General features: G+C 64.8%; 121 protein-coding genes and 2 pseudogenes (1 of these 123 running past the window's edge). 63 read left to right on the top strand and 60 right to left on the bottom strand.

The window, feature by feature from the left end:
* Window positions 1-81: 81 nt before the first annotated feature.
* A pseudogene (locus WN73_RS37320) lies at window positions 82-854 on the bottom strand (cobalamin-binding protein).
* A gap of 119 nt (window positions 855-973) precedes the next feature.
* Between WN73_RS37320 and WN73_RS37325 the strand changes: the two are divergent.
* Both WN73_RS37325 and WN73_RS37330 read left to right on the top strand, forming a co-directional pair.
* Window positions 974-1,375: a PaaI family thioesterase gene (locus tag WN73_RS37325; RefSeq protein WP_038966793.1), complete on the top strand. Its 402-nt coding sequence runs from the start codon at window positions 974-976 to the stop codon at window positions 1,373-1,375.
* A 150-nt stretch (window positions 1,376-1,525) separates the two neighbouring features.
* Window positions 1,526-2,131, top strand: a complete 606-nt coding sequence (locus tag WN73_RS37330) for a GNAT family N-acetyltransferase (protein ID WP_011086935.1) — start codon at window positions 1,526-1,528, stop codon at window positions 2,129-2,131.
* Window positions 2,132-2,191: 60 nt separating this feature from the next.
* On the opposite strand, the gene WN73_RS37335 is transcribed toward WN73_RS37330, so the two are convergent.
* The 4 genes from WN73_RS37335 to WN73_RS37350 form a co-directional block, all read right to left on the bottom strand.
* Complete coding sequence (locus WN73_RS37335; RefSeq protein ID WP_028171140.1) at window positions 2,192-2,497, bottom strand: hypothetical protein; 306 nt, start codon at window positions 2,495-2,497, stop codon at window positions 2,192-2,194.
* A gap of 103 nt (window positions 2,498-2,600) precedes the next feature.
* Window positions 2,601-3,287 (bottom strand): DUF2161 domain-containing phosphodiesterase, encoded by a 687-nt coding sequence (locus tag WN73_RS37340; protein ID WP_011086936.1) that lies wholly within the window; start codon window positions 3,285-3,287, stop codon window positions 2,601-2,603.
* Window positions 3,288-3,387: 100 nt separating this feature from the next.
* On the bottom strand, window positions 3,388-4,068 hold the full coding sequence (locus WN73_RS37345) for an SDR family oxidoreductase (RefSeq protein ID WP_011086937.1): 681 nt from the start codon (window positions 4,066-4,068) through the stop codon (window positions 3,388-3,390).
* 23 nt (window positions 4,069-4,091) lie between these two features.
* Window positions 4,092-4,835 carry a tyrosine-protein phosphatase gene (locus WN73_RS37350; RefSeq protein ID WP_271557214.1) on the bottom strand — a complete coding sequence of 248 codons (744 nt, stop codon included), beginning with the start codon at window positions 4,833-4,835 and terminating at the stop codon, window positions 4,092-4,094.
* Window positions 4,836-4,883: 48 nt separating this feature from the next.
* Here WN73_RS37350 and WN73_RS37355 point away from each other — a divergent pair, with 48 nt between their 5' ends.
* Entirely contained in the window at window positions 4,884-5,210 is a 327-nt protein-coding gene (locus WN73_RS37355; RefSeq protein ID WP_271557215.1) for an MliC family protein, read from the top strand.
* A 110-nt stretch (window positions 5,211-5,320) separates the two neighbouring features.
* On the opposite strand, the gene WN73_RS37360 is transcribed toward WN73_RS37355, so the two are convergent.
* Together WN73_RS37360 and WN73_RS37365 are read right to left on the bottom strand one after the other, a co-directional pair.
* A complete protein-coding gene (locus WN73_RS37360) occupies window positions 5,321-5,524 on the bottom strand; it encodes a DUF2735 domain-containing protein (RefSeq protein WP_011086940.1) in 204 nt (67 codons plus the stop codon).
* On the bottom strand, window positions 5,502-5,789 hold the full coding sequence (locus tag WN73_RS37365) for a hypothetical protein (protein WP_162185834.1): 288 nt from the start codon (window positions 5,787-5,789) through the stop codon (window positions 5,502-5,504). Before WN73_RS37365 ends, WN73_RS37360 begins: the two co-directional genes overlap by 23 nt.
* 273 nt (window positions 5,790-6,062) lie before the next feature.
* Between WN73_RS37365 and WN73_RS37370 the strand changes: the two genes are divergently transcribed.
* From WN73_RS37370 to WN73_RS37385, 4 genes are all read left to right on the top strand, one after another.
* Window positions 6,063-7,097: a glutamine synthetase beta-grasp domain-containing protein gene (locus WN73_RS37370; RefSeq protein WP_271557216.1), complete on the top strand. Its 1,035-nt coding sequence runs from the start codon at window positions 6,063-6,065 to the stop codon at window positions 7,095-7,097.
* A gap of 196 nt (window positions 7,098-7,293) precedes the next feature.
* Window positions 7,294-7,995, top strand: coding sequence for a GrlR family regulatory protein (locus WN73_RS37375; RefSeq protein WP_271557217.1), 702 nt, complete (start codon window positions 7,294-7,296; stop codon window positions 7,993-7,995).
* Window positions 7,996-8,013: 18 nt separating this feature from the next.
* Window positions 8,014-8,700: a substrate-binding domain-containing protein gene (locus tag WN73_RS37380; protein WP_271557218.1), complete on the top strand. Its 687-nt coding sequence runs from the start codon at window positions 8,014-8,016 to the stop codon at window positions 8,698-8,700.
* 32 nt (window positions 8,701-8,732) lie between these two features.
* On the top strand, window positions 8,733-9,554 hold the full coding sequence (locus WN73_RS37385) for a tetratricopeptide repeat protein (RefSeq protein WP_161535132.1): 822 nt from the start codon (window positions 8,733-8,735) through the stop codon (window positions 9,552-9,554).
* Between the two features lie 97 nt (window positions 9,555-9,651).
* Here WN73_RS37385 and WN73_RS37390 read toward each other — a convergent pair whose 3' ends face one another.
* Window positions 9,652-10,110 carry a hypothetical protein gene (locus WN73_RS37390; RefSeq protein WP_271557219.1) on the bottom strand — a complete coding sequence of 153 codons (459 nt, stop codon included), beginning with the start codon at window positions 10,108-10,110 and terminating at the stop codon, window positions 9,652-9,654.
* Between the two features lie 114 nt (window positions 10,111-10,224).
* Between WN73_RS37390 and WN73_RS37395 the strand changes: the two genes are divergently transcribed.
* From WN73_RS37395 to WN73_RS37405, 3 genes are all read left to right on the top strand, one after another.
* Window positions 10,225-10,695, top strand: a complete 471-nt coding sequence (locus WN73_RS37395) for a hypothetical protein (RefSeq protein ID WP_271557220.1) — start codon at window positions 10,225-10,227, stop codon at window positions 10,693-10,695.
* A gap of 57 nt (window positions 10,696-10,752) precedes the next feature.
* The gene (locus WN73_RS37400) at window positions 10,753-10,902 is read left to right on the top strand and encodes a hypothetical protein (protein WP_007609497.1); all 150 of its coding nucleotides are present in this window, start codon (window positions 10,753-10,755) and stop codon (window positions 10,900-10,902) included.
* Window positions 10,903-11,167: 265 nt separating this feature from the next.
* Entirely contained in the window at window positions 11,168-11,872 is a 705-nt protein-coding gene (locus WN73_RS37405; protein WP_028171147.1) for a hypothetical protein, read from the top strand.
* 36 nt (window positions 11,873-11,908) lie between these two features.
* Here WN73_RS37405 and WN73_RS37410 read toward each other — a convergent pair whose 3' ends face one another.
* From WN73_RS37410 to WN73_RS37420, 3 genes are all read right to left on the bottom strand, one after another.
* Window positions 11,909-13,258 carry an IS701 family transposase gene (locus WN73_RS37410; RefSeq protein ID WP_271557221.1) on the bottom strand — a complete coding sequence of 450 codons (1,350 nt, stop codon included), beginning with the start codon at window positions 13,256-13,258 and terminating at the stop codon, window positions 11,909-11,911.
* A 226-nt stretch (window positions 13,259-13,484) separates the two neighbouring features.
* Window positions 13,485-14,012 carry a hypothetical protein gene (locus WN73_RS37415; protein ID WP_039184394.1) on the bottom strand — a complete coding sequence of 176 codons (528 nt, stop codon included), beginning with the start codon at window positions 14,010-14,012 and terminating at the stop codon, window positions 13,485-13,487.
* Between the two features lie 124 nt (window positions 14,013-14,136).
* A complete protein-coding gene (locus WN73_RS37420) occupies window positions 14,137-14,475 on the bottom strand; it encodes a DUF3551 domain-containing protein (RefSeq protein ID WP_370140254.1) in 339 nt (112 codons plus the stop codon).
* A 937-nt stretch (window positions 14,476-15,412) separates the two neighbouring features.
* On the opposite strand from WN73_RS37420, the gene WN73_RS37425 reads away from it, so the two are divergent.
* Window positions 15,413-15,544 carry a hypothetical protein gene (locus WN73_RS37425; RefSeq protein WP_271557222.1) on the top strand — a complete coding sequence of 44 codons (132 nt, stop codon included), beginning with the start codon at window positions 15,413-15,415 and terminating at the stop codon, window positions 15,542-15,544.
* A gap of 101 nt (window positions 15,545-15,645) precedes the next feature.
* Here WN73_RS37425 and WN73_RS37430 read toward each other — a convergent pair whose 3' ends face one another.
* Window positions 15,646-16,608: an AraC family transcriptional regulator gene (locus tag WN73_RS37430; RefSeq protein WP_271557223.1), complete on the bottom strand. Its 963-nt coding sequence runs from the start codon at window positions 16,606-16,608 to the stop codon at window positions 15,646-15,648.
* Between the two features lie 215 nt (window positions 16,609-16,823).
* Here WN73_RS37430 and WN73_RS37435 point away from each other — a divergent pair, with 215 nt between their 5' ends.
* Window positions 16,824-17,594: an alpha/beta hydrolase gene (locus WN73_RS37435; RefSeq protein WP_271557224.1), complete on the top strand. Its 771-nt coding sequence runs from the start codon at window positions 16,824-16,826 to the stop codon at window positions 17,592-17,594.
* Window positions 17,595-17,787: 193 nt separating this feature from the next.
* Window positions 17,788-18,282, top strand: coding sequence for a DUF302 domain-containing protein (locus WN73_RS37440; protein WP_028171152.1), 495 nt, complete (start codon window positions 17,788-17,790; stop codon window positions 18,280-18,282).
* A 104-nt stretch (window positions 18,283-18,386) separates the two neighbouring features.
* Here WN73_RS37440 and WN73_RS37445 read toward each other — a convergent pair whose 3' ends face one another.
* Entirely contained in the window at window positions 18,387-19,547 is a 1,161-nt protein-coding gene (locus tag WN73_RS37445; RefSeq protein WP_271557225.1) for a LysR family transcriptional regulator, read from the bottom strand.
* Here WN73_RS37445 and WN73_RS37450 point away from each other — a divergent pair.
* From WN73_RS37450 to WN73_RS37470, 5 genes and pseudogenes are all read left to right on the top strand, one after another.
* Window positions 19,470-19,871, top strand: a complete 402-nt coding sequence (locus WN73_RS37450) for a GlcG/HbpS family heme-binding protein (RefSeq protein ID WP_231166706.1) — start codon at window positions 19,470-19,472, stop codon at window positions 19,869-19,871. The genes WN73_RS37445 and WN73_RS37450 overlap by 78 nt on opposite strands.
* An 86-nt stretch (window positions 19,872-19,957) precedes the next feature.
* Window positions 19,958-20,140: pseudogene (locus tag WN73_RS37455) on the top strand (GrlR family regulatory protein); the annotation flags it as partial.
* Between the two features lie 208 nt (window positions 20,141-20,348).
* Window positions 20,349-23,183, top strand: a complete 2,835-nt coding sequence (locus WN73_RS37460) for an ATP-binding protein (RefSeq protein ID WP_271557226.1) — start codon at window positions 20,349-20,351, stop codon at window positions 23,181-23,183.
* 150 nt (window positions 23,184-23,333) lie between these two features.
* Window positions 23,334-24,095 (top strand): SDR family NAD(P)-dependent oxidoreductase, encoded by a 762-nt coding sequence (locus tag WN73_RS37465; RefSeq protein WP_271557227.1) that lies wholly within the window; start codon window positions 23,334-23,336, stop codon window positions 24,093-24,095.
* Between the two features lie 168 nt (window positions 24,096-24,263).
* Window positions 24,264-25,886, top strand: coding sequence for an ABC-F family ATP-binding cassette domain-containing protein (locus WN73_RS37470; RefSeq protein ID WP_271557228.1), 1,623 nt, complete (start codon window positions 24,264-24,266; stop codon window positions 25,884-25,886).
* On the opposite strand, the gene WN73_RS37475 is transcribed toward WN73_RS37470, so the two are convergent.
* Window positions 25,883-26,857 (bottom strand): glycerophosphodiester phosphodiesterase family protein, encoded by a 975-nt coding sequence (locus WN73_RS37475; RefSeq protein ID WP_271557229.1) that lies wholly within the window; start codon window positions 26,855-26,857, stop codon window positions 25,883-25,885. The two genes, WN73_RS37470 and WN73_RS37475, sit on opposite strands and share 4 nt — an antisense overlap.
* 148 nt (window positions 26,858-27,005) lie before the next feature.
* Here WN73_RS37475 and WN73_RS37480 point away from each other — a divergent pair, with 148 nt between their 5' ends.
* Window positions 27,006-27,881 carry an MBL fold metallo-hydrolase gene (locus WN73_RS37480; RefSeq protein WP_271557230.1) on the top strand — a complete coding sequence of 292 codons (876 nt, stop codon included), beginning with the start codon at window positions 27,006-27,008 and terminating at the stop codon, window positions 27,879-27,881.
* Window positions 27,882-28,067: 186 nt separating this feature from the next.
* Here the strand turns inward: WN73_RS37480 and WN73_RS37485 are convergent, their stop codons facing one another.
* The gene (locus WN73_RS37485) at window positions 28,068-28,316 is read right to left on the bottom strand and encodes a hypothetical protein (RefSeq protein WP_097660813.1); all 249 of its coding nucleotides are present in this window, start codon (window positions 28,314-28,316) and stop codon (window positions 28,068-28,070) included.
* Window positions 28,317-28,564: 248 nt separating this feature from the next.
* On the opposite strand from WN73_RS37485, the gene WN73_RS37490 reads away from it, so the two are divergent.
* A complete protein-coding gene (locus WN73_RS37490; RefSeq protein WP_060911785.1) occupies window positions 28,565-29,023 on the top strand; it encodes a cupin domain-containing protein in 459 nt (152 codons plus the stop codon).
* Between the two features lie 7 nt (window positions 29,024-29,030).
* Here the strand turns inward: WN73_RS37490 and WN73_RS37495 are convergent, their stop codons facing one another.
* Window positions 29,031-29,993 (bottom strand): alpha/beta hydrolase, encoded by a 963-nt coding sequence (locus WN73_RS37495; RefSeq protein ID WP_271557231.1) that lies wholly within the window; start codon window positions 29,991-29,993, stop codon window positions 29,031-29,033.
* 101 nt (window positions 29,994-30,094) lie between these two features.
* On the opposite strand from WN73_RS37495, the gene WN73_RS37500 reads away from it, so the two are divergent.
* The 4 genes from WN73_RS37500 (at window position 30,095) to WN73_RS37515 (ending at window position 33,385) form a co-directional block, all read left to right on the top strand.
* Entirely contained in the window at window positions 30,095-30,772 is a 678-nt protein-coding gene (locus tag WN73_RS37500; protein ID WP_271557232.1) for a nitroreductase, read from the top strand.
* 271 nt (window positions 30,773-31,043) lie between these two features.
* Window positions 31,044-32,288 (top strand): FIST signal transduction protein, encoded by a 1,245-nt coding sequence (locus tag WN73_RS37505; protein WP_271557233.1) that lies wholly within the window; start codon window positions 31,044-31,046, stop codon window positions 32,286-32,288.
* Window positions 32,219-33,058: a methyl-accepting chemotaxis protein gene (locus WN73_RS37510; protein WP_271557234.1), complete on the top strand. Its 840-nt coding sequence runs from the start codon at window positions 32,219-32,221 to the stop codon at window positions 33,056-33,058. Before WN73_RS37505 ends, WN73_RS37510 begins: the two co-directional genes overlap by 70 nt.
* Window positions 33,059-33,181: 123 nt before the next feature.
* Complete coding sequence (locus WN73_RS37515; RefSeq protein WP_028171162.1) at window positions 33,182-33,385, top strand: hypothetical protein; 204 nt, start codon at window positions 33,182-33,184, stop codon at window positions 33,383-33,385.
* A gap of 59 nt (window positions 33,386-33,444) precedes the next feature.
* Here WN73_RS37515 and WN73_RS37520 read toward each other — a convergent pair whose 3' ends face one another.
* From WN73_RS37520 to WN73_RS37530, 3 genes are read right to left on the bottom strand one after another with little or no spacing between them, the layout of a single operon-like run.
* Window positions 33,445-34,566, bottom strand: a complete 1,122-nt coding sequence (locus WN73_RS37520) for an HD-GYP domain-containing protein (RefSeq protein ID WP_011086965.1) — start codon at window positions 34,564-34,566, stop codon at window positions 33,445-33,447.
* Between the two features lie 49 nt (window positions 34,567-34,615).
* Window positions 34,616-34,948, bottom strand: a complete 333-nt coding sequence (locus tag WN73_RS37525) for a PilZ domain-containing protein (RefSeq protein ID WP_028171164.1) — start codon at window positions 34,946-34,948, stop codon at window positions 34,616-34,618.
* Window positions 34,945-36,066: a DUF2336 domain-containing protein gene (locus WN73_RS37530; RefSeq protein WP_271557235.1), complete on the bottom strand. Its 1,122-nt coding sequence runs from the start codon at window positions 36,064-36,066 to the stop codon at window positions 34,945-34,947. Before WN73_RS37530 ends, WN73_RS37525 begins: the two co-directional genes overlap by 4 nt.
* 302 nt (window positions 36,067-36,368) lie before the next feature.
* Between WN73_RS37530 and WN73_RS37535 the strand changes: the two genes are divergently transcribed.
* Both WN73_RS37535 and WN73_RS37540 read left to right on the top strand, forming a co-directional pair.
* A complete protein-coding gene (locus WN73_RS37535) occupies window positions 36,369-37,316 on the top strand; it encodes a helix-turn-helix domain-containing protein (protein WP_271557236.1) in 948 nt (315 codons plus the stop codon).
* 50 nt (window positions 37,317-37,366) lie between these two features.
* Complete coding sequence (locus tag WN73_RS37540) at window positions 37,367-37,957, top strand: NADPH-dependent FMN reductase (protein WP_038966812.1); 591 nt, start codon at window positions 37,367-37,369, stop codon at window positions 37,955-37,957.
* A gap of 19 nt (window positions 37,958-37,976) precedes the next feature.
* On the opposite strand, the gene WN73_RS37545 is transcribed toward WN73_RS37540, so the two are convergent.
* Window positions 37,977-40,058, bottom strand: a complete 2,082-nt coding sequence (locus WN73_RS37545) for a methyl-accepting chemotaxis protein (protein WP_028171168.1) — start codon at window positions 40,056-40,058, stop codon at window positions 37,977-37,979.
* A gap of 96 nt (window positions 40,059-40,154) precedes the next feature.
* Window positions 40,155-40,595, bottom strand: coding sequence for a DUF1810 domain-containing protein (locus WN73_RS37550; protein WP_028171169.1), 441 nt, complete (start codon window positions 40,593-40,595; stop codon window positions 40,155-40,157).
* A gap of 192 nt (window positions 40,596-40,787) precedes the next feature.
* Here WN73_RS37550 and WN73_RS37555 point away from each other — a divergent pair, with 192 nt between their 5' ends.
* From WN73_RS37555 to WN73_RS37565, 3 genes are all read left to right on the top strand, one after another.
* On the top strand, window positions 40,788-41,738 hold the full coding sequence (locus WN73_RS37555; protein WP_028171170.1) for a DUF2778 domain-containing protein: 951 nt from the start codon (window positions 40,788-40,790) through the stop codon (window positions 41,736-41,738).
* Window positions 41,739-41,804: 66 nt separating this feature from the next.
* Window positions 41,805-42,062, top strand: coding sequence for a hypothetical protein (locus tag WN73_RS37560; protein ID WP_028171171.1), 258 nt, complete (start codon window positions 41,805-41,807; stop codon window positions 42,060-42,062).
* 91 nt (window positions 42,063-42,153) lie between these two features.
* Window positions 42,154-42,657 (top strand): SMI1/KNR4 family protein, encoded by a 504-nt coding sequence (locus tag WN73_RS37565; protein ID WP_028171172.1) that lies wholly within the window; start codon window positions 42,154-42,156, stop codon window positions 42,655-42,657.
* Window positions 42,658-42,842: 185 nt separating this feature from the next.
* Here WN73_RS37565 and WN73_RS37570 read toward each other — a convergent pair whose 3' ends face one another.
* Together WN73_RS37570 and WN73_RS37575 are read right to left on the bottom strand one after the other, a co-directional pair.
* Entirely contained in the window at window positions 42,843-44,699 is a 1,857-nt protein-coding gene (locus WN73_RS37570; protein WP_271557237.1) for a tannase/feruloyl esterase family alpha/beta hydrolase, read from the bottom strand.
* The gene (locus WN73_RS37575) at window positions 44,696-44,953 is read right to left on the bottom strand and encodes a hypothetical protein (protein ID WP_028171174.1); all 258 of its coding nucleotides are present in this window, start codon (window positions 44,951-44,953) and stop codon (window positions 44,696-44,698) included. The genes WN73_RS37570 and WN73_RS37575 overlap by 4 nt, the downstream gene beginning before the upstream one ends.
* Window positions 44,954-45,197: 244 nt before the next feature.
* On the opposite strand from WN73_RS37575, the gene WN73_RS37580 reads away from it, so the two are divergent.
* Window positions 45,198-45,752 carry a MarR family winged helix-turn-helix transcriptional regulator gene (locus WN73_RS37580; protein ID WP_028171175.1) on the top strand — a complete coding sequence of 185 codons (555 nt, stop codon included), beginning with the start codon at window positions 45,198-45,200 and terminating at the stop codon, window positions 45,750-45,752.
* 102 nt (window positions 45,753-45,854) lie between these two features.
* Entirely contained in the window at window positions 45,855-46,946 is a 1,092-nt protein-coding gene (locus WN73_RS37585; protein ID WP_028171176.1) for a TRAP transporter substrate-binding protein, read from the top strand.
* A gap of 189 nt (window positions 46,947-47,135) precedes the next feature.
* Here WN73_RS37585 and WN73_RS37590 read toward each other — a convergent pair whose 3' ends face one another.
* From WN73_RS37590 to WN73_RS37615, 6 genes are all read right to left on the bottom strand, one after another.
* Window positions 47,136-47,918 carry an ABC transporter ATP-binding protein gene (locus WN73_RS37590; RefSeq protein ID WP_211433923.1) on the bottom strand — a complete coding sequence of 261 codons (783 nt, stop codon included), beginning with the start codon at window positions 47,916-47,918 and terminating at the stop codon, window positions 47,136-47,138.
* Complete coding sequence (locus WN73_RS37595; RefSeq protein WP_271557238.1) at window positions 47,906-48,961, bottom strand: dihydrodipicolinate synthase family protein; 1,056 nt, start codon at window positions 48,959-48,961, stop codon at window positions 47,906-47,908. The genes WN73_RS37590 and WN73_RS37595 overlap by 13 nt, the downstream gene beginning before the upstream one ends.
* 6 nt (window positions 48,962-48,967) lie before the next feature.
* On the bottom strand, window positions 48,968-49,789 hold the full coding sequence (locus WN73_RS37600) for a GNAT family N-acetyltransferase (RefSeq protein ID WP_271557239.1): 822 nt from the start codon (window positions 49,787-49,789) through the stop codon (window positions 48,968-48,970).
* Window positions 49,776-50,813: an NAD-dependent epimerase/dehydratase family protein gene (locus tag WN73_RS37605; protein ID WP_271557240.1), complete on the bottom strand. Its 1,038-nt coding sequence runs from the start codon at window positions 50,811-50,813 to the stop codon at window positions 49,776-49,778. Before WN73_RS37605 ends, WN73_RS37600 begins: the two co-directional genes overlap by 14 nt.
* 48 nt (window positions 50,814-50,861) lie before the next feature.
* Complete coding sequence (locus WN73_RS37610; protein WP_271557241.1) at window positions 50,862-51,632, bottom strand: ABC transporter permease; 771 nt, start codon at window positions 51,630-51,632, stop codon at window positions 50,862-50,864.
* Between the two features lie 83 nt (window positions 51,633-51,715).
* Window positions 51,716-52,363 carry a TetR/AcrR family transcriptional regulator gene (locus WN73_RS37615; protein WP_011086982.1) on the bottom strand — a complete coding sequence of 216 codons (648 nt, stop codon included), beginning with the start codon at window positions 52,361-52,363 and terminating at the stop codon, window positions 51,716-51,718.
* Between the two features lie 100 nt (window positions 52,364-52,463).
* Here WN73_RS37615 and WN73_RS37620 point away from each other — a divergent pair, with 100 nt between their 5' ends.
* The 5 genes from WN73_RS37620 to WN73_RS37640 all read left to right on the top strand — a co-directional run bounded on the left by WN73_RS37620 (window position 52,464) and on the right by WN73_RS37640 (window position 55,960).
* Window positions 52,464-53,468, top strand: coding sequence for an ABC transporter substrate-binding protein (locus WN73_RS37620; RefSeq protein WP_271557242.1), 1,005 nt, complete (start codon window positions 52,464-52,466; stop codon window positions 53,466-53,468).
* Between the two features lie 318 nt (window positions 53,469-53,786).
* Window positions 53,787-54,482 (top strand): septum site-determining protein MinC, encoded by a 696-nt coding sequence (minC, locus tag WN73_RS37625; protein WP_011086984.1) that lies wholly within the window; start codon window positions 53,787-53,789, stop codon window positions 54,480-54,482.
* 21 nt (window positions 54,483-54,503) lie between these two features.
* Window positions 54,504-55,319, top strand: a complete 816-nt coding sequence (minD, locus tag WN73_RS37630; protein ID WP_011086985.1) for a septum site-determining protein MinD — start codon at window positions 54,504-54,506, stop codon at window positions 55,317-55,319.
* On the top strand, window positions 55,316-55,597 hold the full coding sequence (gene minE / locus WN73_RS37635) for a cell division topological specificity factor MinE (protein ID WP_011086986.1): 282 nt from the start codon (window positions 55,316-55,318) through the stop codon (window positions 55,595-55,597). The genes minD and minE overlap by 4 nt, the downstream gene beginning before the upstream one ends.
* Window positions 55,598-55,774: 177 nt before the next feature.
* Window positions 55,775-55,960: a hypothetical protein gene (locus tag WN73_RS37640; protein WP_028171184.1), complete on the top strand. Its 186-nt coding sequence runs from the start codon at window positions 55,775-55,777 to the stop codon at window positions 55,958-55,960.
* A gap of 19 nt (window positions 55,961-55,979) precedes the next feature.
* Here the strand turns inward: WN73_RS37640 and WN73_RS37645 are convergent, their stop codons facing one another.
* Window positions 55,980-56,231 (bottom strand): hypothetical protein, encoded by a 252-nt coding sequence (locus WN73_RS37645; protein ID WP_028171185.1) that lies wholly within the window; start codon window positions 56,229-56,231, stop codon window positions 55,980-55,982.
* A gap of 92 nt (window positions 56,232-56,323) precedes the next feature.
* The gene (locus WN73_RS37650) at window positions 56,324-56,716 is read right to left on the bottom strand and encodes a hypothetical protein (protein ID WP_011086989.1); all 393 of its coding nucleotides are present in this window, start codon (window positions 56,714-56,716) and stop codon (window positions 56,324-56,326) included.
* A gap of 128 nt (window positions 56,717-56,844) precedes the next feature.
* Between WN73_RS37650 and WN73_RS37655 the strand changes: the two genes are divergently transcribed.
* A complete protein-coding gene (locus tag WN73_RS37655; RefSeq protein ID WP_271557243.1) occupies window positions 56,845-57,627 on the top strand; it encodes an SDR family NAD(P)-dependent oxidoreductase in 783 nt (260 codons plus the stop codon).
* 1 nt (window position 57,628) lies between these two features.
* Here the strand turns inward: WN73_RS37655 and WN73_RS37660 are convergent, their stop codons facing one another.
* Together WN73_RS37660 and WN73_RS37665 are read right to left on the bottom strand one after the other, a co-directional pair.
* Window positions 57,629-57,859: a DUF6894 family protein gene (locus tag WN73_RS37660; RefSeq protein ID WP_028171187.1), complete on the bottom strand. Its 231-nt coding sequence runs from the start codon at window positions 57,857-57,859 to the stop codon at window positions 57,629-57,631.
* A gap of 533 nt (window positions 57,860-58,392) precedes the next feature.
* On the bottom strand, window positions 58,393-59,394 hold the full coding sequence (locus tag WN73_RS37665) for a hypothetical protein (RefSeq protein ID WP_271557244.1): 1,002 nt from the start codon (window positions 59,392-59,394) through the stop codon (window positions 58,393-58,395).
* Window positions 59,395-59,668: 274 nt separating this feature from the next.
* On the opposite strand from WN73_RS37665, the gene WN73_RS37670 reads away from it, so the two are divergent.
* Entirely contained in the window at window positions 59,669-60,322 is a 654-nt protein-coding gene (locus tag WN73_RS37670; protein WP_011086992.1) for a L,D-transpeptidase, read from the top strand.
* A gap of 40 nt (window positions 60,323-60,362) precedes the next feature.
* Here the strand turns inward: WN73_RS37670 and WN73_RS37675 are convergent, their stop codons facing one another.
* Window positions 60,363-60,797 (bottom strand): COG4315 family predicted lipoprotein, encoded by a 435-nt coding sequence (locus WN73_RS37675; RefSeq protein ID WP_271557245.1) that lies wholly within the window; start codon window positions 60,795-60,797, stop codon window positions 60,363-60,365.
* Window positions 60,798-60,916: 119 nt separating this feature from the next.
* Window positions 60,917-61,381, bottom strand: a complete 465-nt coding sequence (locus WN73_RS37680) for a MarR family winged helix-turn-helix transcriptional regulator (RefSeq protein ID WP_011086994.1) — start codon at window positions 61,379-61,381, stop codon at window positions 60,917-60,919.
* A 103-nt stretch (window positions 61,382-61,484) separates the two neighbouring features.
* Here WN73_RS37680 and WN73_RS37685 point away from each other — a divergent pair, with 103 nt between their 5' ends.
* The 5 genes from WN73_RS37685 (at window position 61,485) to WN73_RS37705 (ending at window position 65,773) form a co-directional block, all read left to right on the top strand.
* Entirely contained in the window at window positions 61,485-63,407 is a 1,923-nt protein-coding gene (locus WN73_RS37685; RefSeq protein WP_271557246.1) for an FAD-binding monooxygenase, read from the top strand.
* Window positions 63,408-63,552: 145 nt separating this feature from the next.
* Complete coding sequence (locus tag WN73_RS37690) at window positions 63,553-64,542, top strand: SH3 domain-containing protein (RefSeq protein ID WP_271557247.1); 990 nt, start codon at window positions 63,553-63,555, stop codon at window positions 64,540-64,542.
* Window positions 64,543-64,704: 162 nt separating this feature from the next.
* Window positions 64,705-64,983: a hypothetical protein gene (locus WN73_RS37695; RefSeq protein WP_028171192.1), complete on the top strand. Its 279-nt coding sequence runs from the start codon at window positions 64,705-64,707 to the stop codon at window positions 64,981-64,983.
* 229 nt (window positions 64,984-65,212) lie between these two features.
* Window positions 65,213-65,380, top strand: coding sequence for a hypothetical protein (locus WN73_RS37700; protein WP_178372734.1), 168 nt, complete (start codon window positions 65,213-65,215; stop codon window positions 65,378-65,380).
* 72 nt (window positions 65,381-65,452) lie between these two features.
* Window positions 65,453-65,773: a hypothetical protein gene (locus WN73_RS37705; RefSeq protein ID WP_011086999.1), complete on the top strand. Its 321-nt coding sequence runs from the start codon at window positions 65,453-65,455 to the stop codon at window positions 65,771-65,773.
* A 21-nt stretch (window positions 65,774-65,794) separates the two neighbouring features.
* Here WN73_RS37705 and WN73_RS37710 read toward each other — a convergent pair whose 3' ends face one another.
* From WN73_RS37710 to WN73_RS37720, 3 genes are all read right to left on the bottom strand, one after another.
* A complete protein-coding gene (locus tag WN73_RS37710) occupies window positions 65,795-66,364 on the bottom strand; it encodes a TetR/AcrR family transcriptional regulator (RefSeq protein ID WP_271557248.1) in 570 nt (189 codons plus the stop codon).
* A complete protein-coding gene (locus WN73_RS37715; protein WP_271557249.1) occupies window positions 66,364-66,708 on the bottom strand; it encodes a DMT family transporter in 345 nt (114 codons plus the stop codon). The genes WN73_RS37710 and WN73_RS37715 overlap by 1 nt, the downstream gene beginning before the upstream one ends.
* 214 nt (window positions 66,709-66,922) lie before the next feature.
* Window positions 66,923-67,588, bottom strand: coding sequence for an O-methyltransferase (locus WN73_RS37720; RefSeq protein ID WP_271557250.1), 666 nt, complete (start codon window positions 67,586-67,588; stop codon window positions 66,923-66,925).
* 97 nt (window positions 67,589-67,685) lie between these two features.
* Here WN73_RS37720 and WN73_RS37725 point away from each other — a divergent pair, with 97 nt between their 5' ends.
* From WN73_RS37725 to pdxY, 3 genes are all read left to right on the top strand, one after another.
* On the top strand, window positions 67,686-68,330 hold the full coding sequence (locus tag WN73_RS37725) for a TetR family transcriptional regulator (protein WP_161535098.1): 645 nt from the start codon (window positions 67,686-67,688) through the stop codon (window positions 68,328-68,330).
* Window positions 68,331-68,422: 92 nt separating this feature from the next.
* Window positions 68,423-69,064 (top strand): FMN-binding negative transcriptional regulator, encoded by a 642-nt coding sequence (locus tag WN73_RS37730; protein WP_271557251.1) that lies wholly within the window; start codon window positions 68,423-68,425, stop codon window positions 69,062-69,064.
* Between the two features lie 135 nt (window positions 69,065-69,199).
* A complete protein-coding gene (gene pdxY / locus WN73_RS37735; protein WP_271557252.1) occupies window positions 69,200-70,012 on the top strand; it encodes a pyridoxal kinase in 813 nt (270 codons plus the stop codon).
* A gap of 4 nt (window positions 70,013-70,016) precedes the next feature.
* Here the strand turns inward: pdxY and WN73_RS37740 are convergent, their stop codons facing one another.
* Window positions 70,017-71,303, bottom strand: a complete 1,287-nt coding sequence (locus tag WN73_RS37740; protein WP_271557253.1) for a hypothetical protein — start codon at window positions 71,301-71,303, stop codon at window positions 70,017-70,019.
* Window positions 71,304-71,632: 329 nt separating this feature from the next.
* Here WN73_RS37740 and WN73_RS37745 point away from each other — a divergent pair, with 329 nt between their 5' ends.
* From WN73_RS37745 to WN73_RS37770, 6 genes are all read left to right on the top strand, one after another.
* Window positions 71,633-71,797 (top strand): Flp family type IVb pilin, encoded by a 165-nt coding sequence (locus tag WN73_RS37745; protein ID WP_202633019.1) that lies wholly within the window; start codon window positions 71,633-71,635, stop codon window positions 71,795-71,797.
* A gap of 163 nt (window positions 71,798-71,960) precedes the next feature.
* Window positions 71,961-72,164, top strand: coding sequence for a hypothetical protein (locus WN73_RS37750; RefSeq protein WP_028171201.1), 204 nt, complete (start codon window positions 71,961-71,963; stop codon window positions 72,162-72,164).
* Window positions 72,165-72,335: 171 nt separating this feature from the next.
* Entirely contained in the window at window positions 72,336-72,584 is a 249-nt protein-coding gene (locus tag WN73_RS37755) for a hypothetical protein (protein ID WP_271557254.1), read from the top strand.
* Between the two features lie 299 nt (window positions 72,585-72,883).
* On the top strand, window positions 72,884-73,030 hold the full coding sequence (locus WN73_RS37760) for a hypothetical protein (RefSeq protein ID WP_171901264.1): 147 nt from the start codon (window positions 72,884-72,886) through the stop codon (window positions 73,028-73,030).
* A gap of 241 nt (window positions 73,031-73,271) precedes the next feature.
* Window positions 73,272-74,192 carry a DMT family transporter gene (locus tag WN73_RS37765; RefSeq protein ID WP_271557257.1) on the top strand — a complete coding sequence of 307 codons (921 nt, stop codon included), beginning with the start codon at window positions 73,272-73,274 and terminating at the stop codon, window positions 74,190-74,192.
* 126 nt (window positions 74,193-74,318) lie between these two features.
* On the top strand, window positions 74,319-74,720 hold the full coding sequence (locus WN73_RS37770) for a VOC family protein (RefSeq protein ID WP_271557258.1): 402 nt from the start codon (window positions 74,319-74,321) through the stop codon (window positions 74,718-74,720).
* 2 nt (window positions 74,721-74,722) lie between these two features.
* Here the strand turns inward: WN73_RS37770 and WN73_RS37775 are convergent, their stop codons facing one another.
* Both WN73_RS37775 and WN73_RS37780 read right to left on the bottom strand, forming a co-directional pair.
* Entirely contained in the window at window positions 74,723-75,073 is a 351-nt protein-coding gene (locus WN73_RS37775) for a zinc ribbon domain-containing protein YjdM (RefSeq protein ID WP_028171207.1), read from the bottom strand.
* Window positions 75,074-75,183: 110 nt separating this feature from the next.
* On the bottom strand, window positions 75,184-75,357 hold the full coding sequence (locus tag WN73_RS37780; protein WP_018644642.1) for a hypothetical protein: 174 nt from the start codon (window positions 75,355-75,357) through the stop codon (window positions 75,184-75,186).
* A 189-nt stretch (window positions 75,358-75,546) separates the two neighbouring features.
* On the opposite strand from WN73_RS37780, the gene WN73_RS37785 reads away from it, so the two are divergent.
* The 3 genes from WN73_RS37785 (at window position 75,547) to WN73_RS37795 (ending at window position 77,349) form a co-directional block, all read left to right on the top strand.
* Window positions 75,547-75,999: a pyridoxamine 5'-phosphate oxidase family protein gene (locus tag WN73_RS37785; protein WP_011087013.1), complete on the top strand. Its 453-nt coding sequence runs from the start codon at window positions 75,547-75,549 to the stop codon at window positions 75,997-75,999.
* Window positions 76,000-76,099: 100 nt separating this feature from the next.
* Complete coding sequence (locus tag WN73_RS37790; RefSeq protein WP_246740263.1) at window positions 76,100-76,459, top strand: cytochrome c; 360 nt, start codon at window positions 76,100-76,102, stop codon at window positions 76,457-76,459.
* Window positions 76,460-76,836: 377 nt separating this feature from the next.
* Window positions 76,837-77,349: a hypothetical protein gene (locus WN73_RS37795; RefSeq protein ID WP_271557261.1), complete on the top strand. Its 513-nt coding sequence runs from the start codon at window positions 76,837-76,839 to the stop codon at window positions 77,347-77,349.
* A gap of 73 nt (window positions 77,350-77,422) precedes the next feature.
* Here the strand turns inward: WN73_RS37795 and WN73_RS37800 are convergent, their stop codons facing one another.
* A complete protein-coding gene (locus tag WN73_RS37800; protein WP_271557263.1) occupies window positions 77,423-78,403 on the bottom strand; it encodes a hypothetical protein in 981 nt (326 codons plus the stop codon).
* A gap of 188 nt (window positions 78,404-78,591) precedes the next feature.
* Here WN73_RS37800 and WN73_RS37805 point away from each other — a divergent pair, with 188 nt between their 5' ends.
* From WN73_RS37805 to WN73_RS37820, 4 genes are all read left to right on the top strand, one after another.
* Window positions 78,592-78,879 carry a hypothetical protein gene (locus WN73_RS37805; protein ID WP_011087017.1) on the top strand — a complete coding sequence of 96 codons (288 nt, stop codon included), beginning with the start codon at window positions 78,592-78,594 and terminating at the stop codon, window positions 78,877-78,879.
* Complete coding sequence (locus WN73_RS37810; protein WP_246740261.1) at window positions 78,858-79,199, top strand: cytosolic protein; 342 nt, start codon at window positions 78,858-78,860, stop codon at window positions 79,197-79,199. The genes WN73_RS37805 and WN73_RS37810 overlap by 22 nt, the downstream gene beginning before the upstream one ends.
* Window positions 79,200-79,365: 166 nt before the next feature.
* Window positions 79,366-79,659 carry a hypothetical protein gene (locus WN73_RS37815; RefSeq protein WP_060911814.1) on the top strand — a complete coding sequence of 98 codons (294 nt, stop codon included), beginning with the start codon at window positions 79,366-79,368 and terminating at the stop codon, window positions 79,657-79,659.
* Window positions 79,660-80,040: 381 nt separating this feature from the next.
* The gene (locus WN73_RS37820) at window positions 80,041-80,322 is read left to right on the top strand and encodes a hypothetical protein (RefSeq protein WP_028171213.1); all 282 of its coding nucleotides are present in this window, start codon (window positions 80,041-80,043) and stop codon (window positions 80,320-80,322) included.
* A gap of 112 nt (window positions 80,323-80,434) precedes the next feature.
* Here WN73_RS37820 and WN73_RS37825 read toward each other — a convergent pair whose 3' ends face one another.
* The 3 genes from WN73_RS37825 to WN73_RS37835 all read right to left on the bottom strand — a co-directional run bounded on the left by WN73_RS37825 (window position 80,435) and on the right by WN73_RS37835 (window position 87,195).
* Window positions 80,435-81,232, bottom strand: coding sequence for a transglycosylase SLT domain-containing protein (locus tag WN73_RS37825; protein ID WP_271557269.1), 798 nt, complete (start codon window positions 81,230-81,232; stop codon window positions 80,435-80,437).
* A gap of 653 nt (window positions 81,233-81,885) precedes the next feature.
* Window positions 81,886-82,401 carry a ParB N-terminal domain-containing protein gene (locus WN73_RS37830; RefSeq protein WP_271557271.1) on the bottom strand — a complete coding sequence of 172 codons (516 nt, stop codon included), beginning with the start codon at window positions 82,399-82,401 and terminating at the stop codon, window positions 81,886-81,888.
* A gap of 1,029 nt (window positions 82,402-83,430) precedes the next feature.
* Window positions 83,431-87,195, bottom strand: a complete 3,765-nt coding sequence (locus tag WN73_RS37835; RefSeq protein WP_271557273.1) for a vitamin B12-dependent ribonucleotide reductase — start codon at window positions 87,193-87,195, stop codon at window positions 83,431-83,433.
* Window positions 87,196-87,959: 764 nt separating this feature from the next.
* Between WN73_RS37835 and WN73_RS37840 the strand changes: the two genes are divergently transcribed.
* Window positions 87,960-88,856, top strand: coding sequence for a DMT family transporter (locus WN73_RS37840; RefSeq protein ID WP_161535081.1), 897 nt, complete (start codon window positions 87,960-87,962; stop codon window positions 88,854-88,856).
* A 58-nt stretch (window positions 88,857-88,914) separates the two neighbouring features.
* Here the strand turns inward: WN73_RS37840 and WN73_RS37845 are convergent, their stop codons facing one another.
* The 3 genes from WN73_RS37845 to WN73_RS37855 all read right to left on the bottom strand — a co-directional run bounded on the left by WN73_RS37845 (window position 88,915) and on the right by WN73_RS37855 (window position 92,440).
* Window positions 88,915-91,170: a CHASE3 domain-containing protein gene (locus WN73_RS37845; RefSeq protein WP_271557275.1), complete on the bottom strand. Its 2,256-nt coding sequence runs from the start codon at window positions 91,168-91,170 to the stop codon at window positions 88,915-88,917.
* Window positions 91,167-91,583 (bottom strand): response regulator, encoded by a 417-nt coding sequence (locus WN73_RS37850; RefSeq protein ID WP_011087050.1) that lies wholly within the window; start codon window positions 91,581-91,583, stop codon window positions 91,167-91,169. The genes WN73_RS37845 and WN73_RS37850 overlap by 4 nt, the downstream gene beginning before the upstream one ends.
* A 236-nt stretch (window positions 91,584-91,819) precedes the next feature.
* A complete protein-coding gene (locus WN73_RS37855) occupies window positions 91,820-92,440 on the bottom strand; it encodes a BA14K family protein (protein ID WP_028171220.1) in 621 nt (206 codons plus the stop codon).
* Window positions 92,441-92,684: 244 nt separating this feature from the next.
* Here WN73_RS37855 and WN73_RS37860 point away from each other — a divergent pair, with 244 nt between their 5' ends.
* Window positions 92,685-93,092 carry an NADH:ubiquinone oxidoreductase subunit NDUFA12 gene (locus WN73_RS37860; protein ID WP_011087052.1) on the top strand — a complete coding sequence of 136 codons (408 nt, stop codon included), beginning with the start codon at window positions 92,685-92,687 and terminating at the stop codon, window positions 93,090-93,092.
* A gap of 377 nt (window positions 93,093-93,469) precedes the next feature.
* Here WN73_RS37860 and WN73_RS37865 read toward each other — a convergent pair whose 3' ends face one another.
* Window positions 93,470-94,156, bottom strand: a complete 687-nt coding sequence (locus WN73_RS37865) for a DJ-1/PfpI family protein (protein ID WP_011087053.1) — start codon at window positions 94,154-94,156, stop codon at window positions 93,470-93,472.
* Window positions 94,157-94,250: 94 nt separating this feature from the next.
* Here WN73_RS37865 and WN73_RS37870 point away from each other — a divergent pair, with 94 nt between their 5' ends.
* The gene (locus WN73_RS37870) at window positions 94,251-95,189 is read left to right on the top strand and encodes a GlxA family transcriptional regulator (RefSeq protein WP_011087054.1); all 939 of its coding nucleotides are present in this window, start codon (window positions 94,251-94,253) and stop codon (window positions 95,187-95,189) included.
* Between the two features lie 97 nt (window positions 95,190-95,286).
* Here WN73_RS37870 and WN73_RS37875 read toward each other — a convergent pair whose 3' ends face one another.
* From WN73_RS37875 to WN73_RS37885, 3 genes are all read right to left on the bottom strand, one after another.
* Window positions 95,287-98,424 (bottom strand): acetoacetate--CoA ligase, encoded by a 3,138-nt coding sequence (locus WN73_RS37875; RefSeq protein ID WP_271557279.1) that lies wholly within the window; start codon window positions 98,422-98,424, stop codon window positions 95,287-95,289.
* 270 nt (window positions 98,425-98,694) lie between these two features.
* On the bottom strand, window positions 98,695-99,702 hold the full coding sequence (locus WN73_RS37880; protein ID WP_028171222.1) for a Na+-dependent transporter: 1,008 nt from the start codon (window positions 99,700-99,702) through the stop codon (window positions 98,695-98,697).
* Window positions 99,703-99,716: 14 nt separating this feature from the next.
* Entirely contained in the window at window positions 99,717-100,664 is a 948-nt protein-coding gene (locus WN73_RS37885; RefSeq protein ID WP_271557280.1) for an alpha/beta hydrolase, read from the bottom strand.
* Window positions 100,665-100,874: 210 nt separating this feature from the next.
* Between WN73_RS37885 and WN73_RS37890 the strand changes: the two genes are divergently transcribed.
* Entirely contained in the window at window positions 100,875-101,915 is a 1,041-nt protein-coding gene (locus tag WN73_RS37890; protein WP_028171224.1) for a DUF2155 domain-containing protein, read from the top strand.
* Window positions 101,916-101,927: 12 nt separating this feature from the next.
* On the opposite strand, the gene aat is transcribed toward WN73_RS37890, so the two are convergent.
* From aat to WN73_RS37930, 8 genes are all read right to left on the bottom strand, one after another.
* Window positions 101,928-102,608, bottom strand: a complete 681-nt coding sequence (aat, locus tag WN73_RS37895) for a leucyl/phenylalanyl-tRNA--protein transferase (RefSeq protein WP_028171225.1) — start codon at window positions 102,606-102,608, stop codon at window positions 101,928-101,930.
* A gap of 47 nt (window positions 102,609-102,655) precedes the next feature.
* Window positions 102,656-103,771 carry a sensor histidine kinase gene (locus WN73_RS37900; RefSeq protein ID WP_271557281.1) on the bottom strand — a complete coding sequence of 372 codons (1,116 nt, stop codon included), beginning with the start codon at window positions 103,769-103,771 and terminating at the stop codon, window positions 102,656-102,658.
* Window positions 103,768-104,208 carry a response regulator gene (locus WN73_RS37905; protein ID WP_011087061.1) on the bottom strand — a complete coding sequence of 147 codons (441 nt, stop codon included), beginning with the start codon at window positions 104,206-104,208 and terminating at the stop codon, window positions 103,768-103,770. The genes WN73_RS37900 and WN73_RS37905 overlap by 4 nt, the downstream gene beginning before the upstream one ends.
* Window positions 104,205-105,722, bottom strand: coding sequence for a sensor histidine kinase (locus WN73_RS37910; RefSeq protein WP_271557282.1), 1,518 nt, complete (start codon window positions 105,720-105,722; stop codon window positions 104,205-104,207). Before WN73_RS37910 ends, WN73_RS37905 begins: the two co-directional genes overlap by 4 nt.
* Before the next feature lie 104 nt (window positions 105,723-105,826).
* Entirely contained in the window at window positions 105,827-107,185 is a 1,359-nt protein-coding gene (gene accC, locus WN73_RS37915) for an acetyl-CoA carboxylase biotin carboxylase subunit (protein WP_011087063.1), read from the bottom strand.
* Between the two features lie 59 nt (window positions 107,186-107,244).
* Window positions 107,245-107,736: an acetyl-CoA carboxylase biotin carboxyl carrier protein gene (gene accB / locus WN73_RS37920; RefSeq protein ID WP_028171229.1), complete on the bottom strand. Its 492-nt coding sequence runs from the start codon at window positions 107,734-107,736 to the stop codon at window positions 107,245-107,247.
* A 36-nt stretch (window positions 107,737-107,772) separates the two neighbouring features.
* Window positions 107,773-108,240 carry a type II 3-dehydroquinate dehydratase gene (gene aroQ / locus WN73_RS37925; protein WP_011087065.1) on the bottom strand — a complete coding sequence of 156 codons (468 nt, stop codon included), beginning with the start codon at window positions 108,238-108,240 and terminating at the stop codon, window positions 107,773-107,775.
* A 226-nt stretch (window positions 108,241-108,466) separates the two neighbouring features.
* Window positions 108,467-109,157: the 3' portion of a DUF1236 domain-containing protein gene (locus tag WN73_RS37930; RefSeq protein ID WP_271557287.1), read on the bottom strand. The gene runs 155 nt beyond the window's last position; 691 of the gene's 846 nt are visible here — the last part of the coding sequence; its start codon lies beyond the right edge, outside the window; it ends in the stop codon at window positions 108,467-108,469.

Raw genomic sequence — 109,157 nt, forward strand, 5'->3', positions numbered from 1 at the left:
TTGACGTGTCAACCATGTCCCCGAACACCCGTCAGTCATGTCTCCGGGCTAAACACTTCGCTCGCAATGACGAAGGAGAGATCAGGAGCGCTCGCCCCACAGCGCCTGCACGATCGCATCGAGCCCGTCGGTGAGCGCGGCCGGCCCCGGCTGGAGAATGATCGGTGACTTGATCTCGACGATGCGGTTGTCCCGCACGGCCGGAATTTCATCCCACCCCTCGCGCGCGCGGATGCGGGTAGGCACAACCTTCTTGCCGCACCATGATGCGAGGATCACGTCGGGGGCGGCCTGACGCACGTCGTCCGCCGCGACGATACGATCCTTGGCCGCCTGCCGATGCCGTAGCTCCGGAAATACATCCGCCTCAGCTCGGACACCCAGCCGATGCCTGATATCAACGGGTCGTCCCACTCCTCGAAATAGACCTTTGGCTGCGGCGAGGGACGGGGCGTTGCGGCGATCGCGGCGAGACGCAGCTCGAATCCCTGGGCGAGTTCCTGGGCGCGCTTGGCGGCGCCGACCAGCGCGCCCAGCGTCCGGATCATCGCCAGTATTCCCGCAACGTCGCGCTGGTTGAAGACGTGGACGTCGAGCCCGGCGCGCACCAGATCGGCGACGATGCCGGCCTGGAGATCGGAGAAGGCGAGCACGAGATCCGGTTCCAGCGCCAGAACCTTCGGGATGTCCGCCGACACGAAGGCCGATACCCGCGGCTTCTCGCGCCGCACTTGCGGCGGGCGCACGGCGTAGCCGGAGACGCCGACGATGCGGTCCTGCTCGCCGAGCAGATAGAGCGTTTCGACCGTCTCTTCGGTCAGGCAGACGATGCGGCGGGGAGGGAAGTGACGCATGGGAGCAGCATATGCACAAATGCGGGCGCCGATGTCAGCATGGCCATGACCTCGGACGTCATTGCTTTGCCGCGCGAAGCAATTCACGCTGGGACAACAACGAATTGGGAGGAAGTCCGATGACGCCGCTCGAGAAACTTAAAGCGATGAAGATGCCGTTCGCCGAGCTCAAGGGCGTCGAATTCGTCGAGGCCGAGAAGGATCGCGTGGTGGCGCGGATGACCGTCCGCCCCGATCTCTGCACCCTCCACCACACCATCCACGGCGGTGCGGTGATGGCGCTGGCCGATTCCGTCGGCGCGGCGGCGACCGTCATCAACCTGCCCGAGGACGCCAAGGGGACGACCACGCTGGAGAGCAAGACCAATTTCATAGGGGGCGCGAAGGAGGGAACCACGCTCATCGCCACCGCCACCCCCGTCCACCGGGGCCGGCGGACCCAGGTTTGGACCACCCGTTTGGAAACCGAGGACGGCAAGCTGGTCGCGGTGGTGACCCAGACGCAGCTGGTCCTCGTATAACTACGGGCCTTTGATTCTGTTAACGAAATAGTCGCTCCCGATGCCCTTAACTTGGGCAGGTTCCAGTCTTGAAAATTATGGTGCGATGCACAACATAGGGAGCCTAGGGATTCGAACGCCTCCTCGAGGGACACCAAGAGGAGTTTTGACGTGGTACTTGAAGAGACGCTCCGCACCGCCCCAGGCTATGTGCGGACCCTGATCCAGCAGGAAGAATTGCCGCTGCTGCGCGACCATCTGCTGAGGCTCGATGCCGAAAGCCGGCATGATCGTTTCAACGGTTTTCTCGACGACAGCTTCATCGAGCGTTACGCCGCCCGCTGTGCCGAAGACGGCACCGTGATCGTCGCCTATATCGTCGACGGCGTGGTCCGCGGTGCGGCCGAGCTGCATCCGCCGGAGCACGATTCGCTGCCCGAAGTCGCCTTCAGCGTGGAGGCCTCCGCACGCCGCCAGGGCGTCGGCACCGTGCTGTTCCGCCGCCTGATCGCGGAAGCGCGCTGGAGAGGCTACAAGCGCCTGCGCATCACCACCGGCGCGGAGAATCACGCGATGCGGGCGCTCGCCAGGAAGTTCGGCGCCCATCTCGCCTTCCACCATGGCGAATCGACCGGCACGATCGATCTCGCCAAGACGCCGGAAGCCGAGCTGGCCGACCTCGCGGCCGCGCCGTTCACGGCCGGGCGCGCGCTTCTCAGCTTCAACTCGACCTGCTGGAAGATCATCTCCAGCATGTACGGCAATCGCGCCGCCTGAATCAAAAAGCGGACCGGCAAAACCGGTCCGCTCTTGTATTGGGGAGCGTGGATGAGGCGCTCAGGTGCCGGTGCGTGTACCGGTGCCGAAGCGGCGGACGACGCGGCGCTCGACCACCACCGAGCGCTGTGCGCCCTGTTCGCCGGCGATCACGCGCGTGGCGGTGATGCGGCTGTTGGTGCGGGCCTGCTTCTTCACCTCGGCCTGGACGACATCGAGCGGCATCCCCATCAGAGCTGCGGCGATCTCGGCCTGCTGCTCCTGGTCGTCGGTGATGCCGACGGCGGCGAAGATCGCCTCGTCCAGGGTGGGCGGATCGTGACGCACGCGCCGCGTGCCGTACTTGGTATTCCAGTCTGCGCTCATGGGGGCCTCGTTTCGATCCGGGATACCTAGTGCCGCCTATGTTGCATTGCAATATGAATTTGGTGTGGCAGCTCAGCTATTCACGGCTTGCATCGATCCCGTGTCAGGACGGTGACGGAGCACCGGCGTCGATCTCGATCCGTTGCTGCGGCCAGCGCTTCAGCGCGGAGTGTCCGGCGGCGGTCAGCCCGTAGATTCCCCGCTCGGTGCGTTCGAACCAGCCATACACATTGTTAAGCAAGATCTTGCCGGCATCCGGACAGCGCTCGCGCAGCTCGCCCACGCGCCGTGGGCCGTCGGCGAGCGCCGCGGCGCAGGCCAGTGCCTGCTGCCGATAGGCGGTCATGATCGGCGCGCGGGTGCTGCCGCCGAGCGCCGGATCGCCCTGGCGGCGCTGATGCTCGGCAACGAGGCGCGAGCGCTTCTTCGGCTCGCGTCGCGGCGCCGCGGTCGGCGGCTTCACCAGCACCTCGACCTGGCCGCGGTCGGTGACCCCCAGCATACCGAAGCCGAGGCGGCGGCAGAGATTGCGATAGCGCGAGTCGCTCTCGCGGCCCTTGCCGCGCACCGACATCTTTGCCGCAATCCAGACCTCGTCGCTGGCCGGCGCGCGGTCGACCGCCTGGAGGATCAGCTCGAGATTGAAGGCAAGCTTGAGCTCGCCGATCACCACCACCGGCGGGTCGCCGGCGCTGAGGCCGACCAGATCGCAGCCGCCGATCTCGCCCTTGACCGTGAAGCCGAGCTCTTCGAGGAAGCGTTTGACGGGCAGGTAGAGCGCGGTTTCCACAGGTGTTCCGATCGGAGAATCAATTGTGGACAGTCTAGAGCGTTCAGGGCTCCGATTGAATCAGAGCCGGCATTCATCAGACGACCGGATCGGACTTCGACTACACCCGCCCGCCCACCGGGATCAGCGCGCCGGTGACGCCGCTCGCGGCGTCGCTGGCGAGGAACAGGATGACCTCGGCAAGCTCCTGCGGCGTCACCCATTTGGTGAAGTCCGCCTTCGGCATGTCGGCGCGGTTGGCCGTGGTGTCGATGATCGACGGCAGCACCGCGTTCACCGTCACCTTGCCCTTCCACTCGCTGGCCAGCGCCTCGGTGAGGCGATGCACGCCGGCTTTCGACGCCGCATAGGGACCCATGCCATTGCCGGCCTGGAGCGCGCCCATGGCGCCGATGTTGATGATGCGTCCGGCGCTGGATGCGGCGAGATGCGGCAGCGCCGCGCGCGAGGCGTTGAGCGCGGTCAGCACGTTGAGTGCATACATGCGCTGCCACGTCTTGGTGTCGCCGTCGCCGACGGTCTCGAAGGCAAAGCCGCCGGCGATGTTGATCAGCGCATCGAGCCGGCCAAAGTGCTTCGCGGCCGCATCAACCGCGGTCTTCGCCTGCGCCGCGTCGGACAGATCGACGCCGCCGATCTCGATGCGCTCGGGCGTCGCTGGTACTTGCGAGGGCGCGTAATCGATGCCGGCGATCCGTGCGCCGCGAGACTGCGCGATCTCCGCAACTACTTTACCGAGAGCGCCGAGCGCGCCGGTGACGATCAGAACCTTGCCTTGCATTGTCGTTCTCCCGGCGCGGCCGCCTACGATTGCAGATAGCGCGCCTTCAGTGCGGTCCGCTCTGCTGTGCCGAGCTTGAGCCCGTCGCGCAAGTAGGTTTCGAGGTCGCCATAGTCGCTGCCGACGGCTTCGAAGGCTGCCGCAAGGTACGAGGCCTCGACGGAGCCGATCGCGTCGAGCACGTCGGCGGGAAGATCGGAGGCGTTTGACGCATCGCGCCGGTAGTGCCGGTTGGTCAGGAGGTAGTCCTCGGCAATGACGCCGTCGGCAACGCCGAGCGCATGCAGGATCAGCGCGCTGGCAAAGCCGGTGCGGTCCTTGCCGGCGGTGCAGTGGATCACGAGCGGGGCGCGGTCTTCCAGCAGATGGCCGAACAGCGCGCGAAAGCTGTGCGTGTTGTAGCGGACATAGTTGCGATAGGACTCGCGCATCAGCTCCAGCGCGACCGGCGCGGTCAATGTGCCCCGGGCGAGCTCGGCGCGCAGCGCGGCAACAACCGTCGGCTCGATCGGCAGCGAGTGCACGGTGATCTCGTTCACGACGCAGACACCGGCCGCGCGCTCCTCCAGCCCGCGAAAGTCGAACGCGCTCCTGACGCCGAGCGCGCGGACGATTTCGATGTCATCGGCGGTGAGCTGACCGAGATGGTTGGAGCGGAAGATGTGCCGCCAGCGCGTGGTGCGGCCATCGATGGTCGGATAGCCACCAAGATCGCGGAAATTGCTGGCGCCTTGCAAGGCGAGGTGGCGGGCAGGGGGCTCTGACATCGGATATGCTTTTGTTATGTTGCCGGCGGATCATTACAGGGGGCGATCATGAACCGGCACAAGGCCATTGTCTTGGCGATCACCATGCTGGCGAGCGGAATCTTCGGCATGCGGCTGGCCGGTGCACAGACGTTCCAGACCTACCGCTGCGCCGATGGTACGCAGTTCATCGTCGGGTTTTATGACGCGGACAAGCGCGCCTTCCTCCAGATCGACGGCGAACCCGTCACGCTCGCCAAGCGGCTGACGGTCTCGGGCGCACGCTATTCGGGGGCGGGGGTCACGCTGAGGATAGGCGAGACGGGAGCGACCACCGTCAAGCATCTGAAGCGGCCGGTCACGGCCTGCGCAATGGTCGAAAAGCCCGGGCTCTAGCCGCGCTGCCATCAAGAATCAAAAAGGGTCGAAACCTCATTGTTTCGACCCTCTTCAAACTGCTGCCGGTCGCTCCAGGGAGCGTCGCGGGATTGAACCAAACGCAGGCATTAGCGATCCCATTTCGGCTTGGCTTCGTCGACGGCCTCCTGGTGGTACCAGCTTCCGCTGCAGATCGTCTCGTTCACAGGAAGCGAGAGACGGTCGGCAGGAAGGCGGGCCTCACCGTAGCGGCGACCTCCGAGAGCCGCGCGGCCCCCGGCGGGGAATTGATAGATCTTTGCAGATCCCTCACTCAGACCATTGTTCATCATTGCGGTATCTCCTCGGGTCGAAGCGCTTGGCCTCCATGGTGCGCCCGACTCGTTCGATTGTGGTTACTGGAATCCCCATATCGGCCGCGCGCCCCGAAATGCAAAGTGCTGAAAAGGAAATCAGTTTCAGCTTATTTTCTAGGCAGCGTGCATTCTGCATCCTCCAAGGCACCAGCTTGGTGACTAACGCTTGGGCCATTGCGAAGGTTGCCGGCGATGGGGCGAAGACTTTGCGAAAATTGCCGGACGTTGATGCGCGTTTCATCGGCAACCTCCGGCACCGGCCGGCCTGCTCCAGAATCAGGCGTTTTCCGCGGGATTTTTGCAGTGCAGCTTCACGCAAAGGTGCGCCGCTATGACGCACGCCGCCGGGGACGGCCGGCCGCTCGCGGGGAGGGGGCGGCCGCGGTGGAAAACCTCCCGCAATGCGGCCTTTTGGCACGCAAAATGCTTGTAAACGGTCGGCCGATGGTGGCCGGGTACAAACGTGGGGGGCCCCCGGGCCCCCAACCTTTCGCATCATCTACAGAGAGGCTCAATGACCAAGTATAAGCTCGAGTACATCTGGCTCGACGGATATACGCCGACTCCGAACTTGCGCGGCAAAACTCAGATCAAGGAATTCGCGTCGTTCCCGACGCTCGAGCAGCTTCCGCTCTGGGGCTTCGATGGCTCCTCCACCCAGCAGGCCGAAGGCCACAGCTCTGATTGCGTGCTGAAGCCGGTCGCCGTCTTCCCGGACGCCGCGCGCACCAACGGCGTGCTCGTGATGTGCGAAGTCATGATGCCCGATGGCAAGACCCCGCACGCCTCCAACAAGCGCGCCACCATTCTCGACGACGCCGGCGCCTGGTTCGGCTTCGAGCAGGAATACTTCTTCTACAAGGACGGCCGTCCGCTCGGCTTCCCGACCTCCGGTTATCCGGCGCCGCAGGGCCCGTACTACACCGGCGTCGGCTTCTCGAACGTCGGCGACGTCGCCCGCAAGATCGTCGAAGAGCATCTCGACCTCTGCCTCGCGGCCGGCATCAACCATGAAGGCATCAACGCGGAAGTCGCGAAGGGCCAGTGGGAATTCCAGATCTTCGGCAAGGGCTCCAAGAAGGCCGCTGACGAAATGTGGATGGCCCGCTACCTGATGCTGCGCCTGACCGAGAAGTACGGCATCGACATCGAGTTCCACTGCAAGCCGCTCGGCGACACCGACTGGAACGGCTCCGGCATGCACGCCAACTTCTCGACCGAGTACATGCGCACGGTCGGCGGCAAGGAGTACTTCGAGGCGCTGATGGCTGCCTTCGACAAGAACCTGATGGACCACATCGCCGTCTACGGCCCGGACAACGACAAGCGTCTGACCGGCAAGCACGAGACCGCGCCGTGGAACAAGTTCAGCTACGGCATTGCCGACCGCGGCGCTTCGATCCGCGTGCCGCACTCCTTCGTCAACAACGGCTACAAGGGCTATCTGGAAGACCGTCGCCCGAATTCGCAGGGCGACCCATACCAGATCGCTTCGCAGATCCTGAAGACGATCTCGTCCGTGCCGACCGAGAAGAAGGCTGTCGCCTAAGATCCTCCCGGCCCGGGCGAGGGGGCTGGCCCGGGTTGGCATTCAATCCGCCGGAGCTGAAAGGCTCCGGCGGATTTTTTGCGTTTTGTTGACGGCCGTTCCTGTGGTCTGCCGGCGGTGATGGCGCGAATTTTGTCCATCGCCATCGAAAGCGGGATAGACTGTGCCTGGATGTGCGCAGGGCCGGGGACGGCTGGTGTTTGAGGGTTTCTACAAGGTGCGGTTTCAGCTCGGCGACGCCGTTGGCCGGAGCGTGATGCATGCCGGTAATGGCAAGATGCTCGGCGGCAATTCGGCCTTCGCCCATATCGGCACCTACGAGAAGACCGATGACGGCGTCGACATCGTCATCAAGACCGTCCGCCACAACCCCGATCCGAACTACCGCGCCATGGCCGGCACCGATGACGCGACCCTGCTGGCGAAAGGTCGGGCCGACGGCGATCTCTATCGCTTCAAGGGCGAGCTGAAGGAGCTGCCGGGCGTGCCGTTCCAGTCGGTGATGACGCCGATCACGGAGGACGAGATGCCGATCGCCGGCGGCGTCGGCGAGGGCGGCATCGCCGATGGCCTCTATTCGATCCACCTGCGCATGCTCGACGGCGTCGACGGCGGCCTCACCGGCGTGATGCTGCTCAACCACGGCCGCATTCTCGGCGGCGATGCCTCGTTCTACTATCTCGGCAGCTACACCGCCGCGAACGGCCGCTGGAAGGGCCAGATCCTCAATCAGGAGCACACGCCGGCCAAGGACGATCCGATCTTCGGCGGCCACGAGGTCGGCATCGGCTTCTCCGGCAGCTACGACGCGGAGCAGGCGGTGCTGGAGGCAACCGCGCTTGCCGGCAAGCGCAGCCTGCGCCTGACCGCAGCGCTCAAGCTGATGCACCGCGCCTGATCTCATCCGGGAAGACACATGGAAAAGACCATCCGCACGCTTTCGACGCTCGGCCTGATGGGCGCGATGCGCAGCCTGTCCACCGCCTTCGAGACCGCTAGCGGCATCCACGTCGATTCCGACTTCGCGCCGACCCTGGCGCTGCTCAAGCGGCTGCGCGACGGCGAGGCCGCCGATCTCGTCATCCTCACGCGCGAGGGGCTCGACGAGATGATCGGCGAGGGCCGCGTCGTCGCGGAGAGCGCGGCCGATCTCGCGCGCTCCTTCGTCGGCATTGCCGTGCGGGCAGGGCAGGCGCATCCCGACATTGCCACCGAAGCTGGGCTGCGCAAGACGCTGCTTGCGGCGCGGTCCGTCGCCTATTCGCGGCTGGGCGCCAGCGGCGTCTACTTCGCCCAGCTGATCGTCCGGATGGGGATCGCGGCCGAGATCAACGCCAAAGCCACCATCGTCGAACAGGGCTTTACCGCCGAGCGGCTCGTCAACGGCGAGGCGGACCTCGCCGTGCAGCAGATCAGCGAGCTGAAACAGGTCGACGGCATCGAGGTCGTCGGCCCGGTCCCGCACGATTTGCAGACACCGGCCGTGTTCTCCGCCGGCCGCATGGCGAACGCGAAACAGGCCGACGCCGCGGACCGGTTGCTGCGCTACCTGGCTTCACCGGAGGTCGTGTCCGTTCTCCGTCAATCAGGACTCGAGCCTTGAATTTGCCGGGCCGGGAACGCAACGTGGTGCCCATGCGGACCTATCTTCTTGCCATTCTCCTTGCGCTTGCCGCGCCCCTCGCGGCGCATGCGCAATCCGCCGACCTCGTCCTGTGCGACCGGGTTGCGGCCGATCCCAGCGATCCCGACAAGCCGGCCGACGTGAAGGGCGTGGCGGAGGTCGCTGCCTCCGACGTCGCGACCGCCATCAAATTCTGCAGGCAGGCCGCGCCATCCTCGCGGCGCGCGATGTTCGAGCTCGGCCGCGCCTATGCCGCCGGCCGTCAGATGGCGGAGGCGATCGCCGCCTGGCGCAAGGCGGCCGACAAGGGATCGAGCGCGGCCATGGTCGAGCTCGGTGTGCTCTACGGCACGGGATCAGGAGTCGCGAAAGATGAGGCGCAGGCGCGAAAGCTGTTCGAGAAGGCGGCGCAGGCCGGCAATCCCCGCGGCGTCAGCAATCTTGCCGCGCTCGGCGGCGCCGGTGGTGCCGCGCCGGCCGATCCCGCGCAGGCCCGCGCGCTGCTGGGCAAGGCTGCCGAGACCAACGCGGAGGCGCAGTATCAGCTCGGCCTGATGCTCTCCGAGGGCACGGGCGGTGCGAAGGACGACGTCGCGGCGCGCGCGCTGTTCGAGAAGGCGGCCGCGCAAAACCATCCCGGTGCGCTGGAGCGGATGGGCGCCTTCGCGCAGGAAGGCCGCGGCGGGCCGAAGGACAAGGATGCCGCAAAAGCCTATTACGAGCGTGCTGCCGCGCTCGGCGACGAGGACGCCAAGGCTGCGCTGGAGCGGCTGCGCTGCCCCTACGCGATCAAGGACAAGCAGGGCAAGCTCGTCACCACGCTGTGCTTCTGATCAAACAGCAAGTTTGATTGAACTCGGTGGTGGCCGAGAAGCTCGTCCACTTCTCCCCGTCGGGGAGAGTTGGAGGCTCTCGCTGTGCCGCTTCAGCTCACTTGTAGTAGTAGGCGAGATTGTTGCGGGCGTCGCGATAGGTCGTCTCGAGAAAATCGGGATATTCCGCGGCGGCCTGCGCCACGGCGCGTACGACGCAGTTCCAGAAATCACCGTCCCATTTGAAATGCGCTTCAGTCGCGCCCTCGAATTTGACGGCGGTGATGATGGCCCGCCTGATCGCGGCGTCATCGGCGCGCGGATGGGCTCGCTTCACATAGCCGAACATCGTCCCCTCATGGGCATGGTCGCGGTCGTAACGATATTTCTCGGCCATCTGCTGCGGCGTGAGGGTGCGATTGATGCGGACCTGTTCGGCGGTCGGGCGCCCCTCGATCGAATCCAGTCGGTAGCGCCAGCGCCAGAGTTCGAACGCGGCATCGAGCAGCGGTTGCTTCGCCGCGCTGGCGATGAAGGCCTCGATCTGCTCTTCGGCGGATGGTTCGGTCCGGTTCATGCCCCTTTGTCGTGCGCGTGCGCCGACGGGTTCGACGCCGCCCTTGATCGAGCGCAAGGCTCCCGGGCACCGCGCCAGCGTACACTTGCTTCTCACGGGAAATGGAGACCTGCGATGAGGCTTCGGGGGTGGATGCTGGCGCTGGCCGGCTTGGGCGCGCTAACCGCCGTGGCAACGGCGCAGGACCTCAAATCGCCATCCTCGGACCAGTATGTGCCGCGCCTCGGCGACATCATGGGCGCCGCGCAGGCGCGTCACCAGAAACTCTGGCTGGCCGGCAAGGCCCAGAACTGGGAGCTCGCGGCCTATGAGCTGCGCCAGCTCAAGGCCAGCCTGGTCGAGGCCGCCGTATTCTATTCAGGCATTCCCGTCGGTAATGTCACGACCTTGGAGCCATCGCTGCAATCGATGTCCGACGCGCTCACGGCGAAGGACGGCCGCAAATTCGCAAAGGCCTTTGGCGATTTGACCGAGGGCTGCAACACCTGCCACCGGTCGATGAAGCGCAACTTCGTCGTCATGAAGGTTCCTTCCGACCAGGCGCCATTCGCCAATCAGCAGTTTGCGCCGCCATCCAAGCCGTGACGGAACGGATTTCGCGCGCAGCGGGTTGAATCCGAAAACCCGACAGGAGGCGTGATCATGATCCGCAAACTGGCATCCGGCGAGTATCGCCTTTACTCACGCAAGGTGAATCCGAAGACCGGCAAGCGTCGCAACCTCGGCACCTTCAAGAGCCGCGCGGCGGCCGAGAAGCACGAGCGCGAGGTGCAATATTTCAAGCGTCACTAGCGCGGGGCGAGGCGGCCGGGACCACGCAGAACAAAAAAGTCGAAAAACAACCCCATGCACAGTAGCCGGGGCACTGAAATCGCAACGAAATCACGGATTGCGGATTTGGCGAATCTCGGTTGACCCGTCGGGCAAAACAGGGGCATGATGGCATCATGCAGCGAGGGGTCCGGCGAGCGGCCCTGCGCGCAAAAGCCGGATGGCCTTGGCGCGGCGGCGGTGCTAGGTAGCCTCGATTCCTTTCCGATTTTGCGGGTTCATTGCGTTGCTGGACGGACTCTACAAGGTTGAATACGGCGTCAACGATGCGTTCGGCCGCAGCATCATGTGCCTGCACGACGGCAAGATGCTGGGCGGCAATTCGGGCTTCGCGCATCTTGGCACCTATGTCGAGCGCGACGGCGAGATCATCGCCGAGGTCATCACCGAGCGGCATAATCTGGATCCGAACTACAAGCCGCTGATGGGCGCCGACGTCGCCTCGATCGGGGCGCGCGGGAGGCTGCACGGCAACCAGATCCGTCTGGAGGGCGGCGCGGACACCATGCCGGGCGCAAAATTCTGGGCCAATCTCACCCGGCTCGACGACGAGGCGGTGCCTCCGAGCGGCGCGGTCGGCCCTGGCGGCATCGTCAACGGGCTCTATGGGATGAGCCTGCGCGCGCTTGACGGTGTCGATGCCGGACTCTCCGGCGTGATGCTGCTGATCGACGGCCGCATCCTCGGCGGCGATGCGTTCTTCTACTATCTCGGCTCCTATTCATCGGCCGACGGCCGCTGGAAGGGTGAGATGCTCAACCAGGAGCACACGCCGGCGAAAGGCGAAAATCCGGTGTTCGGCGGCTATGAGGTCGGGATTGGCTTCTCCGGGACTTGCACGGCGGATAGCGGCGAGCTCGAAGGCATCGCGCTCGCCGGCAAGCGCAGCCTGCGCCTTGCGGCCTCGCTCAAGCTGATGCGGCGGGCCTAGCACTACTTTGGCAGAATGTGTTTTCGCCGCTGTTTTTCAGGGATTTTCTTTCGGCAATATGGGCACTGCTGAGACGGCGGCCGAAGGATGAGATCGACGATGGCGTGACGTATGGCGGGCATGGTTGGTTGAGGCGGAGGCCCGTTGATTCTTTTTTTTCCGCCCCGCGTGTGCGAGGCGACGGTGTTGCAGGAAGGCGTAGGCAATCATTGTCATAAGGGCGTGGCGATGAAGACCTTGCCATGATCGCCCTTCGAAGTGATCAAGTCCGAGCTCCTCCTTCAACTGCTGATGCGCTTGCTCACAAATCCACCGTGCCTTGATGGTGGCTGCCAGCGTGCGCAGATCCGTCATCGCCGGAAGATTGGCGAGATAGTATTTCTTCTCTCCCGAGGCGCGTTGCTCGCCAATGAGCCAGGCTTCGTCGCCTGGGAGATGCTGCTGACCTTTATCCCATATCCGCTGCGGAGGGCCGTCGGCGGTCCGGACACGGAGAGCAGCAAATCGGGCTTTGAGCCGACCTTTCGTCCCGCTACGCCAACTCACGGTTTTCCATTTGGCGCTGGCCAGCATTTGTTCTGCCGCAATCGATAAGATATCGGGCACGTGGTGCTTTCGTGGTTTCCCGCGGACTTTGGTGATCGGCCAAATGAGCTTCACATCGACCGGATACACTTTCAGGTGCCGAGGGATGCCGACAGCCCAGGCCAGCCCGCGCTCTGTTAGCCCTTGCCGAAACGGTGCGCTGAGGCCGTATCCTGCATCCGCCAGCACACATCCAAAGCGCACGTTGGCTGCCATCGCGCGGTCAATCTCGGCCAAAGCGATCTCCGGCTTGGACCGTGGCGTTCGGTGTTCGACTGGCACGCGAGCGTGCTTCAAACGAGGCATGTCGCTTGTCCAACTGTCAGGCAGAAAGAGACGTAACGCGACCATCACTGGCACCTCGCCGCGCGCAAGCGTTAAAGACACCAGCGTTTGGCAGTTTGCAGTTTTACCGAGAGCCGACGCGTATTGAGCCGCAACACCGACCGAGCGATCACCTTTCTTCGGCAGTGAGGTGTCATCAATAACCAGCACCGCATCCCTGCCGCCGACAAGTCGGTCCGCCTGGTTGAGCAGCTCTGTCTCCAGCGGCGTCGCGTCCCAGACACCGTCCGCAATGAAATGGTGCAACTGGTCGTAGTTGCTCGTGGCAAGGCGTTCCGCCATCGGCTGAACGCTCTTGCGATCGCCAGGACCGATCAATCCCGCAACATAGAGAGGGCACATCCGCTGCCGGGTCTTATGACCCAGCCGGTCCAAGAACGGCATCAGCCAGCGTTTGAGTTCGTCTTCCCATCCCGCCATGGTCAGCCCTCCAAGAGCCGACCACCCATGAATCATTGAAAAATTGATTCGGGAATCCTATAAATCGCGGCAAAATCAACAATCTGCCAAAGTAGTGCTAGGGCGTGTCCTCATAAATTCGTCGCGTCCGCTTTGCTGTTGGAAGGCGACGTTGAATCCGATACGTCTGGACGTCGGCCGTGGGCCAACAGGCGACATCACGCCCTTCGTCGATCACAAGGGCATGCGTCGCGCATCAAGTTCGTTATGGGTCAACTCAGGCTCATCCGCCTCGCGCGTCGCGTACCGCCTGCGCGACTTTCGTCGCCTGCGACACTCGTCCGATCTTTGCGCCTGCAATGGTCTTTCTTCGGCGTGTGCTTGCCTTCGGCACCATGCCTTCGTTCGCGGTGGCTCCGGCTGGGGGATAAATCGTGAAGTTCGCCGCTCGATGCAGCGCGAGAGCCTTTCGAGCCGCTTCGACATGCGCGGTCCGAGCTGCCAGGTTGTGAAGACGCCGAAGCTCGTTGTTCAACCGCTTCAGCGCCGCGGCGAAGACTTGCTTGCGTTCTGATGCATGCTCGGCGGTTCCTGGAAAGCTGGCTCCGCGAGCCTCGGCTTTTCCGCGCCCCTGTCGCTGCCTTTGTCGGCCGAGCGTTCGCTCCTTATTGCGCATCTTGCGCAAGCGGGGTCGCATGGCCTCAAGCTCAGCGATTTCGACGTCATAGATGGCAGGATGGTGCGTGAGGCGGATCGTCTCATATTCTTCGTGGCTGAGGAGGCTGCGTTCGAACTTGCAGGGGACCGACATTCTCATCCCTCCATTTGATTCCTTGAAATTCAGGCAGAACGGGACTCATCCAGGTCGACGATTTTCTCAATAATCAAGCCGCACCCACCAACAATTATCGGCCCGGTGCGCCCGCGGCGCTCAACTACTGTCTGCCCTGCCGCGAGCGTCCGAATGCATGGCGCGGATTGACCCCGCAGGACGCATGTGTGCCGGAGGCAGCCGTCCTGCACTGCTGGAGAGTCGAGAACTGGCAGTTGCCGGGATGGCCCCAGCGGCGGCCTTGTAGGCAGTAGCGATCTGCGACCGCGGGCGAGAGTGATCCGACTGTGACCAAGATCAAAATGGTGGAGACCGCAGCAAACAGAATACGGCACATCGGAGTCCTCCTGTACTCGTTGGGTGAGTGCTCACCTGTGCTCCACTGGGTTGGAAAGGCACCGGGACCAAGGTCGACTGTAGCTTCAGCGTTCCGGATGATCATCCGATCAAACCCGTAGAGTTCGCAGTGAATTTCCCGAGATCCTGCGTCGGTGCGGAGTTTTCATGCCGGAGGGCCGGTTGGGGTCAAAAGCGCCGTTTGGAAGGTCGGCCAGTTGCTTTCTCTCTACCCCGATAAGCGAACAATTTCGGCGCTAGCTGCGGAGGTCTGCTATTTGATCACCTCGTCGGCGCTTGCACTCGACATCTGCGTCGCAGGGGAATGAAAGCAGCCCGCTCCGCATTGGGGCGAAGCCGGACATCAACCGGCGGACATTCAATTGTGCTCAATTTGCCCGCCAACTCGCTGAGCCGAGAGTAGCCTCAAGAGAGGCTTCAATGATCCTTCCCGTAAGGGATGCCTGCCAGATCACGAACAGGGCATCGCGGCGGGACTAAAATGCCTCGCGCTGACCATGATTTCGAGCGTATATTTGCCAAATCTGGGCGATGGCAGGGCAGTTGCAGTGACGGCTCAGTCCCACAAGACCGCAGAAGAGGAGTACGAGGAGCAAGTTCGCATCCTCGTCCGTATCGTTTCATGCTGCACATTGGGGCTTTTCGCTTTCGCTGCGGGCCTGCTGATTGGGACCTTTCTGTTCTCGTGATCGAAGATGAATGACCGGCCTCCGGGCGCGGTTCTGTTTGGCTTGGGCTTCACGAAAGTTACAAGTCTCGCTATGCCATGGATTTCGCATGATCACGTGCATGCCGTTGGACGACAACGGCTTGATCCATGTCGTCAAGTGTCAGCTATCGCAACATGCATCCTTCGAAGGGGCGACATTGCCGGGCTGCAATATCCTAACTCAGCCTCAATGTCCTTGAGGGTAAAAAAGCCGACATCGGGCCAACGGCCGTAGTACGTCGGCTATGGGTCATGAGCCGGCGATGATGACCAAGCGGGGCGACGTCCGCTTTATCTTCGGAAGCCGACGGTCATGAGTACTCGCCCTAGCGCCTCGTCACGGAGCCTGACACGCCGCCCCGGTCTTCACCCAGGCATCGACCAGCGCGCCGGCAAGCGCAGCCTGCGGCTGGCGGCCTCGTTCAAGCTGATGCGAAGGGCGTAGGGCGGGTACTCATAAATTCGTCGCGTCTGCTTTGCTGTTGGAAGGCGACGTTGTCGGCGATGGGCCACTTGCAGACATGGCGACGGCGCGCGTGCTCGAGGTCAATCGGATACGTGTACTTCCGAATTGCCCGATTGCGCGTAGCCTCCGTCGGCGCGTCGAGAGGCTCGGTAGCGGCCTGGCGAATGTCCGTGATGCCGGTGAAACAGCTTCGAAAACGCCGCCGCTGTCTCGTAACCAACCCGGCTGGCAATCCGCGCGATGGGCTCATCGCTTGTTTCGAGCAGAAACGCCGCCTCCGCCATTCGGCGTTCGATCACATAACGGTGCATGGACTGGCCGACGAGCCTGGTAAAGCGCGCCGAAAATGCCGAGCGGCCGAGCCCGACGCGACGGCCAAGGTCGCTCAGCGTCCAGAGCTGCTCCGGACTTTCGTGAATTAGCTTCAGCGCCGGTCCGATATGGGGATCAGAAATGGCCCCGATCCAGCCGCCTTGTCCGGGACTGAGAGACGCGATCCAGCTTCGCAGCACCTCGACAAAGAGCACTTCCGTCAGTCGTGAAAGCGCGACGCCTTGGCCAGGACGCTCGAGCACGGACTCGCTCATCATGCGGCGCAGGATTGCTTCAAGCCAACCACGGTCCGCCGTCGGCTTCAGCAAGAGCACGGGTGGAAGCAACTCCAGCACGCTGCCAAACATCGGCCGCGACACCGTGAAATTGCCGCAGAGCATGGTCGAGAGCGGCTTTGCAGGGCTGCCGTGACGAAGGAATCCGAGGCGTGGCGACGACCGTTCGATATCCGCGATGCGCAAAGGCTCGGCCCGGCGATCCGAATAAAACACATGGGGCTCGCCGCGCGTGATCACGACAAAATCGCCCTCGGTCATCTGGATTTCTTCTCCCTGTTCGAGCGCGAGGGTCGCCGAACCCTGGCTGAGATAGTGAAACAGGGCGTAGGGGCGCGCCGGCAACTCAAGATGCCAGGGATGGCCGAGCTCGAAGTGGAAGAGCAACGTCCCGCCGAGACGAACCCGATCGAGCACCTGGGTGAGGATGTCCATGCGGTCCAGATTAGACCGGTGGACGATCGGACACAACATGCGGACGATTGGTCCCTATCGTCCGAAATGCCCGCGGAATAGATCATGCCGCAGCGGGCCGACGGTAGGTGCGGCAACCATTTCGCCGACGGCGGATGGAAGAACCGCGACCTTGCAGGAAACGCCTGTCCATCCCCCCGGACTGATTTCGTCCGACATGCCAACAGGAACATTCAATGCGAAATATCCTTCTCTCAGCCGCCACCGTACTCCTGGCCGGATCGACGTTGGTCGGCTCCGCCCAATCCGCCGAACTGCCCAAGGGAGCAGCGCACAACATCGTGCTCGTGCACGGCGCTTTCGTGGACCAGACGAGCTGGCAGCCGGTTGCCGATATTCTCACGAAGAAAGGCTACAACGTCACGCTCGTGGAAAATCCGCTCACCTCGCTCGTCGCTGACGTCGATGCCACCAAGCAGGCGCTGGCGAGACAGGATGGCAGGACCGTTCTGGTCGGCCACTCCTGGGGCGGCGTGGTGATCACGCAAGCCGGCAACGATCCCAAGGTTTCGGCGCTGGTCTATGTGTCCGCCTTCGCGCCGGAGGTCGGCGAATCCCTGGCGTCGCTGGCAAAGGCCGGCCCGCCGACCGAAGGCGGCAACGCGATCCATCCCGACGCGAAGGGCAATCTGTACATCGATCCCAAGATTTTTCCGTCGGCCGTCGCGGCTGACCTTCCTCCGGAGATCGCTGAGCACCTGGCCAACTCGCAGCTTCCGTTGAATCACGTTGCGTTCGAAGCCCCCGTCAGCATTGCGGCCTGGCACGACAAGCCGACGTTCGATGTCATCACCACGAAGGACAAAGTCATCGCGCCCGAGGCCCAGAAATTCTTCGCGACAAGGATGAAGGCTCAAACGACGGAAGTCGCCGGTAGCCATGCCTCGCTTGTCGTGCACGCGAAGGTGGTCGCTGAGGTGATCGAAAAGGCCGCGCTCGTGAAGTGACGGTACGACTCCCGGCGCAGTCGCGCCGGGAGCGCCCACGCTCGCAGAGCGCCTGCAAGGGCGACGGCGCGAGTCGGCCAAGCCGCAGGAGCGCCAGCGATATCCTGAAGGAAAGGTTTCGATCGCCGCGCTACCCGGCGCGTTCCGATGCGATCGAGCCACTTCATCCATGACAGTTGGTACGGAAGATAAGATGAAAATCCAAAAAGTCGAAGTTGAGCGCTTCAGCCTCACGAGTTCAAAGCCGTTCGACGCCGTCGTGGCTGCGCTCAAGTCGGCGATCGGTCAGCCTGACATTGTTGAATTTTTCAGGGCGACGAGGGCCACAGAATCCTTCCCGGATTTAAAGCGCATTGTACAGAGCGGCCTGGGTCGCACCGACCTTATGCTCTTCGCCGAGTTCGACTTGGGCGACATCTTGCGTCGGGAAAATGGATCCAGGACGCCGAGGATCATACGGCTTGTGGTCGGAAATCCACTCATCATGAAAGAAATGGTCAAGCACGTGCCCGACGCCGGATCTTACGCTCCGGTCACAGTGCTCATTGATGAGCGTGCCGACGGCGTGCACGTCTCTTATGATAAAATGGAGAGTTATCTGCGGCATTATGGCAGTTCGGAAGCCCTTGCCGTCGCCCAAAATCTCGATGCGAAAATCACCGCTTTGCTACGCGAATGTGCAGGCTGAAACGTTCTGATGACGTCTTTGGCTGATGGAAGTGAGTAATTCATACCAATCGCGGAACGCGACGAGGTCGCGCAAGCGGTCGCTGCCAGCGCGAAAGCCGCAGCTCATATCCGCAGGGCGGAAAGCCGGGCCACGAGGAAGTCGATGGCTGCGCGGACCCGCCGAGGCATCGCGCCGGCTCCTCGCGTGGGCCAGACAATCTGGAGCGGGATGGGCGGCGGCTCGTGGCCGACGAGGATTTGCTCGACGATCCCCTGATCGATGAGCCTGCGGACCTGCCAGAGCGGAGCGAGCCCGATGCCAAAGCCGGACGCGACGGCCGCATTGCGTGCCGCGGCGCTTTCCGACCGAAAGCGACCATGGACTTCGATACGCTTCTTGTTGCCTCCGAATGCCCACCTGTCGTCATCGCTCGCTCGCAACACGCATTCATGACGGGATAATTCTTGCGGATGCTCGGGACGCCCGTGGGCGGCGAGATAGGCCGGCGAGGCGAACACCGCCCAGCTCAGTCCACCGATCCGGCGAGTCCGCAAATTCGAGTCCGGCAGGTTGCCGATGCGAACGGCAAAATCGAGCTTCTCGGCGACGAGATCGACACGCTCGTCGGAGAGGACGAGCTCGAGGTCGATCTCCGGACTCCGCGCCAGGAACTGGCTCAGGACGGGCGTGACATATTCGGGGCCGAAAAGGCTCGAGGTGCCGATGCGGATGGTCCCGGCAAGCCGCCGGTCGCTGGCGAGCAGGTCCTCGCGCGCGGCGTCGATGGTCGTCAGTGCGAGGCGGATGCGGCCGGCGAATTCGAGGCCCGCGGGTGTGGGGTGCAGGCGCCGCGTCGTTCGCGATACGAGCTCCACGCCAAGATCGTCCTCGAGCCGCGCAAGCGAACGGCTCACCGACTGCAGCGATCTGCCGAGACGCGTTGCCGCGAACGTCAGGCTGCCTTCGTCAATGACGGCGAGGAACGTCGCATAATCCGCAAGCGAGGCCAGCGCTATTCTCCCGAAGAGTGAGATAATATGTCCGCATCTGCGGCTATTATCATCACAAGTGTCATGTGTTGGGAATGGGCTCCCGATCACCTGGAGCTTCCCATGACGAAACCTGATGCCTGCGTGGCAAACGTCCCCCTCGCGGCCCTGACGCCGCTCTATGGTGCCCCGATCACCCTTGATGAGGCGGCGCTGGTGGCCGATGCGGCGCGTGCCGAGGCGCAACGTCATGGCTGGCCCATGGTCATCGCCATTACCGACAGCGGCGGTCATCTCGTGCTGTTGTACCGTCTCGACCAGGCGCAGCACGGCAGCGTGCTCGTCGCGCAGCAGAAGGCGAAGACCGCCGTCGATTTCAGGCGGCCGACCGGCGCGTTCGAATCCGCGCTGGCGGACGGCGGCCTTCACTGGCGGCTGCTGGGCATGACCAACCTGACGCCTCTGGAGGGCGGCCTTCCGATCCTGCGCGACGGCAGGGTGATCGGAGCGATCGGCGTATCGGGCATGCAGTCAACCCAGGATGCGCAAGTCGCCGCGGCAGGTCTTGCGGCCGCGTCCCCGATTTCACCAGTGTCGTCAAGCGCCACGGCGACATGACGAACCATGAGGAGATGGGCCTGGTGCAGAGGGTCGGGCTCCACAAGCCCTGATCTATGAGCCCTAAACCTTGGGGCATATTGCGGGAATTTGGCGACCAGGAGCACACGCCGGCGAAAGGCGAAAATCCGGTCTTCGGCGGCTATGAGGTCGGGATCGGCTTCTCCGGGACCTGCACGGCGGATAGCGGCGAGCTCGAAGGCATCGCGCTCGCCGGCAAGCGCAGCTTGCGACTGGCGGCCTCGCTCAAGCTGATGCGAAGGGCCTGAGGGGCCGCATGTGCCTCGCGAAGCTCGCAATAAAACGTGCGAATTTGCAAAGACGCCAAGATGTGACTGACTGTCACATGGAAGAAGCGCTCGCGGCACTGCGGTGATTTGAAAGCAGTGCGTCAACTGCTGCCCACTGCCGATTGACGCGCAGGATTGCGAGGCGAGCGGCTATTCCTGTGCACGAAAGCTCAAGGAAAGGCCTGTTATGGTCATGAGCATCGACTCTGCTGAAAGTTCCGATGCGGAAGTATTCTTCGGTCGCTTCCAACTGGACAAGCGTCGTCGGCAACTCCTGAAGGATGGAGTTGAAGTTCGGATCGGCTCGCGCGGTTTCGACATACTGATTGCGCTGACCGAGCGCGCCGGCGAACTCGTCAGCAAACGCGACCTCCTATTCTCCGTGTGGCGTGACGTTGTCGTCGACGAGGCCGTCTTGAGAGTGCACGTGGCCTCCCTTCGCCGGGCCTTGGGCGAAGGTCAGGATGGCGCGCGTTACATCGTCACTGTTTCCGGTCGGGGCTATAGTTTTGTGGCTCCGATCGAGCGCAAACGTGGCGATGGGCTTGCATCTTCCGGATACGTTCCGCCCCCCAGGCATGGACGCCACTTCCCGTCGATTCCCAGATTGTTCGTTGGACGGGACGAAGTCGTCGACGACCTCTGTGCGCTCATCGTGAAGCAGCGTTTTGTCAGCGTCGTTGGAGCTGGCGGTATCGGCAAGACTACCGTGGCCGGGGCTATCATTCGCCGGCTACAAGCCGAATTTGGCGATGAAGGCGCCGTTTTTGTCGATTTGGGCGCGGTTGATGAACCTGGCCTAGTCGCTGGGGCGGTTCTCTCCGCGGTCGGCTGCCCGCTCGGAGGAGCCGAGCCCCTTGCGGAACTTCTGGGGTTCGTTGCCGGTAAGCGAATTCTAATCGTGCTGGATAGTTGCGAACATCTTCTCGATGCGTCCTCGCATTTGGCCAGCCAACTGTTTCAGTGTACTTGCGGCGTTTGTCTGCTTGTCACGTCGAGGGAAGCATTGAACGTCGAGGGCGAGATTGTGCACCTTCTCAGCCCTCTTGCTTGCCCAACCGACGACGTTCCGAGCGCCGCGGATGCGATGGCGACCCCGGCAGTGAGGCTATTTATGGATAGAGCCTCATCCGCTGGTTTTGAGGGGGCGCTGAATGACGCTGACGCGCCGGTCGTTTCCGAAATATGTCGCCGTACCGATAGCATCGCGCTGGCGATCGAACTGGTCGCCAGCCGAGTGGGGACCTATGGCCTTCGGGGTGTTGCGGGTCTGCTGGCCAGCCATATGGAGCTGTCACTGACAGGCCAGCGAAACGCTGTCCCACGACACCGCACGCTCCAGGCGATGCTCGATTGGAGCTTCAGGTTGCTTGCCGAAAGCGAACAGCGTGTTCTTTCCAATCTTTCCATATTTGTCGGTCTGTTCACGATTGAGGCTGCCTGCTCCGTTGCCGGAAGTGGGGAGCGAAAAAGCGCCGAAGTCGAGATCGCGATTGCGAGGTTGGTGGACAAATCGCTCGTCTGGGTTCATCTGGTCGGTGATACCGTGTTCTATCGTTTACCCGATGTGACGCGCACGTATGCTGCGGCCAAGCTCGTGGAAATCGGGCAGGCTGAATCGGTTTCCCTGCGCCACGCGCTCTATTTCGGTGCTTTCTTCAAGGCAATCGCGCTCGAGCAGGGGGCTTACGCTGACATCGGACGTTATTCGCCTCACATCGGAAACGTGCGGAAGGCACTCGAGTGGAGCTTCTCAAAAGAGGATCGCTCGATCGGCATCGAGCTTGCTGCAGATTCCGCCCCTTTGTTTCTCGGTCTGTGGTTGCTGGTCGAGTGCCGGCGTTGGTCGGGGTTGGCACTGAAAGCGATTGCGAATTTCGGCCGACTCTCGCATCGAGAGGCACGCTTGCAGGAGGCATATGCAGTCTCGTCACTGCATACCTTGGGTAATACGACCGAAGTTCAGGCCGCCATACGGCGCGGGCTGGCACTTCACGAGGCGAGCGAAGAAGCATTGCCACAGCTGCGACTGTTGGCCGGACTCAACCTTTTCCTCACAAGGCTCGGCGACTTTGAAGGAGCATTGGCTGCAGCGACGAGATGCAGAACTGTAGCCGAGCTAAGCGGTTCATTGAGCGACAGAATTATCGCCGAATGGATGCTGGCGGCGGCTTGCCACCTCGCTGGCGATCAAGTCGCCGCGGTGGCGCATTGCAAGTGCGGTTTCGAGCTGGAGACGTCAATTGGTCGGCTCGACATCAATCTGTTTGGATATGATCACCGTCTGCGCGCCGAGATCGCACTGGCACGTTCTCTATGGTTGCTGGGCTCCCGCAAGCAAGCTCGCAAGCAGGCGCTTGAGGCGATGAACGAGGCAGCTCGGTTGGCCCCGGCGGCGAACTATTGCATGGCGGTGGTCCACTCCGTCCCGGTGCTGCTGTGGAGCGGGAACACCGGTGACGTTGCCGACCATGTCGATCGTGCAATCTCACTGGCTGAGAAGCATTCTCTCCGAGGTCATGCAGCAGCCGCTCAGGCTCTGAGGGGAGAGTGGCTTTTCATGAGCGGGAGGCCCGCGGACGGCGTCGAGGCGCTGCGTCAGGCGCTGAGAGGGCTCCACCGTGAGCAACTTCACATGGTCATCCCGGCGGCATCCCGCGCGCTCGCCGATGGACTTGCTCGAAGCGGAAGGTATGACGAGGCGCGCGAGACCATTCAATCGGCAATTCTATTTGCGGAGCGGATGCGCCAGACGTTCTGGATGCCGGAATTGCTACGCACGCAGGCGCAAATCATCCTGACGAGCCCAAATCCCGACCGCAAGGCAGCAGAGCTGGCGCTTCGTCGATCGATGGATAGTGCAAGAAGCCAACGAGCATCAGGGTGGGAGCTGAAGGCCGCTGTTCCGCTGGCGCGGTCGATGAAAAATCGAGGCCGAGGAGCTGATGCGCACGCGCTGCTTCAACGGGTCTTCGAGGCACGTCCAGAAGTATCGAGGTCGACTGCCCGTCCCTTGCATTGAGCGCTTCGGGTGCAAGATGTCGATCTGGCCAGTCTCCAGGTGACCCGGCAGACGTCAGAATTTTTCATTTTCTAACAGCTTCTAACGCGCGCCGCGCTTCGGAGCGGCGGTAGCGTCAATCTGCCGGATTGGGGTTATCAGGAGAGCGTGATGAAGCAGCGGGGAAGAATTGCGTTGATCACCGGCGGAAGCCGAGGCCTCGGGCGAAACACGGTGCTCAATCTCGCACGGCGAGGCGTCGATGTCATGTTCACCTACCATTCGGCCGTCGCCGAGGCCGAAATGGTCACGCGAGAGGTCGAGCAAATGGGGCGCAGAGCGAGGGCCTTGCAACTCGACGTCGGACGAACGAGTACATTCGAAACCTTCGTCTCGCAAGTTCGAGAGGCACTGGGCGAAATTGGCGCGATCCGTTTCGACTATCTCGTCAACAATGCCGGTATTTCCCACCTTAATTCACTTGAGAAGACGACCGAAGCAGAGCTCGACGACATATACCGGCTGAACTTCAAAGGCGTCTTCTTTCTCACCCAAAAATTGCTTCCATTGATGAATGACGGTGGCCGGATCGTGAACCTCTCGAGCGGGCTCGCAAGGATCATCATTCCCGGAAGCGGTCCCTACGGCGCGCTGAAGGCCGCAATCGATGTGTTGACCCGCTACCAGGCAAAGGAATTCGCCCCTCGCGGGATTGCCGTCAACGCGGTGGCTCCAGGTGCGGTACAGACAGATTTCAGCGGAGGGATGGTCCGGGACAATCCGGAACTTAACAAGCAGGTTGCCGGGATGACGGCCCTTGGCCGGGCTGGCGTTCCCGATGACATCGGCCCGATGATCGCATCGTTGCTGTCTGACGATAATCGCTGGGTCAATGCGCAGCGGATCGAGGTTTCGGGAGGGATGGCGATTTAGCCTGCCAGGAGGCGCAGACGGTCGCCCCGACCGGATCCTGCTGCGGTCCCGGCCCTGGCAGGCTATATTTAGCCTCTGGCAACCGGTGCCTCCGGGCCCTGCCGGGCTTCCCCTGGGAGCCGGCATGGCCTATGACGCTGCAACGCAAAATTCCCCCAAAAAGACCCCATGATCCGCCTCGACAACGTCAGCAAGCAAGCCGGCCACCAGATCCTGTTCATCGAAGCCTCCGCCGCCCTCAACAAGGGCGAGAAGATCGGTCTCGTCGGGCCGAACGGCGCCGGCAAGACCACCCTGTTCCGGATGATCGCCGGTGAGGAACTGCCCGACGAAGGGCAGGTCTCGACCGATCGCGGCATCACGATCGGCTATTTCAACCAGGACGTCGGCGAGATGTCCGGCCGCAGCGCCGTGGCCGAGGTGATGAACGGCGCCGGTCCCGTCAGCGAGGTCGCAGCCGAGTTGCGCCAGCTCGAGGCTGACATGGCCGACCCCGACAAGGCCGACCAGATGGACGAGATCATCGCGCGCTATGGCGAGGTGCAGCACGCCTTCGAGGAACTCGACGGCTACGCGCTCGACGGCCGGGCGCGCGAGGCGCTGTCCGGCCTCGGCTTCAGCCAGGAGATGATGGACGGCGATGTCGGCAAGCTCTCGGGCGGCTGGAAGATGCGCGTGGCGCTCGCCCGCATCCTCTTGATGCGCCCCGACGTCATGCTGCTGGACGAGCCGAGCAACCATCTCGATCTGGAAAGCCTGATCTGGCTGGAGAAATTCCTGCACGATTATGAAGGCACGCTGCTGATGACCTCGCATGACCGCGAGTTCATCAACCGTGTGATCTCCAAGGTGATCGAGATCGATTCCGGCTCGCTCACGACCTATACCGGCGACTACGAGTTCTACGAGCAGCAGCGCGCGCTGAACGAGAAGCAGCAGCAGGCGCAGTTCGAGCGCCAGCAGGCGATGCTCGCCAAGGAGATCAAGTTCATCGAGCGCTTCAAGGCGCGTGCCTCGCATGCCGCCCAGGTGCAGAGCCGAGTGAAGAAGCTCGACAAGATCGAGCGGGTCGAGCCGCCGCGCCGCCGCCAGAGCATCGCGTTCGATTTTCCGCCGGCACCGCGCTCGGGCGAGGACGTCGTGGCGCTCAAGAGCGTCCACAAGGGCTATGGCAGCAAGCGCATCTATGACGGCCTCGATTTCATGATCCGCCGCAGGGAGCGCTGGTGCGTGATGGGCGTCAACGGTGCCGGCAAGTCGACGCTGCTCAAGCTCGTCGCGGGCGCGAGCGAGCCGGACCAGGGCACGGTGGCGGTCGGCGGCAGCGTCAAGATGGGCTATTTCGCCCAGCACGCGATGGACCTGCTCGACGGCGAGCGCACCGTGTTCCAGTCGCTGGAGGACGCGTTTCCGACCGCGGGGCAGGGCTCGTTGCGCGCGCTCGCCGGCTGCTTCGGCTTCTCCGGCGACGACGTCGAGAAGCGCTGCCGCGTGCTCTCGGGCGGCGAGAAGGCGCGCCTCGTGATGGCGAAGATGCTGTTCGATCCGCCGAACTTCCTGGTGCTGGACGAGCCGACCAACCATCTCGACCTCGCCACCAAGGAGATGCTGATCACGGCGCTGGCGGATTTCGAAGGCACCATGCTGTTCGTCTCGCACGACCGGCATTTCCTGGCGACGCTGTCGAACCGCGTGCTCGAGCTGACGCCCGAGGGCATCCACCAGTTTGGCGGCGGCTACACCGAATATGTCGCGCGGACCGGGCAGGAAGCGCCGGGGTTGCGGAGCTAGTCTTTGCTCTTGCCGGCGATCGCCTCGATCTCGTTGGTCCAGATCCCGCCGGAATAGCCTTGCGGGAGCCGGGCGAACAACTCCGGCGTATCGATGCCGGAGGAGAACTCGCCGCCGGTGTAAGGGCCGAGCACGAAGACCGCGCTGTTGGCGCCGTTCATCCGAGCGAGGAAGCGATCCGGCCAACCCCATAGCCAGGGCGCGACATTGATCGGGACCAGCACCATCGCGTCGCGGCAGGCGGCCGGCATCAGGCCGGTCCAGCCATAGCCGATATAGCCGAGCAGGCAGCGCCGGATCGCCCCGCGTGATATCGTGCGGACCTCCGGAGTGAGGCGACGGATTACCTCGATCGGCTCGTCACCGCCGTAGACCATGATCATCCGCCGTCGCTCGGCCGGCAGCGCGTTCAGCACGGCCGCGAGCTTCTCGCCCTCGTTGGCGTCGCGGCTCTTCACGTTGACGAGGAGCCGCCGGTCTGGGAAGGCGGCAAACACGTCCGAGAGCGTCGGCATCATCCCGATGCCCTTGCCGCGAAACGGGAATGTCCTGCCGCCGTCGGCGGTATAGCCATAGCCGATGTCGAGCGTTTTCAGCTTTGTCATGCTCTGCTCGCGCGTGACGCCCTGGCCGTCGGTGCGGCAGTCGAGCGTCCAGTCGTGGAATACGGCGAACTCGCCGTCGGTGGTCGGGTGCACGTCGAGCTCGACCACGTCGGCGCCGGCCTCGAAGCTGGCTCGCATCGAGCGGAGGGTATTTTCGAGATAGTCGTGCGTCGGCGGCAACATCCGCGCAGCGGTGCAGGTGTCGTTCTTCACGTCGCGCTCGTCGAAGCGCTGCGCCATGCCGCGATGGGCTAGTAACACCGGCTTGCCGTCGCGGTGCGGCGCCAGAAGACTGGTGTTGTTGATGTAGACGCCGGCGGCGGCGGCGATCAGGACTGCCGTCGCAAATCCGAGTTTCCTGCGCACTGTTTCTTCCCCAATTCCGAGATGATCGTCGGTGGCGTTTGGGGTTGATTTGCGGCGATCGTCACGCATAGGTGCCGGACGCGTTGCGCGGCTTGAACGGTCCTGTGCTGCCCGCTACGCTCTCTGCAAAAAAGGGAGCAAAGCAACCATGAAGCAACTGCGGATCGGCGACATCACCATCGACGCGGTGATCGAGCGGGAAGGGCCATGGCGGCGGCCGCAGGATTTCTTCCCGGCCTATGACAAGGGCGTGTTTGCCCGCCATCTGCCGACGATGGAGCCGGAGGTGTTCGACGCCGCGCGCGGCATGATGGTCATCACCTATCAGACGTTCGTCGTGCGCACGCCGCGCTACACAATCCTGGTGGATACCTGTACCGGCGAGGACAAGGGGCATACGCCGCCGTTCGACTTTCCCGGCAAGGAGCGCTGGCGCAACGAACTGTTCGCGCTCGGCATCTCTTTCGAACAGATCGACTACGTCTTCTGCACGCACCTTCACATCGATCACACCGGCTGGAATACGACCTTGCGTGACGGCCGCTGGGTGCCGACGTTTCCGAATGCGAAATACGTCTTCCACAAGGGTGAGTATGCAGCCTGGGAGGCCGAGAACGCCAAGGGCAACAATCCGCCGGGCACCGTCTTCCGCGACAATTGCCTGCCGGTCGTCGAGGCCGGGCAGGCGCTGCTGGTGGACGATGATTACGCGCTCGATGACACCGTGACGCTGACGCCGACGCCGGGGCATTCGCCCTGCCATTGCTGCGTCAACATCTTCTCGAAGGGCCAGCGCGCGGTGGTCGCGGGCGATCTCATGCATCACCAGATCCAGTGCCGTGAGCCGGACTGGTCGGCGATGCCGGATTGGGATGCGAAACAGTCGGCGGTCTCGCGGCGAAAGTTCTTCGCCTCCGTCGCCAACACCGACACGCTGATCCTGCCGATCCATTTTCCGGCGCCGACGGTCGGGCTGATCAAGCCGCTGGACGGGGCGTTCGACTATCGGTTCAAGCGGGAGTGATGACGGCGAAACCCGTAAGCGCGTAGGCAGGTCTCGTGTCCCGGACGCGGTGCGGCGCGCAGTGACGCTCCGCTGAGCCGGGACCCATCTCTCGGAATGCACGTGAAAGCGTGGGCCCCGGCTCTGCAGCGCATCGCTGAAGAAGCGCTGCGCTGCGTCCGGGGCACGAGAGTGTCGCAGCCCGCGTTACGCGCTGACTTCGCACTTCTTCATGAAGCTGTTCTTGGCGGCACCGGCCAGCGGCTTGCCGTCGGCGCTGACGGCCTTGGGCGTGCAGGCGTCGGCCTTGCACTTCTTCAGGAACGAGGTCTTGGCCGCTCCCGCCAAGGGCTTGCCGTCCTTGCCGACGGCCTTGCTCTCGCAGGTGTCCTCCGCGAAGGCCGAGCCTGCTGCAAAGGTGGCGACGATCGCAGCCAGGAAAATACGTTTCATCATGGGTGTCTCCCTAAACCAGAAATGGCGCGGAGATTGGAGCCGGGAATCGTGGCGCAATCAAGCAGGATCGGCGCGTGCCGGGCGCGGGCGCTGATATTTTCGCAGCGCGCGATGAATGCATTCCGCCTTGACGCGCGCGGCTCCGGGCCGGCCTCCGGATTCGCGCCCGCCGCTTGCTGCACTGCGCGCTGACCGCCCGGCCGAGACCTGTTAGGCTGATCCCATTCCAGCAGGAACGGAGCGTTGCCATGGATGCCGTGACGAGCCCGCAGACCGCCGACCAGCATTCTCATCTGGTTCAACCCGCGACAATGGAATGGCAGAAGACGCGCTTTCCCGGCTGCGAGGCCAAGACCTTGCTGTTCGATCGCGGCACGGGCCTGATGACGGCGTTGATGCGCTTTGCGCCGGGATCGGTGCTGCCCGATCACGAGCATGTCGGCATCGAGCAGAGCTACGTCATTGAAGGCGCTCTCGTCGACAAGGAAGGCCCAGCCAAGGGCATCGCCTGCAAGGCCGGCGAATTCATCTGGCGCGAGGCGGGCAGCCGCCACGCCGCCTGGTGTCCGGACGGGGCCTTGATCCTTGCGATCTTCCAGGTGCCGAACAAGTTCTTTGAAGCCGACGGCCGCGTCGTCGATGCCGCCGGTCAGGATTGGGACGAAACGTGGGGGCACACGGCGGCGCAGCGGGCGCCGCGCATCTAGTCGGTCCTCATATGCCGCGCGCGAGCAGCGCCTTGAAGTCGGCGCGTGCACGCTGCGCCTCGGCCCGCGCGACGTCCGAGGCGTCGCCGAGACCAAAATAACCGTGGATCAAGCCTGGGCCCTCATGGTGCTTGACGCGCACGCCGGCGGCCTCCAGCGCCCGGGCATAAGCGGCGCCCTCGTCGCGCAGGGGATCGAACGAGGCGGTGGCAACGATCGCGGGTGCGAGGCCGGCAAGCGAAGCCGCGCGCAGCGGTGAGACGCGCCAGTCGGCGCCTTGGCCGGGATCGGCGAGATAATGGCCGCAGAACCATTCCATCACGGCGCGGGAGAGGAAGTAGCCGTCGGCATTCTCGGCGCGCGAGGGAAAGCGCGCGTTCTCGCGCGCATCGGCATAGTGGCCTGCGACGTCGGTCACGGGATAGACCAGCAGCTGCGCGGCGAGCTTGATGCCGGCATCGCGGCAGGCAATCGCGGTGGCGGCTGCGAGATTGCCGCCGGCGCTGTCGCCGGCGACGCCGAGGCGCCTTGAGTCGCCGCCAAATTCCGCGACGCGGTTGAAGATGTCGCGCGCCGCGGCAACAGCATCCTCGAAGGCGCCGGGAAAGCGCGTCTCCGGCGGGCGACGATAGTCGACGGAGACGACGACCGCGCCGGTCTCGATCGCAAGATTGCGCGCCTGCCGGTCATGGGTCTCGAGATCGCCCGCGACCCAGCCGCCGCCGTGAAAAAACACCACGGTCGGCGCGGGATCGGAGCCGATACGGTAGAGGCGCGCATCGAGCGGGCCAGCGCCGCCTTTCACCTTGATATCCTGCACCGTATCGACCGGTGGCGGCGGCACGGCCGCGCGCGCGGCAGCCAGTGCGCGCAAGGAATCACGGGCGCTCTGTGGCGTCATCGTGGTCGGATCGCGCAGCGGCAGCAGCGGAATGATCTGGGCGATGACGGGATCGAGCGGTGCGGCCATTGCGGGTCCTTCCACGGTTCTTGGTCTTGCTTGCGGATTAGCATAGATTTTTCGCGCCGCATCGGCAACTGCCGGACGGGTCTGCGCCAGGGAGGTTGAGGTTGGAATTCGAAACGTTGGTCCAGTCGCGCCGCAGCGTGCGCGGCTTCAAGAACAAGCCGGTGGCACGCAGCGTGATCGAAGCGATCATCGAGAGCGCCAAGCGCGCGCCGTCGTCGATGAACACCCAGCCCTGGCACGTTCATGTGCTGACAGGCCGCCCGCTGGAAGAGCTGCGCCGCCGCAACATGGAAGAGATGGTCGGCGGCGCCAAGGTCAAGCGCGACATCATCAGCCATGGCGAGTACCAGGGCGTGCATCGCACCCGGCAGGTCGACATCGCAAAGAAGTTGTTCGGCGCGATGGGGATCGCACGCGACGACAAGCCGATGCGACAGGACTGGGTGCTGCGCGGCTTCCGCCAGTTCGACGCGCCGGTCTCGCTGGTCTTGACCTATGACCGCGTGCTCGATCCCGGCGCGGTCTGCCATTTCGATCTCGGCGCGCTCTGCTACGGCATCGTGCTCGCAGCCTGGGACCGCGGGCTCGGTTCGGTGATCAACGGGCAGGGCATCATGCGCTCCGACATCGTGCGCGAGGTTGCGAAGATTCCGGAGGACGAGGTGATCATGACCTGCGTCGCGATGGGATATCCCGACGACGGCTTTGCCGCCAACGCGGTGCGCTCGGATCGCGAGGCGAACAGCGACTTCGTCCGCTTCGTCGGATTCGCCGAGTAGTGCACGCGGGCGCGGATGTGTCGGCGCCATGGAATCGTGCCGATGTCCGTTGCAATGCCGCCGGCGCGAGGGCGCCGCGCGGATTTGATCTGGATCAAATGCACCGATGCGATCGGTATCATGAGCCCGCGAAACGATGCGACGCCGTAATCCTACGGTGCGCATTCACAGCACAAACGCGCCTGCGCCGCGCGCTTCCTAACCGAATGGCAATTTCGAATCCGTAGTTCACTCCTTTGAGACGCGTCGCGCGTCGAACAAGGATATTGCCATGCTCTCGTTGTTTTCCCAGGCAAGTCACAAGGAGCCCGCGCCGTCGATCGTTGCGGAGGTACGGGAAGAGGCTCCGGCGGTTCGTGAGGCCTGCGCGATTCGGGTGCTGGAGAGCGACGACCGGCTGCAAAATATTTCCGAGGGCGACTTCGTCGTAGAGGGCGCGCGGTCGCCGCTGGTTCTCGCGTTCATCTCACCCCACTGCGACTTCGCGCGCGTTGCATCGTCGTTGCAGAGGCTGGCGGGGTCGACGCCGGTGATCGCGATGTCGACCGCGGGCGAGCTGTGCTCGGCGGGCCAGTCGCTCTACAAGCCGACGGGGTCGAACTGGTCGTCCGTCGTCGTGCAGGTTTTTCCGGCCGATCTGTTTCAGTCCGTCAGCATCCACAGCGTCCGCCTCCACAACGACGACATCCGCAAGGGAGAGCCGTCCAGGGCCCATGACGCGCGCATCGAAGCGATCACGCGCGAGGTCGCCGCGATCAGGACGCCCTTCGCGATCGACGTGCGCGATACGATCGCTTTCGCGCTCGTGGACGGCGTGTCGGCGTCGGAGAGCTACTTCATGGAGGCCGTGTACAGGAGCGGCAAGTTTCCGTGCGGTTTCGTCGGAGGATCCGCCGGCGGCAAGCTCGACTTCCAGCATACTCATCTCTACGACAGCAGGCAGGTGCTCGAGAACCATGCGCTGATCGTCTTCATGAAGCTGGCGCCGGGCCGCGCCTACGGTATCTTCAAGACGCAGAACTTCAAGAAGACCGGAAAATCCTTCGTCGTGATGGACGCCGATCCGGATCGTCGCACCGCCTCGGGCGTCATGGAAGGGAGCGAGATCAAGCCGTTCGCCTCCGTGGTGGCGAAGGCGCTGAACACGATTCCGGCGAACCTCATGTCGATGATGACGAAGCACTCCTTCGGCATCGAGGTCGGCGGAGACCTGTTCGTGCGCTCGGTCGCGGGCATCGATGCGGACAGCGGCGTCGTGTCGTTCTTCTGCGACGTCAATTCGGGCGACAGACTCGAGCTGCTGGAAGCCACCGATTTCGTGGACCAGACGCGGCGTGACCTCGAGGCCTTCCTGCGCGACAAGCCGCCGGCGATCGGCGCGATCCTCAACGACTGCATCCTGCGCCGCCTGAACAACGAGAGCCAGCTCCGCAACATGAGCGGCATGTGGCCGATGCCGGTCGCGGGTTTTTCCACCTTCGGGAGCTGTTCGGGATCAACATCAACCAGACGCTGACCGCGATCGTGTTCTTCGACGTCAGGGAAAAGCCGCTGAACGATCCGTTCATCGAGACGTTCCCGATCCACTACGCGCATTTCGTCGAATATTTCACGCGCACCCATCTCAACCGCATGGTCATGCTGAACCGGATCAAGGACGACATCGTGCATCGTCTGACGGAATATCTCAGCGCCAGCGCCACGCTGAGCGGGAAGGTCGAGGGCGCGCTGCGCCAGACGGCTTCGATCAACGCGATCGTGGAGGAAATCCGCTCGGTCATCGTGGCGAGCGCACAATCGGCGGCGCGGGCGACCGACACGACGGCATTGTCGCAGGAGTTCGCCGGCCTCACTCAGGCCATGAACGGGCTGCGGGACATCCTGAAGATCATCGACACGATCGCGGGCCAGACCAACCTGCTGGCGCTCAACGCGACCATCGAATCGGCGCGCGCGGGCGAAGCGGGACGGGGCTTCTCGGTGGTGGCGACCGAGGTGAAGAAGCTCGCGCAGGACACTAAAACCAGCCTCACGCGTACCCACGCCTCGATCGGAGGCATGGAAACATCGCTCGAGTCGCTCGGAGCCAATATCAACGACACCCGGGGCCAGCTGATCCAGACCCAGGAAGGCTACAACAGCATCGTGACGCAGATCGAGGAGATGTTCAAGAATCTTCAGATGATCAACACCGTGCTATCGGACCTCGAGAGCTTCGTGCGCGACCGCAACGGGGCGTTGACCAGCGCCATGAGCGACATCGAGACGCTCAAGCGGATTGGGTAGGGCACAGAGCCTGCCGCTTCGCAAATTTCGGTGACGACCGTTCAGATCGCACTTGCATTCTCTTCGCGCCAGCAGGAACAATGTGCCTCGTGAGAGGTTTGTTGCTGGCGCGAGGGAATAGGCATGCGGCGGCTGGCTAGCCTGATTCTAAGGTTCTTCGGCCCGCGAGTGCGGCGCCCGATCGATGATGATCCAAGTCTTCCTTTCTCAGCCGACGAGTTCGGCCGATTGATCCGCAGCGGCAAACGAGAAGACATGAAGCTGCTGGCCGAGGGCCTCGCCTGCCGCTCCATCCCCCGCCGCGCCAAATACCGGGCGACGCACTAGCGTTCGGCAGCAATTGTCGGTTGCAGTTATCGCATGGAGGCGCTCGCCGGTTTTCCGGGCTATCGCGTCAGCGCGACCTGCTTGAACGAGGCGACCAGCGCCTTCTCCAGCTTTCCAGTCATCCCACAGAGAATATTGTAGGCTTCCACGCGCGGCATCGTCGGCTTGTAGTGGCGATGCTCGATCAGCGCTGCGAAGATGTCCGAGATCGTGAGGATCCGCACGATATCGCCGATGCTCTCGGCGCAGAGCGCATCCGGATACCCGCTGCCGTCGAGATATTCGTGATGATGACGCACGGCATCGAGGATTTCAGGCGAAATCCCCTCGTGCCCTTTCAGAAACTCATAGCCCGCGGTCGGATGCGTTTCGATCAGAGCGCGCTCCTCGGCGTCGAGGCGGCCCGGCTTGTCGAGGATGGCGAGCGGGATCTGAGCCTTGCCGATGTCGTGGAACATGGCGGCCGAGTAGAGGCGTTCCAGATCGGCCCTGCCGACGCCGAGGCTGAGGCCGAAGTCGATGGCGACGCCGGTCACGAGCAGGCAGTGCTGATAGGTGCCCTCGTGGTGGCGCCGCACCGTCGTGAGCCATTCCGACAGGCCGTGCTGGGTGATACGATCGGCAATCTGGCGACCGGCTTTCCTGGTGCCGGCGACATCAAGCGGCTCGCCGAGCGTGACGGCCGTGAACATCGACGCGATGGCGGTTGCCGCGGCTGCTGCCGCATTGTCCAGCTGCGTTGTGCCGCTTGAGGAAGCAGACACAGGCTCGGCCGGATCAGCCAGCGCTGCCAGCAGCTTGATCCTGTTGATCGCCCCGGGGAGAACGAGCGTGGCGCCGAGCGCGTAGGCTTGCGATACAGTTGTGTGAGAGGAGTGCTCGACTAGGAAGATCCGCTTCGTGGCCTTCGCCAGCTTGGCAGCCCGCTTCTTGATAGCCGCGATGCTTTCGATGTCGCGCAACTCGGCGCGGACGACGATTGCGAAGGGAACTTGCGACAGCTTGGGCGCGGCGTCGAGCCGTTCGCCGGCGACAGCAAATTGCCGCTCGAGCATCGAGCAGACGCCCCACAATTTGTCGGAGGAATCGGCCAGAACATGCACGAACGGGCGTATCGCATCCGGCTCTCGAATGCCGCCGTCGCCTTTGACGGGGCGGGATATGGTTCGCGCGTTCTGCACGTTGCACCTGTTTCTACCGGGAGTTCAAAGAAATCGATGATCCCTGGGCCTATTTGCTTTGAACGGAAGTCTGCGCGGCGGCCGCCGGTGCGCTGGCCGGTTTCTTCTTGCCGTCTGAGGTGATGAAGTGCACGCCGGCCATGGTGCCGTCGATCCAGACCAGCTCGCAGCGACGGTAGGCTAGTCCCGTCGACGACAGCAGCATGAAGAATTCCTTGGCCTGAAGAACGTCCAGCGTGCCCTCGACCTCGAGCTTGGCGCCCGTTTGCGAGACGTCGAGCAGGACGCAACTGCGTCGCCAGGTGCCGTCCGAACCCATCAGGTTGACAGGCTGCTTGTGATCCATCCGTACGCGAAGCGCCTTGCGACCGTCGAACCTCATCGGCTAACCCCCATTTTTGTACAGCGATTTCTCCCATCGCTGGTGTTGGCACCTGCCGCGATTTCCCCCCACCGCACCGTCCATTGGCTGGTCGACAAGAGGAGCGTTTCGAAGATCTGCTGCGCGCGTTCGCGCTCGGCAAAGGAGAGACGTGCACCGCCTCGGTTGCTCAGGATCGCGAGCGTGGTCGCCCAGTTCAGGCGCGAAGCGCGGCAGGCCATGACAAGGGCCTCGCAGTCGTCATCGATCATGACATGCTCAACGATCTCGATCGGGGCTCCCGAGAGCACGGAGAGCGCCGTGAACAGGTTTGCGGTCTCGCCGCGGATCGCAAAGCGGTTCACTGTCGAATCGTTGAGCTTGCCGACCCGGTTGAGGGCGACGATTTCCGGCCTTGCGCTCGCATAGTCGGCCGAGCAAGGCCGCTTTGGAGCAATGAGGGCGGCGGCGACGCCCGGTGCGGCGCCCTGTCCCGGTGCGGCAACGGCGCTGGGCTTGGCCAAGGCCTTGCCTGGCGAGATGGAGAGCAGCCTGCGCACGACCAGATCTGGTGTACCGGGCCGCAGCGCCAGCGCCTTCGTGATCGCGTCATCCGCCGAGCCATTCTCGACGAGTGCAGTATAGGCCGCGTCGGAGAACCGGGCTCCCGGGTTCCTTAGCAGCGCAAGGCAGACCGTGCGGCCGCCGCGTATGACCAGCACCTCGGCTACAGCCGCTTCGACGCGCGCGCGAGACGCGATTGCAAGTCGATGGCTTTCGCCGCAGGACGTTGCGACCGTCTCGAGGTCAGCGGCGGACAGCGCCTGCGATTTGAGCAGGATCGGACATGCGACGGCGGAGTCCTCGTGCGAGGCGAGGTGCCTCAATGTCTCTTGCGGCGCAACAGGCAGCTCGGCGAGCGCTCGGCTGAGCTGAATCAGCGAATCCGGAGCGACCCGGTTTGCCAGTCGGAGGAGGACACCGTCGACGACGTTGACGAGCAGCTCCTGAGGCCGGTCGCGGCTGGTCGTGAGCAGATGGACAATGCCTGACAGGATACGCCCGCAGCGCTCGGGCGAGCAGGCCGCGATCGCCTCTTCCAACTCCAAAAGAATATCTGCAGGCGAATTTGCCATCACGGCAGGGCCTGAATCTCAAAAAAAAACGAATGAACGAGTTCTATTGCGCCTTAAAGTTGTTAATTTGGATCTTAGACTTTGACCCTTCAGGTATCAGCGCACCGCCCGCTTTACCGGAAACGCTATCGAAATTTGGCAGGACGCCAACCGTCAACTTGTCCTTTGAATTGGACCCTCGCCAACTGATCGAGACAGACTAGGATGATTTTTTCGGTCTAACGGGGCAACCGAAAGGGGGGAATTCAGGTCCGCGCTTTCACCCCGGACACGCGTATTTTTCCTGACGCGGTTTTCATTTTGCCATGACCAGCGATGATGATGCGCCAACACTGGCGCCAAAGATATTTCGCTTTTCCGACGTCGATGAGTTTCGCAACGCGATCCGCGGTCTGAACTTCGAGTTCACACCGTTTGTGCGAAGGATCGCGGCTGAGCAGATCATCCTGCAATTGCCAGGCTGCGACGTGAACGTGACGCGCGCTTTTCCGCGGGTTGTGGACGCTGAACTCATCGCGGATTGCACGGCGGTTGGTTTTGCGATGGACGACCTCGACGTTCCCATTCGCTTCAACGGTGCGCAACGCGACCGCGCGGTCGTCGTCATCGGCAGCGGCGGCGCGGCCTACAACACCATCGAGGAAGTGCAGCGGCAAATCGCCTCGGTCGTCTTCCGACCAGAGGTCAAGAACCGCGGCTGGCCCGAGACGCGTTCCAATTTCAAGATCTTTGAGACCAGCACATTGACGTTGAATGGGTTGCGGAACGTGGTCAGGGAGGTGGTGGCCGCCGCGTCCGAGCCCATCGATCCCACTGAGGCGCCGCTGAAGGCGGCGGCGATGAAGGAGTCCCTGTTCGGCGCGGTCGACGCCGTCTTCGCCAACTTGGTTTCGGCGCGATGGACGGTGAGGCCGAACGACGAGCGGCAGTTCAAGATCTTTCAGGACATCCGCGCGCTGTTGTCCGGCGATCTCGCCCAGCCCATCTACAGTGAGGAGATCGCGCGCGAGCTCGGCCTTTCCGTCCGCACCTTGCATGATGTCGTCCGCCGCTATCGCGGCATGAGCCTGCACCGTTACCTGCGCCTGCGGCGGCTGTGGTTGGTCCGCCAGCGGCTATTGGCGGGCGCCGATAGCGTCAAGGCCGTCGCGCTGGCCTTCGGCTTCTGGCATCTCAGCGATTTCTCCAGAAGCTATCGCGACCGGTTCGGCGAGGCGCCGTCGGAAACGCTGGAGCGCGGACGCAGGCGCTAGCACGACAAATGCGTTGGGGCCGGACTCCGGTTTTGTGCTAGCCTTCAGCCATGAGCAATCGCATCCTCGTCCTCTACGGTTCCTACCGTTCCGACCGCATGGGCATCCGCCTTGCGAATTTTGTCATCAATCGCCTGCGCGAGCGCGGCGAGGATGTCGAGTTCATCGACGCCAAGGCGATCGGCCTGCCGATGCTCGACCGCATGTACAAGGAATATCCCAAGGGCGCCGCGCCCGAGGCGCTGGAGAAGCTGGCCGGGCAGATCCGCGGCGCGGACGGTTTTGTCTTCGTCACCGGAGAATACAATTGGGGCATTCAGCCCGGATTGAAGAACCTGACCGACCATTTCCTCGAAGAATGGTTCTGGCGTCCGGCCGCGATCGTCAGCTACTCCGCCGGCCGCCTGTCCGGCGCGCGCGCCTCGACCGCCTGGCACGGCACGCTGTCGGAAATGGGCATGGTGGTGGTGTCGAGCACCATCGGCGTCGGCCCGATCGCGCAGACGCTGTCGGCGGATTCCGAGCCGATCGGCGAGGGCGGCAAGGCGCTGGAGCGTTCGTTCCCGCGCTTTGCCGACGACCTCGCCTGGTGGATCGAGGCGGCCAAGGCGCAGCGGGCGCGCAAGGCGCCGCCTTATTGAGTTTGCGCGAGCGGCAGCGTCAGGCGGCCCTGACCTCGCCGAGGAAGCGGTCGAACTGTCCGGCGAGATCGCGCGACTGCGTCGAGAGCTGCTCGGCCGCGCCCAGCACTTCCCGTGCGGCAGCTCCCGTGTCGTCGGCGGCGCGCTGCACGCCTGAGATGTTGGTGTTCACTTCCTGGGTGCCGCGGGCGGCTTCCTGCACGCTGCGGGCGATCTCCTTGGTCGCCGAACCCTGTTCCTCGATCGCCGCGGCAATCGCGGTGCCGATCTGGTCGATCTCGGCGATGACGTCGGCGACGTTGCGGATCGCGGCCACGGTCTCGTCGCTCGCAGACTGGATCGCCGTGATCTGCTCGGAGATTTCGGTCGTGGCCTTGGCGGTCTGCCCGGCCAGCGACTTCACTTCGGAGGCGACCACGGCAAAGCCGCGGCCGGCGTCGCCGGCGCGGGCGGCCTCGATGGTCGCGTTCAGCGCCAGCAGATTGGTCTGCTCGGCGATGCTCTGGATCAGGGTGACGACGTCGCCGATCTTCTGCGCGCCCTCGGCGAGCGTACGTGCCGTGTCGCCGGTGCGGCGGGCGTTGTCGACGGCGCGGGCCGCGATCTCGGTGCTTTGTGCGACCTGACGGCCGATCTCGGAGATCGAGGAGGTCAACTCCTCGGTCGCGCTCGCGACCGTCTGCACGTTGCTGGAGGTCTGCTCGGAGGCCGCGGCGACGACCGCGGCCTGGCTGTTGGTCTGGGCCGCGGTCGAGGTCATCGACTGCGCCGTGCTTTCCATGGTGGAGGAGGCTTTCGAAAGCCCGCCGACGAGCTCGGTGACCTTGGCTTCGAACGCGCGGGTGAGCTCGTCGAGCGCCTGCGCGCGGCGCATCTTGCCGTCGTTCTCGGCCTGCTTCTCGGCGGCGAGCCGGTCGGCCCGGATCATGTTGTCCTTGAACACCTGCACGGCCGCGGCCATCGCCCCGATCTCGTCGGAGCGCTCGGCGCCGGGGATCTCCTCGGCAACGTTGCCTTCGGCAAGCCGCGACATCCGCGTGGTCAGGCCGACGATGGGCGCGCAGACGCGGCGGCGCACTGTCACGACGAGGCCGATGCTGGCGATCAGCACGGCGACAAGGCCGAGGAGCGCGACAGTGAAGCTGGTGCGCGCAGCCGAGGAGGCGCCCGCCAGGATCTGCTCCGCATTGTCGTAAAGCGCGTCGCGGACCTCGATGATGGTGCCGAGGCCGCGCTGCGTCGCGGCGTAATAGGTGTCCATGTCGTGTTCGTACTTGCCGCTGATCGCACCGTCCTTCACCAGCTTGAGCTCGCGGCCGAACTCCTCGATATAGACCGCGTTGAACTTCTCCAGCGCAGCGGCGACGTTCGCCGGCGTTGCCGGATTGCCGCGCAATTCCAGCAACGCCATCACGATCTGGTCGTTGCGGCCCTGCGAGCGGCTGATCTCGGCCTTCTCGGTGTCCGTCGCCGGTTTCTTGCCCCCGACGAGGTTCTTGTGCAGGCTGGAGTTGAAGCCGCCGACGTCGCGCAGCGTCATCGCGATGTTGGCATAGCTCGCCTGCCGGTAGGCGTCGCCGTTGAGGATCGCCATGCGGCGGACCTGCTCGTTGAGCAGCGCGGTCACGGCGCCGTTGAGCACGGCGTTGTCGGCGACGATCTTCTTGGCGGCGTCCTTGCGCGCGTCCGCCGGTCCCGCGAGCGCCTTGTCGATGGCCTCGCGCAGCGCGGTGAATTTCGAATTGATGCCGTCGATGTTGTTGCCAGTGGTGGCGCCGTCGTCGAACGGGCCGGGAAGGTCCTTGCGCAACGCGTTCATCCGGTCGCGGGCGCCGTCGGTCTGCTTGCGCAGCTTGTCCTGCTCGGCGAGCAGCGCCGGGTCCACCGTCGCCGGTCCATAGAGGATGTTGGTCGAAAAGCCGCGCTCGGGGTTGAGATAGCGCGGGATGTCGCCGACGGCGCGGACGATCGCGAGCCGCCCCTGTGCTTCGGTGATCCGCTCCATCGTCTGATATTTCGTCACGGCGACGTAGACGGCGAGGCCGCCGCCGACGGTCGAGAGCGAGACGATGGCGGTGGTCAGGAGCGTTCCGATTTTCATGTTCTGTCCGGCAATTGGCGCGGGGAGAATTATTTTCCACGGACGATAGGTCGCCCGTGTTAATCCCGGGTTTACGCTGCTTGCCGCCGCGCGAGCTCAGCTGGACGGCTGATCGAGCTTTGCGAGGATCTCCAGCGTCGCGCCGTCGCGCTCGCCGGCGAAGTACCGGGCAAGCGCTTCATTGAAAATGGGATCATCGGACACCGCGCCGAACAGCGTCATCGAGGAGCGGAATTTGGCGTCGTCAGGCGCGCCGAGGATCGCGTTGATGGTCCGCCCCTGAACGGCGAGCACGAGCCTGGTGCACGCGATCAGGCGCGGGCCAAGGACAGGGTGGGCGAGATAGGCCTCGGCCTCCGCGCGCGAGCCGATGGCGTAGCGCTGCGCCATGGCGCTGAAGCCGAGGCCGGCGACCTGCGGGAAAATGAACCACATCCAGTGGCTCTGCTTCCGGCCCCGGGACAGCTCCCCGGTCACGGTGGGATAGACCGGGTTTTGGGCCTGGACGAACCGGTCTAGATCGAAAGGAGCGGTCATTGGATACCTTGGGGGTGCCTTGACGGCCGTGATTATGCCTAACTTTTGGCTCCCAATGTGGTAGCTGGTATAGAGAGTCTCCGGGTGGGGGTGGGTCTCCCCGGGGGTCGATTTGGGGATCTGATGGTTTCCGACACCGCAAGAGCCGAGAGGCTGTTGTCGCGCCGCCGTATCGGGCGGGCCGAGACGATTCTGCTGTCTCTGGCCGCTGTTGCGCTGTCGCTCGGTGCCGCCGCCTGGGTCGCCGATATGGGCGATTCGACCCCGCTGGTTTCCGCCGCGCTACCGCCGGCCAATGCCCCTTCCTTCGAGGACCGTTTTGCTTCGGCATCTGGCAGCGCGCCCGCCCGCGAGCTCGGCCTGCGGACGCTGGAGCGCTCTGCCCTGAATGCGGTCCAGCTCAAGCTGCGCGATGCCAAGGCGATGCTGGCCCAGAAACTCCAGGGCGACGACTGGCGCTCGACCCTGACCGAAGATGACCGGACGGCGGTTGACGAGAGGCGGCCCTCGGAGCGTGCCGACGCGGTCCCGATGCCGCGTTCGCGGCCGGTGCAGGCGGACTTCTCGGCCCAGATCGCGTCCAGCCAGGCCTATGCCGACACCACCCCCAGGGTCGACAACCGCAACTTCTTCGAAAAATTCACCGACAAGATCAAGCTGGCCTCGCTGACCCCCGGCGATGGCCTGTTCAGCAAGGCGCCGGATCTCGCCGCCCTCGGCTATGATTCGCGCACGGCGGTCTACGACATCTCGGCCAAGGCGCTTTACCTGCCGAGCGGCCTCGCGCTGGAAGCGCATTCGGGCATGGGCGCGCTGATGGACGACCCCCAGCATGTGGACCAGCGCATGGTGGGCGCGACCCCGCCGGCGACCTACGATCTGAAGCCGCGCGAAAAGCTGTTCCACGGCATCCGCGCGCTGCGCTTGACGCCCGCCGAGGGCACCAGCGCGCTCGGCCGCGTCGGCCTTCTCACCCACAGCTACATGCTCGGGCCGCGCGGCGATTCCAACGGCTGCGTCTCGATCAAGGACTATGAGCGCTTCCTCAAGGCCTACGACAACGGCGAGTTCAACCGCCTGGTCGTGGTGCCGAGCCTGAGAGGATCGGCGACCGCGTCACAGCGCGGCAGCACCGACTCCTGATATTTGCCTGCCGCGGCGGGGCTGCCGTTTCCCCTTCGTTAAGCCGTCCTTGTCCAGAAGCAGCCCATGAGTGATCCCCAGAATTCCGAGACCCCGCTGCGTACGACGTTCAAGATCAAGCTGAACGGTGACACGCTGGCGATCGCGACCGTCGGCCAGGCCTATCAATTCCTCACCAACTTCAAGTCGGTCGAGTGGATGGAATTCCGCACGCTGCACGAGGAAGCCATCTCGGCCCTGGAAGGCGCCGCCGGCAACGCCATGCTCGCGGTGCAGGCGACCAACGCCGTGCGCGCGCTGTTCGTCAGCGCGAAGCTGCTCTGAGACAGCCGTTACTCCCCTCCAATCGTCGAACCCGCTCCCGAATGCCTGCGACGAAGGCGTGGCGCGCTTCTGCGCCGAGGAACGGGATCGCATGAATATCGCAGACTTCATTGCCGGCGTTGATCGCGCCCGCGCGGAGCAACCGACGCTCGCAGCGCTCGAGGCATTCGAAAAATCCATCGGCTGCCGCTTGCCGGACGAGTATCGCCAGTTCCTGATGGTCTGCGCCGGCGGCTATTTCCAGGGCTCTGCCGAGTTCAACTGGCCGCAAGGGCACTGGGCCGGCGCGGTCCAGGAGGTGCTGGGATTGCGGCGCGATGAATGCTCGCTGGTCCAGACGCGTCAGACTCCGCAATGGCCGACCGTCGATGAACTCCTCTGGATCATGAGCGACCACGGCGGCAACCCGATCTGCATGACGATCGACAAGGCGCATTTCGGCAAGATCTGGTTCATCGATCACGAGATCGCCGAATACGAGAAGCCCTGGACGCTTGCCGAGGCGATGTCGAACGAATGGGGCTACGTGCTGCCGCTCGCACCGACATTCGGCGATTTCGTCGCCGGAATGTATGAGCAGGCTGAGGCCTCGTGAGAATCTGCTCGTGTCCCGGACAAGCCGCAACGCTTACAGCGCTGCGGCGCAGAGCCGGGACCCAGATGGCCACTCGGCATGGCGGATGGATGGGCCCCGGCTCAGCAGCGCATCGCGCTCGACGATGCTTCGCATCGCGAGGGAGACGCTGCGCTGCGTCCGGGGCACGAGAGGAAGCAGGACGATCAGGGCCTGCCGTCGCCATGCCCATCGTCGTCATCATGGAAGTCGTGGTCGCCGCCCGGCCTGAAGCCGGGGTCGATGCAGGCGAAATTGCCGGCATCGTTGGTCATGCCGCTGCCCTTGTAGGCTGCAATCTTCGGATAGACGCATAGCGGCCTCGTGCCGCTGGCCGGGAAGTTCATGGCAATGCGCGGATCAAAAAGTCCGCCGGTCGGGTAGGGCGAGGTGGCGTTGGTATTGGTCGCGACAATGCGTTCAGGCGCGATGCCTTTCTCGACCCAGTCGGTGATGGCCTTGACCTCGTTCTGCGCGAAGCTCGCGGTGGCCGCACCGCCGCCGCAATGGGCCATGTTCGGCACCATGAACAGCCGCGCGAAGTCGGTCGCGCGCCCGTTCATGCGCCTGTCCATGTTGCGATACCAGCGGGCGATGGCAGCGCCGGAGAAAATGCCGTCATTGACGGAGGAGGAGACGATCAGCTTGCCGCCGCGCGCCCTGAACGGCCGCAGGTCGGTCGAGACCGCGGCCATGAAGTCCATGCTGCTTTCAGGATAGGCTTGCGTCTTCGCGAAGATCTTCGGCGCGTCGGTGTCGAAGTTGAAGCGGAACACGAAGGCTTCCTGGCCGTTCGGCCCGTTGACGGGCGTGACGACGGGCGGGGTCTGGAAGATCATCGGGATCGCGCCCGCGCCGAGCGTCAGGTTGATCGCGGTGTTGACGTTCGGCACCGGCGCGGTGACGACGTTCCATAGTTGCCAGCCCGCGCCGGGCGCGGTGGGCGGCGTCCAGATGCCGGCATCCCAGAACCAGTTCGAATAGAGCCGTTGGCCGCGGGAATTGACCGGCCCGGCATAGATTTTCTTCAGCGCGTCCACCTGTGCGCCGGTCAGGCACGTGCCGCCATGCGGCGTGCTGCCGTGCGAACCGGTGCCGCAGGTGTAGCTGGCGAGCGCCGGATACACCTTCTTCGCCGTGCAGGCGTGATAATTGTCGACGATGCCGTCGACCAGCCCGTCGAGCGCGTCGCAGGCGCTCAGGATCGCGGCCGAGGCCACCTGGAGATCCTGCACCGGAAACGTGTCGGGAATGAAGGGCTGTCCGTTGACGTCCTTGCTGGTGGCGAGCGTGCCGAGCACCTGCTCGTTCCAGGCTTCCGCAAGGGCCGCCTGTGGCAGATTGAAGCCGGGATTTTGCGAGATCACGCCGTCGAACAGCCAGGGGAAGCGCTGCGACGCCATCATGGCGTCACGTCCGCCGTTCGAGCAGCCCATGATGTAGGAATAGACGGTGTCGAGGCCGTAGTAATAGGAGATGATCTGCTTCGAGATCGTCGCGGTCTTTTCGATGCCGTTGTAGCCGTAGTCCCGGCGCGCCTGGGCGTCGATCGCGAAATGCGCGGAGCCTCCGGCATTGGCATCGTCGTCCTGATGTCCGCCGACCGGATTGCTGGCGTTGTCTTCATGCCCGCCGTCGTCGGCGGCCACGGCCCAGCCCTGACCGAGCTCGACGCCGGCGGCGCCCTGCGGATCGGCCTGGAGGCTGCCGTCGGTGCCGCCGCCGCCCATCATCTCGAAACGGCCATGCCAGGTATCGGGCAGGTTGAGCGCGAAGCCGATCCCGTAAGTGAAATGATCGGGGTCCTGCGTCGAGACGCGCTTGTTGATGATGCCGATCACGTTGCAGTAGCCCGCCTTCTGGGTCGCGCTCAGGATCTGCGTGTTCGGCAGCGTGAGGCCGGTGAGGGCCGTGCAGGATGCGCGCGGGGCAACACCACTCGGCGGCAGGCCGTGGGCCATTGCCTGCGGGCCGAAAGCCGTCCAGCCGGCAACAATGGTCGAGGCGAGAAGTAACCGTTTCATGTCATGCCCTCCAGCTTGATGATTGTCGAAAGCAGCGGTCGTCCACGCGACATCGTGCGGCGCCGGCCGTTGCGGCAGGCGTCGTCAAGGCTGCAAGCGATGTCGCTGTCGGTCGGGACGTCCTGGTCGTCGGGAGGCCGGGGAGCTTCGCGATGCGGATCGCAGCGCGCGGAACGCAATGCGCCGACGGCCGCAATCGTGTCGCCGCGATGCGCGATGGCATGCGGATCGTCGCCGTTCCCTGATGCAGGCACCGACGTTAGCTCCCCTGAAGCCTGCTCGTGCGACGGCAGGTTTTCTTGATCCTTAGGCAAGCGATGTTGCCGTGTCAACATGACGCAACACGCGAGTCCGCGGTGCAACCTGTCGTAGAAGCTGCATCGGCAAGGCGCGACGCCGCGCGGCTTCTCGATCCCGGTCCGCTGCGATAGACTTGGCGTTCGAATCCCGGACCACCGGGCGGATGCCGCCGCGCCGGCTTGTGAAAGATGGTCGTCGATGGAGCCGGAGAAGGCTGGCGTCAGGAAGCGATCCCCGAAGGGAGCGTCGCGCAGGGCGCAGGTTGCAAAGCCGGCGCGATCCGCCTCGCGTGCCGCGCCGGCCGGAAAGCCCGCCCGGCCAAAGCTGCTTGCCTCGGACGATCTGTCCCGTTCACTCGGCTATCGCATCCGGCGGGCCCAGCTCTGGGTGTTCAGGGATGTCAGCCGGCGGCTGGCCGCCTTCGACATCAGTCCGGCGCAGTTCTCCGTGTTGTCGGTGATCGAAGCCAATCCCGGCGTCAATCAGCTTGCCATCGCGCAATCCTTGTCGATCGAGCGGGCGGGGCTCGGGCGGCTGGTGGATCATCTGGAGCGGCGCGGCCTGGTGCAGCGTTCGGCCTCCGCCGTCAACCGCCGCTACTACGTGCTGTATGTGACCCAGACCGGCGCCGCGCTCCTCGGCCGCTTGCGGCCGTCGATCGCCGAAAGCGAGAAGACCCTCGCCGCCAAGATCGGGCCGCGCGCGTACAAGGAATTGCAGCGAGCGCTGTCGATCTTCCTCCAGGACACTTGATCCGGAACACCTTGAACTCGGCGGCGGGAACGGGCAAACGGTCTGCGAAGACCGTGTCCCAGGCCATCCATTTGAAGCCTTGCTTTAGGGAGAGACCCCATCATGAAACGCCGTACATTCCTCAAGGGTGGCGCGGTCGCCGGCGCGACGACGCTGGTTGCTGCACCTGCGATCGCGCAAGGCGCGCCCGAGATCAAATGGCGCCTGACCTCGAGCTTCCCGAAATCGCTCGACACGATCTACGGCACGGCGCAGACCTTCGCGAAATACGTCGCTGACGCCACCGACAACAAATTCCAGATCCAGACCTTTGCGGCCGGTGAGCTCGTCCCCGGTTTGCAGGCGCTCGACGCCGTCAGCGCGGCCTCCGTCGAGATGGCGCAGACGCCGCTCTACTTCTACATCGGCAAGGAGCCGGCGCTGGCCTATGCCACCGGCGCGCCGTTCGGCATGAACCATCGCCATCAGGAGTCCTGGTGGTATTTCGGCGGCGGCGCCGATCTCGCCAACGAGGCGCTGAAGCCGTTCAAGGCGCATGCGATCCTCTGCGGCAACTCCGGCACCCAGATGGGCGGCTGGTTCCGCAAGGAGATCAAGACCGTCGACGATCTCAAGGGCCTCAAATTCCGCATCGCCGGCATGGGCGGCCATGTGCTGGCGCGCCTCGGCATCGTGCCGCAGCAGCTCGCCGGCGGCGACGTCTATTCGGCCCTGGAGAAGGGCTCGATCGACGCCGCCGAATTCGTCGGTCCCTATGACGACGAGAAGCTCGGCTTCCAGAAGGTGGCCAAATACTACTACTTCCCCGGCTGGTGGGAAGGCGGCGCCATGCTGCACATGATCGTCAATGACGAGAAGTGGGCTTCGCTGCCCAAGCACTACCAGGCCATCGTCAACCAGGCCGCCTCTGCGGCCGGCGCCTGGATGCTCGAGAAGTACGACAGCGTGAACCCGGCGGCGCTGAAGCGGCTGATCGCCAACGGCGCCGAGCTGAAGGCGTTCCCGCAGCCGGTGCTGGAGGCTTGCTACAACGCCACCCAGGAGCACCTGAACGAGCTCGCGGCCAAGAGCGACCTGTTCAAGCGGACCAAGGAGAGCCACGACGCGTATATGAAGGAGCTGCTGTTCTACACGCAGATCGCGGAAAACTTCTACGACAACTATTTGCTCAGCAAGATGCGCAACAAGACCTGATTGCAGCAAGAGGGCGCGGTGTTTTCAGGCGTGATCCGAAGGACACTGTCATTCCGGGGCGCGCCTCTTGGCGGGAGCTAAGATGCGCAATTGCGCATCTGAGAATCCATTTCACCGCGTGTCTTGCCGCCCGATGGATTCCGGGCTCGCGACTTCGTCGCGCCCCGGAATGACGGCGGAGGGAGCGGTCTACGCCGCGCCCAGCCCGAGCTTTGCGTAGATGCGCCGCGCATAGGCACCGAACGCATCCGTTGTCTTGAGCGGAAGGTCGCGCGGGAAGGGCAGGTCGATCGGGAAGTAGTCGGCCATCTTCGCCGGGCCCGCGGTCAGCACGGCGCAATGCGAGGACAGGAACACCGCTTCCTGGATCGAATGCGTGACGAAGATGATGGTCTTGCCGCTCTCGCGCCAGATCCGCAGCATCTCCAGGTTCATCTGCTCGCGCGTCAAGGCGTCCAGCGCGCCGAACGGCTCGTCCATCAGGATCAGCTTGGGATCGTGGATGAAGGCCCGCGCGATGGCGGTGCGCTGCTGCATGCCGCCTGACAGCTGCTGCGGATATTTCTGCTCGTAGCCGGCAAGCCCGACCAGATTGAGCAGATCGCGCGCCCGCTCGCGCGCGGCTTTCATCGGTAGCCCCACGATCTCGGCCGGCAGCAGCACGTTGTCCAGGATCGTGCGCCATTTCAGCAGCAGCGCCTGCTGGAATACCATGCCGATGTCGCGGGTCGGATCGAACGGGCTTCTGGCGCTGCCAATCTTCACGGTGCCGCCGTCGGCGCCGTGCAGGCCGGCCAGAATCTTCATCACCGTGGTCTTGCCGCAGCCGGACGGGCCGACCAGCGAGACCAGCTCGCCTTCCTTCACGTCCATGGTGACGTCGGAGACGGCGAGAAACTCCGCGCCGCCGCTGCGGTAGACTTTCCGGACGCCGCGCAGGCTGATGAAGGGCTCGTCCGTCATGCCAGCCATTTGCTGAGGTTGGCGGCCACGAAGTCATCGTCGCTGAGGTCGGCGTGCTCGCGGCAGACGCGGTCGATCTCCTCCTTTTGGCCGGGGCTGAGGCCCTCGGCAGGATCGAGGCACCACAGCCCCTGCATCAGGTCCTGACGCCGCAGGATCTCGTGGCAGCCGGCGATGCAGCCGTGGAAATTGTTGGCGACGTCGAAGAAGGCGCTGTTGCAATCGGTGACGCGGGCATCGAGCGCGAGCAGGTCGGCCGGCACGCTGTCCTTGTGCCGCGCCGCCTTGCAGCGCTCGAATTGCCCGATCGCGCTCGCCGTCCAGACCGACCAATGGCCGAGCAGTCCGCCCTTGAAATAGGTGCGCGTGGTGACGCCGTTGTCGCGCAGGTCGAACGGCAGCATGAGATCGAGCAGGATATGGTCATCATTGCCGGTGTAGAGCGCGACGCGGTCGAGCGCACCCGCGGCTGCGACGCCGCGCAGCACGTCGAGCGTGCGGTAGCGGTTGAACGGCGCGATCTTGATCGCGATCACATTGTCGATCGAGGCAAAGCGTTGCCAGAATTGGCTCGACAGGATGACGCCGCCGACGGCCGGCTGGAGATAGAAGCCGACCAACGGAATTTCGGCGGCGACCGCGGTGCAGTGCGCGATAATCTCGTCCTCGGAGGCGCTCTTCATCGCGGCGAGGCTGAGCAGGCCGGCGTGATAGCCGATGTCGCGCGCGGTGCGCGCTTCAGTGGTTGCCTGCCTGGTCGGACCGGCAAGTCCCGCGACCATCGCCAGCGGACGCCTGGTCCAGCTCGCCGCGGTCTCGGCGGCGAGCTCCAGCACGGGACGATAGAGGCCGACGTCGCGGATCGCGAACTGCGTCGTATGCACGCCGACCGCAAGGCCGCCGGCGCCGGCGTCGATGTAGTAGCGCGTCAGCGCGCGCTGATGCGTCTTGTCGAGCTTTCGCTCGGCGGTGAGCGCAAGAGGGTGCGCCGGCAGCACGGTGCCGTCGGCGATCAGCCTGCGAACGTCGGCATTGATCTGGCTGTGGTGCATGATGTCCTATCCAAATTCAGGGCCGGCGACGGCGAATGGCATTTCCTCGCCCGCGGCGGTGGCGGGGCCGAAGCGCATGCGCTGGAACGGGCGTTCGACGGTCCAGCCCGAAGCGGTCAATCCCTCCAGGAACGCGCCTTGCGAGGCGACGGCGTCGAGCAGGAGGGGGCGGGTCTCGGATCGCGCGATCGCCTGGACCAGGGCCAGCGCTTCGACGGCATGATCTGCGAACAAGGGACCGATGTGGCGCGCGGTTCTGCCGTCGCGGACCAGCGCGATGCATCCATTCGAAGCGACGATACGCGAGCCGAAGCGCTGTGCGAAGGCGGTCAGGAGGGCGGTCCGGTCGAAACCGGTGACCCGCCGGTCCCGCGCACAAAGCGCGTCAAGCGTCGCGGCCGAAGGCGGTCGCGCCGACGCTTGCGCTGAATTGACCAATTTCAGCCGCCGTAATTGCAGGGTCGGCGTGAAGCCGAGCGGCCCGTACACGGCAGCACCGTCGGGGGTCGCGTCGAGCCAGCTGGTCAGGCCGTTCCTGCGCGCCGTCTCCAGGCAGGCGTCGACGAGGCGCGTCGCAAGGCCACGGCGGCGATGCGTGCCTGATACGAGCACCATGCCGATCCAGGCGTTGCTGCCGGAATAGGGCAGCAGTGCCGCTGTCGCGACCAGCCGCATGCCATCGCGAATGCCGAACACGACGCCGTCGCGCAGGAAAATGCGCCAGTCCTCTTCGGTCTGGTTCCAGTGCGCCTCGACCGACAGCACGAGCCCGGCGATGGCATCGTTCACGCCGAGCTTGATGATGGGCGGGGTGTCAGTAGCGGCCATCGCGCACCTCGTATTTGGTGGGCTTGCCGAGGCTCGGCATGGCGCGGGACACCCAGTCGGCGGTCCAGGCAATCAACTGCTCGGTGTCGACGACCGGCAGGCCGAATAGCTCGACCGCCTGCGAGGTGTCGGTCAGCCACGCCGTGGGCTCCTCCTCGCCGGTCAGCATCGGGGCGCGGCCGAACCTTGCGCCGAATTTCGCCGCGAGATCGCGCACCGCCAGGATCTCGTGGCCGCTGACATTGATCGGCGAGGTCGGCGCCGTGCAATGGGCGAGGCAGCGCAGCGCCTGCGCGGACGCATCGCCCTGCCAGATGAAATTGACATGGCCCAGGCTGACGTCGATCGGCGTGCCGGTGAGGACCTTGGTGGCGATGTCGTGCAGCACGCCATAGCGCATGTCGATCGCGTAATTGAGCCGGAACAGCCGGCCCGGCGTCGAAAACTTGCGCGAAAAATACTCGAACATGCGCTCGCGGCCGACGCAGGACTGGGCGTATTCGCCGGGCGGATTTGGCGCCATGTCCTCGGTCGCGCCTTTGCCGTCGACCGGCACGAAGGGATAGACGCAGCCGGTCGAGAACGCCACGATCCGCGACGACGGAAAGGCCTGCGCGACAAGGGCCGGGACATGCGCGTTCATCGCCCATGTCAGCGACAGATCGCCCTCGGCGCCGAACTTGCGGCCGGCCATGAAGACGATGTTGGGCGCCTTCGGCAGCGCGTTGATCGCGGCCTCGTCGAGCAGGTCGCAATTGATCGTCTCGACGCCGCGCCGATGCAGCCAGTCCTTGACGCCCGCCTCGCTGAAGCGCGCGACGCCGATGACGCGGCGATCCGGCGCGGCGGCTTTGGCGAGCCCCGCCAGCGTCGGGCCCATCTTGCCGGCGACGCCGAGGATCATGATGTCGCCCTCGACCTTGTTGAGGTCGTCGATCAGCGCCTGGGTCGGCCGGCACAGGAGATCGTCGAGCGCGGCGATGTCAGGAATGGTCTTCGGCAGCGTCTGGCGGGTGAGGAGCATCGGTCGGTCCTTGGTCAGTCAGGTTTTCCGTTTTCAGGTCTGCCGTTATCAAGTCTGTCTTGCATCGCCGACCACGAACATGCGCTCGAGGGCGAGCACGAGGCCGTAGAGGGCGACGCCGAGCAGCGTCAGCAGCACCACGGCCATCACCATCGCGGGCGTGTCGAGCGAGGACTGCACCTGGATCATGAGGTAGCCGAGCCCGCGCTCGGAGGCGATGAACTCGCCGACGATGGCGCCGGCGACCGCCAGGATGGCGCCGACCTTCATGCCGGAGAACACGTAAGGCAGCGATCCCGGCAGCTGGATCTTGCGGAACAGCGTCCAGCGCGAGCCGCGCAGCGATTTGACGAGATCGAGCAGATCCGGTTCGACCTCGCGCAGGCCGCGGGCGGTGGTGAGCAGGATCGGGAAGAAGCAGATGCTGAAGGCAATCAGGATGTTCGGCACGATGCCGTAGGAGAACCAGACGATCAGAAGCGGGCCGAGCGCAACCTTCGGGATCATGTTCAGCGTCACGAACAGCGGCAGCAGCACCATGCTGACCAGCGGCGCCCAGCTGAAGATCACCGCGAGGGTGACGCCGACGAATACGCCGAGTGCGAAGCCGCCGAGGATCTCGATCGCCGTCACCAGCGTGTTGGCGCCCCAGGCGTAGCTCGCGGTTCCCAGCGTCTGCACGGTCGCGAGCGGGGAGGGCAGGATGAATTTCGGCACGTGGAAGGCATCGACCGCGACCTGCCACAGCACGAGCACGGCGAGGTGCACGATCAGGATGATCGCAAAGCTGCGGGCCGGGCCTGCTCCGTCACCTGCCACCTTTCGCCCCCCGTTGTTCGCGGCCTCTCCGTCACGACGGCAAGCCTAACCGTCCCCGGGGCAAGTTTCAACCATCTGGTTGATTATGGCCGGAGCGACTGGAGCACCAGGTCGACGACATGCCTGCGCCGGGCACGGCGCTGGGCGCGGCTCGACAGGTCCTTGCCGAAGATCGCCGACAGCGTCGGCGTGTTGGAGAAGAAGAAGTAGCTGAGGCCCGCGATGGAGATGTAAAGCTGGACGGGGTCGATCCCTTTCCGGAAAAGTCCGCAACGCACGCCCTCATGGAGGATGTGGGAGACGCTTTTCACCAGCGGGGAATGCATCGCCTCCAGTCGCGTGGAACCGCGGACATGGCGGGCGCCGCCGCGGTTCTCGTCGTTCAGAAGCACGATGAAATCAGGGTTTGCCGCCAGGTGGTCGAACGAGGCTTCGATCAGCCGGCGGATCGCCTTGTCGGGCGGCAGGCCTTCCAGATTGAGCCTGCGCTCCTGCTCGCGGATGTCCTCATAGACCCATTCGAGCACGGCGAGGTAGAGCGCGTCCTTGTCGCCGAAGTAGTGGTAGACGAGCTGCTTGTTGACGCCGGCGCGCTCGGCGATCTCGTCGACGCGGGCGCCCGCAAGGCCGTGCCGGGCGAACTCCAGGCGCGCCGCGGTCAGCAGCTTCTTGCGGGTGGCGACCGGGTCGCGCCGCTGCGGCACGGTGTCGCCAGATCGTTTTGCGGGCATTTCCAACCAAACAGTTGACAAGTGGAGGGCGGGCTTGTTGCATTGGTAGCCTCACATGGGGAGAGCGACAAGCCGGGTCGCGGCAATGAGGAGACAAGCGATGAAGCGTTTGCAGGCGGCGGTTGTGACCCTGATGCTCGGCTTGGCGGGCATGCCCGCGAACGCGGGCGAGGCGGTGAACCTGATCCTGAACTGGACGCCCACGGCCGACCATTCGCCCTATTATTACGCGAAGGCGCAGGGCTGGTACGAGAAGGCCGGCATCGACCTCACCATCGAGACCGGCAAGGGCTCCGGCGTCTCCGCCGCCAAGGTCGGCTCGGGCGGCTCGCCGTTCGGCGTCGCCGACCTCGCCACCATGCTGGTGGCGAAGAGCAAGGGCGCCGACACGGTCGCGGTGATGAGCGTCTATGCCAACACCGGCCAGACCTTCTACTGGCTGAAGAGCTACGGCGTGAACGGGGTGAAGGATTTCGCCGGCCACAAGATCGGCAATCCGCCCGGGGACGCCTCGCGCGTGATGTGGCCGGCCTTCGCCAAGGCTGCAGGCCTTGCGCCTGATGCGGTCGGCTTCGTCAATATCGGGCCCACCGCGAAGGTCGCGGCGCTGAAGAGCCACACCGTCGACATCATCAGCGACTTCTACAACGAGCACGATGTGAAGGCGATCGAGTTCGGCCAGGACCTCGGCTATGTCAACTGGAAGGACATCGGGCTCAACCCTTACGGCAACTCGCTGATCGTCAACGGTGCTTACTTGCAGAAGAACCCGAAGGTGGTCGAGGATTTCGTTCGCGTCACGCAGAAGGCTTTTGCGGCCTGCGTCGCCGACGTCACCCCGTGCCTGAAGGCGCTGCTCAACCAGGTCTCCGGCCTCGACAAGGAGAACCAGGAGCGCCAGTGGGAGCGCATCAAGTTCCTGATGACGGACGAGTTCACGACGACGAAGAGCCTCGGCTGGATCGACGGCGAGCGCATGAAGAAGGACTACGAACTGGTCCAGACCTATCTCGGCATGGAGAAGCCGTTCGACGTGACGACGGCGTTCACGACCAAGATGCTGGATCCCGCCATCAAGATGGATGCGAGCAAGGTGAAGAAGTAGGGGGTAGGGGGGCTTCCGTATCGTCGTCCTGGCGAAAGCCAGGACCTCCGCGCGAGCGCTCGCGCTCGTCGCGATTACCCCAAGACGTTGTTTGGCGAAGACTCGTCGTTCGGTACTCCCACCGTCCGTAATCGATGGATTCCGCGGTATGGGTCCTGGCCTTCGCCAGGACGACACCGGAGGTCACGGCGGCTGTCCCGTGCGGACGAGCCGCCCAAGACCCACACCCAACTCACGTAACCCCGCGGAGAAATTAACCAGCCGTTAACCACATCCGCCGCATCGTTAACCATTCAATAACAGGGAACGAGTCGGCCGATGGAGGCTGCAGCAAAAGTCCAACGCCAAATGGTGCGCCTGCGCGGGCGCTCCTACGTGGCCTTCGTGTTCGTGCCGACGGTTCCGATCCTGGACTGGCTCCAGGAGATCGACGCCACCATCGCCCGTTCGCCGGGCTTCTTCGCCGGCCGGCCCGTGGTGATCGACCTGTCCTCGGTCGATCTCAGCCAGTCCGGCATCAATCATCTGCTCACCAGCCTTCAGGACCGCAACATCCGCGTGCTCGGGATCGAGGGCGTGGAGGAGGGCCGGCTGACCCCCATGATGCCGCCGCTGCTTTCGGGCGGGCGCAGCTGCGTGGTCGAGCCGAGCGCGCCGAAGAAGGTCGAGAAGGCGGAGGCCAAGCCAACCTCGCTCCTGCTCGAAAACCCCGTGCGCTCGGGCCAGACCGTGATCTTCCCCGAAGGCGACGTCACCATTCTCGGCTCCGTCGGCTCCGGCGCCGAGGTCGTCGCCGGCGGCTCCATCCACGTCTACGGCGCGCTGCGCGGCCGGGCCATGGCGGGGGTTAACGGGCACACGAGCGCCCGCATCTATTGCCAGAAGATCGAGGCCGAACTGCTTGCAATTGATGGGTTTTACCAGACTGCGGACGACATCGATGCCGCCTTGCGCGGCAAGCCGGCGCAGGCCTGGCTGCAGGGGAATACCATGCGAATTACAGCACTGAACTGACCAGCAAAGGAGACATTTCAGATGAGTAAGGTACTGGTCGTGACATCAGGCAAGGGCGGGGTCGGCAAGACCACGACGACCGCCGCGCTGGGGGCTGCCCTGGCGCAGCGCGGCGACAAGGTCGTCGTCGTCGATTTCGACGTCGGCCTGCGCAATCTCGATCTCGTCATGGGCGCCGAACGCCGCGTGGTGTTCGACCTCATCAACGTGGTGCAGGGGGTGGCAAAGCTGCCGCAGGCGCTGATCCGCGACAAGCGGCTGGAGAATCTCTGGCTGCTGCCGGCCTCGCAGACCCGCGACAAGGACGCGTTGACGGAAGAGGGCGTCGGCAAGGTCATCGACGATTTGCGCGGCCGCTTCGACTGGGTGATCTGCGACAGCCCGGCCGGCATCGAGCGCGGCGCCTCCATGGCGATGCGGTTCGCGGACGAAGCCGTCATCGTCACCAATCCGGAAGTGTCCTCGGTGCGCGATTCCGATCGCATCATCGGCATGCTCGATTCCAAGACGGTGCGGGCCGAGAAGGGCGAGCGGGTCGAGAAGCACATTCTCATCACCCGCTATGATGCCTCCCGCGCGGCGCGCGGCGAGATGTTGACCATCGACGACATCCTCGAAATCCTGGCAACGCCCTTGCTCGGCATCATTCCCGAGAGCCAGGACGTGTTGAAGGCCTCCAACGTCGGCACGCCGGTGACGCTGTCGAACGCGGACGGCGCACCCGCACGGGCCTATATCGATGCGGCGCGGCGGCTGTGCGGCGAGACCGTCGCCATGCAGGTGCCGTCGGAGCGCAAGGGCTTCATGGATCGTCTGCTGCGACGGAGGGCTGCATGAGCATGGGTCTGCTCCGACTTCTCCGCGGCAACAAGGCTTCTGCACCCGTCGCACGCGAACGGTTGCAGATTCTGCTCGCGCATGAACGCGGAATGCGCGGCCAGCCCGACCTGCTCGGCGTGCTGCGTGAGGAAATTCTCGCCGTCGTGTCCAAGCACGTCACGCTGGATCCGACCAAGGTCATCGTGCGGCTCGAGCGCGGCGACGAGGTGTCGACCCTGGAGGTCGATATCGAGGTGCCAAACGATCTCGAGCGCAAGCGCGTGGCGGTCGCGTAGGGGACGCGGCCGACGACATCAGGTTTTGGGGTGGGTGAGAAGGCGGTCCGCCGGGCATGGCGGGCCGCCTTTTATCGTTGCTGGGGTGATCGGAACGAGACCCGCGACTTGATCGTTGTAGGAAATCCGCGGCTCCACCAAGCGTGCATCGCGGTTTCATCACACGGGCGAGCACCCATGATGTCGGAGCTCCAGGTCCACACCGTGGCACGCCAGATGCTCGAACGGCACGGCTTTGCTGCGATTGCGAAGGCCGCCGAGCAGGCCCAGGCCTGCGAGGGCCGCGGCGAGGCCGATGAGGCCAAGGAATGGCGTCACATCGAGGATGCCATGAAGGTCATACGTGGGCCGCACCAGAGCTGACCATGGGGAACGGGAACAGTCAGCGCTCCTCGTGATCGGCTCCCTGTGCCGGGGCGCGATGTTGCGTCTGCGGCTGGCCGCGCTCGTTCGTTTCCTTGCAGGAAAGCTGCTCCCACGAACCGTCGGGCGCCTGCTGATAGGCGCTACAGGACGACGAGGAGGTCGATTTGTCCTCGCCCTTCTGGGCGTCGGTATTCTTCGCAAAGGCCGGGGCGGTCAGCACGGCACTGATCGCGAGGGCGCCGGCGAAGACGAAATGAGCCATCCGCATAGGGATCTCCTGTTCGAAGAAGCCCGCATGCTGGCGAGGATTGTGACGATTATTGGCCGCGGCGGCGGTTCCGCCGCGGTGTGCTTAACGCTCTAGCCGCCCTTGCTACGGATCAGGCCGGCGAGGTTGGTCTTCTGGGCTTCGCACCAGCCGGGCATGCCGAGGCGGCGCTGGTCCATATCGGTCGCCTGCGTCGCCACCGCGACCTCGGCCATCAGCTCGTCGTCCTGCTTCTCGCCCATCTTGCCGCCGGTATGCATCCAGGCGATCGCCTTGCGCACCTTCTCGGTGGTGCCGTCGGGCAGCTGCATCTGCTGCGCCTTCTGCACGAGGTCCTGATAGACGAGATCCGTGTTGGGGCACTCGACCTTGGCGGCGAAGGCCTGCAAGACCATCGTCACATAGGTCGAGCGTGGCGGCGCGTCGCCCGCCTGTGCCGGCGCGGCAAGCAGCAAAAGGCCCGTCATCAGAAAACCATAGCGCATCCTTGGTACCTCCTCGATTTTTTTGGGAGGCTAGCGTCCGGCGCGCCGCTCCGCAATGGCGCCGGGACGCAATTGTCGCGCCTCCGTGCGGTGCGCTAAATTGGCTGCTCCCGGTCCCGGAGAGCGACATGAGCCTGTTCAGCGCGCCGTTCGATCCCGCAACCGACACGGCGCTCGTCACCGGCGCGGGCAACGGCATCGGCCGCGCGATCGCGCAGGCGCTGGTCGGCGAGGGCGTCCGGACCGTGTTCGCCGACGTGAGTGCGGAGCGGGTCAGTGCCGCGATCGGCGCGAGCGAGAGGCCTGGACACGCGGTGCCCTGGGTCGGCGATCTTGCGAAGCTCGACGCCTGCGATGCGCTGCTTGCCGCCTCACACGCCGCGCTGGGCGAGGTGACGCATTTCGTGCATAGCGCTTCGCCGCCGCGACGCGAGGCCGATCATGCGCTCGCGGTGGATCGCAGGACCTGGCAGCAGATGCACGCCGTCAACCTCGATGCGGGTTTTCACCTGGCGCGCGAGATCGCCAAGCGGCTGATCGCGGCGAAGCGGCCCGGCTCGTTCCTGTTCCTCACCTCGCTGCATGCAGGCACGCCGCGCAACCTGCCGCATTACTCGACGGCGAAGGCGGGGATGGCGATGCTGGTGAAGGAGCTGGCGAAGACGTTCGGACGCCACAACATTCGCGTCAACGCGCTGGCGCCCGGTGCGATCGCTGCCGGCGGTTTCGTCGCGGATGCCTCGCTGGCGCGGCACATCCCGCTCGGGCGTCTGGGCGAGGCGAAAGACCTCGCACCGATGGCGCTCGCGGTGCTGTCGAACAAGCTCTCCGCTTACGTCACCGGCGCGGCCTTCGTCGTCGACGGCGGATTGTCGCTGACGAACTGGTTCGAGGCGCCGGTGCTGGAGTAGCTTAGCGCTGCCAGGCCGGCACGGGATCGAGCGGCGTGCGATAGAGCTCGTTGTGATCGCGGTCGGTGACGCGCACCGCGCAACCCTTTTGCTGAAGCTCCGGCTTCACCTGCGACAGCTCATTGGCCAGTTGGTGGGCGCGATCGGAGGCGACCTCGATATCCTCGAGGATGATTCCGCCCTGGTTCTTGAACTCTTCACCAACCACAAGATCGAAGTAGTAGTAAGGCATCCGAATTCCCCGGTGTTACGACCCAAGTCTCGACGACAAGTCTGGAAAACAAGTCTTCAACGGAAGTCTCAACACATCCCGGATGGTACCACTGAGTCGATCTTTATCGAATGAATGAAGCGCGCAATCTCTGTGCTTATGGCGCAGAAATGATGTGCAGCATGCAGGCGCGTTAAGATTTTATTAAATATGTCAGCGTGATCATGAGGCATGGAATTGCAACAGAACCGGGCTCCGGGAACCGGCAGTTGCAAGAGAAGGCCGTCGGCATAGATCCCGACGGCCTTTTCTCTCTTGGCCTATTCGTTTGTCGTAAGACGATCGAAGCATCGATCTCCGTAGTCGCCCGGACTCAACGCATCGCATCGAGTCGGACAGCTTGCAGCGACGTTGCGTGACCGATGCTGTGCGATCGCCCGGCGTTGGTCTAGAGCCTTTCCCGTTCCGATGGAATCGGAACGGGAAAGGCTCTAGATTCTTGTTTTGACGCGTTTTCTTTACGCGAACGGGTATCCACTTCGCTCGCAAACGCTCTAGCGCAGCGGCATTGGCGGACGCACGACGGGTCCATCGTCATCGGCAACGGCTTGTGTCGTGGCGGCCGGCGCGACCGGCGGTGGGACCGCGGCAGCCTGTGACGGCGGCGGCGGAGACGCGACCGGTGCGGGCGAATACGCCGGCATGTAGGTCTGCGTCACGGCCGGCTTCGGCTTGCGAACCGGTGGAGCCGGAGGCCGCGGCGGTAGCGCGGAAACGCGCGCGCGTGGATCGACCGGCATCGTCGCAGCCATCGGCTTCGGTGCGGACGGCTTCGCCATCTCGCGCGCCATCTGCTCCTGTCCGGCCTTCAACTCGGCGATGTTGGCCTTGAGTTGCTCGATCTGCTGGGCCATCGCGGCAAGATCCCGCGTCATCGATTGCACCGACTGAGCTGTTTCGGACGGCGCTGCTGCGGGCACGGCCGCAGACGCCGACTGAGTCGCTGCCGGCGTCGGGGATTGGTCGGCTGTTTGATCGGTTGCAGCTTCCGCCGCGGGCGGGGCGGACTGCGCAGCGGCGACCGGCGCCGTCTGTGACGTCGAAGGCATCAGCGACGCCAATACGGGTTTCCAGTCGGCGAGCATTTGCCTCGCCACGTCGCCGTGCCTCTCCCAGGCGATGGTGGCAGCCGCGCTGCCGCCCGCGAACAGAAACGTGAGGAAGGCGCCGCGCAGCCATTTGCCGGCGGAGGATCGCTTCTGCCGGCCGTGACCATCGCCGGCGGTTACGCGCACCGCGGTGTCGACCGAGGGCGCCGCCGGCTGCGGCTCCACAACAGGGCTGAACTTCGGCTCCGGATTGATTCTGGGCCCGGGCGCGAATTTCGGCTCCGGACGCGGCGTGATGTCAGGCGCCAGCGCGGGGGCAGCGCCGACGGGGCGCGAGGCCAGCACGATATCCGGCGAGATCTGAACCGCGTCGTGCGGATCGTTGTCCTTGACCGTGTCCTTCACGATCTCATCGACGATTTGCTTGCTGTTCAGCATCGCGAGCATCGCAGCTCCTTTGAAGCCTTCGTCGTCCGCATTGGCGCGAGCCGATCTGTTGAGGTGAGCCCCATCCCAAGTCTGATGACGCACGAGTCCAGCCGGGTTTGACCAAAGCAAGGCGAGGGGATGGAGATGATGCGACGGTCTTCTGCCGTTTGTGGTGATGGAACTCCGCCGGAAAAACACGCGGACGTGTTCCGCATTGCCTTGTTTTCAGCACGATTTGGGCAATATCTGACGCTGCTGGGGGTGCTGCTATCCGCTATCGGGGGGGCCGGCGGTGCCAAGATCTGTTCTCGCTCTTTTCGTTGTTGCCATGCTGCCGCTCGGCGGCTGCATGCAGACGACGCTTTCGCCATCCACGGATGCGAGCATGACGCCGCGCGACCGGCAGTTGCTCGCGCATACGCCATACGCTCAGGCGAACGTGCCCGAGCAATATCTCCGTCATATCGTCGATTACCAGCGCAAGGAGCAGCCGGGCACGATCCTGGTCGATACCGATGCGCGCTACCTCTATTTCGTGCTGCCCGAGGGCAAGGCGATCCGCTACGGCGTCGCGGTCGGCGAGGAGGCCATGGCCTTCTCGGGCGTCGCGCGCGTCGGCCGCCTGGCGGAATGGCCCGATTGGGTTCCGACAGCGGACATTCAGGCACGGCTTGGGCCGTATCCGGCGCGCGTCGCCGGCGGTCCCGCCAATCCGCTGGGCGCACGCGGCATCTATCTCTTTGTCGGCAACAAGGACACGCTCTACCGCATCCACGGCACCAACCAGCCCGAATATATCGGGCAGGCGATCTCGTCAGGCTGTATCCGGATGCGCAACGAGGACGTGATCGATCTCTACGACCGGGTGAAGCTCAATTCGATGGTCGTGGTGCTGCCGCCCGGGCAGAACGCGCAGGTCGAGACGGGCACGCGCTGGCGCGGGTGACCAGCGCGTCGCGGCGCTGATCGGAGCTGCCGCTCGGGCCCTACTCCCCGGGCCGTGCGATGCGCCATTGCAGCGTCGTGGCGTTGCCGTTGGCATCGCCCGGCGCCTTGTCGGCGGGTGACGTGTAGAGGGGGCGATAGCGGTATGCCCACATCCTGCTGCCGTCGTTGCGGCTGATCACGGTGAAGTCGCCGACGGCCTTGGCGTCGGCCGTTGCGGCAAGCGGAACCCAGCTTTCGGCGCACTTGCCGTTGCAGTTCGACGTCCTGCCGGTGGTGTCGCGCTCGTAATAGTAGAGCGTCATGCCCTTGGGATCGACGAGCTTGGGACCCTGCTTGGTGATGACCACCTTCGCCGGCGCGGTCGTCGCCTCGGGCTTGGGCGGAGGAGGGGTATCGCCGCCGCCATGGCCGTTTGCGAGCGCATGGCCGGTCGAGAGCGCAATGGCCGCGGCCGCAATGAGGAACCTGAACATCCGAAACTCCCGAACGGCAAAGTTAATCGCGCGTTAAGCGCCGAATGGGGCTGACGGTAGCAGCCGAAGGTTAGTTCCTGGTTTCGCGGCGCTGCGACAATTACGGGCATGAATGCGGCTTAGGCCTGCACATCGCGGAGCGGGGCGCGGCTGAGCTCGTTGCCGGCAGCGATCGCCTTGCGCATCAGACGCATCAGCTCCTCGCCTTCCCTGGCGCTGAGGCCGCGCAGCATGATGCGCTGTGCGGACTCGACCGCCGGCGTGATCTTGCGCAGCGTGCGCCGGCCTTCGTCGGTGACCTCGAGCTCGCGGGCGCGGCGGTCGCGGCTCGAGGCGCGGCGCTCCGCCAGCCCCTTCTGCACGAGGCGATCGATCACGCCGGTGATGGTGGTGCGGTCATAGGCGATCAACCCTGCGAGCGTCACCTGGTCGAGCCCCGGATTGGCCTTGATGGTCGCGAGCGCGGCGTATTGCACCGGCGTGAGGTCGAAGCCGGCATCCCCGACCTCGGCCAGGAAGACCGCGACCGCGATCTGCTGGAAGCGGCGCGCCAGATGACCGGGCATGTCGTTGTTGTCTTTCACCGAATTCTCCTGAGGTCACAGGGAGGGCGGGATCCGTTGACAAGTATACTGATAGTCAGCATACTGAGCAATATCGAAGAAGACGTTGACGGGAGAGGTGCTCATGCAATTCCATCTCAATGGATTTCAGCCGGGCGACCCTGAAATCGCCGATCCCGCTGAACGCGTTCAGGCCCCCGGTGCAGCGGGCGGCGTGCCCGACGAGGTCGACGTCCTCATCGTCGGCTGTGGGCCCGCAGGCCTGACGCTCGCGGCCCAGCTTGCCCAATTTCCTGACATCAAGACCTGCATCGTCGAGCAGAAGCCGGGCCGGCTGTCGGTCGGCCAGGCCGACGGCATCGCCTGCCGCACCATGGAGATGTTCCACGCTTTTGGCTTTAGCGAGCGCGTGCTGAAGGAAGCCTATTGGGTCAACGAGACGACGTTCTGGAAGCCGGACGAACGGCGGCCCGAGACCATCGTCCGCAGCGGCCGGGTGCAGGACGTGGAGGACGGGCTGTCGGAATTCCCGCACGTTATCCTCAACCAGGCGCGCATCCATGACGGCTTTCTCGACGTCATGCGCAAATCGCCGGCCAAGCTCGAGCCCTATTACAGCCGCCGCTTGCTCGACCTCCAGGTCGATCCGGCCGCGGGGCCTGCCGACCATGCCGTGACCGTGCGCCTCGAACGCGTCGACGCCGAAAACGAGGGCAAGGTCGAGACGATCAGGGCGCGCTATGTCGTCGGCTGCGACGGCGCGCGCAGCACCGTGCGCAAGTCGATCGGCCGCGAACTGCACGGCGATTCCGCCAACCACGCCTGGGGCGTGATGGACGTGCTGGCGGTGACCGATTTTCCGGACATCCGCTTCAAGGCCCTGATCCAGTCGGCGAAGGACGGCAGCCTGCTGATCATTCCGCGCGAAGGCGGCTACATGGTGCGCATCTATGTCGAGCTCGCCAAGCTCGACGTCGGCGAGCGCGTCGCCAGCCGCAACATCACCGCCGATGACGTGATCGCCAAGGCGCAGCGGATCCTGAAACCGCATACGCTTGACGTGAGGGAGATCGCCTGGTGGTCGGTCTACGAGATCGGCCAGCGCCTGACCGACAAGTTCGACGACGTGCCGGAAGCCGAGACCGCGACCCGCCTGCCGCGCATCTTCATCGCCGGCGATGCCTGCCATACCCACAGCCCGAAGGCGGGGCAGGGTATGAACGTCTCGATGCAGGATGCCTTCAATCTCGGCTGGAAGCTCGCCGCCGTGCTCCGCAAACAGAGTGCGCCAAGCCTGCTGCATTCCTATTCGGCGGAGCGCCAGGCCGTCGCGAAAGAGCTGATCGACTTCGACCGCGAATGGTCGGGGATTCTGGCCTCTGCGGCCAAGGCCGGTGGCGCCGATGCCGCCATGACGCAGGACTATTTTGTCCGGCACGGCCGCTATACGGCCGGCACCGCGACGCATTACACGCCCTCGGTCCTCACGGGGGCTTTGTCCCATCAGCATCTTGCGGAAGGCCTCGTGATCGGCAAGCGCTTCCATTCCGCGCCGGTGATCCGGCTGGCGGACGCAAAGCCCGTTCATCTCGGCCACGCGGCGCAGGCCGACGGACGCTTCCGCATCTATGCATTTTCCGGCGCGGAGAATCCGGCGGCGGCCGGCTCCGCCATTCGTGCATTGTGCAATTTTCTCACCGAGGCAGGGGAATCGCCGGTGAGACGATATACCCCGGGAGGCGCCGACATCGACGCCGTGATCGATCTGCGCGCGGTGTTTCAGCAAGATCATCGCGAGCTTGCGATCGAGGCGATGCCACCGCTGCTGCTGCCGCGCAAAGGCCGCTACGGTTTGCTCGACTACGAAAAGATGTTCTGTCCGGATCTCAAGAGCGGTCACGACGTGTTTGCGATGCGCGGCATCGATCGGAGCGCCGGCTGCATGGTCGTGGTGCGGCCGGATCAATACGTCGCGAACGTGCTGCCGCTCGACGATCTTGCCGGGCTCGCGTCGTACTTTGACGGGCTCATGCTGCCGGTGAACTGACGTTCGCCGCGTTGCGCTCCTCGTGCCGATGAACGGCGGATGAATATTGAACTCCGCGCGCATTCAATCTTTCGGCTGATGCGGCAGCTCTAGGAGGAACGCTCGTTCCTCCTGCGCGTTCCGACTCGCAGAGGAGGAATACGCCATGAGACTCAGAAGCATCTTGGTTGCAGCGTTGCTGCTCGCCCCGACGGCCGCGCTGGCCGCGCCGGGCATCGTCACCGTCTCGACCGGCTTGCGCGCCGGGCCGGGCTCGGGATTCCCCGTGGTCGATCGCATCCCCGAGGGCGCCCGCGTCAACATCCACGGCTGCCTGCGCGGCAATGCCTGGTGCGACGTGAGCTTCTCCGACGATCGCGGCTGGGTGTCGTCGCAATATCTCGAATATCTCTACCGCAATCACTATGTCTATCTCCCCGACTATGTCGACGAGATCGACGTGCCCGTCGTGCCCTTCGTGCTGAGCTCGTACTGGTCGAGCTATTATCAGGGGCGACCCTGGTATCGCCGCCATGCCTACTGGAATAATTACTGGAGCTCGCACGAGCGCTTCGCGACGCGGATGACGATTGATCCGAGTGCGGCCCGTATCGGCCGTGCGGCGACGCGCGATGCGGCGATCGCACTGGGGCGCAATGGCGCGAATGCGAAGGGCGCCGCCGCGATCTCCGGACGCGATGCCGTGACGGCACGGCATGACGCAGCTATCGCCAAGCGCGACGCTGCGGTTGCGGCCGACCGGACTCGCGTCGGGCGAAGCGATCGCCTGGTGAATGCGCGGACGACGGTGCAGCAGAACCGCAACCCGCGCGATGCGCAGGCGCGCATGATGCACGAGCATGCGGCGAGCCGTGCCGCAACGCGCGCGCAGCCGATAACGCATGCGCAGCCGATGGCGCGTGCTCATGAAGCTCCGCGCGTGTCCGCCGCGCCTGCGGCCCGGCCCGCGATGCCGCATGTAGCGCAGCCGAACGTCAGCCATGGCGCGCCGATGAATGCCCATGCGCAGATGCCGGCGCCGCGCGCGGCAGCACCTGCGATGCCGCATCCGGGCGGCGGTGCTCAGCACATCAATGCCGCCCCGCGTGGTGGCGCGCCGGCCGGTGGTCCCGGTGGCGGTCACGAGAAGCACTAACGTCATTGCGAAAGCCCGGCCCTCGCGCCGGGCTTTCTGTTAGTCGGGTTCCCTGCGCGTACAATTTAAGAAAGTTCTTCGCGGGCAGATTTCATCGATCGTAATATGTCTACCCAAAGCTGTAAGCATCCACTCGGGGCAGCGGGGCACGGGAGGATGACGATGAGACAGAGCCAGGCGGAGACGCGCCGCCAAAATGTCGCGAAGCGGTCCATGACGAAAGAGGTCAAGCAGTTGACCGGCTTGATCGCAACACTGCGCGAGTCGCTCGAAAGCATCCACAAGCAGCGGGCGAACGCCAAACTCTCCGGCGCCGAGATGGGTCTTCTCGACGAACGGCGCAACAATCTGCTGCTTACGATCGCGGCCCTGGACGATCGCCTGTCGGCGGTGCAGGGACTGATCGATCTCGGCCGTCCGCACATCATCCGCGTCCATTAGCGGAGTTCGGAGGTGGCGCGATCGGTTCCGTTGCCGATGTGACGGGCCGGCCCCCAGTTGCCGAACGCGGCACGCGTTCGATCCGGTCACCCGGCTGCGGGTGCGCCGGTGCAATGCTGCCTGCGGACGGCACCAAATTGCCATGCTCCCGGCGAATTGCCGCCAAAGCCCGCTGCCACGAGGGAGCGGGTGCAGGGGCAACGCAAGGGGACACGCATTGGCCTACAAAATGATCGCAGAACGCGACAACGAGAAGTACAGTTTCGCCCGCGAGAGCCGCCTGCTCATCGTGGCGAAGGCAAGGGTGTGGGCGAGCGAGGGGTGGCGGGTCGTCATTACCGATCAGGACGGCAAGGCCTACGCGCCGCCCGAATTCGATCAATTGCTGGCGGCGTGACCGCAAGACTGGGCTAGGGGACGACATTTGACTTCGCACTTTCGGCCAGGGCGCGACCTGATCGCGCCCCTGATGATTCTCGCAGCCGCCGCCGCACTGACGGCGACGGTCGCTTCCGCTCAAAATCTCGATGCCGGCAAGTCGGCCGAAAAGCTGTTTGCCGATGGTTGCGCGACCTGCCACCGGAGCCCGCGCGGTCTTGCCAAGGGGCGCTTCAGCCTGACGCTGTCATGGTTCCTGAAGGACCACTACGCAACCAGCTCTGACTCCGCCAAGGCGCTCGCCGCGTATCTGGAGTCCGTCGATGCGCCGCCACCGCGAGCCGCGGCCAAGCCCGGCGCAAAATCCTCCCGATCCGCGCCGCGTCCGCCCAAGCCAGTGACAAGCCAGTAGCCAGCGCCGACAAAAAGGTCGCTATCCGCGCCGATAGGTCTGCGCGATCAGCCGGCCGTGCACGGCGCGCAGCTCGGCGTTCATGCGCGTCTGTCCGGTCGTGACATAGGACAGCCAGGCGCCGTCGGCGGCGAGGCGCACGACATGGAGCTCCGGCGTGCCGTCGGTCGCGCGATGCCGCTTCAGGCGTGCCTTCATCCAGTCGTTCCAGAGCCGGCGCAGTGACGGATCGGTGACGACCACCATGCTCAGCGCCGCCCAGGGCGTGGTGAAGCCGAACGCCTTGCCGATGAACACCGCATTGACATAGGCGCGCGTAAAGCTGCCGCGCGGCTTGGGATCGGTTTCGATTGCGGCGTCGATCTCGGCATCGACGCGGGCGAGCAGATCGGCGAACAGGCCCTCGATTAGCGCCTGCTTGCTGCCGAAGTGATGAAACAGGCCGCCCTTGGTGACGCCGGCCGCCGCCGCCACGGCCTGCACCGTGATGCCGGAGACGCCATGGTCCGTGGCAATGGCCGCAGCGTGGTCGAGCAGGGCGCGCCGCACCTGCTCGGGCTGCTTGGCGCGGCTATAGGCGCTGGCCGGCATCAGTGCACCGTCGTCTCCGAGAACAGGTTGATGATGACGACGCCGGATACGATCAACCCGATGCCGACGAACGCCGCGGCGTCGAGCATCTGGCGGAACAGCACGAAGGAGACGGTGGCGGTCAGGATGATGCCGACCCCGCCCCAGATCGCATAGGCGATGCTCAGGGGGATCACCCGGATCGCGACCGACAGCGCGTAGAACGAGGCGACGTAGAACAGGACCATGGCGAGCGTCGGCCACGGCCGCGTGAACTGTGCGGATTGCTGCAGGAAGGCGGACGCGATGACCTCGGAGATGATGGCGAGGGCAAGCGCGGTGTAGGCATTGAAGGCGGAGGTCATGGCGGGCTCGGGCGTAGCGCAGGAAAGATACCGCGCGGTAGGTATGTTTAGCACGTGGAACATCGCTCTTGCCGGTAGCTGCTATCACATGTGAGTGACGAGGGTGCGACACGGACGCGGACGTGATGTTCCGCGGTCTGTCGCCGATGACGCGAAGCCGCCGCGCGATGAATCGCGCAGCGGCTCAATGGCATCGCGGCGGCTCGACGTGGCGTCAGTTGATCCGCACGGAGAGTTCGACATCCTCGGCAAAGGCCGTGGAGATGTAGCCGCTGCCGGGCATGCGCACGCGCGCGAGATAGTCGGGGCTGTCGTCGGCATTGTCGGCGACGATGATCGCGCCCGGCTTGAGATGGCCCTCGACCAGATCCAGGATCTCAGGGTAGAGCGCCTTGGCGCCGTCGAGCAGCACGAGATCGATCGTGTCAGGGAGATCGGCCTTGAGCGTCTTCAGCGCATCCCCTTCGCGGATTTCGACGAGATCGAGCAGCCCGCCGGCCGAGAGGTTGTCGCGTGCCCGCGCTGCCTTGGACGGCTCGAACTCGCTGGTGATGAGACGGCCGCCGCCATTGTCGCGCAGGCCCGCGGCGAGGTGCAGGGTCGAGATGCCGAAGGAGGTGCCGAACTCGACGATCGTTCTGGCGCGGGAGCTGCGCGCCAGCATGTAGAGCAGGGCGCCGGTCTCGCGGGATACCGCGAGCGGGACGTCCTTCAGGCGTCCGTAGAGGTCGGCGTAATCGGTCTTGCTTCGCATCATCCGCGCCCGGTCGGCGTCGGACAAATCGGCGACGGCTGCGAGCGTTGCGCCCCGTGTTGCCTCGGCCTCGAGGAACAGGCGGTCCAGCAGCGGCACAAGCGATGTGATGGTTGGGGTGGTCATTCGTTGCCTCCAGGGTTCGCGAAGAAGCGCGTGCTTGCGCGAAGACTGAAATACGACTAATTCGTCGCATTTCCTATTCGCATTCCCCAGGCGCGCCATGGCCGATCGTCGAAGCCGTTCAATTTCCTCGCGAAAGCAGCCGCAACAGGCCCGCTCCACGGGGCTTGTGGCGGCCATTCTGGATGCGGCTGTTCAGGTCCTGGCGAAGGAGGGCGCGCAGCGTTTCACGACGGCGCGGGTGGCCGAGCGGGCCGGGGTGAGCGTCGGATCGCTCTATCAATATTTTCCGAACAAGGCGGCGATCCTGTTCCGCCTCCAGAGCGACGAGTGGCAACGCACGAGCGAGCTCTTGCGCGGCATCCTCGCCGACCGGACGAAGCCGCCATCGGCGCGGCTGCGCGCGCTGGTCCACGCTTTCATTCGCTCCGAGTGCGAGGAGGCTGCGATCCGCACGGCGCTCAGCGACGCCGCGCCGCTCTATCGCGATGCGCCCGAGGCACACGATGCGCGGGCCGCCGGCAAGGGCATCGTCGCGGCCTTCATGCGGGAGGCGCTGCCCAAGACATCGGATGCGACGCGCGCTCTCGCCGGCGAACTGATCACGACGACGCTGAGCGAGGTCGGCAAGCGCTTCTCGGAGACGCCGCGCAGCGCGGCGGAGATCGCGCGCCATGCCGAGGGGCTCGCCGACATGTTCTGCGCCTATCTCGGCGAGCTGGCACGGCGCCGAGATCATTCCTGACATCCGCGTTTGCACCCCAATATCGTTTCGGATTTCGCCGGATGACGAGGTAGCCTCGCAACATCTTTCGTCCAGCCATCGAGCGCCGCGCCATGCATGTCCTCCGTCCCCAATTCCGCATCGAGGAGCAGCGCGCGCTGGAATTCGCTGGGCAGCGCGGCTTCGGCGTGATCGTTGCGGCGGATGAGCGCGGCCCGCGCGCCTCGCACGTGCCGTTCGTGCTGGATCAGCGCGACGGGCAAGTCATCGTGCAGATGCATCTCACCGCAAAGAATCCGCTCGTGCCGCTCGCGGACGGTACCAGGCGTTTCCTGCTGATCGTTGCCGGCGACGATGCCTACATCTCCAACGACTGGTATTCCTCGCGCGACAACGTCTCGACCTGGCTCTACGAGGCGGTGCACCTGTCAGGCGTGGCGCGTCTGCGCGGGCTCGACGAGAACCGCGGGCACGGCGATGCGCTGCTCGCGGTCGCCGAGGCGCGGTTGCCGAAGCAGCCCTGGGACCTCGCGCAGATGGAGCCGGACAAGCGCGAGAGCATGTTGGCTGCGATCCGCGTCATCGATCTCGTGGTGGACCAAATCGAGGGGCAGGCCAAGCTTAACCAGCACAAGAGCGATGCGGACCATGTCGCGGTCTCCGACCACCTGGCGAGGTCGGAGGAGACCGGGCACCGGCGGCTGGCGCGGAAGATGCAGGAGCTGCGGCCGGAGCTTGGGTATGAGAGGCCCTAGACTTGTCGCCCGGATGGAGTGCAGCGAAATCCGGGGGGCTAACCGCGCGGCGCCAGTCCCGGGTTACGCTGCGCTCCATCCGGGCTGCGCTTGCTACCCTTGCCTCGCTCGGCATTTAACCTTACGGACCGCCCCATGCTCGTCATCTCCATTCAAAGCCAGGTGGTCCACGGCCATGTCGGCAACAGCGCGGCCGCCTATGCCATGCAGGCGGAGGGCGTGAACGTCGCGGCGGTGCCGACGACGTTGCTGTCGAACCATCCACGCTATCCGAGCCTGCGCGGGCGGGTGCTGGAGACCGAGCTCGTCGCCGATCTCCTGAAAGGCGTGGAGGAGCGCGATCTCGTCGACGAGGCCGCGGTGCTCGTCACCGGCTATCTCGGTTCGCCCGGCAATGCCGCCGTTGTCGCCGATTTCGTCGAGCGCGCCTTGAACCGCAATTCCAAGCTCGTCTATCTCTGCGATCCCGTGATCGGGGATGACGGCCGCGTCTATGTCGCCGACGGCATTCTGGACGTGGTGCGGCACCGCCTGCTGCCGGCGGCGAACCTGACCACGCCGAACCAGTTCGAGCTCGAGCTGCTCTCGGGCATCACGATCGCGGACGCGCTGGACTTGCGCGCGGCGTGCGTGGCGCTGGCGGGGACCGGCCGCATCGACGTCGTCGCCACCGGTTGCACACTCGCGGATACGCCGGACGGGCAGGTGGAGACGATCCTCTGCGCCGACGGGCAATTGTCGCGCTTTGCGACGCCGCGCCTGTCGATCCGCCCCTATGGCACCGGCGATCTCCTCTCCGGCCTGATCGCGGCGCATCTCGCCAAGGGAAAGGCGATGGAGGCGGCGGTGCGGCTCGCGGTCGAGACCATCTTTGCCGTGCTGGTGCGTACGCAGGAAGCGGGATCAGCCGAGATGCGTCTCGTGCCGCTGCCGACGCGGAAGCCGTAACGGTTCAGGTCGCCCGCTTGCCGGCCGATTGCGCCGACTTCTGCGGCTTCGCCTTCTCACGCGCGGCCTGTGCCTTTGGCGGCTTGGCGCTGGCCATAGCCCGCATCTTCTTCGGCCTGGCGTTGGCGGCTTCCCTGCGGTCCGCCGAGCCGCGCTTCGATACATATTCCGCGCCGTCGACCGGGCCGACATGTGGCGGATCGCGGCCGAGATAGGGCCTGCCGATGCCGAGCGCCTTGCCGTTGGCATCGACCCATTTCCACAGCACCTCGGTCGAGACCCAGCGCTGCGCGCGGTTGTTGCCGGCGGTCGAGACGATGTCGGCGGCCATGCCGTGGCCGTAGCCGCCGCGCGTGCTGCCGCCATGATAGGAGCGGTCTGAGGCGGCCTTCAGGCCGCTCGCGATCGACTGGCGATAGTCGTCGCGAAACGCGCTGGTGATCCCCGGCGAGAGGCCGGCGGCTTCCGCCGCGAGCAGCGTGCGGAACAGCTTGCGCTTAAAACTCTTGTCCATGCCGCCGATGACGTAATCCATCATCGTCATGCCGGCGTGCTCGGCCGCCTTCGGATCCTTCCAGCCGAAGTCCTCGTCGACCAGCTTCGTGAAGCTGCGCATCACCGTGACCATCTTGCCCCTGCGCTTGACGGTGACGGCGCGGCGCTCCTCGACCTTGATCGAATCCTCCTTGGGAGTGCGCTGGTAGAGCGCCCAGAGATAGCGGTCGATGCAGGCATCCATCACGAAGCATTCGTCGAGCACGGCGACGGTGTCGGCGGACGGCGAGGCCTTGCTCTCGGTTGCGGCCGGCCCGGTCGCGATCGCCGCGGGCGACAGCGCGTCGGTCGCCACGATCTCGGTGGGATCGGCGGATGCGAGCTTGACGGGCTCCTGCACCGGTACGGCCTCGCTGACGACGGGCGCCGGCTCGGGCAAGATCTGCGGCGCGGGCGGCGTGCTCGGCAAGATCAGCGCGGGATCGGCCGAAGCGAGCTTGATGGCGGGGGCGGGCACTTCGAGCACTGCTGCTTCAGCGCTTGCCGGCTCGGGGGCTTGAGCCACCGCTGCGGCGATGTCGGCGGTCAGCGCGATGCCATCTTCGATGGTCGCAGCGCGCGGGACGTCGGCGAGGTCGAGGCGGCCGAGATCCTTTGCGCGTGAGACGGTGGCTGCATTGGCGCCGCTGTTCTCGATGAGGGCAGGGGCATAGGCGGACAGAGAGAGCGCCAGCCAGCCGGCCATGACGGCCGAGGGGCATGCGACTGCCACCAGAAGAGACCGCCGATCGTCCATGATCCCTGCCTCCAAACGGTTCTGTTCGAACGCGTCTCGTCGAACAGTCTTGCACAGAAAGGCACGCAGCGCGTCGATTGTTCGGAGGACGGTGTGGCGGCGCAATGGCGCAAATGGCTTGGAACGGGCTTTTCGAGCAGGTGTTGCGAAGATGCAACGCGGGTTCCCTTGCGGTTCCGGGGCTTTGGAGCAGGAAAAAGGCCTGCAAATGCTGCTTTCATTGTCGTCAAATTGAGCCGGCTGAATTCACTCAATCTTGGATTGCGGTCTGGCATTCCTCTCGCACCGGTAACGTCCGGTATTCGCTGGGAAGGACACGAGCTTTGAAATTGAAATGCCTGTTGGCCGACTTTGCCGCCGATGAATCCGGCGCCACCGCGATCGAATACGGCCTGATCGCAGCGGGGATCGCGCTTGCGATCATCGAGATCATCTACGCGCTCGGCACCAATCTCGTTGCGAAGCTGCAAGCGCTGGCGACCGCGTTGAAATAAGTTATCCGTCATGCTGACGCGCGAGGCGTGCGGCGTCCGGCCCGCGCTTCGTGACGATCATGATGCGCCCCCTCTGACAGGGCCGGGTAGGCTCGTCTGTGCGCATCGTCTGGACGCGGTGTTTTCGCTGCAACCTTGCGGCAGCTTGCGCGTTGGTGCGGCCATGACGCATTCCTCGCTTCGTCCCATGGACGCCTTCGACCCCACCGAGCCCGCCATCCTGCACGATCTTCTCTCCGACAGGATCATCACCTGGACCGCCGAACAGGCGGATGATTATCGGCGGGCCAGCCGGCCGCGCGACGATGGAACCGTGGCCTGGAAGGCCTATGTCTTCGACGGCTGGGGCAATGTGCTCGGTGGCTGAGCAGCGCCTATAAAGGCGCCATGTCGCGGCCGGCGGGGATTCGGCCAAGGCCTTGTGCGCATTAAACATATCGCCATGCGCCAAGCGCGTTGTTGCAATGCGGCGGTGTATGTCGCAATGCAGCAAATCAGGTTTAGATGTGCTCCGAAACTTCCTCCTGGAGCATCATCAATGAACAAGAAGACTCTGTCGATCGCAATCGCTGCCCTGACTCTTGCGGGCTCGACTGCCACCTTCGCCGCCGAGCTGCCGGCCTATGAGGCCAACGGTTTCCCGGTCTCCCCGTTGCAGGTTCGCGTGCTCGGTGCCGCGCATGTCGAGCAGCAGGCCTCGGCGCCCGCCACCAGCGTGACGGCGCTTCAGGCCAGCGTTCTGTCGCCGCGCAAGGTGAAGACCGCGACCGTGGGCAGCGCCCGCTAAGCTTCATGCGACAGGCACGGTGCGTGCGCATCGTGCCGCTGTCGCGTGCATGAATTCGCAACCGTCGGGTTTCAGAATTTTCCGCGTCACGTTGGAACCGCGCTCCTGCATGAGCGCGGTTTTTCTTTGCGTGCGCGGATCGAGAAGCCGGCGCCGCAAAAGAATCGCGCGATGGTTCATTGTGTACGGCGGTTCAAGACGAGTGTGATCTCCTTAATACTTGTTTCGGAGATCGCGGCGCCTGATGCGCGCGCCGCATATTGAGCGGCCAATTCTGGAATCATACTGGAGGCCGTTTCATGCCGGTTGCGCAAAAAGCCGTTGTTGCCAGCACCTCGCCGCGTGAGTTTATCATCAGGCATCTCGCGCTGTTCGCGGCCGCCGCGCTGTTCGTGTTCGTGCTGAGCCTGACCTACGGCCTCGATCTCAGCCCCGGGTTTTTCTGATAGTCGCGATTTGGCGACACCCCGGTGCCTGGAAGACGTGTTCATCGCGTGACGCCGAGCGTATCGCCACCGTGGCCGCATCCGCGAGGTGCGCGAATACATGGACACGCGCAAGGGATGGCGGATGGTGTTCGGTGAGGCGGCATGATGAGCTGCTGCGGGAATCTTCGCGTCTCCGCCGCGTGCCAGACCTGCAACCGCGTGGGTTGAGCGGATGAGCGCGCTGACATAAGGCTTGCCGATGGATCAGCGGACGAGCGGCGCTGACGCTCTCATTCAGAAGAACGACGCGGCGCCGGCGCTTCTCGGCGTCGTCTGCGGCCTGTCGGCGGCGCTGTTCTGGGCGCTCGGCTTTGCCGGCACGCGGCACGGGCTGAAGGTCGGCTTCACGCCGGTCGATCTGCTGGTGCATCGCTACGTCTGGTCGGGCATCGTGTTCCTGCCGCTGGTAGCCCGCGCCGGGATCTCCGATCTCTGCGGTATCGGCTGGGGCAGGGGCCTTGCGCTGATGGTGCTTGGCGGCCCCGTGATGTCGCTGATCTCCTACACCGGCTTCCTGTTCGTGCCGCTCGGCCATGGCAGCGTGATCCAGCCGTCCTCCGCGACGCTCGGCGGCCTGCTGCTCGCCGCCATGTTCCTCAAAGAGAAGATCTCCGCCTCGCGCCTTGCCGGTGCCATCGTCATCGTCGGCGGCCTCGGCGTGATCGGCGCCGAATCGATCGGCCATATCGGCGCCGACGGCGTGCAGGGCGATCTGATCTTCGTGCTGACCGGATTGATGTTCGCGGGCTTTGGCGCGCTGCTGCGCCACTGGCGCGTCTCCGCCGTCTCGGCGGCACTCGTCATCAACGTGCTGTCGCTGCTCCTGCTGCCGGCCTATCCCCTGACCGGCGGGCCCGCCCGCGTCGCTGCGATCGGCGTGACGGAGAATGCGATCCAGGCGCTGGCGCAGGGCGTGCTCGCGGGGCCGGCTGCGCTCTATCTTTTCGCCGTCTCGGTCCAGCGGCTCGGCGTCGCCCGCGCGGCGGTGTTCCCGGCCTGCGTGCCGGCGCTGACGCTGCTCACCGGCTGGCTCCTGCTCGGCGAGCCGCCGACGATGTTGCAGACTGCGGGCCTCGTGACGGTGCTGTGCGGGTTTTATCTGGCGCAACGGCAGCGGTGAACGCATCTGCGTAAGCCGAATGGAGCGCAAGCGAAATCCGGGGCTGGACGTGCGGCACTATCCCTGATTGCGCGACGCTCCATCCCGGCTACGCTCCCGGGCAAGCCGTAACTTGACGAGCCCGCCATGACCTTGCTGCTCAACATCGACGTCCCCGACGTCGCCGCCGCCACGAATTTCTATACCGAAGCGTTCGGGCTGACGGTCGGCCGCCGCTTCGGCGCCGACTTCGTCGAGCTGTTGGGCTGGCCGGCGCCGGTGTACCTGCTGACCAAGCAGGCCGGCACGTTGGGCGCCGGCGAGGACCGCCGCCGCTACGAGCGGCACTGGACGCCGCTGCATGTCGACGTCGTCGTTGACGATGTCGATGCCGCCGTCGCGCGCGCGGTGCGCGCCGGTGCCGTGCTCGAAGCGCCCGCGCGCGATGCGCCGTATGGACGGATCGCGATGCTGGCCGATCCGTTCGGGCACGGGTTTTGTCTGCTGGCGTTCAGCGCGAAGGGATATGACGCGCTGCTGGGCGCGTAGCGCTAGGCCTTCTTCACGAACTCCGACTTCAAATTCATCGCGCCGATGCCGTCGATCTTGCAGGCGATGTTGTGGCCGTCGGTGGCATCCTGGAGGCGGATGTTGCGGACCTTGGTGCCGCCCTTGACGACGGAGGAGGAGCCCTTGACCTTGAGGTCCTTCATCACGATGACGCTGTCGCCATCGGTCAGCACGTTGCCATGGGCATCGCGCACGCCCGCCTCCTGCGGCGCATCCGCCGCAGCGCCGGCCGTAGCGCTCCATTCATGGGCGCATTCCGGGCAGACCCAGAGATCGCGGTCCTGATAGGCGTGCTCCGACTGGCAGTTCGGGCATTTCATGGCGTCGGGCATGGCAGGTCTCGTCGCGGGTGGCGTTGCGCGGCGCACCGTAGGGGCGGAACCGGAGAATGCAAGGGAAAGCTGGGGCGTGCGCGGGCAGGCGGCTGCCTACCGGTGCGATGTCACCGAAACAGCGCGACGAAGATGACGTAGAGCCAGCCCAGGATGCCGTGGATGATTGCCCACAAGATCGAATGGTTGTTGGTGTAAGAGATCGCGATGGCGAGCGCCGAGCCGAAGCCGACGCCGTATTTCGCGCCCTCGACGCGGACGCCGTAATAGCGGTTGCCGTTCATGGTGATATCTCCCCGATCGTGGAATGGGCGCAAGCGTATGCGATGTCCGTCATCTTCGCGATGGGCATCGCGTCACCCATCCTGTGAGACCATGATTCCGTCAATGCCGGCCGCCGTGACTTGAGGTGCATCAACCCCATTGCGCGAGCCGCTCACTATCCTTCTCGAGGAAGATCTGCGGAGGGCGCGATGGACGATCTGATCAGACGAAAAATCCAGACCTTGCTGGACCAGCACCGCACCATGCGGATCGCGACGCTGCGGCCGGACGGCTGGCCGCAGGTGACCACCGTCGGCTACGCGAACGAAGGCTTCACCATCTATTTCCTGTGCGGCATCGACAGCCAGAAGGCGCAAAACCTGTCGCGGGACGATCGGGTCTCGCTTGCGATCGATGACGACCCGGCGCAGGTGATGGAGATCACCGGCGTGTCCATGGCGGCGCGGGCCCGAATCCTGACCGATCCGGCCGAAGCCGAGAAGGCGATCGGCCTGCTGATGGCACGCTATCCGGAACAGAAGGCCACCGGCCTCGCCGTGCCGAAACCGTCCGAGGTTCGCCTGATCGCGCTGACGCCGACGGTGATCTCGCTGCTCGACTATTCCAAGGGATTTGGCCACACCGACCTTGTGGCGTGCTGAGGGAGTTGCCCTGCCGGGATCCGCTCTCTTGATGCAGGTCAACCTGGTCTGCTCGCACCGACCTACGCTTCGAGTTACGCAGCAATGGCGAGGTGAAACCATGTCGCGCAGCGTTCGAATCTATATCGGTCTCGGCCTCCTGATCCTGTTGTCGTTGCTGTTTCTGTTCAGCGTCGTCCACACGGCCGCGGGGGCATCGAGGCCTTCCTCACGCACGGCAGAGGAAGGACATCGCCTGGCGCAGGCGTGGTGCCAGACGTGCCACGCCGTGGAGCCGCACATGGCCGGATTCTTCGACCTGGCTCCGAGCTTCCAGGCCATCGCCGACCGGAAAGGAACGACCGCGCTGTCGCTCAAGGTGTTCTGGCGGACCAGCCACCAGAACATGCCCAATCTGGTGATCTCGCCGGAGCAGGCCGAGGCGCTGTCGAGCTACATTCTGAGCCTGAGAGGCGATTGAGCGCGCTCCCGGCAAAAATGTTGAAAACAACCCCATGCACAGTAGAAATTGCCAGCGATTTCAATGGTTCTGAAATGCCGAAGTGAATTTGACCCGTCGGGCAAGACAGGGGTATGATGGCACGGTGGGCAGGTGCGGCGGCTGAGGGCTCGCAGCCCGCCGCGAACCACCACGCGTCCACGAGCCCGCCGCGCGAACCGCAACTAGGACAGGTTGAGCGCCGATGACATCGATTATCGCTGCGTGCCGCGCCCGCAATTGGGAAAAAATGGCAGAGCTGAGGCTGTCAACGGCAGATCGGGTTAGGAGGCCGCTTACCCACGGAATACACTGATCGCCGTTTGGGGTTCGGGGTCATGTATTGGGAGGGACTGATCATGGCAAGTGTTGAACAATTGCGCAGACGGGACGGGGTGAACCTGGTCCAACTCGAGGCGGACATTGCATCGGTCCGCGCGGGAAGCTCGATCGCTTCAATTGCTCTTCCTGATTACGTCGAGCACACCGAGGGGGTCACGCGGGTCGGCGCGCTCAGTGCAGAGGCGGTGGTTCGCGACTACGAGTCCGCTGCAAAGGAGATCGAGGCCATGGGCGCCGAGCTGATCGACGCCGCGCAAAAATGCGAGGCGCTGACAGCCCAGGTCCACGATGCCATTGCCTTCATGCGCGAGACGGCGGCGGGGTATCGTGAAGAGGGGCGGAAGATCTTCAGGCGCATCGAGGAATGCGCGCTGTTCACGGAAGACGTCCGCAGGACCTGCGAAGAGGTCAAGCGCAGGATGAAGGACGTCTCGGTCGGCGAGGCCCCCGATCCGGATGAGGAGCTCGCAATGCCAGAGCGCGAGCTGACCGGGATCGCGTCCAAGGTGTCGGTGTGCGAGGTCCGGTGAGGCGGGCGTAGAGCGTCGTTCGCAGGATGGGTCGAGCGCCTGCGCTCGCCCGTCCTGCGAGCTCGCTAACGGCCTACCAATCCGGATCGCCGTAAGGGTCGGCCATATAGGGCGGCGGCATCCAGGGGCCGCGCGGCGGCGGCCTGGGCCGCCGAGGTGCGGCCGCCTGCACGTGCGGCCGTGCAGGCGCGGCCGTATCGTTGTTCACCACGCTCCGCACGACGGGTTTCGCGGCTGCAGGCGTGGACGAAGCCATCAGTTGCGTTTGTAGCGCCTGGACCTGCGCGGCGAGGCGCGCATTGTCCGCCGCATCCTTCTCCTGAGCCGCCTTGAGCCGTTGAATGGTGTCGGCCTGCTCGCGCAGCGTCTGCTCGTTGCGGCTTTTCAGTTGCTCGAGCTTTCCGTTGATGCTCGCAAGCTCGCTCGTGATGGTCTTGAGCGATTGCGCAAGATCGGACGATGACTGGTCAGGCGGTGTGGCGCCAGGACTCGGAACGCCAGGTGTTGGAGCGCCAGGCGTTGGAGCAGCGCTTTGCGTTTCCTTGCCGGGCGGCGGTGCGGGCACCGGACTGGGTTCATCCGCCGCCGCCAGGTGCAGTGCCGTCGGCCGCGCCGGAGTTTCAACCGCGGCCGTTTGCCGGGGCTGACTGGCCGGCGGAGCCCATCGCGCCATGATCGACTTGCTGATCGACCTGGCCTCATCACGATATTGCGAAGCGAAGGCGGCACCGAGAATGCCGATCGCCAGCACGAGGCCAACCAAAGCGCGCAGCATGGTCCGATCTCCTTTCAGGCCTTGATCGCGAACGTTGCGATCCGGCGCCTTGTCCTTAGGGGGCTCGGCTGCTGTCGTACCGGCGCTGGCTTGCGAGGTCCGCAGGGCCTCGCCGCCGTGTTCCATTCCGGAAACCAGCCGGTCCAGCCGCGCAAGGTCTTCATTGGCACTCTTGATCTGGTCGTAGGCCCGCGCCAGTCCGCCATCGGCGCGCACCTCGCCCGGCTTGTGGGCATCGGGCTTCTGGACATCAGGTTTGGGGTCGTTCGCTTCAGGCATCGATGCGCGCTCCATCCGGTCGGGCGTTCATGGGAGTGCGGCAGTCCGATCGTCGGAAGGATAGGCCTCACATTTGTCCAACACAACGCGCGTGCGAAGGAGAAATTATGGCGGGCCACGGTTGCTGAAACAGCCGTGCTCCCCCGGGATTCCCTGCGACGTGCTATGCTGTCGGGGGAGGAAGCGCCATGAGGGTCCCCACCGCGATACTCGCCCTGCTTCTTTCAAGTCCGGCCGCCGCCCAGGAGTGCCAGACATGCGCGATGGCCGACGCCTGCATGAAGGAGTACGTCAAGACGACGTCGGAGGCGCAAAGGGCGACCAGGCAGGGCATCCGGGATTGGAAGCAGAATCTGGACAAAAAGGCCTCTGCAGAACTGTCCAGCAGGGGCATACTCGCATTGCAAGACGCCATGGAGGCACAAGTTCGGACGGAGCTGGAGCGCCTGAAGGAGTGCCTGGCGAAGATCAGGTAGGGCGGGGCGCAAAGGAGGATCCGATGAAATCGCTTCTGCTGCTCACCGCGAGCGGTCCGCTGCTCATTCTCACCTCGCACCAATCCCTGAACGACCAAAAGCTCCTTGGGGTGCTCAGGCAAAAAGGTATTGGCAAGTTCGTCGCGTTCGAGGTTCCCTTGTCGCTCGCCAGGGAGCGCTACGGCGGGCACTTTCACGCGGTCGAAAGCAATCTGCACGAGACCGATGATTTGAGAGTGCTCGACTTCAACGGCCAGCGGGTCTTTCAGCTCTTTCATTTCGAAGAGCTCGGTTCACCGATGCTGATCGAATCCTCGTGATCCGGTTTTGTCTCGCGGCATGATCCGCTTCGAAAGACCCATCGTCCCGTTGCGGCGGCGAAAGCGATGGGTTGAGCAGGGCTGTTGTCACGATGAACAACCGTTCAGGGGAACGGGCGCTGGTTCATTTCGTTGCATTGGGAGGGCATGTTGAGAGGAGGACGACATGAAAGCAAAGATCATTGCGCTCTCTGCTGCCGCTCTCGTGGCGACGGCGCCAGCCGTGTTTGCTCAGGGTGTGTCGAGCAAGGCGCCAGGTCAGGAGATGCAGCAAATGGGGTCCAAGACAGGCGAGCCGGGCGCTTCCAGCTACGCTCCCGGACATAAGAAGCGTCACGCGATGCGCCACGCGAAGGCCTCGAAGACCACCAGCCCCGCCGCGACGAACGCCGCTCCAGGCCAAACGACCGGCGCGAGCACGCGGCCGACCACCGGCACGAGCACAAAGCGAGCGTACTGAAGTCCAGAGGGGACTGAAGTCCAGGCACTGACGGGACCCAACGGCACGTCGAACGTGGGACAGGTTGGGCCCCCCGGCGAAACCCGTCATGCCGAATGATGGGTATCGCTTCCGCCTTCGCTCGCTGAGCTATGGTGGGACAGGTCCGGCTTCGCTCGCCGAGCCGGGCGTCGGCAAGACAAGTCCGGCTTCGCTGGTCGGGCGAGCGGTGGACGCGGCTTGTTTCGCAACCTGTCAGGCGCCGCAGCTTGCGAACCCGCCTGTTCAGGTGTTGTGAGCGGCAGCCGAGGGCCGCCAGGGCCGAGAGCGTCATTCATGCAAGTCGAATTCGCTTGCCTTGCCTTGAGTCCTTTTGCACTCTCGTCGCAAGGAGGCCAACGCATGAAGAAAATGACCGTCGCGTGCGCTCTTGGAACGGCGCTGGTGCTGTGCAATCTCGGGATATCGGGTGCTGAAGCCCGGGCGCGGAAGGCGCAAGTCGTCCGTGCACCGCAAGAGAGGCTCATCGTCACGGCGCCCGTGCTGAGGCCAACGCCGTGGGATTACAATGTCATTCCCCGCTATCGTTATCGCCCTGAAGACGACCGGGTCGATCCCTACGGCCCGCCGATGGTGTCGTCGTATGTTCGCTATGAGGGGTGGCGGTGGCCGTACTGGTGGTGAATAGTTCGCAGTTCGTAGGATGGGTAGAGCGAAGCGAAACCCATCAATAGCCGTCGCGGAATGATGGGTTTCGCAAGGGCTCTACCCATCCTACGGACTAACCGTCTACGGACTAACCGTCGCCATCCGCCGCCAGCCGCAGAAACTGCCGCTTCATTGCGTTGACCCTCGCGACATAGCCCGCGACAAGGTGATCGCCGCAGCGCTCGCCAGCGATCATCTGAAACTTGCGGCGCGCATAGGCCGTGGCGGGACCTGCGCCGCAGAGATGGATGAAGGCAGCCAGATCCTGCTTCTGCTCGCGACTTGCCTTCACATCGCCCGCGAGACTGAGCACCATGGCCACCTGGCGGTCCAGGTACACCGATGCCAGCTCGATGGCGTGGCTCGGGATCGCGCGGATGTAGAAGGACGTAGACCCGCAGCCGGTCTCCGTGACCGCGTTGCCGTGGACACAGAACCGCGCGGCTTCAGCCAGGGCCGGATCGGTCATCTGGAAGAGGCCGACGGCGCTGGAGGCGGGCCGGTAGATCGCGAGTGGATTGAGGCTCAATCGCCAGCGCCAGTAAGTGCGCGCCACCGGATTGCCAGAACTCTCGACCTGCGCCAGCGCGGCCAGCAATTCGGGCGTGATCGTCGCGGTGGAAAAGGCGCGGAAGAGGGGGGCGTATTGCCGCCAGGTCTCGGCCGGCTCCTTGTCGAGGGAATTGCCGACGAGGACGAACAGCTCGGTCGGCTTGCGGATGACGTGATAGGCGATGTTCAGAAGCGCGAGGGCGGCAAGCAGGATCGCCGCGCTGCTTGCGATGCGAACCGCCCGCGGTGCGCGCGCGAACGTCTTGCGCACCCACCGTGCGGCCCGTCGGACGTTGCGAAGGCGAGGGAGGAGGCTCTTGCTCTTTCTTGGCATGGGTCTTGTGGGGAGCGGGTAGGACGGGTTGAGCCTTGCGTCGCGCAAGTCAGGTACATAGCCGAAATCGGTGTGGTTCTCGCTGATGCCGATGAAGGTAAGCGTGACAGCTTCACTGTCCCGTCATGACCTCGGCAGCCAGATCGCGGCCCGCATTGTTCTAAATCAACAAACCCATTCATTGGCGACTTACGCTGACGAACCGTTCCAGTCCAGGAGGGAGTGTGGTCATGTCGCGCCGAACCATCGTTTCGCTTACCGCATCCGTCATCATTGGCACCGCCTGCATCGTGACTGTTTCGACCGACGCCTTCGCGTATCGAAGAGGCGTTGGGGTTGGTCGCGCTGGTGTCTATCACGGCGGTGTCTATCGCGGTGGCGTCTATCGTGGTGCAGCCGTGCGCCGTGGAGTTGCCGTGGGCGTCGGAGCTGCTGCGGTTGGTGCTGCTGCTTACGGGGCTTACGGAGCCTACGGAGGCTATCGCCGCTGCGGCTACGAACCTTACCCCCCTTGCTACTAGCCGGTCTTGGCGCAGCGGTCACCGAGTAACCGGTTGAGCCGGGCTTGGTGGCGGTGACAGTGCATTCAATCTAAGTTGGTGGGCCGGTTAAGTGCACCGTCACCGTAGTCGCAGACATTCTGGAGCCGACAATCAATAGCGGCCGCCGTTGCCCTTTTGCTGCGTGATCCAATCCGACAATGTTTTCGGTGTCGATTTCGGAGTCCGGCCCAGTGATGCCTTCGGATTGCCGCGGACGCCTTTCGCCGGACTGGCGCGCGGTGCTTCCGTTTCGTTGACGCTCTTCAAGGCAGCAGTCGATGTCTCTGCGGCTTCCTTCTCGAGGCGCAGCTTTTTCAATCGCGCCATCTTGATGCGCTCTGCCTCGACTCCGGGTCCTTCGGACAGCAGCGGCTTGTGTTGAGCAAGCTCGGCCGGGACCAGGACACCGATAATGGTTGTCTCACCGAGCGCCTTGCAGGCTTCGAGCCGATGCAGTCCCTCGACCAGAACGAGGCGGTCTCCGTCGAGCCGAACGGAAATGGGGGCCTGTTGTCCGATGTCCAGAATACTTTCCGCGATCTCCCCGACGATCTCGGGCTTGATAGCTTTCTTCTGCTTCGTGGGAACGAAGATCTTCTCGATCGGGAAGCTCTCCGGTTTGGGCATAACTCGACTCCGCTTCTACCGGGCCCGTCGGAACCCATGCCGGTGGGTTGGGAGTTTAGGAGGGAAGAGCTCGACCGCAAAGGCTATTTCGGCGGTAGAGCATTGATGAGCATCGAAGCCGGAACCAATCTGCGATTACGGCGACAATACACTTAATTGACGCCGCCCACCAAGCGCGAGCCGAAGCCGCAGATCGGCGGGACGGAGCGAGTGAATTTAGTGCACTGTCACCGTAATTTGGATCACGTAGGATGGGTAGAGCGTAGCGAAACCCATCGAAAAAAGTCATACCGCAATTGTGAATTGCTCCACAGACGGCGGCCGTCCAGTCTGTTTATCTGCCGCCAACCGGCCCCTCGTGCGCGCGTTTGGCCTTGCGCATCTGGCGCCTTCGTTCTTCGAAATTTCTGGGTGATCGCTATGGGCGTTTTTTATCGCACGGCCATGCTTTGCAGCTGGTTCATCGAGTCCACCATGAGCGGGTGTACCGAGAGATTTCGCGTGCGCTGAACAAGGCGCACAGAGATTTTCCCGAGGCCCCGCCGGTGACGGACGGGGCTTTTTCATGTTCGCAATCTGCCCATTCCGCCCGGCGGAGCCTTCGCGAGAAGGAGGCAGGGTCATGTGGGAGTATTTTGGACCCGATTTCGCTTTCGACGTGGTGAAAGGAATGGTCGCCGGAATAGCCTCAATGGCATTTCAGGTCGTGGCACCACGAACCTTTCGTGCCGCAAAGCAGTTTCGCGCGTGCTGGGTTGCGAGGAAGGCGGCGAGGCGAGCTGCGAGACGGGCACGCCGCAATGCGGTGGCCAATGATGAGCGGTGAGGAGCGAGTGGCCCGGATGGAGGTTGTGGGGCATCCGGGCTACGCTTGCGGGAACCTCACGCAGATGGAGCGGGCAAAACGCGAGTCAGCGCAAGAGCGATCCGACGCATTAAGCGGATGAGGTTGCTGAAATGAGAAGGGCGGCCTTTCGGCCGCCCTTTGCATATGTCTGGATCTAACGATCCTCGAGACGTTCTACCCCCTCACGAACACCCCGTCGTGCTTCCGCAAGTATCGCACTTCATGCAGGTGCCATTCCGCACCAGCGTGAAGTTGCCGCACTCCGAGCACATCTCGCCTTCGTAGCCCTTGGCCTTGGCTTCCGCGCGGCGCTCGGCCTTGGAGGGCACCAGGGTCTGCGCGGTGCCGGACTTGCTCCACTGGAGGGCTTCGAGCTTCTCCGTCGGAGAGAGGTCGTGGCTCACTTCCTGCTTCAGCGCGACCGCGCCTTCCAGGACGTCGCCGACCCGGGCGCTCGCGCCGTGGGAGGCCAGCGCCGTGACCTTGCTGCCGCCTGATGGCGCGCTGTCGTTGCCTTGCGCGACCGCGGCGGAGCCGCCGCGCATCACGACGAGGTTGTCGGTGCGGGAGCGGGTGAGGCCGCGCGACACGAGCTTGGAGGCGTGGTGGCCCTCGTCCGGCTCCTTGCCTTCCTCTACGCCCTTGCCGAGCGCGTCGAAGTTCGACTCGGTCGGGTCGACATGGGCGAGATCGAAGCGCGACATGTAGCTCACCGCCAGCTCGCGGAAGACGTAGTCGAGGATCGAGGTCGCGTACTTGATGCTGTCGTTGCCCTGCACGGGGCCCGCCGGCTCGAAGCGGGTGAAGGTGAAGGCGTCGACATATTCGTCGAGCGGCACGCCGTACTGGAGACCCAGCGACACCGCGATGGCGAAGTTGTTGATGAAGGAGCGGAGCGCCGCGCCTTCCTTGTGCATGTCGATGAAGATCTCGCCGAGACGGCCGTCGTCATACTCGCCGGTACGGAGATAGACCTTATGCCCGCCGACGACCGCCTTCTGGGTGTAGCCCTTGCGGCGATCCGGCATCTTCTCGCGCTCGCGCATCACGATGATGCGCTCGACCAGCTTCTCGACGATCTTTTCCGAGACCTGGGCGGTGCGCGCCGCCATCGGCTTGTCGTAGAGCGTCTCCACCGCATCGTCCTCGTCCTCATCGTCGGCGATGAGCTGCGAGTTGAGCGGCTGGCTGAGCTTGGAGCCGTCGCGATAGAGCGCGTTGGCCTTCAGCGCGAGCTTCCACGACAGCATGTAGGCGGACTTGCAGTCCTCCACCGTGGCGTCGTTCGGCATGTTGATGGTCTTGGAGATCGCGCCCGAGATGAAGGGCTGGGCGGCTGCCATCATGCGGATGTGGCTCTCGACCGACAGGTAACGCTTGCCGATCTTGCCGCAGGGGTTGGCGCAGTCGAACACCGGATAGTGCTCGGCCTTGAGGTGCGGGGCACCTTCCACCGTCATCGCGCCGCAGATGTGGACGTTGGCCGCCTCGATCTCGCGCTTGGTGAAGCCGACGGCCTGGAGCAGGTCGAAGCCGGGGGCCGCGATCGCCTCGGCGCCGATGCCGAGCTGGTCGCGGATGAAGTCTTCGCCAACGGTCCACTTGTTGAAGGCGAACTTGATGTCGAAGGCGGTCGGCAGGGCCTTCTCGACTTTGGCGATGGCTTCATCGGTGAAGCCCTTGGCCTTCAGCGTCGAGGCGTTGATGCCCGGCGCGTTCGACAGCGAGCCGTGGCCGACGGCGTAGGCTTCCATCTCCGCGATCTCGCTCTCGCGATAGCCGAGCGCGCGCAGCGCCGCGGGGACCGCGCGGTTGATGATCTTGAAGTAGCCGCCGCCGGCGAGCTTCTTGAACTTCACCAGCGCGAAGTCGGGCTCGATGCCGGTGGTGTCGCAATCCATGACGAGGCCGATCGTGCCGGTCGGCGCGATGACCGTGGTCTGGGCGTTGCGATAGCCGTGCTTCTCGCCGAGCTCGAGCGCCGCATCCCAGGCCGCCTGCGCGTGGCTGACGAGGTCGGCCTGCGGGCAGGCGACGAGGTCGAGCGGCACCGGGTTGACGCTGAGCGCCTCGTAGCCGTTGGACTGGCCGTGGGCGGCGCGGCGGTGGTTGCGGATCACGCGCAGCATGTGCGCGGCGTTCTTCTTGTAGCCGGGGAAGGTGCCGAGCTCGGCGGCGATCTCCGCCGAGGTCTTGTAGGTGATGCCGGTCATGACAGCGGTCAGCGCGCCGCAGAGCGCACGGCCTTCCTTGCTGTCATAGGGCAGGCCCATGGTCATGAGCAGGCCGCCGATGTTGGCGTAGCCGAGGCCGAGCGTGCGGAACTCGTAGGAGAGCTCGGCGATCGCCTTCGACGGGAACTGCGCCATCATCACGGAGATTTCGAGCACGACGGTCCAGAGCCGGCAGAGATGCTCGTAGCCCTCGACGTCGAAGTGCTTGGTGGCGACGTCGTAGAACGTCAGCAGGTTGGCGGAGGCGAGGTTGCACGCCGTGTCGTCCAGGAACATGTATTCCGAGCACGGATTGGAGGCGCGGATGTCGCCGGACGCCTTGCAGGTGTGCCAGTCGTTCATGGTGGTGTTGAAGTGCAGGCCGGGGTCGGCCGACGCCCAGGCGGCGTAGCCGATCTTCTCCCAGAGGTCGCGCGCCTTCAGCGTCTTCGTCACCTTCTTGGAGGTGCGGGCGTTCAGATTCCAGTCGCCGTCCGTTTCCACGGCCCGCAGGAAGTCGTCCTTGAGCGAGACCGAGTTGTTGGAGTTCTGGCCGGAGACGGTGAGATAGGCTTCCGAATCCCAGTCGGTGTCGTAGACGTCGAACTGGATGTCCTTGTAGCCCTGCTTGGCGAACTGGATGACGCGCTTGATGTAGTTGTCGGGCACCAGCGAGCGACGAGCCAGCTTGATTTCCCGGCGCAGGGCAGGGTTCTTCTCAGGGTCGAAGCAGTCGTCGCCCGAACCTTCGCAGTTCACGCAGGCCTTGAGCACCGCCTTGAGGTGCTTCTGGTTGATCTTGGAGCCGGTGACGAGAGCTGCGACCTTCTGCTCCTCCTTCACCTTCCAGTCGATATAGGTCTCGATGTCGGGGTGATCGACGTCGACCACGACCATCTTGGCCGCGCGGCGCGTCGTGCCGCCCGACTTGATCGCGCCGGCGGCGCGGTCGCCGATCTTGAGGAAGCTCATCAGGCCGGACGAGCGGCCGCCGCCGGAGAGCTTCTCGCCTTCGCCGCGCAGGCGCGAGAAGTTGGAGCCGGTGCCGGAGCCGTATTTGAACAGGCGCGCCTCGCGGACCCAGAGGTCCATGATGCCGCCCTCGTTGACGAGGTCGTCACCGACGCCCTGGATGAAGCAGGCGTGCGGCTGCGGATGCTCGTAGGCCGATTTGGACTTGGTCAGCTTGCCGGTGAAGGGGTCGACGTAATAGTGGCCCTGGCCGGGACCGTCGATGCCATAGGCCCAGTGCAGGCCGGTGTTGAACCATTGCGGCGAGTTCGGCGCGACCATCTGCATGGCGAGCATGTAGCGGAGCTCGTCGTAGAAGGCCTGGGCGTCCTCGTCGTTGGTGAAATAGCCGCCCTTCCAGCCCCAATAGGTCCAGCAGCCAGCGAGGCGGTCGAACACCTGCTTGGCGCTGAGCTCGCTGACATAGCGCTCCTTCTCGGGCAGCTGGCTAAGAGCTTCCGTGTCGGGCACGGAGCGCCACAGGAAGGAGGGGACGGATTCCTCCTCGACCTTCTTCAGGCGCGCGGCAACGCCGGCCTTGCGGAAATACTTCTGGGCGAGGACGTCGGAGGCGACCTGCGACCACTCGGTCGGCACCTCGACATTATCAAGCTTGAACACGACCGAGCCGTCGGGATTGCGAATCTCCGACGTGGTCAGCCGGAAATCGATCCCGGCGTAAGGTGACTGTCCCGTGGTGGTGTGCCGCCGCTCAATCCGCATGGTCTTGCCCCGTCCTTATCTTTGACCGAACCGCCTCCGTTCAGGCAGCCGGGTCGACATTTCGCTTCGCGATTCCTCCCGGGCCGTCCGGCCTTAAGGCTTCGCAGTTCAGCCGGTGGATCCGGCCCAGTTTCTCCCGGCGCGGCTTCTCGATGCGTGCATCGATCACCCGCCGGCATGTCCACGCTCATCCGCCCCAACGGGATGCGCGCGACATGCGTTCAACGCCCCACAACGTCACAACTTCTATCGATGCCATCCGAGCCTGTTGCCGGCCCGTTCTGGCGCCCGAAAAGTCCGCTTACCGCGGGCAGACAAGCCCTCATCCCGCTGCCTTTGGCTGGCTTGGCGGAGTGACGATTTGCGAGACCCTTTGGGGGAGTGCCGGCGGGACGCAAACTCACTCGCGCCGAACGGACCGAAAGCTAGGACTCTCCGTTGCGCCCGTCAAGAACTAGTGCGAGTTCCTGAATCAAATACTAAATATGGTGGATTGCGGGGGATAACAGGGGGCAAGCCCGCGCCTGTTGTGGAGGCAAGTATCAGTGAGTCCTCAGGGATTCCCAACTGAAAAAATTTGTGTCCGGTGGTGATCGGAACCCTTCACCCCGCTCTTCACAGGGCAGGTATATTTTTGGCCGGCGGGGTTGCGCCAGCAGGACTCACGTAGCCTTACGGAAGGTGAGGGCAGGCATGCCCGCCGAGGTGGTGGTGGGGGGCGCGAATCCGCGCCAAGCTGACCTCGATTTTGCCGGGTACCCCACATGCTTGATTCGACTCGGCCGGTGCTGCGACCGCGCATCGCCCCGGCCGGCCTGATGTTCCTTGCCATCACCTCGATCGGCTGGGGCTTCAACTGGCCGGTGACGAAATTCCTGCTCGCCGAGCTGCCGCCGCTGACCTTGCGCGGGGTGACCGGCGTGCTCGGGGCTGGTCTGCTAGCCGCCCTTGCCCTGGTCCGCGGCGACAGCCTGAAGGTGCCGCGCGAGATCTGGCCGCGGCTGCTGACCGCCGCCGTCCTCAACGTCACCGGCTGGATGGTGCTGATGGGCCTGGCGCTGCTCTGGCTGCCCGCCAGCGAGGCCGCGCTGATCGCCTACACCATGCCGGTCTGGGCCTCGATCATCGCCTGGCCGGTGCTGGGCGAGCGGCCGACCGTTCTGCGCACGCTGGGGCTGGTGATGGCCTTCGTGGGCCTCGCCTCGATCATGGGCGGCAACGGCATTGCCGCCAGCACGGCGAAGCTGCCAGGCATCATCATGGCGCTGTTCGGCGCGCTCGGCTTTGCCCTGGGCACCGTGTTCTCGAAAAAGTACCCGATCCGCCTGCCGCCGATCACGGCCGCGGCCTGGCAGATCGGGATCGGCTGCCTGCCGATCTCGATCGTCGGTCTGCTGATCGAGACCTCGCATCTGGAGCTGGTGACGCCGGTCGGCTGGTGGCTCCTGGTCTATTCGACCGTGGTGCAGTTCTGCATCGCCTATGTGAGCTGGTTCGCCGCGCTGGCCCGCCTGCCGGCCTCGGTTGCCGCGATCGGGACCATGGCCGTGCCGGTCATCGGCGTCGTGGCCTCGGCGATCGCGCTGCACGAGCCGCTCGGGCCGGGGCAGATCGCGGCGCTGGTCTTCACGCTCGCAGCCGTGGTGCTGGCGACGCGCTAGATTCTTGTTTGACGCGTTTTCTTTACGCGAACCGGTATCCACTTCGCTTGAAAACGCTTTAGCCCGCCATCCCGCCGCCGACCAGCGCCTTCCGGATCATCTCGGCGAGCTGGTTGCGGCGGTAGGGTTTTGTCAGCAGCAGCACGCCGTCGTCGAGCTTGCCGTGGTGGACGATGGCGTTGTCGGTGTAGCCGGAGGTGTAGAGCACCTTCAGGCCCGGCCGCCGCCTGGCCACTTCCTCGGCGAGCTCGCGCCCGCTCATGCCGCCGGGGATGACGACGTCGGTGAAGAGGAGATCGAAGGCCTGCCCGGCCTCGATCAATAGCAGCGCGGCGCGGCTGTCGGGCGCGGCAACCGTCTGGTAGCCGAGGCTCTGCAATTGCGCGGTGACGAAGTTGCGCACCAGCGGATCGTCCTCGACCACGAAAATGATCTCGGCGCCGCCTTCGGCCTGAGGCGCGACGGTCGCGGCCACTTCCGCCATGCCTTCGCCCGGCGGCAGATAGAGCTTGATCGTGGTGCCGTGGCCTTCCTCGCTGTAGATCTTGATGTTGCCGCCGGACTGCTTGACGAAGCCGTAGACCATGGAGAGGCCGAGGCCACTTCCCTTGCCGACCTCCTTGGTGGTGAAGAACGGCTCGAACGCCTTCTCCTGGATGTCCAGCGGCATGCCGGTGCCGGTGTCGCTGACCGCGAGCATGACGTAGGGGCCGGGCACCACGTCCGCATTGGCCTGCGCATAGGCCTCGTCGAGCACGACGCGGTGGGTCTCCAGCAGCAGCTTGCCGCCGTTCGGCATGGCGTCGCGGGCGTTGATCGCCATGTTGAGCACGGCATTGGTGAGCCGGGACGGATCGATGTGCGCGGTCATCGGCCCCTGTTCCAGCACGGTCTCGATCTGGATCTGCTCGCCGAGGGTGGGGCGCAGGAGTTTTGCGATGTCCGTGATCGCGGCGTTGATCTCGACGTTGCGCGGCTGGAGCGGCTGCCGGCGTGCGAAGGCGAGCAGGTGCTGGATCAGCTCGGCGCAGCGCTCGGCGGCATCGTCGATCAGGCGCGCCACGCGCTGGAGCTGGGGCTGCTCCTTCAGGCTCGCCACCAGCGTCTCGGTATTTCCCGAGATCACCGTCAGCATGTTGTTGAAGTCGTGCGCGACACCGCCGGTCAGCTTGCCGATCGCATCCAGCTTCTGCGACTGCTGCAATTGCCGCTCGGTCTCGCGCGAGGTGGTCGCATCGTGATAGACCAGCACGGCGCCCGAGATTTCGCCTTGTCCGTCCCGCATCGGACGGCCGCTGATCATGAGGTGGCGCACCTGATTGCCGCTGTGGGGGCGGACGATCATCTCCAGGTCTTCGAACTCCTCGCCGTGCAGCACACGCACGGAAGGCAGCTCCTCGGCCTTCATCGGTGTGACGCCGTCGCCATGAAAGACGTCCGACAGCACCCGCAGACTGCTCAGGTTCATGCCGGTGCGGTGCAGCAGCATGCGCTCCGCGGCCGGATTGGACAGAAGAACGTTGCTGTCGACGTCGATGACCAGCACCGCCTCCGCCATGCTGCGAAAAGTGCTCTGGAGCACGTTGACGGACAGGCGGAGCTCGTCATGCGCGGTGACCAGATGTTCGGTGCGTTCGGCCACCGCCGCCTCGAGTTGCTCCTTGGCGGCGGTGGTCTCCAGCAGCGTGCTCTTGAGCGCGCCCTCGGTGCGCCGGCTCTCGCGCATCACCATCACCACCAGCAGCAGGATCACGAGCGCGCCGGCGACATCGATGCCGAGCAGCACGATGCCGGTGCGACGCGAATCCTGGGAGCGCGCGGCGAGCAATCGTTCTTGCTCTGCGCTCAGACGGTCGAGATTGCCCATCACCGTGTCCATCAGGCCGCGGCCCTCGGCCTTGCCGTTGAGCGCGGCAATGCCGGCCTGGTCATTCATGGCGCGCAGGCGCATCGCCTCGGCAGCGATCTCGACCCGGCGCAGCGCCAGCGGCTCGGTGCCCTCCAGCAGCGTGACCTGATCGGGGTTGTCGCCCACGCCGCGCTTGAGGTCGGCGAGTGCCGGCGCGATCTGGGCATGCACCGCCTGGAATTCGTCGCTGAAGGCCGGGCTGCGATAGATCTCGTAGCCGCGCGCGGCGCTCTCGGCGCGGCGCATCAGGACGCGCAGATCGGAGATCTTCTTCTGGACCTGGACGGTACGGCTGACCCACGCCGAGTCGGACCGCGACTTGACGTCGAGGCCGATCGAGGCGGCGGTGATGATCAGGAGGATTGCAAGTCCAGCACCGAGAATGACGCGCTGCGTTGGAATCAAGGGGCTTCTTTCTTGTCCTTCGGCTGTGCGCTCTCGCCCGCGAGACATTCCCGGATTGTCGTCAGCAGCGCTTCCGGCGTGAACGGCTTGCGCAGGCAACGCGTTGCGCCGAGCTCCAGCGCCATGCGGAGGAAATCGGGAGAGGGCGAGGCCGACGATGCAAAGGCGTAACCGGACATCGCGATCAGCGGGATCGCCGGCGCGCGCTCGTGAAAGATGCGGATGGATTCGAAGCCGCGCATATGCGGCATGAAGATGTCGACCAGCATCACGTGATACGTCTGCGCTTCCAGCGCAGCCAGTCCCGCTTCACCGCCGTCGGCCAGCGTAACGTCGAAGCCCTGACGTTGGAGAAGGACCTCGATGGTCGCGCCGACCATCGGATCGTCATCTACCACGAGAATACGCGGCATGACCTTTCCCAGTAGATCGAAGTCCCCGCATTGGTGATATCCGCGAATCGTGGGTCGGGTCAATTTTGGATTGGATCAGGGTAGATATGCACGGTGCGGTGAATAAAGGTCCGTTTGCGTCGACTTGTACATATCGTCGCGGGAACAGGTGCACGCGCAACTGGTGAAAGCGGAGCACACGCGAAAACGGCGCCGCATCACTGCGACGCCGTTTCTGTCAAGCATTGTAGTTGCGCTTACGGGCAGGGATGACGCAGGCCGTCATAACCGAGATAGGTGCCCGACGCCGGGTCGTAGGAGCGGTAGCGCTGCGCGCAGTAGCCCGCGGAATCGCCGCCGCTGTCGGGAACGACCGCCACCGACGGCTCGTCGTAGTAGCTGTCGTCGCCGTAGTAGTAGGGATCGTTGTAATACCCGCCGCCATAATAGGCGTATGAGCCGAGGCCGCCGATAGCAGCACCTGCCGCGAAACCGGGCCAGAACCCGCCGCGATGATGATGACGCCAGCCGCCGTTCCAATTGCCGCCACCGCCCTGCCAGTTGCTGCCGGCGGCTGCGAAGTTGCGGCCACCGCCACCGCTGAACGACGGAGCAGTGCCGAGGCCGGGACGCGCCACTGCACCAGCCGCAAAATTGCCGCCGCCACCGCCGATCCGTGGACCGGCGCTGAAGCCGCCCCCGCCCATTCGGGCGCCGCCGCCCCCGCCGCCGAAGTGAGCGCCGCCGCCACCGCCGAAGTGAGCACCGCCCCCGCCGCCGAAATGGCCACCGCCACGGCCCTGCGCGAAGCTCGGTGTCGCCATCGGAAGGACCAGCGCCAGGGCTGCCGCCGCGCCTAGAACTCTCAGACTGTTCATGTTCAAACTCCTTTTCCAGGGAGCAAACCCCTTGAAAGGGCGGAGGTTCCTGGATTCACGCGGGTGTGCGCGTGTGAAGGGGAGATTTTCACGCGGTCGCTGTACCCGGCATGAACGGATCGCGTCAGCTTTGCGGCGGCGCTGCCGCGCTCCGACGTTCGCGTGGGGCACGGCCGCAGCCGCCGAACTGGACATTTCCGTGACCGGATGGCATCAGGACCCGACGAAGCAGGGCCCTTGCCGCATGAAACAGTTCTTCCTCAAGTTTTTCACCTGGTGGAGTGGCCAGACGTTTGGCACCCAGCTCTGGACCAAGCGATACGGCGAACTGGTCGGTCAGGACGAGCAGGGCAATCTCTATTATCGCACCCGCGGCGGGGCGATCGACCCGACGCTCGGCTTCGAGCGGCGCTGGGTGATCTATAACGGCTATGCGGAAGCGAGCCGGATCCCGCCGTCCTGGCACGGCTGGATCCATCACGTCGTCGACGTGCCGCCGACGCAGGACAACTACCAGCCGCGCGAGTGGGAAAAGCCGCACCAGCCGAATCTCACGGGCACGGCCAACGCCTACCGCCCCTCGGGCTCGACGCTCGCCGGCGGCAAGCGGCCGAAGGCGACCGGCGACTATCAGCCCTGGACCCCCGGCTAGGCTTCCAGCCTTCGTCGAATCGACATCTTCGGATTGGATGCAGGCGCATCCGGCTGATCCCGCTGTGGACAACGGGAACAGCGGGGATGCCGGCTGCGCGGCCGTTGTGTTCGCGCCGGCGATGCGGCTCAATGGTCCCATCTTACGGAGATGGGAGACCATCGCGTTCGGTTCGGGCAACAGTTCGCGACTGTCCCGAAATGCAGCGGCCGCCGACCAGGACTCGATCGGGAGATAGGCCCCCGGTCTGGAAGTTCCGAAATCGCCCGATGAAATGTGCAGCCGCCGTAAGACAGGAAAGGCCGCTTGGGAAACCGAGCGGCCTTTTTCTGTTGGGATGAGTTGCGCGTCCGGGACACGAGACTGATTGCGTGGAATCAGATGACCCGTTCAGCCGCGCGTTTGACCGCCTCGAGGCGGCGGGCCTGATTTGCGGCGCCGCGCTCTCTCAGCAGGGCCAGCACCTCGGCGGGCGCGGTGTCGGGCGAGCCGGACGTGAACGGCGGGGCGGGGTTGTATTCGATCTGGAGCTGGATCGCTTCCGCCGTGGTGCGGTCGACCAGGATCGACACCAGCGTCAGCGCGAAATCGATCCCGGCGGTGACGCCGCCGCCGGTGACGCGGTTGCGGTCGATGCAGACGCGCGTCTTGGTCGGCGTTGCGCCGAACTGGCCGAGCATCTCCATCGCGCTCCAATGGGTGGCGGCGCGGTAGCCCTTGAGCAGGCCGGCGGCGCCGAGCACCAGCGCCCCCGTGCAGACCGAGGTGACGTACCTGGCGCCTTCGGCCTGCCTGCGCAGGAAATCCAGCACCTCTTCGTCATTGAGCAGATCGTTGGTGCCGCCGCCGCCGGGCACGCAGATCACGTCGAGCTGCGGGCAGTCGGCGAATGTCGTGGTGGGCGTCAATGTCAGCACGGAATCGCTCGGCACCGGCTCGATCCGCTTCCAGATCAGATGCAGCTTGGCGCCGGGAACGGCGGAGAACACCTGCAAGGGGCCGGTGAAGTCGAGCTGGGTGACGCGCGGAAACACCAGAAGTCCGATCTGGAGCGGGGACGACATTGGGAGATCCTCCAATCATGGGCTTGACGCGGGCACACTGGCATGATGCCCTTCTGTCCAAAATGGCATAATTCCCTCAATTTCGGACATAACCATGATCGGCATTCTGATCTTCCCGGATTTCCAGTTGCTCGATGCGGCGGGCCCGATCTCGGTGTTCGAGGTCGCAGCACGCTGCGCCGGCAAGCCGCTTGCGCTGCGGGTGCTGGCGATGAATGCGGGGCCGGTGCGCAGCTCCTCGGGCGTCGAGATGATGGCGCGTGATTTCAAATCGGCGAACGCCATCACGACACTCGTCATCGCGGGCGGTGCGGGTGTGGCGGATGCCGCGCGCTGCGAGGTCACGCGTGCCTTCGTGCAGCGGCTGGCGCGGCGCGGCGTTCGGGTCGCCAGCGTCTGCTCGGGCGCCTATGTACTCGCCGAAGCGGGTCTGCTCGACGGACGCCGCGCCACCACGCATTGGGGCCGCACACGCGATTTCGTCGCGCGCTATCCCAAGGTGAAGTTCGAGCCGGACCAGATCTTTACCCGCGACGGCAATGTGTGGACGTCGGCAGGCATCACGGCGGGCATCGACCTCGCGCTGGCGATGGTCACGGAGGACCATGGCGAGGAGATCGCGCAGGCGGCCGCGCGCCAGCTCGTGCTCTATCATCGCCGCAGCGGCGGCCAGTCGCAATTCTCATCGCTGCTGGAGTTGAAGGCGCCGAACGGCCGGTTCGGTGCGCTGTTGTCCTGGGCCCGCGAAAATCTCGACGCGCCGCTCACGGTGGAAGAGCTCGCCGATCGCGCCGGCATGAGTGCGCGGCACTTTGCCCGCGCCTTTGCCGCCGAGACCGGCACGACGCCGTCGAAGGCGATCGAGCGGCTGCGGATCGAGGTCGCGCGCGAGCGCGTGCAATCCTCGCGCGAGGCGATCGAGCTCGTTGCGGAGGCGACCGGATTCCGCGACCCCGAACGGATGCGGCGCGCCTTCATCCGCGCGTTCGGCCAGCCGCCCCAGGCGTTGCGGCGCGCGGCGCGGGCGGGGTAGGTGGTGTGCTCGTAAATGTGCCGCGCGCGTGCGTGATAGCGAGGTCCGCGTTGCCACGAAAGCGGACGTCGACAATGCGCAAAGCGAATGTCCGCCTTCAGATGGGCAGGAGTACGATTTCCGAATACAGCCTGTCGAGCTCGCCGTCGGCGATCAACGGGGAACGGAAGCACGTGATCATCGGGAGCATCATGCCTCGTGGTGGGACCGGAAAGATTCGCGCCTCCGCGACGAGCGCCACCGTTCGCTGCCGGCGCAAGATCGCCAGCTTGACGCGCTCGAGATGCCGCAACAACAGAACCGGCGCACTACAATGCAGAATGTCCGAATAGGGGATTTTGAGCGGCAGAAACCGTGCCAGTCGTCCCAATCGACTTGCTGCAAGACGCTGATCGCGGCGCTTCACCACGAGATAGGCGTAATCAGGCCCGTCGACGACGATGAGCTGCAGGCAATCATACGCCGCGTGATCGTCGAAGATTTGCCTTTGGTGGCTGGTCAGTCTCTCGCGGACCACGGCCGGATCGAAGCTGATCATCGGCCGGGTCGAGCCGAACAAGGTCGCGGCCTGTAGCAATGGCGGTATGGCGATGCGCTGCGAGTCCAGCGGTTTGAAACGCTGTGCGATGAGGGCGGCCCAAGACGACGGCTGTGGAGTGAAGCACGTGTATGTGGCGTTCGCGTCATCCAGCATTGATGCGAGCAGCGCCATGCCCCAGCCGCGGTACTGCGCGCGTACAACCCAAGAGGACAGATTGCAGACGAGGACTGCCTCCTCGTTCACCTGCCGCCGGGCAGCAACTGCCCCGATGAATCCAACCAAGGCGTTGCCGTCGAAAAGCATGAAGCCGCGGGTGTGATCCGACCAGCCATGATCGAACAGACGGCGCCATCTCGTGGCATCGATGCCCGCCCCGCGAAACGATTCCTCAAGAAAGCGGCAGACCGGCTCCACGTCCTCCGGACCGAGGGCACGGACGTGCAGGCCCGACCGGCCAAGCTGCTGGGCCGTCATTGCCTCCGCGCCGGAGAGGACCGCGATCAGGCCTTCGATCGACGGCGCCCGCAGAAAGGCCGAAAGTGGCACCGGATGCCCTGCATAGCTCTCGATCTCCAGGAGCAGGCTGACTATGGCCAGCGAGTCCGCGCCGAGGTCCAGAAGATTATCGGACCAGCCGATGGGAGCCAGGTCCAGCACGCGCTGGCAGATCGCCTGCAGGTCTTTCCGCAGCTGCTCAACGTCTGGGAGCACTCCACAGACGGGGGGCGGCTCCCGAGACACACTGGCGGTCGGAGGCGCTCGCAGAACCGGATGGTTGGCAATGGCCTCAAGGCATTCGGCATTCTGCAGGGCGTCGCGATTCCGTACAGGGCGGCCGTTCACCGCATCCCGCGCTGCGATTTCGGACCGCTTGCCGTTAAAGGTGACAGGAAGCGCGTCGACCTGTGCGATACGCGCCGGCACGAAGGCCGGCGAGCCGCAGCGTGCAAGCTCGGAGCGGATGTGCTTGGCGAGAGCGCTGTCGAGCACCACGCCTTCGCGCAACACGAGCAACAAAACCATGCGTGTGCCGCCTGGCTCGTCTTCCGCTTGCTGCTCGACCGCCATCGCCTCGACGATCCCGCCGACGTCATCGAGGATGCGGTAGATCTCCGCGGTCCCTATGCGGATGCCGCGCACGTTGAGGACGCCGTCTGAACGACCATGCAAGCGCCAGCCCCCATGAGGCGTGGCCTCGATCAGATCGCCATGGGTCCAATAGCCGGGGTTCTGAGCAAAGTAGGCGGCGTGGAAGCGGGTGCCGTCGGCATCGCCGTGAAAGCCGAGGGGCCGCGAGGGGAAAGGGTTGGCGCAGACCAATTCGCCTATCTCCGCCTGCGGATCGTCAGGCGGCGGCAGCGAGCGGACATCGAGGCCGAGGCTGCGGCACTGTGCCTCGCCGCGATGGACCGGCAGATTCGGATTGCCAAGGACGAAGCAGCCGATGATGTCCGTGCCGCCTGAGATCGACTGCAGCGGCATCGACGGCTTCACTTTGCTGCTGACCCAGTCGTACTGGCGGGGATAGAGGATCGAGCCGGTCGAGAGCATGGTGCGCAGGGCAGAAAGGTCGAGCACCCGCCCTGGGGAGAAACCCTTCTCCTCGCAGAAGTGCAGATAGGCGGGATTGGTGCCGAACACGGTCACACGTTCCTCGGCAACAATCCGCCAGAACGTGTCCGCCGCTGCGAGCGGCCCGTCGTAGAGGACAATCTCGACGCCGGACGCCAGCGCCGAGAGCTGCCAGTTCCACATCATCCAACCGCAGGAGGTTTGGAAGAACAGCCTGTCGCCGTGGCTGAGATCACAGTGCAACCGGTGCTCCTTCAGATGCTCCAGTAAGGTGCCCCCGGCGCCGTGCTGAATGCATTTTGGCGGGCCCGTGGTGCCCGAAGAGAACATCGTGAACAGCAGATGGTTGAACGGGTGACGAGGCCAGCCTGGCCCAATCTCGCCACCATCATCATCACCGAGCAGATCGGCAAGCCTGTGCAGAGGTGCCGTCCCCTCATCGACGTCCAGCGAGCCATCGTCCAGCGCAATGATCGCCGCGAGGCTCGGCAGGCCGGCCGCCGTTTCGAGGACGCGCTCGGCGACCGGAATTCCCGCATCCCATCGCTCCGCTCGAAGGCAGCCGAAGAGCACCACGGCCTCGAGAGGGGCGAACCGCGCCAGGATAGCGGGTACGCCCATCTCCGGCGCGCAGCTGGCAAAAGTCCCGCCAATCGCGGCGGTCGCCAGACAGGCAATGACCGCCTCGGCATTGTTGCGTGCGATTGCCACGACGTGGTCGCCGCGGCGCACACCGAGCCGCTGCAACGACTTTGCCAATCGATCAACCGCGACGCGCAACGCGCCACGCGTGAACCGGTCGCGGCTGCCGTCAGCGTGGCAGGCTGTCAGGACCGGCTGGCCGGGACTGCCGGCGAGGAGGCACTCGGCGTAGTTGAGACGAAGATCCGGGAAGAAGCGCGCGGTCTCGCAGGCATCGCCGACGCAGACGGGCTCGGCTGCACCGTCCCGCGGCACGTCGGACCACTCAAGGAAGAGACGCCAGAAGCTGTGGAAATCCTCCACCGAGAAGCGGTCCATCGCAGCGTGATCGCTCAGCCGCTGCCCCGTTCGGGCCTCACACCATTGGCCGAAAGCAGTGAGCTGAGAATGTGCGATGCCATGAGCATCGGGACGGAACACGACTTCCTCCAAACCCGCCTCTGGGTGGCACGCGACGACCAAGCCGCAGGCAACGTTGGATAGCGTTCGCATCGCTCGGGGAGAATCATCCTCCGGGGTTATGTGGCGGATTGACGCATGTTGGCGGGAGTACCCCGCCTGAGCGCCAGCGAGCGTAAGCCGCCACTCCTTGATGGCCGCTCTGGGGCACAGGGTGTGAAGTTCCGAGAGTGGGACCGCCTGTCCCGTTCACCCTCGAAAGCAGACATCCCCGGATCTATGAGCACACGCCTAGGTCGGGCTATCTGCAGCTGCCCGGCCGGAGGTACCTGCGTGTGCCGTCAGCCGGCGCGCGATCGGCGTCAGCAGGTAGGGCGCAAGATGAATTGGAAACTGCGTGAGCGCGAAGTAGAGCCAGGTTGTGGCCGGCAGTGCGCCCGCGGTCGCGGCCAGCATCAGCCCGAGATTGCGCTGTGACACCATCAGGCCGATCGCGAAGGCGCGCTCATAGCCGACGCGGCGGAAGATCAGCGTCGTGACGGTGAGCAGGGTGAAATAGACCGCGAAGGCGAGCAGCGCGACACCGATCGTGAACAGGGGGGCGGCGAGGAAGTCGGTTGCGACGTCGCCCATCACCGCCGAGGCGAACACCAGCAGGATGACGATGTTGATGCCGTCGATCGGACGCTTGTGGCGCTGGATCGTCTCGGTGCCGAACAAGCGGCGGATGACGGTCGCGGCCAGCAGCGACGCCGCGAGAATTCCGAGCAGCTTCAGGCCGAGCGTGAGCGGCGAGATGCTGAGCATGCCGCCGAGGAAGAGGCTCGCGAACAACGAGGCCGTGAAAGGCACCAGCGCGGTGGCGGTCACCAGCGCGACCAGGGGAAGCGTCGCATCGAGACCCATGAGCGCTGCGAGCGCCGGGGCGGCCATCATGGGCGAGGCCATGCCCTGCAGCATCAGCGCGAGGAAGAGGCCGGGCGAGCTTCTGTCGAGCCCGCTTACATGTGCGAGCAGCCCGACGATCAGCGGCACGCCGATCGTGGTCCAGGCCGTGGCGGCCGCGACCAGGGCCGGCCGGCGCAGATGTCCGTAGAGCGCCGCCAGGTCGACCCGCATGAAGGAGATGCAGAGCAGAAGGAAGATCGCTTCGGTGACGTAGGGGCGCAGCAGCGCGCCGAGCGGCGGCACCGCAACCGCGATGAAGGCGATGGCCGCCACGGCGCGCGTGCCCTGGTCGCCGAGCCATGTCAGCCCGCGCAGGGGAATGGCGAAGATCGTTTGAAGATTGGAAGCCATGCGCAACGGCGTCGTCAGCCCAATCCCTTCAACCACGCGCCGATCTCGCTGACCGCGACATTGGCCTCTCGCAACAACTTGCCCATGGTGAAGAAGCCATGGAATTGGCCGGGAAAGTGCTTGTAGGTCACGCTGACGCCGGCCTGCTTCAGGCTCGCGGCATATTCGTCGCCTTCGTCGCGCAGGGGATCGGCGCCGGCGGTCAGCACATAGGCCGGCGGCAGGCCGGCAAGGTTTTCCGCGCGCGCAGGCGAGGCGCGCCAGTCGTGGATGTCGGCGGTGCCGTTGAGGTAATGGTCACGGAACCACCGGATCACCGAATGGGTCAGCAGCACGCTGGTCTCGGGCTCGCTGTGGGAGCCGTGCGTCATGGCGAAATCGACGGCCGGGTAGATGAGGATCTGGCCGGCGATCGCGGGGCCGTTGCCATCGCGCGCAGCGAGCGCGACGACCGCGGCGAGATTGCCGCCGGCGCTGTCGCCGCCGATCGAGAGACGGGAGGCGTCGATGCCGAGCTCGCGCGCATTCGCGGCAACCCATTTGGTCGCGGCGATTGCATCATCGGCCGCGGCGGGAAATTTGTGCTCGGGCGCGAGGCGATAGTCGACCGAGATCACGATCAGCGCGGCTTCGACGGCAAGCTGGCGGCAGACGACGTCATGGGAGTCGAGATCGCCGATCACCCAGCCGCCGCCATGGAAGAACACCAGCGCCGGCGACAGGCCGTCGTGCCGGCGCGGGTCCTTCGGCACGTAGATGCGGGCCGGGATGGTGCCGTGCGGCGCCGGGATCGCCAGCGGAGCAACGCGGGCAAGTTCGGGCGGCTCGGGGTTGGTGGCAAAGCGCGCCTGGGCGTAATAGGCGCGCGCTTCCGCTGCGGTCAGGGTCTCGTAGGCGGGGCGGCCGGCCTCCTGGAAGGCCATGTAGACGGCGGCGGCATCGGGATCGAGCACAACGGGCATGGGGGGAGCGACCTTGGGGCTTCTGTTTATCGTTGGACGGCATGTTCGGGGGGCGGGACCTGCCTCGGCCCCCAGGGAAGGGTCGTCCGACTATCCCATTCGGCCGGTGGTCTGGCCAGCCGGGGCCGGGCAGGGCAGGGATGCCGCCCTTTCCCCGCCGTATTCGGCGTGTTAACCGGATGGCCTGCGAGCGGCGGTATCCCCTGTAGAATGTCCAGCAAGCCCGATTCGCTGTTGAAGCCGCGCGAGAAGATGGTTCGAACCCTTACCCTGACAGGTCTTGCGGCGCTTCTTGCCGCCACTGCGCTCACGGCTGCGACGCCCTCACAGGCGCAGATCGGCACGATCTTCTCCGATCCGCCGCCGCTGCGGCCGCCCGGCAGCATTCCGCGCGGACAGCCGCAGCCGCAGGTGCCCGACGACGACGAGGAGGTCCCCGAGCTGCCGCCGCAGGGCCGCGTGCTGCCATCGCGTCCGATGGCGCCGCCGCCCGGACGTCAGGGCAATGTCATGCCGGGGCCGGTCGAGACCCAGCCTTTGGCGCCGCCGCCAGGCTCCACCGTCGCTCCGCCGAACCAGCCGCCGCCCGTGGCGGTCGCGCCGCCAGGCGCCCCCCAGCCGGGCGCGCCCGGTCAGCGCCAGCCCCAGCAGAAGGGCGGGCCGGGCGGTGCCGTGCCGCAGACGCCGGCGAGCCTGCAGCCGGGCGACGAGGTCGTGACCGAGCCGCCGGCCCAGAAGATCGTGAACAAGAAGGCGACCTTCTCCGGCCTCGACAAGATCACCGGACGTATCATCAATTTCGACGAGGATATCGGCGAGACCGTCCAGTTCGGCGCGCTGCGCGTCAAGACCGATGCCTGCTACACCAGGCCGGCGACGGAAGCCGCCAACACCGACGCCTTCGTCGAGGTCGACGAGATCACCTTGCAGGGCGAGGTGAAGCGGATCTTCTCGGGCTGGATGTACGCGGCAAGCCCCGGCCTGCACGGCGTCGAGCATCCGATCTACGACATCTGGCTGACCGACTGCAAAGAGCCGCAGCAGACCATTGCGACGGCTGCACCGGATCCCGCGACCAAGCCGGCTGCGCCGCCGCCGCCCGCGCAGAAGAAGGCCGCGCCCAAGCAGGCCGTGCAGCAGCGTCCGCCGCAGCCATTGCCGCCGATCCAGCAGCAGCAACCGGCACCGCCGCCGCCCCCGCCACCGGAGCAGCGGCCAGGCCTGTTCGGTATCCCCGGATTCGGCCGCTAAGCCGGCTATCGACTATTGCCGCGAGGCGATGATCTCGAGCGCGCGAGCGCCGGGGATCGCCTCGCCGGGCGAGAGCTTGAGGAAATCGCCGGGCTCGCCCGCCAGCGCCTTGTCGAGCAGCGCGGTGTAGCGCCGCCGCGGAATCTCGACCGCACCGAAGTTCTTCAGATGCTCTGTGACATATTGCGTGTCGAGCAGCTCGAAACCGCCATGGATGAGCCGCGCGACCAGGTGCACCAGCGCGACCTTCGAGGCATCGCGCGCGGTGTGAAACATGCTCTCGCCGAAGAAGGCGCGTCCCAGGCTCACGCCGTAGAGTCCGCCGACGAGGTCGTCGCCCTGCCAGGCCTCGACGCTGTGGCAATGGCCGAGCTCGAACAGGCCGCCATAGAGGTCGCGGATGCGCTTGTTGATCCAGGTGTCCTCGCGCCCGGCCTGCGGCGCGGCGCAGCCGGCAATCGTGGCCTTGAACGCGGTGTTGACGGTCACGCGAAACCCATCCGAGCGCACGGTGCGCGCGAGCCGCGAGGCCACGCGGAATCCGCCGAGCGGGATGACGCCGCGCAATTCCGGCTCGACCCAGAACAGGGTCGGATCGTCGGCGCTCTCGGCCATCGGAAAGATGCCGCAGGCATAGGCGCGCAGCAGCACGGCCGGCGTAATTTCAGACGAAGCGGAGTCGCGCGAAGTCATGGTGCGACAATAGCAGGATCGCAATGCGGTTGCGATGGGGGCGCGGGTCAGCTCGCGGCGGCGCTGTTGCTCTTGCCGGGCGCGACGGGCACGCGGGGGAACCTCAGCAAGATGCGGGTTCCGCTGTGGGCGGGATCGCGCTCGACCGAGGCGTCGAGCTTGGTGGCCATGGCCGCGACGATGCGCTGGCCCATGCCGGTGGAGCGCGGATCGGCCTTGACGTTGTCGCCGACGCCGTCATCGGCAATCGCCAGCAGCAGATTCTCGTCCTGCAGGGTCAGCTCGACATGGATCGGGCCGGCCCCGTCGGGATAGGCGTATTTCACCGCGTTCATCACTAGCTCGTTGACGATGATGCCGACGGCGACCGCGCGGTCCGGATCGATCTCGATCGGCTCGGCCTTCAGCGTCAGGCGCGACATCCGGTTACCTTCGGCCGAACGGCGCAGGTCCTCGAGCAGCGAGTCCAGGTACTGGTTCAGGACGACGCTCTTGAGGTCCTGCGAGGTGTAGAGGCGGCGGTGCACCTGCGCGACCGCGGCGACGCGGCCCATCGCGTTGGTCAGCGCGGCCTTGACCTCTTCCTGCCCGGCGGAGCTCGCCTGAAGATGCAGCAGCGAGGCGATGATCTGGAGCGAATTGCCGACGCGGTGATTGACCTCGCGCAGCAGCATCTCGCGCTCGGCGGCGAGCGCGGCATAGCGGTCGCGCGAGGCGTGGATCTCGGCTTCGGCCTCCTCGCGCGCATTCTGCAATTCGGCCTGGCGCAGCGCGCCCTCCGCCGCGACGTGAAGCAGGGGGATGAAGTCGCCCTTGACGTCCTTGACGAGGTAATCGGCCGCGCCCGCCTTCAGCGCGGTGACCGCGATGCTGGAATCCTGCGAGGCGGTGACGAACACCACGGGTGGGGCGCCCGGGATCGCCATGATCTGCTCCAGCGTCTCGAGGCCGTCGAGACCCGGCATGTACTGGTCGAGCGCAACGACGTCGATGCCGCTTTCGATGCTGTCCTGGGCGCCGGCGCGGCGGATGTGCTCGAGGCCTTCCTCGCCGCTCGCGGCATGAACGACCCTGTAGCCGCGCCGCGTCAGGCCGCGGTCGACCAGGCGCGCGAGCGCGTCGTCGTCGTCGATATACAGCAGTGTCGGCGTTCTCTGGTTCATGTGGCGGCGGGCGGGACCTGGATGACCGAGAAGAACAGCCCGAGTTGCCGGATGGCGTTGGCGAAATTCTCGTAGTTGACGGGTTTGGTGATGTAGACGTTGCAGCCGAGCTCGTAGCAGCGCTTGATCTCCTGGGAGTCGTCTGTGGTCGTGAGGACGACTACGGGCGATGCCTTGAGATGACTGTTTTCCTTGATCTGCTTCAAAATGTCGATCCCGCTCATGTCGGGCAGGTTGAGGTCGAGCAGGATCAGGAGGGCATTTCCCTTCTGGGAAAGCCCGCTGCCGTCGGCGCCGAACAGGTGTCTCATCGCGTCGGTGCCGTTGCCGAACGGGATGATCTCGTTGTTGACGCCGGAGCGACGGATGTTGCGCTCGATCAGCCGGGCGTGCCCCTCGTCGTCCTCGATCATGATGATGGTAACAGGCTGCGTCATCGATCTACGTTCCGGTTGCTGGCGTTCCAGGCGACGGGCAGCGTGATCGTGAATGTGCTGCCCGCGTTCAGTTCCGACGATACCGACATGGTGCCGCCGAGACGGCGCACAAGTGCACGCACATGTGCAAGACCTATGCCCTGTCCGGGCTTGTCCTGGGTTCCCGCGCGCCGGAACAGGTCGAAAATCCGCTGATGATCTTTTGGATCGATGCCGCGGCCGTTGTCGCTGATCTCGAAGATAGCGTAGCCGAGCTTGGTGCGCCCGCGAATTCTGATCTCTCCGGGCTCCCCGCTCTTGAGATATTTGATCGCGTTGTCGATCAGATTGGAGAATATCTGCTCCAGCGCAAGGCGGTCGCTGACGATATTCGGCAGGGGCGCGATGTGGATCTCGGCCTGCGCTTCCACCGCCTGATGCGCCAGTGTCGACACGATGGCCTCGACAAACTCGCGGATGTCGATCTTCTCCGGCTGGAATTCGCGCCGGCCCTCGCGGGTGAGGTTGAGGATCGCCGAGATCAGCCGGTCCATCTTGGCGATCGACGATTTGATGAAGCCGAGCGCCTCGGAGAAGTCCGCTGAAAGCTGCTGGTCGGGGCCTTCGAGCGCGATCTCGCCGGGGGCCAGGGGTGGCCCGTCGGCCGGGACGCGGGTAAGGCTGCCGATGCGGCGGAAAATGTCGCCGCCGAGTTCTTCGAGTTCGCTGGTGAAGCCCATGATGTTGACGAGCGGCGAGCGCAAATCGTGGCTGACGATATAGGCAAAGCGCTGGATTTCGTTGTTGGCTTCGCGCAGGTCTGCCGTACGCTCGTCGACGACGGTCTCCAGGTTGACGTTGGCATCGCGCAGGCGCATTTCGGCCTCGTCACGGGCGCGGGCCGAGCGCCGCACCAGCCGAATCGAGATCAGGGCCAGCACCACGACGAGGCCGGAGCCGATGCCGGTCATCGACGCGGCCAGCGTCTGGCTCTGGTCGGAGTTGGCGGTGCGAATCCGGAACAGTCGTTCCTCTTCGCGGGTCATCGCGTTGGCCAGGTTGCTGATCGTGGTTGTGGTGTTGCCGGCGGCGGCCTCGCGGATCAGCGCCGTGGCCTTGTCGGGTTGACCCTGCTTCACGAAATTCATCTCGCGCGAGAACTGGTCGAGCCGGGTCTCAATCGCCGCGCTCAGCTTCTCGATGCTGTCGCGTTGCGCCGGATTGTCGCCGATCTGCCGCGTGAGCTTGTCGAGCGCCGGAATGATCGCTGCGACGGCCTTCTCGTGATCCGACTGGAAATCCGGTCCCTGCGTCAGGAGAAAGCCGCGGGCGCTGCTCTCGGCGCGTCGGACTTCGAGCAGCAGGGTGTTGATCTGGTTCTCCACCTCGATGGTGTGGACGACCGATTTGCTGTCTTCCCGCGCCTTGTTGACGAGATAGACGGAGCCGGCGCTGATCACGGTCAGCACCAGAAGGCCCGCAGCGAACAGCAGGATCTGCCAAAATGCGCGCCGCCGCTGCGCCTCAGCGGTCACGACGGTCTCGCCCTGTTACGCCGGTGGAGTTCAAAACGCCCCCTTGGAACTGCCCAACCGTCCAGAACGCGATTGGGGCGAGAGGGTTCCACGGGGCGGGAAGACTATTTCGCAGCGGGTTCCGCCTTGCCGGCCAGGTACTGCTCCAGCCAGTGGATGTGGTAGTCGCCGTTGATGATGTCGTCTTCGCGCACCAGCGCGCGGAACAGCGGCAGCGTGGTCTCGATGCCTTCGACCACCATTTCGTCCAGCGCCCGGCGCAGCCGCATCAGGCATTCGGCGCGCGTCTTGCCGTGCACGATCAGCTTGCCGACGAGCGAGTCGTAATAAGGCGGGATCGTGTAGCCTTGGTAGACGGCGGAATCGATCCGGACGCCGAGGCCCCCGGGCGGATGATATTGCAGGATCCGGCCGGGCGAGGGGCGGAAGGTCACCGGATTTTCGGCGTTGATGCGGCATTCGATCGCGTGGCCGATGACCTGGACTTCCTCCTGCCTCGCCGGCAGCTCGCCGCCGGCGGCGATGCGGATCTGCTCCAGCACGAGGTCGATGTCGGTGATGCTCTCGGTGACGGGATGCTCGACCTGGATGCGGGTGTTCATCTCGATGAAGTAGAACTCGCCGTCCTCGAACAGGAACTCGATGGTGCCGACGCCGAGATATTTCATCTCGCGCATTGCTTTCGCGCAGGTCTCGCCGATCTTGGCGCGCGCGGCGGCGGAGAGGACGGGCGAGGGGCCTTCCTCCCAGACCTTCTGGTGGCGGCGCTGCAGCGAGCAATCGCGCTCGCCGAGATGGATTGCGCCGCCGCGGCCGTCGCCGAGGATCTGGATCTCGATATGGCGCGGCTTCTGGAGATATTTTTCGAGGTAGACGGACGCATCGCCGAAGGCGGATTTGGCCTCATTGGCCGCCGTCGACAGCGCCATCAGGAGGTCGGCCTCGCTGTGCGCGACCTTCATGCCGCGGCCACCGCCGCCCGCCGCCGCCTTCACCAGCACCGGGAAGCCGATCTTCCTGGCGATCCCCAGCGCATCGTCGTCGGGACCGACCGCGCCATCGGAGCCGGGCACCACGGGGATGCCGAGTTTCTTGGCGGTTTTCTTGGCCTCGATCTTGTCGCCCATCAGGCGGATATGCTCGGCCTTGGGGCCGATGAAATGCAGATTGTGCTCGGAGAGGATTTCCGCGAAGCGCGCGTTCTCTGACAGGAAGCCGTAGCCGGGATGCACGGCGTCCGCCCCGGTGATCTCGCAGGCCGCGAGCAGCGCGGGCACATTGAGATAGCTGTCCTTGGACGGCGGCGGTCCGATGCACACGCTCTCATCCGACAGGCGCACATGCATGGCGTCGGCGTCGGCGGTGGAGTGCACGGCGACGGTCGCGATCCCGAGCTCCTTGCAGGCCCTGAGGATGCGAAGGGCGATCTCGCCGCGATTGGCTATGAGGATCTTGTCGAACATGGTGTCCTTAAGGGACTGGCGCGCGAAATGCGACGGGGGCAGCTGAGCTGCCCTGGCCGTTACTCAATGATGACGAGCGGCTCACCGAACTCGACCGGCTGGCCGTCCTCGACCAGGATCTGCGTCACCGTGCCGGCGCGCAACGAGGGGATCTGGTTCATGGTCTTCATGGCTTCGATGATCAGCAGCGTCTGACCGACCGAGACCTTGCTGCCGACCTCGATGAACGGCTTGGCGCCGGGCTCCGGCGCCCAGTAGGCGGTGCCGACCATCGGCGAGGTGACGGCGCCGGGATGCTTCGACAGGTCGGCCGCCGCGGCAACAGCGGGCGCGGCCGTGGCCACCGGCAGGCCGGCGGCAGCGGCAGCGACCGGCATCGGCATGGTCGCGGCAACGCTGATGTTGCGGGCGACGCGCAGGCGCAGGCCCGCGCGCTCGATCTCGATCTCGGTGAGGCTGGTCTCATCGAGCAGCAGGGCGAGCTCGCGGACGAGCGCGGAATCCTCGCTGGAAAACTTTGCGGCTGCTTTGTCGTCTGGCTGGCGCGCCATGTTCTTGATCCGAATGTTCTGTGTGGGGAGGGAGCGTCAGGCTTTGGGCTTGAGGCCGAGCTTGGCGGCAAGGCCCTGGATGGCGAGGCGGTAGCCCTCGATGCCGAAACCGCAGAGCGAGGCGAAGGCCGCGCGCGCGGTGTAGGAGTGATGACGGAAGCTCTCGCGGGCGTGGATGTTGGTCACGTGCACTTCGACCGTCGGGATCTGCACAGCGAGCAGCGCATCGTGCAGGGCGATCGAGGTGTGCGAATAGCCGCCGGCATTGATGATGATGCCCTTCATCTTGCGCGCATGCGCTTCGTGGATGAAGTCGATCAACTCGCCCTCGCGGTTGGATTGACGGCAGTCGGCCTTGAGACCGAATGATGCCGCCGTCTCCCGGCACAGCGCCTCGACGTCGGCCAAGGTCGCGTGACCATACTTTTCGGGCTCGCGCGTCCCCAACATGTTGAGGTTCGGCCCGTTGAGAACGAGGATCGTGTCGGTTGCTGGTTCGGCCATTCCAATCCCGCAAGAGGTGTTTCGGCGTGGCGGGGTTATAGGTAACAAAGCGCCCTAGGGGAAGCCTTGAAGGACCTCCCAGAGGCCTTCAGGCACCTCATCCGGGGTGCAAAAACCTGTGCGGAAGCTACGGAAATTGCTTGTTAACCAGTCAAAAGCATGGCTGTCGGCCGAACGCAAAGGGGCGGGCATCGCTGCCCGCCCCTGAGGTTGCCGTCATCCGGCCTTAGACGTCGAGGATCGCGACGATCTCATAGGTATTCGGATCGATGATCACGATCTGCTCGCGGACCAGCACGTAGCGGTAGCTGCGCCACTCCGGATAGATCGACACGACGCGGGACGGCAGGGCATGCAGCTCGATACCCTCGCGCGGCACGCGGGTGCCGACCGCGATCGAGAAGTTCACGTTGGTCACGGGGGCCACGCGCTCCTCGCGGATCACGGACGTGATCTGGGTCCGCTGCTCGGTCGAGAGCTTGGCGGCAGCGCCGGCCTGGCCGACCGTCGTCGAGGACGAGGTCGAGCTCTTGCCCTCGGCCTTCATGTCGGTCGAGGTGCCCGAGCCTGGGCGGTTCTCGGCATTGCTCTTGGTGGACGTGCCGGCCTTGTTGTCCTCAGCCTTCATGTCCTTGTGGTCCTTGGCGCCGGACTTGGTCGTATCCTGGCTCATGCTCTTGGACTTGTCCTGCTGCGACTTGTCCATCTGACCCTGCGCGCGTTCGTCGGTACGCTGGCCCTTGGTCGCGCCGGCCTTGTCCTCGGCGGCGTTCTTGTGCATCGCGCCGCCCGGGCGCTCGTCCTTCATCGCGCCGGGCGACTTGTCTTCCGCGGCCGCACCCGGCTTCGAGGCGCTGGCGCCGCCAGCCTGACCGACGGTGCCCTTTTCCTTCGTCACGGAGTCCTTGCCCGTGGCG

Origin of the sequence: Bradyrhizobium sp. CCBAU 45394, assembly GCF_028128655.1 — a bacterium.
GTDB lineage: Bacteria > Pseudomonadota > Alphaproteobacteria > Rhizobiales > Xanthobacteraceae > Bradyrhizobium > Bradyrhizobium diazoefficiens.

Bases quoted from the DNA above. Each gene is read 5' to 3' on its own strand.
- WN73_RS37615 (WP_011086982.1), bottom strand. From the start codon at position 52,363: ATGCCCGCAAAACGATCTGGCGACACCGTGCCGCAGCGGCGCGACCCG.
- WN73_RS37425 (WP_271557222.1), top strand. From the start codon at position 15,413: ATGAGTACTCGCCCTAGCGCCTCGTCACGGAGCCTGACACGCCGCCCC.
- WN73_RS37495 (WP_271557231.1), bottom strand. From the start codon at position 29,993: ATGGCCGCACCGCTCGATCCCGTCATCGCCCAGATCATTCCGCTGCTG.
- WN73_RS37620 (WP_271557242.1), top strand. From the start codon at position 52,464: ATGAAGCGTTTGCAGGCGGCGGTTGTGACCCTGATGCTCGGCTTGGCG.
- WN73_RS37880 (WP_028171222.1), bottom strand. From the start codon at position 99,702: ATGGCTTCCAATCTTCAAACGATCTTCGCCATTCCCCTGCGCGGGCTG.
- WN73_RS37700 (WP_178372734.1), top strand. From the start codon at position 65,213: ATGATCGCAGAACGCGACAACGAGAAGTACAGTTTCGCCCGCGAGAGC.
- minC (WP_011086984.1), top strand. From the start codon at position 53,787: ATGGAGGCTGCAGCAAAAGTCCAACGCCAAATGGTGCGCCTGCGCGGG.
- WN73_RS37815 (WP_060911814.1), top strand. From the start codon at position 79,366: ATGAAAGCAAAGATCATTGCGCTCTCTGCTGCCGCTCTCGTGGCGACG.
- WN73_RS37350 (WP_271557214.1), bottom strand. From the start codon at position 4,835: ATGTCAGAGCCCCCTGCCCGCCACCTCGCCTTGCAAGGCGCCAGCAAT.
- WN73_RS37580 (WP_028171175.1), top strand. From the start codon at position 45,198: ATGGAGCCGGAGAAGGCTGGCGTCAGGAAGCGATCCCCGAAGGGAGCG.
- WN73_RS37540 (WP_038966812.1), top strand. From the start codon at position 37,367: ATGAGCAATCGCATCCTCGTCCTCTACGGTTCCTACCGTTCCGACCGC.
- WN73_RS37490 (WP_060911785.1), top strand. From the start codon at position 28,565: ATGGATGCCGTGACGAGCCCGCAGACCGCCGACCAGCATTCTCATCTG.
- WN73_RS37705 (WP_011086999.1), top strand. From the start codon at position 65,453: ATGATTCTCGCAGCCGCCGCCGCACTGACGGCGACGGTCGCTTCCGCT.
- WN73_RS37660 (WP_028171187.1), bottom strand. From the start codon at position 57,859: ATGCCTTACTACTACTTCGATCTTGTGGTTGGTGAAGAGTTCAAGAAC.
- aroQ (WP_011087065.1), bottom strand. From the start codon at position 108,240: ATGGCCGAACCAGCAACCGACACGATCCTCGTTCTCAACGGGCCGAAC.
- WN73_RS37840 (WP_161535081.1), top strand. From the start codon at position 87,960: ATGCTTGATTCGACTCGGCCGGTGCTGCGACCGCGCATCGCCCCGGCC.
- WN73_RS37550 (WP_028171169.1), bottom strand. From the start codon at position 40,595: ATGACCGCTCCTTTCGATCTAGACCGGTTCGTCCAGGCCCAAAACCCG.
- WN73_RS37470 (WP_271557228.1), top strand. From the start codon at position 24,264: ATGATCCGCCTCGACAACGTCAGCAAGCAAGCCGGCCACCAGATCCTG.
- WN73_RS37720 (WP_271557250.1), bottom strand. From the start codon at position 67,588: ATGACCACCCCAACCATCACATCGCTTGTGCCGCTGCTGGACCGCCTG.
- WN73_RS37780 (WP_018644642.1), bottom strand. From the start codon at position 75,357: ATGAACGGCAACCGCTATTACGGCGTCCGCGTCGAGGGCGCGAAATAC.
- WN73_RS37885 (WP_271557280.1), bottom strand. From the start codon at position 100,664: ATGCCCGTTGTGCTCGATCCCGATGCCGCCGCCGTCTACATGGCCTTC.
- WN73_RS37370 (WP_271557216.1), top strand. From the start codon at position 6,063: ATGACCAAGTATAAGCTCGAGTACATCTGGCTCGACGGATATACGCCG.
- WN73_RS37770 (WP_271557258.1), top strand. From the start codon at position 74,319: ATGACCTTGCTGCTCAACATCGACGTCCCCGACGTCGCCGCCGCCACG.
- WN73_RS37545 (WP_028171168.1), bottom strand. From the start codon at position 40,058: ATGAAAATCGGAACGCTCCTGACCACCGCCATCGTCTCGCTCTCGACC.
- minD (WP_011086985.1), top strand. From the start codon at position 54,504: ATGAGTAAGGTACTGGTCGTGACATCAGGCAAGGGCGGGGTCGGCAAG.
- WN73_RS37360 (WP_011086940.1), bottom strand. From the start codon at position 5,524: ATGATGAACAATGGTCTGAGTGAGGGATCTGCAAAGATCTATCAATTC.
- WN73_RS37675 (WP_271557245.1), bottom strand. From the start codon at position 60,797: ATGTTCAGGTTCCTCATTGCGGCCGCGGCCATTGCGCTCTCGACCGGC.
- WN73_RS37325 (WP_038966793.1), top strand. From the start codon at position 974: ATGACGCCGCTCGAGAAACTTAAAGCGATGAAGATGCCGTTCGCCGAG.
- WN73_RS37830 (WP_271557271.1), bottom strand. From the start codon at position 82,401: ATGCCCAAACCGGAGAGCTTCCCGATCGAGAAGATCTTCGTTCCCACG.
- WN73_RS37645 (WP_028171185.1), bottom strand. From the start codon at position 56,231: ATGCGGATGGCTCATTTCGTCTTCGCCGGCGCCCTCGCGATCAGTGCC.
- WN73_RS37690 (WP_271557247.1), top strand. From the start codon at position 63,553: ATGAGACTCAGAAGCATCTTGGTTGCAGCGTTGCTGCTCGCCCCGACG.
- WN73_RS37835 (WP_271557273.1), bottom strand. From the start codon at position 87,195: ATGCGGATTGAGCGGCGGCACACCACCACGGGACAGTCACCTTACGCC.
- WN73_RS37430 (WP_271557223.1), bottom strand. From the start codon at position 16,608: ATGGACATCCTCACCCAGGTGCTCGATCGGGTTCGTCTCGGCGGGACG.
- WN73_RS37365 (WP_162185834.1), bottom strand. From the start codon at position 5,789: ATGAAACGCGCATCAACGTCCGGCAATTTTCGCAAAGTCTTCGCCCCA.
- WN73_RS37585 (WP_028171176.1), top strand. From the start codon at position 45,855: ATGAAACGCCGTACATTCCTCAAGGGTGGCGCGGTCGCCGGCGCGACG.
- WN73_RS37410 (WP_271557221.1), bottom strand. From the start codon at position 13,258: ATGATTCATGGGTGGTCGGCTCTTGGAGGGCTGACCATGGCGGGATGG.
- WN73_RS37395 (WP_271557220.1), top strand. From the start codon at position 10,225: ATGAGGCTTCGGGGGTGGATGCTGGCGCTGGCCGGCTTGGGCGCGCTA.
- WN73_RS37565 (WP_028171172.1), top strand. From the start codon at position 42,154: ATGAATATCGCAGACTTCATTGCCGGCGTTGATCGCGCCCGCGCGGAG.
- WN73_RS37860 (WP_011087052.1), top strand. From the start codon at position 92,685: ATGAAACAGTTCTTCCTCAAGTTTTTCACCTGGTGGAGTGGCCAGACG.
- WN73_RS37600 (WP_271557239.1), bottom strand. From the start codon at position 49,789: ATGGCCGCTACTGACACCCCGCCCATCATCAAGCTCGGCGTGAACGAT.
- WN73_RS37765 (WP_271557257.1), top strand. From the start codon at position 73,272: ATGGATCAGCGGACGAGCGGCGCTGACGCTCTCATTCAGAAGAACGAC.
- WN73_RS37440 (WP_028171152.1), top strand. From the start codon at position 17,788: ATGAAAATCCAAAAAGTCGAAGTTGAGCGCTTCAGCCTCACGAGTTCA.
- WN73_RS37480 (WP_271557230.1), top strand. From the start codon at position 27,006: ATGAAGCAACTGCGGATCGGCGACATCACCATCGACGCGGTGATCGAG.
- WN73_RS37730 (WP_271557251.1), top strand. From the start codon at position 68,423: ATGCATGTCCTCCGTCCCCAATTCCGCATCGAGGAGCAGCGCGCGCTG.
- WN73_RS37505 (WP_271557233.1), top strand. From the start codon at position 31,044: ATGCTCTCGTTGTTTTCCCAGGCAAGTCACAAGGAGCCCGCGCCGTCG.
- WN73_RS37740 (WP_271557253.1), bottom strand. From the start codon at position 71,303: ATGGACGATCGGCGGTCTCTTCTGGTGGCAGTCGCATGCCCCTCGGCC.
- WN73_RS37890 (WP_028171224.1), top strand. From the start codon at position 100,875: ATGTCCAGCAAGCCCGATTCGCTGTTGAAGCCGCGCGAGAAGATGGTT.
- WN73_RS37655 (WP_271557243.1), top strand. From the start codon at position 56,845: ATGAGCCTGTTCAGCGCGCCGTTCGATCCCGCAACCGACACGGCGCTC.
- WN73_RS37825 (WP_271557269.1), bottom strand. From the start codon at position 81,232: ATGCCAAGAAAGAGCAAGAGCCTCCTCCCTCGCCTTCGCAACGTCCGA.
- aat (WP_028171225.1), bottom strand. From the start codon at position 102,608: ATGACTTCGCGCGACTCCGCTTCGTCTGAAATTACGCCGGCCGTGCTG.
- WN73_RS37775 (WP_028171207.1), bottom strand. From the start codon at position 75,073: ATGCCCGACGCCATGAAATGCCCGAACTGCCAGTCGGAGCACGCCTAT.
- WN73_RS37485 (WP_097660813.1), bottom strand. From the start codon at position 28,316: ATGATGAAACGTATTTTCCTGGCTGCGATCGTCGCCACCTTTGCAGCA.
- WN73_RS37760 (WP_171901264.1), top strand. From the start codon at position 72,884: ATGCCGGTTGCGCAAAAAGCCGTTGTTGCCAGCACCTCGCCGCGTGAG.
- WN73_RS37650 (WP_011086989.1), bottom strand. From the start codon at position 56,716: ATGCGCTATGGTTTTCTGATGACGGGCCTTTTGCTGCTTGCCGCGCCG.
- accB (WP_028171229.1), bottom strand. From the start codon at position 107,736: ATGGCGCGCCAGCCAGACGACAAAGCAGCCGCAAAGTTTTCCAGCGAG.
- minE (WP_011086986.1), top strand. From the start codon at position 55,316: ATGAGCATGGGTCTGCTCCGACTTCTCCGCGGCAACAAGGCTTCTGCA.
- WN73_RS37800 (WP_271557263.1), bottom strand. From the start codon at position 78,403: ATGCCTGAAGCGAACGACCCCAAACCTGATGTCCAGAAGCCCGATGCC.
- WN73_RS37665 (WP_271557244.1), bottom strand. From the start codon at position 59,394: ATGCTCGCGATGCTGAACAGCAAGCAAATCGTCGATGAGATCGTGAAG.
- WN73_RS37605 (WP_271557240.1), bottom strand. From the start codon at position 50,813: ATGCTCCTCACCCGCCAGACGCTGCCGAAGACCATTCCTGACATCGCC.
- WN73_RS37590 (WP_211433923.1), bottom strand. From the start codon at position 47,918: ATGGCTGGCATGACGGACGAGCCCTTCATCAGCCTGCGCGGCGTCCGG.
- WN73_RS37380 (WP_271557218.1), top strand. From the start codon at position 8,014: ATGGAAAAGACCATCCGCACGCTTTCGACGCTCGGCCTGATGGGCGCG.
- WN73_RS37435 (WP_271557224.1), top strand. From the start codon at position 16,824: ATGCGAAATATCCTTCTCTCAGCCGCCACCGTACTCCTGGCCGGATCG.
- WN73_RS37390 (WP_271557219.1), bottom strand. From the start codon at position 10,110: ATGAACCGGACCGAACCATCCGCCGAAGAGCAGATCGAGGCCTTCATC.
- WN73_RS37710 (WP_271557248.1), bottom strand. From the start codon at position 66,364: ATGCCGGCCAGCGCCTATAGCCGCGCCAAGCAGCCCGAGCAGGTGCGG.
- WN73_RS37865 (WP_011087053.1), bottom strand. From the start codon at position 94,156: ATGTCGTCCCCGCTCCAGATCGGACTTCTGGTGTTTCCGCGCGTCACC.
- WN73_RS37535 (WP_271557236.1), top strand. From the start codon at position 36,369: ATGACCAGCGATGATGATGCGCCAACACTGGCGCCAAAGATATTTCGC.
- WN73_RS37640 (WP_028171184.1), top strand. From the start codon at position 55,775: ATGATGTCGGAGCTCCAGGTCCACACCGTGGCACGCCAGATGCTCGAA.
- WN73_RS37850 (WP_011087050.1), bottom strand. From the start codon at position 91,583: ATGCCGCGTATTCTCGTGGTAGATGACGATCCGATGGTCGGCGCGACC.
- WN73_RS37785 (WP_011087013.1), top strand. From the start codon at position 75,547: ATGGACGATCTGATCAGACGAAAAATCCAGACCTTGCTGGACCAGCAC.
- WN73_RS37595 (WP_271557238.1), bottom strand. From the start codon at position 48,961: ATGCACCACAGCCAGATCAATGCCGACGTTCGCAGGCTGATCGCCGAC.
- WN73_RS37795 (WP_271557261.1), top strand. From the start codon at position 76,837: ATGGCAAGTGTTGAACAATTGCGCAGACGGGACGGGGTGAACCTGGTC.
- WN73_RS37560 (WP_028171171.1), top strand. From the start codon at position 41,805: ATGAGTGATCCCCAGAATTCCGAGACCCCGCTGCGTACGACGTTCAAG.
- WN73_RS37465 (WP_271557227.1), top strand. From the start codon at position 23,334: ATGAAGCAGCGGGGAAGAATTGCGTTGATCACCGGCGGAAGCCGAGGC.
- WN73_RS37755 (WP_271557254.1), top strand. From the start codon at position 72,336: ATGAACAAGAAGACTCTGTCGATCGCAATCGCTGCCCTGACTCTTGCG.
- pdxY (WP_271557252.1), top strand. From the start codon at position 69,200: ATGCTCGTCATCTCCATTCAAAGCCAGGTGGTCCACGGCCATGTCGGC.
- accC (WP_011087063.1), bottom strand. From the start codon at position 107,185: ATGTTCGACAAGATCCTCATAGCCAATCGCGGCGAGATCGCCCTTCGC.
- WN73_RS37355 (WP_271557215.1), top strand. From the start codon at position 4,884: ATGAACCGGCACAAGGCCATTGTCTTGGCGATCACCATGCTGGCGAGC.
- WN73_RS37345 (WP_011086937.1), bottom strand. From the start codon at position 4,068: ATGCAAGGCAAGGTTCTGATCGTCACCGGCGCGCTCGGCGCTCTCGGT.
- WN73_RS37750 (WP_028171201.1), top strand. From the start codon at position 71,961: ATGACGCATTCCTCGCTTCGTCCCATGGACGCCTTCGACCCCACCGAG.
- WN73_RS37905 (WP_011087061.1), bottom strand. From the start codon at position 104,208: ATGACGCAGCCTGTTACCATCATCATGATCGAGGACGACGAGGGGCAC.
- WN73_RS37855 (WP_028171220.1), bottom strand. From the start codon at position 92,440: ATGAACAGTCTGAGAGTTCTAGGCGCGGCGGCAGCCCTGGCGCTGGTC.
- WN73_RS37805 (WP_011087017.1), top strand. From the start codon at position 78,592: ATGAGGGTCCCCACCGCGATACTCGCCCTGCTTCTTTCAAGTCCGGCC.
- WN73_RS37695 (WP_028171192.1), top strand. From the start codon at position 64,705: ATGAGACAGAGCCAGGCGGAGACGCGCCGCCAAAATGTCGCGAAGCGG.
- WN73_RS37725 (WP_161535098.1), top strand. From the start codon at position 67,686: ATGGCCGATCGTCGAAGCCGTTCAATTTCCTCGCGAAAGCAGCCGCAA.
- WN73_RS37420 (WP_370140254.1), bottom strand. From the start codon at position 14,475: ATGATCATCCGGAACGCTGAAGCTACAGTCGACCTTGGTCCCGGTGCC.
- WN73_RS37415 (WP_039184394.1), bottom strand. From the start codon at position 14,012: ATGTCGGTCCCCTGCAAGTTCGAACGCAGCCTCCTCAGCCACGAAGAA.
- WN73_RS37460 (WP_271557226.1), top strand. From the start codon at position 20,349: ATGGTCATGAGCATCGACTCTGCTGAAAGTTCCGATGCGGAAGTATTC.
- WN73_RS37790 (WP_246740263.1), top strand. From the start codon at position 76,100: ATGTCGCGCAGCGTTCGAATCTATATCGGTCTCGGCCTCCTGATCCTG.
- WN73_RS37400 (WP_007609497.1), top strand. From the start codon at position 10,753: ATGATCCGCAAACTGGCATCCGGCGAGTATCGCCTTTACTCACGCAAG.
- WN73_RS37445 (WP_271557225.1), bottom strand. From the start codon at position 19,547: ATGACCGCCGCTGTCGGTAATGGCGATGACCATGGGCCAGCCATGACG.
- WN73_RS37335 (WP_028171140.1), bottom strand. From the start codon at position 2,497: ATGAGCGCAGACTGGAATACCAAGTACGGCACGCGGCGCGTGCGTCAC.
- WN73_RS37685 (WP_271557246.1), top strand. From the start codon at position 61,485: ATGCAATTCCATCTCAATGGATTTCAGCCGGGCGACCCTGAAATCGCC.
- WN73_RS37900 (WP_271557281.1), bottom strand. From the start codon at position 103,771: ATGAACCAGAGAACGCCGACACTGCTGTATATCGACGACGACGACGCG.
- WN73_RS37715 (WP_271557249.1), bottom strand. From the start codon at position 66,708: ATGACCTCCGCCTTCAATGCCTACACCGCGCTTGCCCTCGCCATCATC.
- WN73_RS37515 (WP_028171162.1), top strand. From the start codon at position 33,182: ATGCGGCGGCTGGCTAGCCTGATTCTAAGGTTCTTCGGCCCGCGAGTG.
- WN73_RS37570 (WP_271557237.1), bottom strand. From the start codon at position 44,699: ATGAAACGGTTACTTCTCGCCTCGACCATTGTTGCCGGCTGGACGGCT.
- WN73_RS37525 (WP_028171164.1), bottom strand. From the start codon at position 34,948: ATGAGGTTCGACGGTCGCAAGGCGCTTCGCGTACGGATGGATCACAAG.
- WN73_RS37385 (WP_161535132.1), top strand. From the start codon at position 8,733: ATGCGGACCTATCTTCTTGCCATTCTCCTTGCGCTTGCCGCGCCCCTC.
- WN73_RS37870 (WP_011087054.1), top strand. From the start codon at position 94,251: ATGATCGGCATTCTGATCTTCCCGGATTTCCAGTTGCTCGATGCGGCG.
- WN73_RS37820 (WP_028171213.1), top strand. From the start codon at position 80,041: ATGAAGAAAATGACCGTCGCGTGCGCTCTTGGAACGGCGCTGGTGCTG.